This is a genomic window from Streptomyces sp. NBC_00440, from assembly GCF_036014215.1.
Taxonomy (GTDB): domain Bacteria; phylum Actinomycetota; class Actinomycetes; order Streptomycetales; family Streptomycetaceae; genus Streptomyces.
Genome location: NZ_CP107921.1, coordinates 685,885 through 798,673, shown reverse-complemented (window position 1 = coordinate 798,673; position 112,789 = coordinate 685,885). Strand labels below are relative to the sequence as shown.

102 protein-coding genes and 3 pseudogenes (1 of these 105 cut by a window edge) are annotated in these 112,789 nt (G+C 70.4%); 47 read left to right on the top strand and 58 right to left on the bottom strand.

The features are described 5' to 3' along the window. Positions 1-102: 102 nt before the first annotated feature. The gene (locus OHB13_RS03605) at positions 103-1,647 is read left to right on the top strand and encodes an ATP-dependent DNA ligase (RefSeq protein ID WP_328375560.1); all 1,545 of its coding nucleotides are present in this window, start codon (positions 103-105) and stop codon (positions 1,645-1,647) included. Between the two features lie 65 nt (positions 1,648-1,712). Here the strand turns inward: OHB13_RS03605 and OHB13_RS03600 are convergent, their stop codons facing one another. From OHB13_RS03600 to OHB13_RS03585, 4 genes are all read right to left on the bottom strand, one after another. Next, positions 1,713-2,564 carry an SGNH/GDSL hydrolase family protein gene (locus OHB13_RS03600; protein WP_266859371.1) on the bottom strand — a complete coding sequence of 284 codons (852 nt, stop codon included), beginning with the start codon at positions 2,562-2,564 and terminating at the stop codon, positions 1,713-1,715. A gap of 68 nt (positions 2,565-2,632) precedes the next feature. Next, the gene (locus OHB13_RS03595; protein ID WP_266859373.1) at positions 2,633-3,667 is read right to left on the bottom strand and encodes a hemolysin family protein; all 1,035 of its coding nucleotides are present in this window, start codon (positions 3,665-3,667) and stop codon (positions 2,633-2,635) included. Beyond that, the gene (locus tag OHB13_RS03590) at positions 3,664-5,061 is read right to left on the bottom strand and encodes a hemolysin family protein (RefSeq protein ID WP_266859375.1); all 1,398 of its coding nucleotides are present in this window, start codon (positions 5,059-5,061) and stop codon (positions 3,664-3,666) included. The genes OHB13_RS03595 and OHB13_RS03590 overlap by 4 nt, the downstream gene beginning before the upstream one ends. A gap of 248 nt (positions 5,062-5,309) precedes the next feature. After that, complete coding sequence (locus tag OHB13_RS03585) at positions 5,310-5,729, bottom strand: GNAT family N-acetyltransferase (protein WP_328375556.1); 420 nt, start codon at positions 5,727-5,729, stop codon at positions 5,310-5,312. A 147-nt stretch (positions 5,730-5,876) separates the two neighbouring features. Between OHB13_RS03585 and OHB13_RS03580 the strand changes: the two genes are divergently transcribed. Both OHB13_RS03580 and OHB13_RS03575 read left to right on the top strand, forming a co-directional pair. Continuing rightward, positions 5,877-6,113: an antitoxin gene (locus tag OHB13_RS03580; protein WP_328375554.1), complete on the top strand. Its 237-nt coding sequence runs from the start codon at positions 5,877-5,879 to the stop codon at positions 6,111-6,113. Next, entirely contained in the window at positions 6,110-6,481 is a 372-nt protein-coding gene (locus OHB13_RS03575; RefSeq protein WP_266859380.1) for a fic family toxin-antitoxin system, toxin component, read from the top strand. The genes OHB13_RS03580 and OHB13_RS03575 overlap by 4 nt, the downstream gene beginning before the upstream one ends. A 55-nt stretch (positions 6,482-6,536) precedes the next feature. On the opposite strand, the gene OHB13_RS03570 is transcribed toward OHB13_RS03575, so the two are convergent. From OHB13_RS03570 to bioB, 4 genes are all read right to left on the bottom strand, one after another. Next, positions 6,537-7,220, bottom strand: coding sequence for a class I SAM-dependent methyltransferase (locus OHB13_RS03570; RefSeq protein WP_328375551.1), 684 nt, complete (start codon positions 7,218-7,220; stop codon positions 6,537-6,539). A gap of 169 nt (positions 7,221-7,389) precedes the next feature. Next, complete coding sequence (gene bioD / locus OHB13_RS03565; protein WP_328375549.1) at positions 7,390-8,082, bottom strand: dethiobiotin synthase; 693 nt, start codon at positions 8,080-8,082, stop codon at positions 7,390-7,392. A 1-nt stretch (position 8,083) separates the two neighbouring features. Continuing rightward, a complete protein-coding gene (locus OHB13_RS03560) occupies positions 8,084-9,355 on the bottom strand; it encodes an adenosylmethionine--8-amino-7-oxononanoate transaminase (RefSeq protein ID WP_328375547.1) in 1,272 nt (423 codons plus the stop codon). Further along, entirely contained in the window at positions 9,348-10,409 is a 1,062-nt protein-coding gene (gene bioB / locus OHB13_RS03555) for a biotin synthase BioB (RefSeq protein WP_328375546.1), read from the bottom strand. Before bioB ends, OHB13_RS03560 begins: the two co-directional genes overlap by 8 nt. A 143-nt stretch (positions 10,410-10,552) precedes the next feature. Between bioB and OHB13_RS03550 the strand changes: the two genes are divergently transcribed. After that, positions 10,553-11,710, top strand: coding sequence for an 8-amino-7-oxononanoate synthase (locus OHB13_RS03550; RefSeq protein WP_443062921.1), 1,158 nt, complete (start codon positions 10,553-10,555; stop codon positions 11,708-11,710). A gap of 29 nt (positions 11,711-11,739) precedes the next feature. Here the strand turns inward: OHB13_RS03550 and OHB13_RS03545 are convergent, their stop codons facing one another. After that, entirely contained in the window at positions 11,740-11,958 is a 219-nt protein-coding gene (locus tag OHB13_RS03545; protein ID WP_328375544.1) for a DUF397 domain-containing protein, read from the bottom strand. A gap of 9 nt (positions 11,959-11,967) precedes the next feature. Then, positions 11,968-12,825: a helix-turn-helix domain-containing protein gene (locus OHB13_RS03540; RefSeq protein ID WP_328375542.1), complete on the bottom strand. Its 858-nt coding sequence runs from the start codon at positions 12,823-12,825 to the stop codon at positions 11,968-11,970. 233 nt (positions 12,826-13,058) lie between these two features. Here OHB13_RS03540 and OHB13_RS03535 point away from each other — a divergent pair, with 233 nt between their 5' ends. After that, positions 13,059-13,490, top strand: a complete 432-nt coding sequence (locus tag OHB13_RS03535; RefSeq protein WP_266859392.1) for an ATP-binding protein — start codon at positions 13,059-13,061, stop codon at positions 13,488-13,490. A gap of 31 nt (positions 13,491-13,521) precedes the next feature. Here OHB13_RS03535 and OHB13_RS03530 read toward each other — a convergent pair whose 3' ends face one another. After that, positions 13,522-13,995: a C40 family peptidase gene (locus tag OHB13_RS03530; protein WP_266859394.1), complete on the bottom strand. Its 474-nt coding sequence runs from the start codon at positions 13,993-13,995 to the stop codon at positions 13,522-13,524. Between the two features lie 1,008 nt (positions 13,996-15,003). Here OHB13_RS03530 and OHB13_RS03525 point away from each other — a divergent pair. Then, the gene (locus OHB13_RS03525; RefSeq protein ID WP_266861264.1) at positions 15,004-16,515 is read left to right on the top strand and encodes an alpha/beta hydrolase; all 1,512 of its coding nucleotides are present in this window, start codon (positions 15,004-15,006) and stop codon (positions 16,513-16,515) included. 26 nt (positions 16,516-16,541) lie between these two features. Here OHB13_RS03525 and OHB13_RS03520 read toward each other — a convergent pair whose 3' ends face one another. Both OHB13_RS03520 and OHB13_RS03515 read right to left on the bottom strand, forming a co-directional pair. Beyond that, the gene (locus OHB13_RS03520) at positions 16,542-17,579 is read right to left on the bottom strand and encodes an NAD-dependent epimerase/dehydratase family protein (RefSeq protein WP_328375540.1); all 1,038 of its coding nucleotides are present in this window, start codon (positions 17,577-17,579) and stop codon (positions 16,542-16,544) included. A 65-nt stretch (positions 17,580-17,644) separates the two neighbouring features. After that, positions 17,645-18,349, bottom strand: coding sequence for a lysophospholipid acyltransferase family protein (locus OHB13_RS03515; RefSeq protein ID WP_266859397.1), 705 nt, complete (start codon positions 18,347-18,349; stop codon positions 17,645-17,647). Between the two features lie 268 nt (positions 18,350-18,617). Here OHB13_RS03515 and OHB13_RS03510 point away from each other — a divergent pair, with 268 nt between their 5' ends. Then, on the top strand, positions 18,618-19,016 hold the full coding sequence (locus tag OHB13_RS03510; protein ID WP_266859398.1) for an SSI family serine proteinase inhibitor: 399 nt from the start codon (positions 18,618-18,620) through the stop codon (positions 19,014-19,016). A gap of 33 nt (positions 19,017-19,049) precedes the next feature. On the opposite strand, the gene OHB13_RS03505 is transcribed toward OHB13_RS03510, so the two are convergent. The 5 genes from OHB13_RS03505 to OHB13_RS03485 all read right to left on the bottom strand — a co-directional run bounded on the left by OHB13_RS03505 (position 19,050) and on the right by OHB13_RS03485 (position 23,492). After that, positions 19,050-19,211 carry a hypothetical protein gene (locus OHB13_RS03505; protein ID WP_266859400.1) on the bottom strand — a complete coding sequence of 54 codons (162 nt, stop codon included), beginning with the start codon at positions 19,209-19,211 and terminating at the stop codon, positions 19,050-19,052. A gap of 54 nt (positions 19,212-19,265) precedes the next feature. Continuing rightward, a complete protein-coding gene (locus OHB13_RS03500; protein ID WP_266859402.1) occupies positions 19,266-20,234 on the bottom strand; it encodes a cytochrome c oxidase assembly protein in 969 nt (322 codons plus the stop codon). Positions 20,235-20,340: 106 nt separating this feature from the next. Further along, positions 20,341-21,366, bottom strand: a complete 1,026-nt coding sequence (locus OHB13_RS03495; RefSeq protein ID WP_266859403.1) for a 6-phosphofructokinase — start codon at positions 21,364-21,366, stop codon at positions 20,341-20,343. A 141-nt stretch (positions 21,367-21,507) separates the two neighbouring features. Beyond that, positions 21,508-22,236 carry a type 1 glutamine amidotransferase gene (locus OHB13_RS03490; protein WP_164265137.1) on the bottom strand — a complete coding sequence of 243 codons (729 nt, stop codon included), beginning with the start codon at positions 22,234-22,236 and terminating at the stop codon, positions 21,508-21,510. 17 nt (positions 22,237-22,253) lie between these two features. Beyond that, positions 22,254-23,492 carry a MurT ligase domain-containing protein gene (locus OHB13_RS03485; protein WP_266859407.1) on the bottom strand — a complete coding sequence of 413 codons (1,239 nt, stop codon included), beginning with the start codon at positions 23,490-23,492 and terminating at the stop codon, positions 22,254-22,256. Positions 23,493-23,607: 115 nt separating this feature from the next. Between OHB13_RS03485 and def the strand changes: the two genes are divergently transcribed. Beyond that, positions 23,608-24,147 carry a peptide deformylase gene (gene def, locus OHB13_RS03480; protein WP_266859409.1) on the top strand — a complete coding sequence of 180 codons (540 nt, stop codon included), beginning with the start codon at positions 23,608-23,610 and terminating at the stop codon, positions 24,145-24,147. Between the two features lie 52 nt (positions 24,148-24,199). Here def and OHB13_RS03475 read toward each other — a convergent pair whose 3' ends face one another. Then, complete coding sequence (locus tag OHB13_RS03475; RefSeq protein WP_266859411.1) at positions 24,200-24,859, bottom strand: TetR family transcriptional regulator; 660 nt, start codon at positions 24,857-24,859, stop codon at positions 24,200-24,202. Between the two features lie 207 nt (positions 24,860-25,066). On the opposite strand from OHB13_RS03475, the gene OHB13_RS03470 reads away from it, so the two are divergent. Next, the gene (locus tag OHB13_RS03470; RefSeq protein WP_328375535.1) at positions 25,067-26,323 is read left to right on the top strand and encodes an acyl-CoA dehydrogenase family protein; all 1,257 of its coding nucleotides are present in this window, start codon (positions 25,067-25,069) and stop codon (positions 26,321-26,323) included. Positions 26,324-26,431: 108 nt separating this feature from the next. Here the strand turns inward: OHB13_RS03470 and OHB13_RS03465 are convergent, their stop codons facing one another. The 4 genes from OHB13_RS03465 to OHB13_RS03450 form a co-directional block, all read right to left on the bottom strand. After that, complete coding sequence (locus OHB13_RS03465) at positions 26,432-26,920, bottom strand: glutathione peroxidase (protein WP_266859415.1); 489 nt, start codon at positions 26,918-26,920, stop codon at positions 26,432-26,434. A 92-nt stretch (positions 26,921-27,012) separates the two neighbouring features. After that, positions 27,013-28,161, bottom strand: coding sequence for a D-alanyl-D-alanine carboxypeptidase family protein (locus tag OHB13_RS03460; RefSeq protein WP_328375533.1), 1,149 nt, complete (start codon positions 28,159-28,161; stop codon positions 27,013-27,015). 115 nt (positions 28,162-28,276) lie between these two features. Beyond that, complete coding sequence (locus OHB13_RS03455) at positions 28,277-29,149, bottom strand: acyl-CoA thioesterase (RefSeq protein ID WP_266859419.1); 873 nt, start codon at positions 29,147-29,149, stop codon at positions 28,277-28,279. An 82-nt stretch (positions 29,150-29,231) separates the two neighbouring features. Beyond that, on the bottom strand, positions 29,232-31,754 hold the full coding sequence (locus OHB13_RS03450; protein WP_266859421.1) for a DEAD/DEAH box helicase: 2,523 nt from the start codon (positions 31,752-31,754) through the stop codon (positions 29,232-29,234). Between the two features lie 133 nt (positions 31,755-31,887). Between OHB13_RS03450 and OHB13_RS03445 the strand changes: the two genes are divergently transcribed. Next, a complete protein-coding gene (locus OHB13_RS03445; RefSeq protein ID WP_266859423.1) occupies positions 31,888-32,682 on the top strand; it encodes a metal-dependent hydrolase in 795 nt (264 codons plus the stop codon). Between the two features lie 47 nt (positions 32,683-32,729). Here the strand turns inward: OHB13_RS03445 and OHB13_RS03440 are convergent, their stop codons facing one another. Continuing rightward, complete coding sequence (locus tag OHB13_RS03440; RefSeq protein WP_328375528.1) at positions 32,730-33,668, bottom strand: alpha/beta fold hydrolase; 939 nt, start codon at positions 33,666-33,668, stop codon at positions 32,730-32,732. A gap of 178 nt (positions 33,669-33,846) precedes the next feature. On the opposite strand from OHB13_RS03440, the gene OHB13_RS03435 reads away from it, so the two are divergent. Beyond that, positions 33,847-34,437, top strand: a complete 591-nt coding sequence (locus OHB13_RS03435; protein WP_328375526.1) for a TetR/AcrR family transcriptional regulator — start codon at positions 33,847-33,849, stop codon at positions 34,435-34,437. Between the two features lie 50 nt (positions 34,438-34,487). Here the strand turns inward: OHB13_RS03435 and OHB13_RS03430 are convergent, their stop codons facing one another. The 4 genes from OHB13_RS03430 to OHB13_RS03415 all read right to left on the bottom strand — a co-directional run bounded on the left by OHB13_RS03430 (position 34,488) and on the right by OHB13_RS03415 (position 41,734). Further along, positions 34,488-36,269 carry an ABC transporter ATP-binding protein gene (locus OHB13_RS03430; RefSeq protein ID WP_328375524.1) on the bottom strand — a complete coding sequence of 594 codons (1,782 nt, stop codon included), beginning with the start codon at positions 36,267-36,269 and terminating at the stop codon, positions 34,488-34,490. After that, positions 36,266-38,128: an ABC transporter ATP-binding protein gene (locus OHB13_RS03425; protein ID WP_328375523.1), complete on the bottom strand. Its 1,863-nt coding sequence runs from the start codon at positions 38,126-38,128 to the stop codon at positions 36,266-36,268. The genes OHB13_RS03430 and OHB13_RS03425 overlap by 4 nt, the downstream gene beginning before the upstream one ends. 114 nt (positions 38,129-38,242) lie before the next feature. After that, positions 38,243-41,191 carry an FAD-binding and (Fe-S)-binding domain-containing protein gene (locus OHB13_RS03420; RefSeq protein WP_328375522.1) on the bottom strand — a complete coding sequence of 983 codons (2,949 nt, stop codon included), beginning with the start codon at positions 41,189-41,191 and terminating at the stop codon, positions 38,243-38,245. 87 nt (positions 41,192-41,278) lie between these two features. Continuing rightward, positions 41,279-41,734 (bottom strand): MarR family winged helix-turn-helix transcriptional regulator, encoded by a 456-nt coding sequence (locus OHB13_RS03415; RefSeq protein ID WP_266859435.1) that lies wholly within the window; start codon positions 41,732-41,734, stop codon positions 41,279-41,281. Positions 41,735-41,947: 213 nt separating this feature from the next. Here OHB13_RS03415 and OHB13_RS03410 point away from each other — a divergent pair, with 213 nt between their 5' ends. After that, positions 41,948-43,756 (top strand): ABC transporter ATP-binding protein, encoded by a 1,809-nt coding sequence (locus OHB13_RS03410; RefSeq protein WP_266859436.1) that lies wholly within the window; start codon positions 41,948-41,950, stop codon positions 43,754-43,756. Positions 43,757-44,078: 322 nt separating this feature from the next. Here the strand turns inward: OHB13_RS03410 and OHB13_RS03405 are convergent, their stop codons facing one another. Next, positions 44,079-45,182: an FAD-dependent oxidoreductase gene (locus OHB13_RS03405; RefSeq protein ID WP_328375518.1), complete on the bottom strand. Its 1,104-nt coding sequence runs from the start codon at positions 45,180-45,182 to the stop codon at positions 44,079-44,081. A 99-nt stretch (positions 45,183-45,281) separates the two neighbouring features. Here OHB13_RS03405 and OHB13_RS03400 point away from each other — a divergent pair, with 99 nt between their 5' ends. Beyond that, positions 45,282-45,710, top strand: coding sequence for a secondary thiamine-phosphate synthase enzyme YjbQ (locus OHB13_RS03400; protein ID WP_328375516.1), 429 nt, complete (start codon positions 45,282-45,284; stop codon positions 45,708-45,710). A 214-nt stretch (positions 45,711-45,924) separates the two neighbouring features. On the opposite strand, the pseudogene OHB13_RS38705 reads toward OHB13_RS03400, so the two are convergent. Together OHB13_RS38705 and OHB13_RS03390 are read right to left on the bottom strand one after the other, a co-directional pair. Then, positions 45,925-46,053 (bottom strand): annotated as a pseudogene (locus tag OHB13_RS38705) (IS256 family transposase); the annotation flags it as partial. Positions 46,054-46,119: 66 nt separating this feature from the next. Next, on the bottom strand, positions 46,120-47,028 hold the full coding sequence (locus tag OHB13_RS03390; RefSeq protein WP_328375511.1) for a LysR family transcriptional regulator: 909 nt from the start codon (positions 47,026-47,028) through the stop codon (positions 46,120-46,122). A gap of 148 nt (positions 47,029-47,176) precedes the next feature. Between OHB13_RS03390 and OHB13_RS03385 the strand changes: the two genes are divergently transcribed. The 5 genes from OHB13_RS03385 to OHB13_RS03365 all read left to right on the top strand — a co-directional run bounded on the left by OHB13_RS03385 (position 47,177) and on the right by OHB13_RS03365 (position 51,827). After that, a complete protein-coding gene (locus OHB13_RS03385; protein ID WP_266859445.1) occupies positions 47,177-47,590 on the top strand; it encodes a nuclear transport factor 2 family protein in 414 nt (137 codons plus the stop codon). Positions 47,591-47,646: 56 nt separating this feature from the next. Beyond that, positions 47,647-48,585 (top strand): zinc-binding dehydrogenase, encoded by a 939-nt coding sequence (locus OHB13_RS03380; RefSeq protein WP_328375508.1) that lies wholly within the window; start codon positions 47,647-47,649, stop codon positions 48,583-48,585. Between the two features lie 67 nt (positions 48,586-48,652). Continuing rightward, positions 48,653-49,042: a cupin domain-containing protein gene (locus OHB13_RS03375; protein WP_266859447.1), complete on the top strand. Its 390-nt coding sequence runs from the start codon at positions 48,653-48,655 to the stop codon at positions 49,040-49,042. A gap of 1 nt (position 49,043) precedes the next feature. Continuing rightward, the gene (locus tag OHB13_RS03370) at positions 49,044-49,895 is read left to right on the top strand and encodes an NAD-dependent epimerase/dehydratase family protein (protein ID WP_328375506.1); all 852 of its coding nucleotides are present in this window, start codon (positions 49,044-49,046) and stop codon (positions 49,893-49,895) included. A 309-nt stretch (positions 49,896-50,204) separates the two neighbouring features. Continuing rightward, a complete protein-coding gene (locus OHB13_RS03365; RefSeq protein WP_328375503.1) occupies positions 50,205-51,827 on the top strand; it encodes a GxGYxYP domain-containing protein in 1,623 nt (540 codons plus the stop codon). 353 nt (positions 51,828-52,180) lie between these two features. Here the strand turns inward: OHB13_RS03365 and OHB13_RS03360 are convergent, their stop codons facing one another. Beyond that, entirely contained in the window at positions 52,181-55,498 is a 3,318-nt protein-coding gene (locus OHB13_RS03360) for a GH92 family glycosyl hydrolase (protein WP_328375501.1), read from the bottom strand. A 487-nt stretch (positions 55,499-55,985) separates the two neighbouring features. Here OHB13_RS03360 and OHB13_RS03355 point away from each other — a divergent pair, with 487 nt between their 5' ends. The 4 genes from OHB13_RS03355 to OHB13_RS03340 are packed head-to-tail and all read left to right on the top strand — an operon-like array spanning position 55,986 to position 59,891. Then, positions 55,986-56,945: a carbohydrate ABC transporter permease gene (locus OHB13_RS03355; protein WP_266859455.1), complete on the top strand. Its 960-nt coding sequence runs from the start codon at positions 55,986-55,988 to the stop codon at positions 56,943-56,945. Further along, on the top strand, positions 56,942-57,820 hold the full coding sequence (locus OHB13_RS03350) for a carbohydrate ABC transporter permease (RefSeq protein ID WP_266859457.1): 879 nt from the start codon (positions 56,942-56,944) through the stop codon (positions 57,818-57,820). The genes OHB13_RS03355 and OHB13_RS03350 overlap by 4 nt, the downstream gene beginning before the upstream one ends. Next, complete coding sequence (locus tag OHB13_RS03345) at positions 57,817-59,187, top strand: ABC transporter substrate-binding protein (protein ID WP_328375499.1); 1,371 nt, start codon at positions 57,817-57,819, stop codon at positions 59,185-59,187. Before OHB13_RS03350 ends, OHB13_RS03345 begins: the two co-directional genes overlap by 4 nt. Next, on the top strand, positions 59,184-59,891 hold the full coding sequence (locus tag OHB13_RS03340) for a glycerophosphodiester phosphodiesterase (RefSeq protein ID WP_328375498.1): 708 nt from the start codon (positions 59,184-59,186) through the stop codon (positions 59,889-59,891). Before OHB13_RS03345 ends, OHB13_RS03340 begins: the two co-directional genes overlap by 4 nt. A 12-nt stretch (positions 59,892-59,903) precedes the next feature. Here the strand turns inward: OHB13_RS03340 and OHB13_RS03335 are convergent, their stop codons facing one another. Next, positions 59,904-60,731 (bottom strand): phosphotransferase, encoded by an 828-nt coding sequence (locus tag OHB13_RS03335; protein WP_328380203.1) that lies wholly within the window; start codon positions 60,729-60,731, stop codon positions 59,904-59,906. Between the two features lie 88 nt (positions 60,732-60,819). Between OHB13_RS03335 and OHB13_RS03330 the strand changes: the two genes are divergently transcribed. Beyond that, on the top strand, positions 60,820-62,022 hold the full coding sequence (locus OHB13_RS03330; RefSeq protein ID WP_328375497.1) for a cytochrome P450 family protein: 1,203 nt from the start codon (positions 60,820-60,822) through the stop codon (positions 62,020-62,022). 59 nt (positions 62,023-62,081) lie between these two features. On the opposite strand, the gene OHB13_RS03325 is transcribed toward OHB13_RS03330, so the two are convergent. After that, positions 62,082-62,765, bottom strand: a complete 684-nt coding sequence (locus OHB13_RS03325) for an endonuclease (protein ID WP_328375495.1) — start codon at positions 62,763-62,765, stop codon at positions 62,082-62,084. A 212-nt stretch (positions 62,766-62,977) separates the two neighbouring features. Further along, on the bottom strand, positions 62,978-63,604 hold the full coding sequence (locus tag OHB13_RS03320; protein WP_328375494.1) for a TetR/AcrR family transcriptional regulator: 627 nt from the start codon (positions 63,602-63,604) through the stop codon (positions 62,978-62,980). A 99-nt stretch (positions 63,605-63,703) separates the two neighbouring features. On the opposite strand from OHB13_RS03320, the gene OHB13_RS03315 reads away from it, so the two are divergent. The 3 genes and pseudogenes from OHB13_RS03315 (at position 63,704) to OHB13_RS03305 (ending at position 67,678) form a co-directional block, all read left to right on the top strand. Beyond that, entirely contained in the window at positions 63,704-64,357 is a 654-nt protein-coding gene (locus OHB13_RS03315; protein WP_328375493.1) for a CatB-related O-acetyltransferase, read from the top strand. 121 nt (positions 64,358-64,478) lie between these two features. Next, positions 64,479-65,246: pseudogene (locus OHB13_RS03310) on the top strand (nucleotide disphospho-sugar-binding domain-containing protein); the annotation flags it as partial. A gap of 191 nt (positions 65,247-65,437) precedes the next feature. Further along, positions 65,438-67,678: a serine/threonine-protein kinase gene (locus OHB13_RS03305; RefSeq protein ID WP_328375491.1), complete on the top strand. Its 2,241-nt coding sequence runs from the start codon at positions 65,438-65,440 to the stop codon at positions 67,676-67,678. A gap of 46 nt (positions 67,679-67,724) precedes the next feature. Here OHB13_RS03305 and OHB13_RS03300 read toward each other — a convergent pair whose 3' ends face one another. Next, on the bottom strand, positions 67,725-70,487 hold the full coding sequence (locus tag OHB13_RS03300; protein ID WP_328375489.1) for a SpoIIE family protein phosphatase: 2,763 nt from the start codon (positions 70,485-70,487) through the stop codon (positions 67,725-67,727). Positions 70,488-70,812: 325 nt separating this feature from the next. Here OHB13_RS03300 and OHB13_RS03295 point away from each other — a divergent pair, with 325 nt between their 5' ends. Then, entirely contained in the window at positions 70,813-71,433 is a 621-nt protein-coding gene (locus OHB13_RS03295) for a TetR/AcrR family transcriptional regulator (RefSeq protein ID WP_328375487.1), read from the top strand. Positions 71,434-71,469: 36 nt separating this feature from the next. Beyond that, positions 71,470-73,128 (top strand): acyl-CoA dehydrogenase family protein, encoded by a 1,659-nt coding sequence (locus OHB13_RS03290; RefSeq protein ID WP_328375485.1) that lies wholly within the window; start codon positions 71,470-71,472, stop codon positions 73,126-73,128. 114 nt (positions 73,129-73,242) lie between these two features. Here the strand turns inward: OHB13_RS03290 and OHB13_RS03285 are convergent, their stop codons facing one another. The 3 genes from OHB13_RS03285 to OHB13_RS03275 all read right to left on the bottom strand — a co-directional run bounded on the left by OHB13_RS03285 (position 73,243) and on the right by OHB13_RS03275 (position 75,537). Continuing rightward, entirely contained in the window at positions 73,243-73,668 is a 426-nt protein-coding gene (locus OHB13_RS03285) for a DUF202 domain-containing protein (protein WP_328375482.1), read from the bottom strand. A gap of 220 nt (positions 73,669-73,888) precedes the next feature. Next, positions 73,889-74,170: a LapA family protein gene (locus tag OHB13_RS03280; protein ID WP_266859482.1), complete on the bottom strand. Its 282-nt coding sequence runs from the start codon at positions 74,168-74,170 to the stop codon at positions 73,889-73,891. An 89-nt stretch (positions 74,171-74,259) separates the two neighbouring features. After that, positions 74,260-75,537, bottom strand: coding sequence for a DUF2254 domain-containing protein (locus OHB13_RS03275; RefSeq protein WP_328375479.1), 1,278 nt, complete (start codon positions 75,535-75,537; stop codon positions 74,260-74,262). A 681-nt stretch (positions 75,538-76,218) separates the two neighbouring features. Between OHB13_RS03275 and OHB13_RS03270 the strand changes: the two genes are divergently transcribed. The 3 genes from OHB13_RS03270 to OHB13_RS03260 all read left to right on the top strand — a co-directional run bounded on the left by OHB13_RS03270 (position 76,219) and on the right by OHB13_RS03260 (position 79,355). Continuing rightward, positions 76,219-77,433: a cation:proton antiporter gene (locus OHB13_RS03270; RefSeq protein WP_328375477.1), complete on the top strand. Its 1,215-nt coding sequence runs from the start codon at positions 76,219-76,221 to the stop codon at positions 77,431-77,433. A 222-nt stretch (positions 77,434-77,655) separates the two neighbouring features. Then, positions 77,656-78,462, top strand: a complete 807-nt coding sequence (locus OHB13_RS03265; RefSeq protein WP_328375475.1) for a class I SAM-dependent methyltransferase — start codon at positions 77,656-77,658, stop codon at positions 78,460-78,462. Further along, a complete protein-coding gene (locus OHB13_RS03260; RefSeq protein ID WP_328375473.1) occupies positions 78,459-79,355 on the top strand; it encodes an aminoglycoside phosphotransferase family protein in 897 nt (298 codons plus the stop codon). The genes OHB13_RS03265 and OHB13_RS03260 overlap by 4 nt, the downstream gene beginning before the upstream one ends. A gap of 25 nt (positions 79,356-79,380) precedes the next feature. Here OHB13_RS03260 and OHB13_RS03255 read toward each other — a convergent pair. Continuing rightward, a pseudogene (locus tag OHB13_RS03255) lies at positions 79,381-79,485 on the bottom strand (LysR family transcriptional regulator); the annotation flags it as partial. A gap of 193 nt (positions 79,486-79,678) precedes the next feature. On the opposite strand from OHB13_RS03255, the gene OHB13_RS03250 reads away from it, so the two are divergent. Then, entirely contained in the window at positions 79,679-80,869 is a 1,191-nt protein-coding gene (locus OHB13_RS03250) for an L-talarate/galactarate dehydratase (protein WP_328375471.1), read from the top strand. A 531-nt stretch (positions 80,870-81,400) separates the two neighbouring features. After that, complete coding sequence (locus OHB13_RS03245; RefSeq protein ID WP_328375469.1) at positions 81,401-82,531, top strand: LCP family protein; 1,131 nt, start codon at positions 81,401-81,403, stop codon at positions 82,529-82,531. A gap of 10 nt (positions 82,532-82,541) precedes the next feature. Here OHB13_RS03245 and catC read toward each other — a convergent pair whose 3' ends face one another. The 14 genes from catC to OHB13_RS03175 form a co-directional block, all read right to left on the bottom strand. Further along, entirely contained in the window at positions 82,542-82,841 is a 300-nt protein-coding gene (catC, locus tag OHB13_RS03240; RefSeq protein ID WP_266859494.1) for a muconolactone Delta-isomerase, read from the bottom strand. A gap of 43 nt (positions 82,842-82,884) precedes the next feature. Beyond that, positions 82,885-83,766 (bottom strand): catechol 1,2-dioxygenase, encoded by an 882-nt coding sequence (gene catA / locus OHB13_RS03235; RefSeq protein WP_328375467.1) that lies wholly within the window; start codon positions 83,764-83,766, stop codon positions 82,885-82,887. Positions 83,767-83,827: 61 nt separating this feature from the next. Continuing rightward, on the bottom strand, positions 83,828-84,931 hold the full coding sequence (locus OHB13_RS03230) for a mandelate racemase/muconate lactonizing enzyme family protein (RefSeq protein ID WP_328375465.1): 1,104 nt from the start codon (positions 84,929-84,931) through the stop codon (positions 83,828-83,830). 111 nt (positions 84,932-85,042) lie between these two features. Next, positions 85,043-85,567 carry a flavin reductase gene (locus OHB13_RS03225; RefSeq protein WP_328375463.1) on the bottom strand — a complete coding sequence of 175 codons (525 nt, stop codon included), beginning with the start codon at positions 85,565-85,567 and terminating at the stop codon, positions 85,043-85,045. A 73-nt stretch (positions 85,568-85,640) separates the two neighbouring features. Next, the gene (locus OHB13_RS03220; RefSeq protein ID WP_328375462.1) at positions 85,641-86,594 is read right to left on the bottom strand and encodes a PDR/VanB family oxidoreductase; all 954 of its coding nucleotides are present in this window, start codon (positions 86,592-86,594) and stop codon (positions 85,641-85,643) included. 41 nt (positions 86,595-86,635) lie between these two features. Continuing rightward, positions 86,636-87,415, bottom strand: coding sequence for an SDR family NAD(P)-dependent oxidoreductase (locus tag OHB13_RS03215; protein ID WP_328375460.1), 780 nt, complete (start codon positions 87,413-87,415; stop codon positions 86,636-86,638). Further along, positions 87,412-87,936 (bottom strand): aromatic-ring-hydroxylating dioxygenase subunit beta, encoded by a 525-nt coding sequence (locus OHB13_RS03210; protein ID WP_328375458.1) that lies wholly within the window; start codon positions 87,934-87,936, stop codon positions 87,412-87,414. Before OHB13_RS03210 ends, OHB13_RS03215 begins: the two co-directional genes overlap by 4 nt. Beyond that, positions 87,926-89,191, bottom strand: a complete 1,266-nt coding sequence (locus tag OHB13_RS03205; protein ID WP_328375456.1) for an aromatic ring-hydroxylating oxygenase subunit alpha — start codon at positions 89,189-89,191, stop codon at positions 87,926-87,928. The genes OHB13_RS03210 and OHB13_RS03205 overlap by 11 nt, the downstream gene beginning before the upstream one ends. Then, a complete protein-coding gene (locus OHB13_RS03200) occupies positions 89,188-89,559 on the bottom strand; it encodes a hypothetical protein (protein WP_328375454.1) in 372 nt (123 codons plus the stop codon). Before OHB13_RS03200 ends, OHB13_RS03205 begins: the two co-directional genes overlap by 4 nt. Before the next feature lie 80 nt (positions 89,560-89,639). After that, positions 89,640-90,770, bottom strand: a complete 1,131-nt coding sequence (locus tag OHB13_RS03195) for an acyl-CoA dehydrogenase family protein (protein WP_328375452.1) — start codon at positions 90,768-90,770, stop codon at positions 89,640-89,642. 138 nt (positions 90,771-90,908) lie between these two features. After that, on the bottom strand, positions 90,909-92,387 hold the full coding sequence (locus OHB13_RS03190) for a PAS domain S-box protein (protein WP_266859513.1): 1,479 nt from the start codon (positions 92,385-92,387) through the stop codon (positions 90,909-90,911). Between the two features lie 20 nt (positions 92,388-92,407). After that, positions 92,408-92,704 (bottom strand): hypothetical protein, encoded by a 297-nt coding sequence (locus OHB13_RS03185; RefSeq protein ID WP_328375451.1) that lies wholly within the window; start codon positions 92,702-92,704, stop codon positions 92,408-92,410. A 79-nt stretch (positions 92,705-92,783) separates the two neighbouring features. After that, positions 92,784-93,437 carry a response regulator transcription factor gene (locus OHB13_RS03180; RefSeq protein WP_328375449.1) on the bottom strand — a complete coding sequence of 218 codons (654 nt, stop codon included), beginning with the start codon at positions 93,435-93,437 and terminating at the stop codon, positions 92,784-92,786. Positions 93,438-93,606: 169 nt separating this feature from the next. Then, positions 93,607-94,350 (bottom strand): GntR family transcriptional regulator, encoded by a 744-nt coding sequence (locus OHB13_RS03175; RefSeq protein ID WP_328375447.1) that lies wholly within the window; start codon positions 94,348-94,350, stop codon positions 93,607-93,609. A gap of 214 nt (positions 94,351-94,564) precedes the next feature. On the opposite strand from OHB13_RS03175, the gene OHB13_RS03170 reads away from it, so the two are divergent. The 5 genes from OHB13_RS03170 (at position 94,565) to OHB13_RS03150 (ending at position 100,133) form a co-directional block, all read left to right on the top strand. Then, complete coding sequence (locus tag OHB13_RS03170) at positions 94,565-95,884, top strand: amidohydrolase family protein (protein ID WP_328375446.1); 1,320 nt, start codon at positions 94,565-94,567, stop codon at positions 95,882-95,884. Continuing rightward, on the top strand, positions 95,881-97,383 hold the full coding sequence (locus OHB13_RS03165) for an APC family permease (protein ID WP_328375444.1): 1,503 nt from the start codon (positions 95,881-95,883) through the stop codon (positions 97,381-97,383). Before OHB13_RS03170 ends, OHB13_RS03165 begins: the two co-directional genes overlap by 4 nt. Positions 97,384-97,677: 294 nt before the next feature. Then, positions 97,678-98,928, top strand: coding sequence for an amidase (locus OHB13_RS03160; RefSeq protein WP_328375442.1), 1,251 nt, complete (start codon positions 97,678-97,680; stop codon positions 98,926-98,928). A 36-nt stretch (positions 98,929-98,964) separates the two neighbouring features. Beyond that, entirely contained in the window at positions 98,965-99,546 is a 582-nt protein-coding gene (locus OHB13_RS03155; protein WP_328375440.1) for a nuclear transport factor 2 family protein, read from the top strand. Positions 99,547-99,584: 38 nt separating this feature from the next. Beyond that, positions 99,585-100,133 carry a GNAT family N-acetyltransferase gene (locus tag OHB13_RS03150; protein WP_328375438.1) on the top strand — a complete coding sequence of 183 codons (549 nt, stop codon included), beginning with the start codon at positions 99,585-99,587 and terminating at the stop codon, positions 100,131-100,133. Between the two features lie 281 nt (positions 100,134-100,414). Here OHB13_RS03150 and OHB13_RS03145 read toward each other — a convergent pair whose 3' ends face one another. Beyond that, positions 100,415-100,645 carry a hypothetical protein gene (locus OHB13_RS03145; RefSeq protein ID WP_328324027.1) on the bottom strand — a complete coding sequence of 77 codons (231 nt, stop codon included), beginning with the start codon at positions 100,643-100,645 and terminating at the stop codon, positions 100,415-100,417. Positions 100,646-100,726: 81 nt separating this feature from the next. On the opposite strand from OHB13_RS03145, the gene OHB13_RS03140 reads away from it, so the two are divergent. From OHB13_RS03140 to OHB13_RS03105, 8 genes are all read left to right on the top strand, one after another. Further along, entirely contained in the window at positions 100,727-102,208 is a 1,482-nt protein-coding gene (locus OHB13_RS03140; RefSeq protein ID WP_328375436.1) for a flavin-containing monooxygenase, read from the top strand. 10 nt (positions 102,209-102,218) lie between these two features. Further along, positions 102,219-102,689 (top strand): RidA family protein, encoded by a 471-nt coding sequence (locus OHB13_RS03135; RefSeq protein WP_328375434.1) that lies wholly within the window; start codon positions 102,219-102,221, stop codon positions 102,687-102,689. Next, positions 102,686-103,360, top strand: coding sequence for a DUF1028 domain-containing protein (locus tag OHB13_RS03130; RefSeq protein ID WP_328375432.1), 675 nt, complete (start codon positions 102,686-102,688; stop codon positions 103,358-103,360). Before OHB13_RS03135 ends, OHB13_RS03130 begins: the two co-directional genes overlap by 4 nt. After that, a complete protein-coding gene (locus OHB13_RS03125) occupies positions 103,360-104,505 on the top strand; it encodes a M20 family metallopeptidase (protein WP_328375430.1) in 1,146 nt (381 codons plus the stop codon). Before OHB13_RS03130 ends, OHB13_RS03125 begins: the two co-directional genes overlap by 1 nt. Then, the gene (locus tag OHB13_RS03120; protein WP_328375428.1) at positions 104,502-104,801 is read left to right on the top strand and encodes a hypothetical protein; all 300 of its coding nucleotides are present in this window, start codon (positions 104,502-104,504) and stop codon (positions 104,799-104,801) included. The genes OHB13_RS03125 and OHB13_RS03120 overlap by 4 nt, the downstream gene beginning before the upstream one ends. Then, positions 104,788-106,164: an MFS transporter gene (locus OHB13_RS03115; protein WP_328375426.1), complete on the top strand. Its 1,377-nt coding sequence runs from the start codon at positions 104,788-104,790 to the stop codon at positions 106,162-106,164. Before OHB13_RS03120 ends, OHB13_RS03115 begins: the two co-directional genes overlap by 14 nt. A gap of 81 nt (positions 106,165-106,245) precedes the next feature. Further along, positions 106,246-107,175, top strand: coding sequence for a LysR family transcriptional regulator (locus tag OHB13_RS03110; RefSeq protein ID WP_328375424.1), 930 nt, complete (start codon positions 106,246-106,248; stop codon positions 107,173-107,175). 96 nt (positions 107,176-107,271) lie between these two features. Further along, positions 107,272-107,811, top strand: a complete 540-nt coding sequence (locus OHB13_RS03105) for a hypothetical protein (protein WP_266859545.1) — start codon at positions 107,272-107,274, stop codon at positions 107,809-107,811. Positions 107,812-107,851: 40 nt separating this feature from the next. Here the strand turns inward: OHB13_RS03105 and OHB13_RS03100 are convergent, their stop codons facing one another. From OHB13_RS03100 to OHB13_RS03090, 3 genes are all read right to left on the bottom strand, one after another. After that, positions 107,852-110,254: a SpoIIE family protein phosphatase gene (locus OHB13_RS03100; RefSeq protein WP_328375421.1), complete on the bottom strand. Its 2,403-nt coding sequence runs from the start codon at positions 110,252-110,254 to the stop codon at positions 107,852-107,854. Between the two features lie 167 nt (positions 110,255-110,421). After that, on the bottom strand, positions 110,422-111,597 hold the full coding sequence (locus OHB13_RS03095) for an RNA polymerase sigma factor (protein ID WP_328375419.1): 1,176 nt from the start codon (positions 111,595-111,597) through the stop codon (positions 110,422-110,424). Next, positions 111,594-112,001 carry a YciI family protein gene (locus OHB13_RS03090; RefSeq protein ID WP_328375417.1) on the bottom strand — a complete coding sequence of 136 codons (408 nt, stop codon included), beginning with the start codon at positions 111,999-112,001 and terminating at the stop codon, positions 111,594-111,596. Before OHB13_RS03090 ends, OHB13_RS03095 begins: the two co-directional genes overlap by 4 nt. A gap of 483 nt (positions 112,002-112,484) precedes the next feature. Here OHB13_RS03090 and OHB13_RS03085 point away from each other — a divergent pair, with 483 nt between their 5' ends. Next, on the top strand, positions 112,485-112,789 hold the beginning of the coding sequence (locus OHB13_RS03085) for a sulfatase-like hydrolase/transferase (RefSeq protein ID WP_328375416.1). Its footprint extends 1,165 nt past the window's final position; only the first 305 of its 1,470 coding nucleotides appear in the window; it begins with the start codon at positions 112,485-112,487; its stop codon lies beyond the right edge, outside the window.

Genomic DNA, 112,789 nt, shown 5'->3' with positions numbered 1-112,789 from the left:
CCCTCCCGGTCCCGGCCCGATCCGCACCGGGACGACGCGGTGGAAAACGGGTACGGATTCTCCGCCTTCGCCCAGCTTCTTCCACCGGCCCGGAGCCCCGCCATGCTGCTTCATGAACTCGCCGCCACCTCCCGCGCTGTCGGTTCGGAATCCGCCAGGAACGCGAAGACCGCCCTGCTGGCCGAGTACCTCGGAAGCCTCGGACCGGACGATCTGCCCGCGGCGGTGGCGCTGCTCTCCGGCGAGTCCCGGCGGATGCGGATCGGGGTCGGCCCCGCGGCTCTGCGCGACCTTCCGGAACCCGCTGCTGATCCGTCGCTCGGTGTGCGGGAGACGCAGGACATCCTGGCCGCGCTGGCCGGCGTGCACGGCCCCGGTTCGCGTGACGAACGGAGCGCCCTGCTCCACGGGCTGTTCTCCCGGGCCACCGCGTCCGAGCAGTCCTTTCTCGGCGCCGTCCTCGTCGGCGAACTGCGGCAGGGCGCACTCGACTCCGTGGTCGCGGACGCGGTGGCGAAGGCCGCAGGGGTGGCGTCGGCGGACGTCAGGCGGGCCCTGATGTTCCGCGGCTCCGCCCGTGCCGTGGCGGCTGCTGCCCTGTCGGGCGGGCAGGAGGCGCTGCGGGCCTTCGGCCTGGAACTGGGCAGGCCGGTGCGGCCGATGCTCGCCGCGGGGGCGCCCGATGTGGCCGCGGCCCTGGAACGGATCGCGCCCGCCGCTCTGGAGTGGAAGCTGGACGGGATCCGGGTCCAGGTCCACCGGAACGGCGCCGAAGTGGCCGTCTTCACCCGGAGCCTGGACGACATCACCTCGCGGGTGCCCGAAGTGGTCGAGGCGGCGAGGGAGTTGCCCGTCCGCTCGGCGGTGCTCGACGGGGAGGCGCTCGCGGTGGGACCGGACGGACGCCCCATGCCGTTCCAGGTGACGGCCGCCCGTACCGCGTCCCGGCAGGATCCGGCCCGGCTGCGTGCCGAAGTGCCATTGCGCGTGTACTTCTTCGACCTGCTGCACCGCGACGGCGCCGACCTCATCGACCTGCCCGCACGGACCCGCTGGGAGGCACTGGACGCGGTGGTGCCCGTGGAACTGCGCGTTCCGCGTACGGTCACCGGCGAGCCGGCCGAGGCGGAGCGGTTCTTCGCGGACGCCGTCGCGCAGGGGCAGGAAGGCGTGGTGGTGAAGGACCCCGCAGCGCCGTACGCGGCGGGGCGCCGCGGAGCCGGCTGGATCAAGGTGAAGCCCCGGCTCACGCTTGACCTGGTCGTGACGGCGGCGGAGTGGGGGCACGGCAGGCGGCAGGGCGTGCTCAGCAATCTCCATCTCGCCGCTCGCGGGGAGGCGGGGGATCCCGGTCCGTGGGTGATGCTGGGCAAGACCTTCAAGGGCCTCACCGATGAACTGCTGGCCTGGCAGACCCGCGAACTGCTGGCGCGCGAGGTGAGCCGGGACGAATACGTCGTACGGGTAAGGCCCGAACTGGTGGTGGAGGTGGCCTTCGACGGGCTGCAGCGCAGCACCCGCTATCCGGCCGGTCTCGCCCTGCGCTTCGCACGCGTCCTGCGATACCGCGAGGACAAGGGCCCCGCCGACGCGGACACCGTTGCCGCGGTCCGCGCACTCGCCCCGGTCGCCCTGCGATCCACGTGACCCCGCGTGCGGCACAACGACACCCCCGCACCTACGGCACCCCGGCACCCCCGCCCCTACGGCGCCTACGACACGTCCGGCGCGGCCTCCAGCCGCCGCCAGCCGGTCACCGGGCCGGGGGCTCCGTCCTCAGCGGGCGTGATCCAGAACGCCCTTCCGGTGTCGGGGCAGAACTGGGCGCCGCTGCGCCCGTCACCCGATGAACGTCCCGTCAGCCGCCGCCCGATCCACGGCACCAGATGCTCGCGCGCGAACCGGAGGTCACTGCTCCGCCGCGCAATCCACCGGGCCGCCGCAGCCGGGGGCAGCGGCGCCCGCCAGTCGTCCTCGGCCGCCAGCCCCAGCGTCTGCCACACCGCCTCGGCCACCCGGTGGTGGCCCTCGGCCGTCAGATGCAGCCGGTCCACGCCCCACAGCCGCTGATCCCCGAGCACCGGAGCGCCGTAGAGGTCGACGACCAGCGCGCCGTGCCGTGCGGCCAGGTCGTCGATGAAGGTGAACAGCTCCTCCATGCGCGGGCGGAAGCGTTCCATCACCGGTCCGTTCCGGCCCGGGCTGCGCATCAGTACCAGCTGTCCGCAGGCGGGAGCCAGCCGTCCTGCCGCCTCCTCCAGCCGCCCGCGCACCATCCCCATGTCGCACTTGGGGCGCAGGGTGTCGTTGAGCCCGCCGACCAGCGTCACCACATCGGGCCGGAGCTCCGCCGCCGCTTCGACCTGTTCGTCGGCGATCTGGCCGATCAGCTTTCCGCGTACGGCGAGATTCGCGTACCGGAAGCCGGGGGCCCGTGTCGCCAGGCGGGCCGCGAGCAGATCGGCCCAGCCGCGGTATGAGCCGTCGGGCAGGCCGTCCGACATTCCCTCGGTGAAGGAGTCGCCGACCGCGACCAGACTGGTGTAGGAGGCATTCAATTTCATCGCCGGGCGATCCTACCGTGACGTGCCGCTGCCGCCCCGGGGGTCTCCGGGGAGACAGCGGCGCGTGGTCAGTCGCCGGTTCCGGCCGGCGCCGTCGGCCGCCCGACCAGTTCCCGCAGCACGTCCTCCATCGTCACCAGACCGGCGAGTGTGCCGTCGTCGCCCATCACCGCCGCCAGATGCGTACGGCTGCGGCGCATCGCCGTCAGTACGTCGTCCAGCGGGCTGGCCGCACGCACCCGGGCGATGGCTCGCATCGCGGAGACCGTGAACGGCAGATCGCGCGGCAGTGCGTCCAGCGCGTCCTTGACGTGCAGATAGCCCAGAATCCGCCGGTCGTCGTCCACCACGGGAAAGCGTGAGAAGCCGGATTCGACCGACAGCTGCTCCAGCTTCTCCGGAGTCGTTCCGAGGCGCGCGTACACCACCTGCTCCAGCGGTACGACCACATCGCGCACCGGCCTCCGGCCCAGCTCCAGGGCGTCGTGCAGCCGCTCGCTCGCCCGGTCGTCGAGGAGTCCGGCCGCCGAGGCGTCGGTCACCAGACGGGCCAGCTCGTCGTCCGTGAAGGTCGCCGCGACCTCGCTCTTCGCCTCCACCCGCAACAGCTTCAGTAGTCCGTTGGCGAAGGAGTTGATCGCGAAGATCACCGGACGCAGCGCACGCGCCAGGGCGACCAGCGGAGGGCCGAGCAGCAGAGCCGCCCGTACCGGCCCGGCCAGGGCGATGTTCTTCGGAACCATCTCGCCGAAGAGCATGTGCAGATACGTGGCCACGACGAGGCTGATGACGAAGGAGAGCGGGTGGATCAGTCCGCCGGGCATCCCGACGGTGTGGAAGACCGGCTCCAGCAGATGGGCGATGGCCGGCTCCGCGACCACACCGAGCACCAGCGTGCAGAGCGTGATGCCGAGCTGCGCCGCCGCCATCAGCGCTGCCAGATGCTCCAGCCCCCACAGCACACTCCGCGCCCGCCGGTCGCCCTCCTCGGCGGCCGGTTCGATCTGGCTTCGGCGGACGGAGATCAAGGCGAACTCGCCACCGACGAAGAAGGCGTTGACGACCAGCGTCAGCAGCCCGATGAACAGTTGGACCACAGTCATCGCGAGCCCTCTTTGCCGTTCTTGCCGTCGTTCTTTCCGTCGTTCTTGCTGTCTGTCCTGCCGTCTGTGCCGTCGTCGTCGCCGTCGGCCGCCACCGGTGCGTGCAGCAGCAGCCGGGCGGCGCGCCGCCCGGTCGCGTCCACCACATCGATCCGCCAGCCGGCCACTTCGACGGTGTCGCCCTCGGCCGGGATACGCCCCAGCTCGGTGGCGACCAGACCCGCCAGGGTCTCGTACGGGCCTTCGGCCACCCGCATGCCGATCGACTCCAGCTGGTCGGTCCTGGCGGCCCCGTCCACCGAGTAGACCGGCCGGCCGTCCGCGTCCTCGCCCGCGCCGGCGAGGTCGGGCGTCTCGTGCGGGTCGTGCTCGTCGCGCACTTCGCCGACGACCTCCTCGACGATGTCCTCCAGCGTGACGACGCCGGCCGTGCCGCCGTACTCGTCGATCACCACGGACATCGTGCGCTTGCCGTACATCCGGTCGAGCAGCCGGTCCACCGTCAGCGTCTCGGGTACGAGCAGGGGCTCGCGGAGCAGCTCGGAGACGGGGAATCGCGGCCTGCGCTCCGCCGGGAGCGCCAGCACGTCCTTGATGTCGGCGACGCCGACGACCTGGTCGAGGCTGCCCCGGTAGACCGGGAAGCGCGACAGGCCGGTGGCGCGGGTGGCATTGGCGACGTCCTCCGCGCTGGCCTGCACATCGAGCGCCACCACCTGGACCCTGGGGGTCATCACGTTCTCGGCGGTCAGATCCGCCAGGTTGAGCGTGCGGACGAACCGCTCGGCGGTGTCCTCCTCCAGCGCGCCCGCCTTGGCCGAGTGCCGGGCCAGCGCGACCAGCTCCTGGGGCGAGCGGGCCGAGGCCAGCTCCTCCGTCGGTTCCATGCCGAGCCGGCGCAGCAGCCGGTTGGCGGTGTTGTTGAGATGGCTGATCAGCGGGCGGAAGACGGCGCTGAAGTACCGCTGGGGGGTGGCCACCACCTTGGCCACGGCCAGCGGGGAGGAGATCGCCCAGTTCTTCGGTACCAGCTCACCGACCACCATCAGGAAGACGGTGGAGAGGGCGGTACCGATCACCAGGCCCACCGATGAGGCCGCACCGGACGGGAGGCCCACCGACTCGATGGGCCCGCGCAGCAGCTTCCCGATCGAGGGCTCGGCGAGCATACCGATGACCAGGTTGGTGACGGTGATACCGAGCTGGGCGCCCGACAGCTGGAAGGTGAGGCCGCGTACCGCCCGCAGCGCGCTCGCCGCGCCGCGCTCCCCCCGTTCTGCGGCCGCTTCGAGCTCGCTGCGCTCGACGGTCGTGAGCGAGAACTCCGCCGCCACGAAGGCCGAGCAGGCCAGCGAGAGCAGCAGTGCCACGATGAGCAGAAGCACTTCGGTCATCGGTTCACCTCCGTCCCATGATCGGCCAGGGAGTGGAGGAACGCGCGATGTCGGCTACTGGGACGTCGGGTACTGGGGGGCTCGCCCATGGGCGGACGCTCACACCTTTCGGTCGGTGGTACGGCGGACAACCAGCGTAAAGGAAAGGCAAAGAGCCGGCCGCTCCGAGTCCGGCCGGCCGCTCCCGCCCCTGCTTGCTCCGGTGCCCGGTCCGGCGGATCGCAACCGTCCGGCGGTCCTGTCCGTGGCTACAGCGGCTTGACCCACCGTCGCCAGTGGTCCTCGCGATGGTAGCCAGCCGCCGCCCAGGTGCGGTGGGCCCGTTCGTTGTCCTCCAGGACCATGGCGTCGCCCCGCCGCCCGCCCACGGCGGCGAATCGCTGTTCCGCCGCCTCCAGGAGGGCGGCGGCGATGCCCTGCCGGCGGCAGTCCGGGTGTACGGCAAGGCGGTAGAGGGAGCAGCGCCAACCGTCGAAGCCGGCTATCACGGACCCCGCGAGAAGGCCGTCGCGCTCCGCGATCAGGAGGGCTTCGGGGTCCCTGGTGACGAGCCGGGCCACTCCGTCGTGGTCGTCGCTGACGCTGGTTCCTTCAGCGGCGAGGCGCCAGAACCTCAGAACGGCGTCGATGTCCGAGAGGGTGGCGCAGCGGATATGAAGATCGCTCATGGGGCGAGCCAACCAGAACGCCCGCCTGCCGGGCGAGCGGATTCGCTGCGAGCCGGCCGGACCGGGTGCCCGGCCGGCGCCTCGCGGCGGCCGCCGTCCCCGTAGCCGCTCTTGCCGGTGCTAGCGTCTGCGCGCTAGCGTGGTCCCGTGGCCAAGACTCAGCTGAACGTACGCGTGGACGAAGCGACCGCCGAAGCGGCGCGGCAGCGCGCTCTCCAGCGCGGAGTGAGCGTGAACCGCTACATCGAGGAGCTGGTGAACCAGGACGCGGGCGAGGTGGGACACACCTTCGTGGAGGCGGCCGCCGACTTCATGAAGCAGTACGCGTCGGTGTTCGCGGACGAGTCCGCCGTCGAGGGCAAGCGCCGCAAGGGCAGCCGTTGAACCTCAAGATCGATCTGGCCTGGCTGCTCATGGTCGCCGAGCACAAGACCCCCGGAGACCCTCCCGTCATCGACTGGGGTGCGCTGGTGGCTGCCGTCAGCCGGCACGATGCGGAGGTCTTCGGCGTCCCCGTCTACAGCGATCCGTACGCGCGTGCCGCCGCTCTGCTGCAACTCCTGCTCCACGTGCCGGCGCTGGAGCACTCCAACGCGATGTTCGCCTCGGCCGTCGCCTATGGCTATCTCGTCGCCTGCGGGCTGAAGGTCGTCACCTCGCCGGAGCAGGTCAGAGACCTGGCGCGGCTGGTGAAGCAGGACAAGGCGGATGTCCGGGTCATCGCGGATGAACTGCGCCAATGGAGCCTGTGAGCCGTCGGTCGCGCCGTATGCCGTATGCCGTACGCCGAACGCGCGGCACTGATCCTCACGGAGTCATCGGGCGATCCGGTCGCCGCGCCGTGCCCAGTACGCAGGGTGAGGAAGGCAGTCGCAGGCCGCCCTCCGGTACGTTCAGCCGCCGGTAGGTGCCTAGTTCGAAACCCGCCGCCTCGATCGCGGACAGGGTGTCCCGCGCCGTGTGACAGCCGCCGAAGAGCAGCGGCCAGACCGTACGGTCCAAGGCCCGCTGGGTAGCGGCCATCGCGTGTCCCTGACCCAGCCCGTGTTCGAAGAACCGCAGTTCACCGCCCGGCCGCAGCACCCGCCTGATCTCGGCGAGCGCCTCTGGCAGATCGCGTACGGTGCACAGCACCAGCGACGCCACCGCAGCGTCGAACGTCCCGCTCCGCACGGGCAGCGCCTCCGCCGTCCCCGGCACCACGTCCACGGGGACCGGGGCACGCATCGCGGACCGCACCGCCAACTGCCGCAGAGTGCGCTCAGGTTCGACGGCCACCACCTCGGAGACCGTTGCCGGGCAGTGGGCGAAATTCAGCCCGTTCCCCGCGCCGATCTCGATCACACGGCCGGAGAGGCCCGCGAGCAGTTCGGCGCGGTGGGCCGCCACCCCCGCCGTGCGGTCGGCCTTGACACTGAACCGGGCGTAGAAGCGGGCGAACAGCGGATGGTGCACGGTGTCGCTCGGGATCTTGCTGTTGCGCAGCGGCATCGCGGGTCTCCTCCGGCGGACGGGACGGCAGGGCGCACGGCGGTGATCGCCCTGCCCGTCCCGCTCATGCCCCGGATGGCCCGGCGCACTCCGGGAGCCGCGGGAAAATGACGCGGGCGTGGCGGACACCCGCGCCCGTCCGGCCGACACCCGCGCCCACCTGGCCGTATCAGCCCGGCGCGGTGCCCCGGGTCCCGCCCAGGCGGGGTGCGAGCCAGCTCCGCGCCCGGTCCCGGAAGTCGGCCGGGGCCAGCCCGCCCGCACCCTCCGGCACCACGCCGAGCAGCGGAGCCCCGGCGACCTCCGGGAGATCCAGCAGATTGCACCGGGCGTCCAGACCGGGTTCGGCGGGCCAGCTGCCGATCACGACCCCCGCGCACTCCAGCCGCCGGGCTCGCAGGGCCTCGGCGGTCAGCGCGGTCGCGTTGAGCGTGCCGAGACCGGCGGGGGCGACCACCAGCACCGGCGCCCCCATCAGCCGGGCCGCGTCCGCGAGCGTGCCGCCCTCGTCGTCGAACCGTACGAGCAGCCCGCCCGCGCCTTCGACCAGCACCAGATCGTGTTCGGCGGCCAGCTTCTGCGCCGCGTCCGCCACGTCCTGCGGGCGCAGCGGGGCGAGCCCGGCGCGCCGGGCGGCCGTCGCCGGGGCCAACGGGTCCGGGAACCGCGCCAGTTCGACGGCGGTCACCGCTCCGGCCAGCCGTGCCACCTCGGCCGCGTCGCCGTGCTCGCCGGGCAGCAGCCCGGTCTGCGCGGGTTTCAGAACTGCGACGGACCGGCCGCGCGCGGCGGCCGCCACCGCGGCGGTCACCACCGTCTTGCCGATCTCCGTGCCGGTCCCCGTCACCACGAGAATCGTCATGTCATGCCTCCCTCGCCACCGCGCACACCGCACGGCAGATCCGTGCCACGTCCTGATCGCCGGTGACGTACGGCGGCATGGTGTAGACGAGATCGCGGAACGGCCGCAGCCAGACGCCCTCGCGTACGGCCGCCCGGGTCGCCGCGGCCATGTCCACCTCATGGTCCAGCTGGACGACCCCGATCGCGCCGAGCACCCGGACGTCCCGGACTCCCGGCAGCTCCGCCGCCCCGGACAGCCCCTCCAGCAGAGCCGTCTCCAGGCGCTTGACCTCCCCTTCCCAGTCCTGCCCGAGCAGCAGCTCGATCGAGGCGCAGGCCACCGCTGCGGCCAGCGGATTGCCCATGAACGTCGGCCCGTGCGCCAGCACCGGCACCTCGCCCCTGGCGATGCCCTCGGCCACCCGGGGGGTGCAGAGAGTCGCCGCCATCGTCAGATAGCCCCCGGTCAGCGCCTTGCCCACGCACATCACATCCGGGGTGACCCCGGCGTGGTCGGCCGCGAAGAGCTTGCCCGTACGGCCGAAGCCGGTGGCGATCTCGTCGAAGACCAGCAGCACACCGTGCGCGTCGCACGCCTCGCGGAGCACCCGCAGATACGCGGGGGAGTGGAAGCGCATCCCGCCCGCGCCCTGGACCACCGGCTCCACGATCACCGCCGCCAGCTCGTCCGCATGACGGCCGATCAGCTCATGGAGGTGGTCGGCGTACCCCTGCTCGTACTCCGCGGGAGGCGCGTCGGCGAAGACCTGCCGCGGCAGCACCCCCGACCACAGGTCGTGCATGCCGCCCTCGGGGTCGCACACCGACATGGGCTGCCAGGTGTCCCCGTGGTAGCCGCCCCGCCAGGTCAGCAGCCGCTGCTTGGCGGGGCGGCCCACGGAACGCCAGTACTGCAGGCACATCTTGACGGCGACCTCGACCGACACCGAACCCGAGTCGGAGAGGAACACATGCTGGAGCGGCTCCGGGGTGATCTCCACCAGCTTCGCCGCGAGTTGCACGGCGGGCTCATGGGTGAGCCCGCCGAACATCACATGGCTCATCCGGTCCAGCTGGCCGCGCGCGGCCTCGTTCAGCACCGGGTGGCTGTAGCCGTGGATCGCCGACCACCAGGACGACATGCCGTCCACCAGCTCACCCGTACCGGCGACCCGCAGCCGGACACCGGAAGCCGACTCGACGAGCAGCGGCTCCTGCCGGCCGGGCATCGGACCGTACGGGTGCCAGACATGGCGCCGGTCGAGGTCGAGCAGCGCGGCGGAGTCAGGCATTGGGTGCGAGATCCGTTCCGGCGCCCCTGCGGCGTACCGACACCAGACCCTCGCGGTGTTCGGGCAGCGTCGTCGTGTCCGCGCCCTCCACCTCGAATCCGGCATCCGCGATCATGTCCAGATCGGCCCGGCCCGCCTGGCCCTCGCTCGTCAGATAGTCGCCGAGGAAGATGGAGTTGACGAGGTGCAGGGCGAGCGGCTGCAGGGAGCGCAGATGCACCTCGCGTCCGCCCGCCAGCCGGACCTCGGCGTCCGGGCAGACGAACCGCACCATCGCCAGGATGCGCAGACACCGCTGCGGGGTCAGATGCCAGTCCCCGGCCAGCGGGGTGCCCTCCATCGGGATCAGGAAGTTCACCGGCACCGAGTCGGGGTCGAGGCCGCGCAGCGCGAAGACCACGTCGACCAGGTCGGCGTCGCTCTCACCCATCCCGGCGATCAGCCCCGAGCAGGCCGAAAGACCGGCGGCCTGGGCGTGCTGGACCGTATCGACCCGGTCGGCGAAGTCATGGGTGGTGCAGATGTCGGCGTAGGTGGCCTCCGACGTGTTGAGGTTGTGGTTGTACGCGTCCGCGCCCGCCGCCCGCAGCCGTTCGGCCTGGCCGTCCTTGAGCAGCCCGAGGCAGGCGCACACCTCGATGTCCTCGTTCTGCTCCTTGATCGCCTCGATCGTCTCCGAGACGCGGTCGACATCGCGGTCCGTCGGCCCGCGGCCGCTGGCGACCAGACAGACCCGCTTCGCCCCGCCCGCCACTCCGGCCGCAGCGGCCTTCGACGCCTCGTCCGGCTTCAGCCAGGTGTACTTGAGGATCTCCGCCTTGGAGCCCAGCCGCTGCGAGCAGTACGAGCAGTCCTCCGGGCAGAGGCCCGATTTGAGATTGACGAGATAGTTGAGCTTCACCCGCCGCCCGTACCACTTGCGGCGTACCTTTCCGGCTGCCGCCACCACGTCCAGCAGTTCGTCGTCGGTCGTCGCCAGCACGGCGAGCGCCTCTTCACGGGTCGGCAGTTCGCGCCGCAGCCCCTTGTCCACCAGCGTGTTCAGCAGGTCCATGGGAGTGATCCTTACTCACCGCACCGCCTCCGGCCAAGGAGGAACCCAACAACGCAGCCGTCAGGGGGTGTGTGTATTGCCACACCCTGATCCCGCATCGCCCCGGCTAGGGTCTGTGAACTGCCTACAAAAAGGGACCGACCATGTCTCCAGCCGTGCCCCGCGAGCCATTCGAGTGGACCGACGCCGCTGCGCGCCGCCGGGCGGACGCCGGGCTGGTGCGCACGCTCCGGCCGCGCGCGGCGGTCCCGGACGTGCTGGATCTCGCGAGCAACGACTATCTGGGGCTGAGCAGCCGAGCCGAGATCACCGGAGCCGCGGCCGATTCGGCCCGCCGCTGGGGTGCGGGCGCCACCGGGTCCCGGCTGGTCACCGGCTCCACCGCGCTCCACGCCGAACTGGAGCGCGAGCTGGCGCGGTTCACCGGTTTCGAGGCGGCGCTGGTCTTCTCCTCCGGGTACGCGGCCAACCTCGCCGTGCTCACCGCGCTCACCGGCCGTGACGCGCTGATCGTCTCGGACGCCGCCAACCACGCCTCGATCATCGACGGTTGCCGGCTCTCCAGGGCGGCGACCGAAGTCGTCCCGCACGGTGATCCCGAGGCCGTGGCCAAGGTGCTCGACGCGTATGACGGCGGCCGGGCCGTCGTGGTCAGCGACTCGGTCTTCTCGGTCGACGGCGACGCCGCGCCGCTGCCGGAACTGGCCGCGGTCTGCCGTACGTACGGAGCGGCGCTGATCACCGACGACGCGCACGGCTTCGGCGTGCTCGGCGACGGCGGACGCGGCGCCGTGCACGCGGCGGGACTCGCGGGCGCCCCCGATGTGGTCACCACGGTCACCCTGTCGAAGTCGCTCGGCAGCCAGGGCGGCGCGGTGCTCGGGCCCGCCCGGGTCATCGACCATCTGGTCAACGAGGCGCGCACCTTCATCTTCGACACCGGCCTGGCGCCCGCGGCGGTGGGCGCCGCGCTGGCGAGCCTGCGGCTGCTGCGGGACGAGCCGCTGCTCGCCGGCCGTGCCCGTACGGTGGCGCACACCCTGCACACACGGCTGACCGCGGGCGGACTCAGTGCGGTACGCCCGCAGGCCGCCGTCGTCTCCGTTCTCGCGCCCACGCCCGGGCAGGCGGTGCGCTGGGCGGCCGACTGCCGTGCGGCGGGCCTCGTGGTCGGCTGCTTCCGTCCGCCGTCGGTGCCGGACGGCATCTCACGGCTGCGGCTCACCGCACGCGCCGACCTGACGGACGAACAGATCGAATGGGCGGTGGACACGGTGCTGCGCACCGCGCCCACCGGCTGACGCGTCGGGCACTCCCCGAACGAAAGGGCCTAGGCCCCGGGCACCGAGGCCAGGAAGCAGGTCCAGGCGCCCGCTCCGAAGAGCAGCGCCGGGTGGTTCACGCGCTTGGAGTCACGGACGGCCAGCAGACCGCCGTCGAGTAACGCGGTCTCGACGCAGTTGTTCATTCCGGTGCTGCGGCTGCTGCGCCGCCACCTCGCGCCGTTCAGAGAAGTGCTGGAAGGGACGTTCGCAGGACGTGCGGACATGATGCCTCCCTAGACGCCGTCACCGATCCCGGCGATGAGATCCAACGATTCCTGCTGCGGAAGGGCGCGCGCCTGGATCCTGCGGAACGCGGCGCTGTACGCCTTGAGGTCTTCTTTCCGTTCCAGATATCGGCTACTCATCAAATGGTCGAGAATGACCACATCTAGATCAATCATGTTCGAAAAAGAGAAGATTGTGAAAGAGCCGGTGAGTCCGATGTGCCCTCCGGCGGCGAACGGCATGACCTGCAACCGCACATGGGGCAGCCGGGCGACCTCCCGGACATGCCGTAACTGCTCCGCCATCACCCCGCGCCCGCCCATCCGGCGGTGCAGAGCCGCCTCGTCGACGACCGCGCTCAGCTCCAGCGGCGGATCCGCCTCCAGCACCCGCTGCCGTGCCAGCCGCACATCGACCAGCGAGTCCACGGTCCGGGCCGGCAGCCCGTCGAGCGAGGCCCGGGTGACCGCCTTCGCGTAGCCTGGTGTCTGCAGCAGGCCGGGCACCACCGATGTCTCGAAGGTGTGCGCCGTGCACGCCTGGGACTCCAGCCTGATGAAGTCCCGGTACTGGGCGGGCAGCAGACGCCGGTAGGTGTGCAACCAGCCGGCGCTCTCGTCGGCCCCCGCACCGCACAGCGCCTCCAGGAGTTCACGCTGCGCCACGTCCCGCACGCCGTACGCATCGAGCAGCAGGGCCACATCCGACGGCTTCACACCACTGCGCCCGGTCTCGATCCTGCTCACCTTCGACTGGTGCCAGCCCGCGAGCCGGGCCGCTGCCGCGCTGGTCAGACCCGCCAGGACACGCAGCCGGCGCAGCTCGGCACCGAGTTTGACGCGGCGCACCGCGGGGCTGCTCCGCACCGTGTTCTCCCTCCGGCCGGCCGTTTCTGCCAACGTGCCATTCCAGCCGTCAAATACGGTCTTCCGTCGCAGAGTTCATCACTTTGAGCGACAGATATATGCACATCTTTGTGGATGGCCGGTGCTGCGGTCACTATGAGTGTCACGCTCGCACGAAGCGCCACCTGAGGCCGTCTCGAAGTCCATCCGTCACGAGACCTGCGCCGGCAGCGGTGGGAAAGGGACAGGCCGTCATGGCAGACCACCAGGAAGCTTCCGTTACCCTGCCGAGCGAGCCGGCTTCGGTCCCGGCCGCCCGGACGTTCGTGGCCCGTGTGCTCACCGGTTGGGGGCTGCCTCCCGACGCGGAGCTGGCGGACACCATCCGGCTGATCGTCTCGGAGCTGGCGACCAACGCGGTGCAGCACACCTTCGGCGCGTCCCCCACCTTCACGGTGCAGGCCGTCCTGGAGCGGGACGAGCGGCTGTGTGTCGGCGTGACCGACAGCCATCCGCGCTGGCCCCAGCGGCTGCCCGCGGCGGTGCAGCAGGACAACGGCCGGGGCATGGTCATCATCCGCTGGCTGGCGGCCGAGAACGGCGGCCGGCTGTCGGTCACTCCGACGCGGGACGGCGGCAAGACCGTATGGATCGCCCTGCCCTGGACCGCCGTGGTCCAGGGCTGACCGAACCCGCACCCGCCGACCGCTCCCGGCTTCAGCCCACCCGGCCGTACCAGACGCTGTGGGACCAGATCCTCTCCAGCCTGACCACGGCGCCGGTCTTGGGGGAGTGCCAGATCTTCCCGTGCCCGGCGTAGATGCCGACGTGGTAGACGCTCCGGCCGTAGTGGAAGAACACCAGGTCACCGCGGTGCCGCCAGGAGGACGGGATATGGCGTACGCGGTTGTACTGCGCCTGGGCGGTGCGGGGCAGCTCTTTGCCCGCCTGTTTGTACGAGTAGAGCGTGAGCCCCGAGCAGTCGAACCGTGATGGCCCCGCCGCCCCCCACTGATAGGGCGATCCCTTCTTGGAGGCCGCGATCTGCACGGCCCGGGCGGCGTGCGCGGCGGCTTGGGCCTCCACGGTCGCGCCCGGTACCAGCGAGGTCCCCGCGACTGTGGCGAGGGTGAGGGCCGAGGCTGTTCCGGCCCGGGCGAGGAGAGACGGGATATGAATCTGCGCAGTCATGCGCAACCCTTCGCAAACCGCCTGTGAAAGATGACCTGTCGGGTTCGGGCCGGCGAAGTTGCCCGGCCGCCGGGCAGGTTGACCGACTGATCAAGTCGGCCGTCCCGCCAGGCGGCTTCACCCCGAGGAGCGACGTCGCTGTCGCTCCGGACTGCCTGGGTCCTCCACTCCTGCCGATCCACTCGTGTCGACCAGACATCCGGGTGCGGCGGCAGGACTCGGCGTCCGCCCGGACCGCCCCGCCGTGGTGGCGGGGGCTTGTCGTCTCCCGGATCTTCACTCATGGCGTGGCCGATTCCGGGCTGACCGCGCCGATTTGTGATGCTTCGGGGTCACTGGCCTGTTCGAGTGGACGCTGCGGGCACCGGGCCGGGGGATTACCTGGGCGCACGGCCCTCACCTGGGGCGCAGCAGGCGGACCGGGCGGCGTGCCGGTGCGATGCGCAACTCGTCGCGGCCACTGGATCGCCGCCTGTCTAAGCCTTCCGGGGGGCGCCCATCGGTGTACTGGCAGCCGCCGAAAGGTGGATCCGGGACTTCCCCCTGTGCGGAGATGCCGGTACGGATGCCGGTGCGGAGGCTGCGTAGTCCGGGTGTCCGTGCGGATGACGCCCGCCCGCAGCAGGGTTGACGCACGGTCACCCCGGTGGCGTGCATACGCACCGGATGCCCCGCGGAGGTGAGTTCACCCGGTATCGGCAACTCATCCTGGAATAGCTGTAGTTCACCTGACGTCGGCCAACTTCACCGACGTCGCTCCGCGTTGGGTGCGAGGGGCCAACCGGGTGCGTTGCACCGCTCACCGGGACCGCCCTCTCCGCATTTCGGGTTGGCAAAGAACACTCATGCACCCTGTTGTCAGGGACCGTTCACGAGAAAGGATCCCCGGTACGTACTGGAGAGCGCCGGACGAACGGCGCTTCGCACAGGGGGAGGTACCACGTGAGACGCACCGCAGTGCTCGGCTCGGCCGGCGCTCTGGCCGCGGCGACTCTCATAGCGGGCGCCATGGCGGCGCCGTCGGCCACCGCCGACGGCCGCGGCCACGCAGGCTCGGAGGCGCACGGCGCGGCCGTCGCCGCCGCGCGGGCGGCGAAAGCGGGGATCGACTGGCGGGACTGTCCTGCGGACTGGGCGCTCGCGAAGCCGATCCAGTGCGGCTGGGTGACCGTGCCGGTCGACTACGCGCACCCGGACGGCCGGACGATCAAGCTGGCGGTGGACCGGGCGCTGAGCACCGGCACGAAGTCGCAGCGGCAGGGCTCCCTCGTCTACAACCCCGGCGGCCCCGGCGCTTCGGGGATGCGCTTCCCCGCCAGGACGACCACCGGGAGCGCGCTCTGGGTCAACACCGCCAAGGCGTACGACTTCGTGGGCTTCGACCCGCGCGGTGTGGGCCACTCGGCGCCGGTCTCCTGCATCGACCCGCAGAAGTACGTCAGCGCCCCGAAGCCCGACCCGGTCCCGGACAGTGCGGCCGACAAGCGGGTCCAGCGCAAGCTCGCGGCGCAGTACGCGGACGGCTGCGAGCAGCGCAGCGGTGCGATGCTGCCGTACCTGACCACGCCGAACTCGGCGCGTGACCTCGACGTCATCAGGGCGGCGCTCGGCGAGAAGAAGCTCAACTACCTGGGTGTCTCCTACGGGACCTATCTCGGCGCGGTGTACGGAACGCTCTTCCCGGGCCATGTCCGCCGGATGATCGTGGACAGTGTGGTCGACCCGAAGAAGTCGAACATCTGGTACCAGGCCAACCTCAACCAGGACGTCGCCTTCCAGGGCCGCTGGCACGACTGGCAGAACTGGGTCGCCGCGAACGACGCCGCCTTCCACATCGGGAAGACGGCGGACGCCGTCGAGCAGCAGTGGGTGAAGCTGCGGGCCACGGCGAAGAAGCACCCGATCGGTGGGGTCGTGGGCCCCGCCGAGCTGCTCGGGTTCTTCCAGAACGCGCCGTACTACGACTCCTCCTGGGCGCCGGTCGCCAAGGCCTGGAGTCAGTACCTCGCCGGTGATCCGCAGCCGCTGATCGATGCCGCAGGGCCCGATATGTCGGACACCGCGGGCAATATCTCGGCGGAGAACGGCACAGCCGTCTACACCGCGGTCGAGTGCGCCGATGCCAAGTGGCCCACCGACTGGCGGACATGGGACCGGGACAACACCCGGCTCAACAAGGACTATCCGTTCCTCACCTGGTCCAACGCCTGGATGAACCTGCCGTGCGCCACCTGGCCCGCGAAGCAGCAGACCCCGGTGAACGTCCGGACGGGCAAGGGGCTCCCGCCGGTGTTGATCGTGCAGTCGACCCGTGACGCGGCCACGCCCTTCCAGGGGGCCGTCGACCTGCACCAGCGCTTCAAGGGCTCACGCCTCATCATCGAGAAGGGCGCCGGATCGCACGGGGTGACCGGTCTGGTCAACCCGTGCATCAACACCCGGGTGGACAGCTATCTGCTCACCGGCAGCACCGACCGCCACGACGTGACGTGCGCCCCGCACGCCACACCGACGCCGTAACGGCCCGCGCCTGGGGAACCGCTTGTTCAGCGGTTCCCCAGCCAGGCGTCCTCCGCCGCGTAGTCGAAGAGATCGAGATGCGGGTCGTACGTCTTCGCCATCGCGGGGAATGCCTCACGCCAGTCCCGGTCCCGGAGCCGGCCCGCTATCCACTCCACGGTCCCGGGCAGCGACTCGGCGTACCCGGTCACCGGGCGGTAGCCCAACTCCCGCTCGGCGGCCGACATGTCGTACACCACGGGATGGTCGACGCCCCACGGGGTCATGCCCATCGCGGAGCGCCCCTCGACCAGCACCAGCCGGCTCCGTACGCCCATGGCTTCGTCGATGGCCGCGCTGATCCCGGCGACCGTGGGCACCTCGGGGTCACCGCCGTTCAGCACCCGCGCCCCCGGGCGCAGCGCCGCCAGCCGGATCATCTCGGCGAGGTTGGAGACATGCACCGGATGGAAGCGGCTCCGCCCGCCGTGGGCCAGGATCCGCACCGGACGGCCGTCGAGCGCGCGCTTGACGAAGTACAGCTCACGCGGGGACCGGCCGTGCGGACCGTGGATCGCGCCCGCGCGCACCAGCGTCACGGGCAGGGCCCCGGCGGCCGCCAGCAGCTCCCGTTCCAGCGCCACCTTGCGGGTGCCGTACGTGGCCGGGCCCGCCTCGACCGTGAGGTGACTCTCGGGGACCGGCACCGGAAGGCGCGGAAAGCCGTCCGGCTCGTCCTGGGTGTCGAAACTGCGCCCGTCGGCGTCCGCGTACACCGCGCCGCTGGAGATCACCACCGCCGAGCCGATCCGGTCCGCGAGGCCGGTCAGCTGCCGGGCGTGGTCCGCTCCGAACGCGACCATGTCGACCAGTACGTCACAGCCGTCTCCCAGGGCATGTGACAGCTCACCCTCGCTGTCCCGGTCGACGCGCACCGTACGCACGTCATCCGGCCAGCTGTCGTCGCGGCCAGCCCCGCGCGAAGCGGCCCGTACCTCCCATCCGTCCGAGACGAGCGCGCGCACTGCCGCGCGCCCGATCTGCCCAGTGGCTCCGAGTACGAAGACGCTTCCTCTGCTGCTCATGCCGCCGACGCTACGGCGGGTGCTCCGGTCCGGGCCAGACGGTTCTGCCGACAGCCGATCCGGTGTCAGCGCGGCTTCCTCGGCGGCTTCTTCGCCTGTGCGGCGGCCTTCACGTCCGCGGCGTACGCGTCGACGTACTCCTGGCCGGAGAGCCCGAGCACCGCGTACATGATCTCGTCCGTGACGGCCCGCAGCGCCACCTTCTCGTTCTCCAGCCCCGCGTAGCGGCTGAAGTCCAGTGGCTTCCCGAAGCGAATCGTCACCCGCCTGATCTTCGGCATCCGCTGGCCGGGCGGCTGGATCTCGAAGGTGCCCACCATGGCGCACGGCACCACCGGAACGCGGCCCTGGATGGCCATCACCGCGACGCCGACCTTGCCCTTGTAGAGCCTGCCGTCGTGCGAGCGGGTGCCTTCCGGATAGATCCCGAGCAGTTCACCCCGGCCGAGCACGCCGAGCCCCTCACGGACCGCGGCTCTGCCCGCTTCCCGGCCCGACCGGTCCACCGGGATCTGGCCGATGCTGCGGAAGAAGGCAGCCGTCAGCCGGCCCTTGATGCCGGGCCCGGTGAAGTACTCCTGCTTGGCGAGAAAGGTGATGCGACGGCTGAGGACGACCGGCATCAGGAAGTGGTCGGAGAAGGACAGATGGTTGCCCGCGACGATCGCGGCGCCGTCCTCCGGGATGTGTTCGAGCCCTTCGATCCTCGGCCGGAACAGCAGCCTCAGCAGCGGCCCCAGAACGGCGTATTTCAGGACGTAGTAGAACAATCGCGGTACCGCCTCCCCGTCGCCCCGTGCCCACGCACAGTAGCCGCCGCACCGCCTGATGCGGAACCCGTGCGCCCCTCGCCCGTCCCTCCCGGTCCCCGTCCGGCAGCGGCCGGAGCCGTCTGCTCCTGACCGGAACCGGCGGGCGGCCGTCCGGGTGCCGGATCCGCGTCCGTACGGGTGGCCGGGCGGCGTGGTGGCTTGCCGCCGGGGCGGGTGGCCGGGTGCTGTGGCCTCCCACCCTCGTGCCGAGTTCCAGGAGGCCCGGATGCGCCCCCGTACGATGTCCGCCGCAGCGGCCCTGCTCGCCTTCGCCGCGGCTGTGCCCGCGCAGGCCGCCGGTACGCCGCCCATCCGCCCGGCCGGACTCGTCCTCTCCGTCGCTTCGCAGACGCACCCCGACCGGGACCGCAGCGTGCTGCTCCGGTGCGCACCTGAGCAGAGCGACGGCTCGCACCCGGAAGCCGCAGCCGCGTGCCGGGCACTCGACCTGGCGGGTGGCAGTTTCGACCGTCTCGCAGGGGAGCCCCGGGCCTGCACCCGGCAGTCCGATCCGGTCACGGTCACCGTCGGCGGGACCTGGGGCGGCCGCCCCACCCACTGGGACCGGACGTTCGCCAACGCCTGCTCGCTCGACGCGGCGACCGGCCCGGTCTTCCGCTTCTGAGCGGCTGGGCGTGCCGCCCCCCGCCGCCGCCGCTCAGCCGCTGCCGCGCGACGCGATCATGCCGACGGTCACCAGACCCAGCACCACCCAGCCGAACCACAGCCAGCCGTTGCTGCCTATCACCGCCGTGTATCCGGTCACCGTGACCAGGGCTCCCACGGTGATGACACCCATCGTTTTCACAGAACCGGGCATGGCCCTCCTCCTCGGGGGTGGAGGGCCATCGTCGCCCGGCAGGGGCCTTCTCCGCTACTGGCCGCGTGCCTGGAGTGACGCCAGGTAGGCGTTGTAGGCGGCCAGCTCCTTGTCGCCGTTGCGGTCCTCGGCCCGGTCGGAGCGCCGCGAGACGCGCTGCTCGGAGCCGTACCACTGGAAGACCAGGGCGATCAGGACCAGCACGGACGGGATCTCGCTGAACGCCCAGGCGATGCCGCCCGCGGCCGTCTGGTCGGAGAGCGCGTCGATCCCCAGTGAGGCGGAAGGGTGCTTGTACACCTGCACCATCGGCTCGCTCGCCATCATCAGTGCGATGCCGAAGAACGCGTGGAAGGGCATCCCGGCGAAGAGCTCCAGCATCCGCATGATGTAGCCCGGCCGGTGCGGCCCCGGGTCGATGCCCATGATCGGCCAGAAGAAGACCAGGCCCACGAAGAGGAAGTGCACCATCATCACGATGTGCCCGGTCATCGAACCCATCAGGAAGTCGAAGAGCGGCGTGAAGTACAGGCCGTAGAGGCTGGCGATGAACAGCGGGATGGTGAAAGCGGGATGCGTGACGATCCGCATGAAGCGGCTCTGGAGCAGCATCAGCAGCAGCTCCCGCGGCCCCTTCCGGTTGCCGCGGCCCGCGACCGGCAGTGCGCGCAGGGCCAGCGTCACCGGCGCGCCGAGCAGCAGCAGGATGGGGGAGAGCATGCTGATGATCATGTGCTGCACCATGTGCACGCTGAACATGACCATGCCGTAGTCGTTCAGTTTGGTGCACATCGTCAGGCCGACGGTCAGCACGCCGAGGACGAAGAGTGCGATCCGGTGGACCGGCCAGCTGTCACCGCGCCGGCGCAGCCGCACCACGCCCCAGCCGTACAGCGCGAGCCCCACCAGACAGCTGATCAGGAAGAAGGGGTCCGCGGAGAATCCCAGCCCCCGTCCCAGCGTGAACGGCGGCAGATCCATGGTCATGCCGCCCATGGGCATGCCGTGCCCGCTGTGGTCCATCCACTCACTCCTGATTCGTGCCTGATGTCCGCACCAGACTAGAACTGCCCCCGGCCGCAGCTGCGGCCGGGGGCAGTTCGTACTGTATCGGGCGAATGGGGAACGTTCAGAGGACGCACTCGGCTTCGGCGTACCGCTCCGCGGGCACGGTCTTGAGGGTCTCCACGGCCTCGGCGAGCGGCACCATGGTGATCTCCGTGCCGTGCAGCGCCGTCAGCATGCCGAACGCGCCGCGGTGCGCGGCCTCCACGGCGTGCCAGCCGAACCGGGTGGCAAGGACACGGTCGTACGCGGTGGGGGTGCCGCCACGCTGCACATGACCGAGTATCACCGGACGGGCCTCCTTGCCGAGACGCTCCTCCAGCTCGATGGAGAGCTGCCTGGCGACACCGGCGAACCGCTCGTGGCCGTACATGTCCTTGGCGCCCACATCGAAGCTCATCGAGCCCTCGCGCGGCTTCGCCCCCTCGGCGACCACCACGATCGCGAACTTCTTGCCCGCCGAGAAGCGCCGGCCGACCAGCTCGGTGAGCTCACCGATGTCGAAGGGACGCTCCGGCACGACGATGGCGTGCGCGCCCGCCGCCATGCCCGAGTGCAGCGCGATCCACCCGGTGTGGCGCCCCATGACCTCCACGATCAGCACCCGCTGGTGCGATTCGGCCGTGGTCTTCAGCCGGTCGAGCGCATCCGTCGCGACCCCGACGGCCGTGTCGAAGCCGAAGGTGACATCGGTCGACGCGATGTCGTTGTCGATGGTCTTCGGCACACCCACTATCGGCAGCCCGGCCTCGGAGAGGAGGTGCGCCGCCTTCAGCGTGCCCTCGCCGCCGATCGGGATGATCGCGTCGAGCCCCAGGTCGGCGACATGGCCCCGGGCGCGCTCCACACCGTCGCGCAGATGCGCGGGCTGCACCCGCGAGGAGCCGAGGATCGTGCCGCCGCGCGCCAGGATGCCGCCCACCGCGTCGAGGTCGAGCTTGCGGTAGTCGCACTCAAGCAGGCCCTTCCACCCGTCGTGGAAGCCGATGACCTCGTCGCCGTGATCGACGACGGCGCGGTGCACGACCGAGCGGATGACGGCGTTCAGGCCGGGGCAGTCGCCGCCGGAGGTGAGGACACCAATTCGCATTGCCCGACTTACCTTTGCAACGTGGGCTTGTGACCGGACCACGTCGTCCGGGCTGGATCCCCGTCACCCTACCGGCGGAGGGTGACGGAGACGTAGCGGGCGTCCGCCTGCTGGACGCCGCTCAGATGTACGTATCAGGCCTCATGCGGGCTGTGTGGCCGCCGCGATCCGCTCGGTCCGCAGCGCCTCGTACCAACGGTCGTCGGTCGGAGGCAGCGCGTTGACGTCCAGGGCCAGCTTGAGCAGCAGATCGGCGATCTGCGGGTTGCGGGCCAGCACCGGGCCGTGCATGTACGTACCGAAGACGGTGTCGTTGTACGCGCCCTCGGTGCCGTCGCCCGTGCCGTTGCCCCGGCCGAGCTGGACCCGGGCGAACGGGCGGGCGGTCGGGCCGAGATGGGTGATGCCCTGGTGGTTCTCGAAACCGGTCAGCGGAGGGAGGCCCAGCCGCTGGTCGATGTCGCCGTACACGTCGCCGACGCAGCGGTCGCCCTCGCCGCGGGTCGAGATGACGTCGAGGAGCCCCAGTCCCGGCTCGCGCTCGCCGAGGTCGTTGATGAACTCGTGGCCGAGGATCTGGTACCCGGCGCAGACCGAGAAGATGATCGCGCCGTTGGAGGCCGCCCTGCTGAGGCCGCCGTCCCTGCGCAGCCGCTCGGACGCCAGCCGCTGCGGGCGGTCCTCGCCGCCGCCGATCAGATAGATGTCGCCGGATGTCGGCACCGGCTGGTCGCTGCGCACGTCGATACGGGTCACATCCAGGCCGCGCTGGCGGGCCCGGCGCTCCACCACCAGGGCGTTGCCCTGGTCGCCGTAGGTGCTCAGCAGGTCCGGGTAGACCCACACCAGGCGCAGGCTGTTGTCGCTCATCATCGTTTCCTCTGAGGTCAGTTGCCGACGCGGCGGCGCACGTCCTGGAACGCGGTGTAGTTGGCGATCAGTTCGATCCGGCCGGGCGGCGCGTACTGGACCGCCTCGTCCACGGTCTCGCAGACCTGGAACTGGAGACCGGCCACTTCGAGCCGTACCGCGAGGTCCAGCTTGCGGTCGCCGATGACGAAGATCGGGTGGCCCGCGAGCCGGGTGTAGTCGACGTCCCAGAGCCAGGAGGTGTCCGTGCCGTCGGCGCCACGGGCGTTGACGGCGAGGATCACCGGCGTGGGCGGCGGGTCGATCAGCGAGAACGTCTCCAGCCAGCCGGCCGGGTTCTTGGCGAGCAGCAGCCGCACCTCGCGGTTGAGGAACGACACCACGTCGTAGCGGCCGGCGACGGCCTGCACCCCGTACATCCGCTCCAGGGCGACCTGGGGCGGCACGCCGAAGGTCGCCGCGACGGCTGCCGACGTCGTCGCGTTCGCCTTGTTCGCCCGGCCCGGCAGCTGGAGGTGGATCGGCCAGGCGGAGCCGTGCGGATCAAGGACGTAGTCGCCGGAGAGCGCCCAACTGGGCGCCGGACGGCGGAAACCGCAGTCCGCGCAGAACCACTCGTCGTTCGGCCACTGGAGCACACCGCCGCAGGACGGGCACGACCAGGCGTCGTCCTTCCACTCCTGGCCGGCCGCGACCCAGACCACGGTGGGCGATGACGAAGCGGCCCACACGACCAGCGGGTCGTCGGCGTTGGCGATGACGACGGCCTTCGTCCCGGCCAGCCCCTCGCGCCACCGCTCGGCCAGCATGCGGGTCTCGCCCGCCCGGTCGAGCTGGTCCCGGGAGAGGTTCAGCAGGGCGATCGCCTTGGGCGTCGTGTCGCGTGCGACCCCGGCGAGGTACTTCTCGTCGACCTCGATCACACCGAAGCGCGCGTCGGAACCGCCGGCCAGCGCGGAGGTGATGCCCGCCGGCATGTTGGCGCCCAGGGCGTTCGACACCACAGGTCCCGCGGCCCGCAGCGCCTCGGCGATGAGCCGGGTCGTGGTCGTCTTGCCGTTCGTCGCCGAGACCAGGATCACGTCCAGGTGCTGGGCGAGACGCCCGAGCAGGTCGGGGTCGAGCCTCAGCGCGACCTTGCCGCCGATCACCGATCCGCTGCCGCGCCCCGCGGCGCGCGATACCGCTGCCGCGGCCTTGCCTGCCGTCACGGCCAGCTTGGCCCGCGGCGACAGCGGCTCCGTGTTGCCGTCCATCGTCCTAGATCCTCCTTGCGTCGGCGCGGGGCTCAGCCTATCGAGATCCGGCCGTGCGCCCGACCTCGGCACCGCCGGGGCGGCGCGGTTCCGGCGGGAACGTACGCTTGCCGCCATGCGAAACCGCCCGATCCCCGGCAGTTCCGGAGCCGTGCGGACGATGAGTCCGCACGGCGATCCTGTGCTGCACGCGCCCTGCGAGCCCGTGGCCGGCTTCGACACCTCGCTCGCCCGGCTCGTCGAGGACATGTTCGCCACGATGTACGCGGCACACGGTGTCGGCCTCGCGGCGAATCAGATCGGCGTCGGGCTCCGGGTGTTCGTCTACGACTGCCCGGACGACGAGGACGTCCGCCATCTCGGGCACCTGGTCAACCCCCGGCTGGTGGAGGCGGACGGGGTCACCGTGCGTGGCGCCGAGGGGTGCCTCTCGCTGCCCGGCGTCGAGGCGGGCACCCCGCGCTTCGACCACGCCGTCGTGGAGGGCTTCTCCGTGACCGGCGAGCCGGTCACCGTCAGCGGTACCGGATTCTTCGCACGCTGCCTCCAGCACGAGTGCGATCACCTCGAAGGGCTGATGTACACGGACCGGCTGTCGGGCCGGCGCCGCAGCAGGGCGCTGCGGGCCGCCCGCAAGGCCGGCCTCATCCACTAGGTCCCACCAGGTCCCACCAGGTCCTGTCCGGCCGGGTGTTCATCCGGATGTGTCAGAAGCCCGGTCCGCCCGCGCGGTCGGTGGCCAGTGAGAGCCTGCCCCAGAGGAGATCGGCGAGACTGCTGACCAACTGCGCCCGTGGGCAGGGCCGTTCACCCAGCCACCAGTCGCCCGCCGCATGCATCATCCCGACGATGCCATGGCCCCAGACCCGGGCCAGCTGCTCGCTGTCCGGCCCGAGGTCGACGCGTTCGGCGATGACTTTGGCCAGTTCCTCGCCGAGCCTGCGCAGCAGTGGCGCGGAGTGCAGTCCCACGTCGAAGGCCTGCTCGGGCTGCTGGCCGTCGTCGGCCGGGTGCATCAGGAAGCGGTAGACCTGCGGCCTGGCCTCTATCGCCGCCAGATAGGTGTCCAGCGTGGCCTCGACCCGCTCGCGGCGCCCGGCCGGAGCGTCCAGTGCGGCCCGCAGCGCGCTCAGCAGCGCGTCGGTGTGGCGCTTGGCGAGTGCCCGGTAGAGGCCGCCCTTGTCGCCGAAGTGCCGGTAGAGGATGGGCTTGGTGATCCCCGCCTCGGCGGCGATGGCGTTCATGGACGCCTTCGGGCCGTCCCGCAGCACGACCCGGTCGGCGGCCTCCAGCAGTTCCCGGCGGCGGCTGTGCGCCGACCGCTGCTGTGCGGTCTGTGTGGCCTGTCCGGCCTGTGTGGTCCCCATGAGCAACTCTTCCCCGCCCTGCGATTCTCGCTCTGTGACACGGACCCGTGCTGCGTCCGCTGATTGATCCGGCCCCCGCCGAGAACGTAACACCCGGCCGGGGGCCCGCGCCGGGGGCGATCGCGGAGGTTGACAGGTGCTACTTGCCAGTAACAGACTGCGGTTACCGCAAGTAACAAACCGATGGAACGCAGTGCTGGAGGGGACATGGCCGAGTTCACGCTCGAACTCAACGATGATCAGAAGGAGGTCCGCGACTGGATCCACGGATTCGCCGCGGACGTGATCCGCCCGGCTGCCGCCGAGTGGGACGAGCGTGAGGAGACGCCCTGGCCGGTGATCCAGGAGGCCGCCAAGGTCGGCATCTACTCGCTCGACTTCTACGCCCAGCAGTTCTTCGACCCGACCGGGCTCGGCATCCCCATGGCCATGGAGGAGCTCTTCTGGGGCGACGCGGGCATCGCGCTGTCGATCGTCGGGACGGGCCTGGCCGCCGTCGGTGTCCTCGCCAACGGCACCGAGGAGCAGATCGGCACCTGGATCCCGCAAATGTACGGAGACGCCGTCGACGTCAAGGTCGCGGCCTTCTGCTCGTCCGAGCCCGACGCCGGTTCGGACGTCGCGGCGATGCGGACCCGCGCGGTGTACGACGCGGCCAAGGACGAGTGGGTGCTCAACGGCACCAAGACCTGGGCGACCAACGGCGGCATCGCCAACGTCCATGTCGTGGTCGCCGTGGTCGACCCCGACGCCGGCTCCAAGGGCCATGCCTCGTTCATCGTCCCGCCGGGGACGCCGGGCCTCTCGCAGGGCCAGAAGTTCAAGAAGCACGGCATCCGCGCCTCCCACACGGCCGAGGTCGTGCTGGAGGACGTCAGGGTGCCCGGCCACTGCCTGCTCGGCGGCAAGGAGAAGCTGGACGAGCGGCTGGCCCGCGCCCGGGAGCGCGCGAAGCAGGGCGGCGGCGTGGGGGCACCTCCCGCCGAAGGCGGGGGGAGGGTGAAGAACGCGGCGATGGCCACCTTCGAGGCCTCCCGCCCCGCGGTCGGCGCCATGGCGGTCGGCACCGCGCGGGCCGCGTACGAGGTCGCGCTGGACTACGCGAAGACCCGCAGCCAGTTCGGCCGCCCGATCATCGACAACCAGGGCGTCGCCTTCCAGCTCGCCGACATGCGGACGCAGATCGACGCGGCCCGCCTGCTGGTCTGGCGCGCCTCCTGGATGGCATCGGCGAACAAGCCGTTCACCGCGGCCGAGGGCTCCATGTCCAAGCTGTACGCGAGCGAGACGGCCAAGAAGGTCACCGCCCAGGCCATCCAGATCCTCGGGGGCAACGGCTACACCCGTGAGTACCCGGTCGAGCGGATGCACCGCGACGCCGCGATCTACACCATCTTCGAGGGCACCAGCGAGATCCAGCGCCTGGTGATCGCCCGGACCCTCTCGGGTATGCCGATCCGCTGACCCGGCCGGCCGGAAGACCGGCCGGACACCTGAACAGGCCCGCGGGGGCACGCCCCCGCGGGCCTGTTCAGGTTGCTCCGGCGGATCCGGTGTCCGGACCCCGGTGTGTCAGGCCGGGAGCTGCGCCTCGATGGCCGCCACGACCTCCGCCGCCTCCGGCTCGGTACGCGGGCGGATCCGGGAGACGACCTCGCCCGCCGGGGAGATCAGGAACTTCTCGAAGTTCCACTGGACGTCCCCGGCCTCACCGGCCTCGTCGGCCACCTGCGTCAGCTCCGCGTACAGCGGATGCCGCTCCGCACCGTTGACGTCGGTCTTCTCCAGCATCGGGAACGTCACGCCGTAGGTGGCCGAGCAGAAGGTCTGGATCTCGTCGGCGCTGCCCGGCTCCTGGCCGGCGAACTGGTTGCAGGGCACGCCGATGACGGCGAACCCGCGCTCCCCGTACTGCTGCTGAAGCTTTTCGAGACCGGCGTACTGCGGGGTGAGACCGCACTTGGACGCCACGTTCACCAGCAGCACCGCCTTGCCCCGGTAGTCGGCCAGGGACGTCGCTTCGCCGGTCAGGGTGCGCAGAGGGATGTCGTACAGGCTCATCGCCAGCTCCTGTTCGTAGGTCAGTGGTACGTACTGTTCCAGAGACCCGTGGACACCCGGCCGACGGCCCCGGCCTGGGGCCGTGCACCGCCTCAGGCCCGCCCGCCCTGCCTGCGCGCCCGGCGCCGTGCGATCAGCAGGGCGCAGGCCAGCGCGGCTGCGGCCACTCCGCCCGCGAAGAGGAACGCCATCCGGCCGGAGACCGAGACGTGCGAGGTCTGCGACGCCGCGACCGGGGGTGTGTGCCGGGCGTCCGCCGGGGTGGCGGCGGGCGCCGAGGGGTGCGCCGGGCGGACGCCGGGCAGCACGCTCACCGGGGTCGCGGTGGGCGAGGTGGCGAACCCCCAGTCCAGCAGGGACCGTGTCTCGTTGTAGGCGTCGTTCGGCTGGCCCGACTGCGGGTTCATGACGGTCACCAGGAGGGTGCGCCCGTTCCGCTGGGCGGCGGTGACCAGGGTGTTGCCCGCTTCGGTCGTGTACCCGTTCTTCACCCCGAGCAGGCCGGGGTACTGCACGACACCGTGCGACCCCACGAGCAGCCGGTTGGTGTTCTGGATGCCGAACGCGCCGGGTCCGCCCGAGGCCGGGAACCGGGCCGTCCTGGTCGAGGCGAACTGCCGGAACTCCGGATTCGCCATTCCCGCACGGGCGATCACGGACAGGTCGTACGCGGAGGAGTGCTGCCCCGGGGTGTCGTATCCGTCGGCGGACTTCACGACGGTGTCCCGCAACCCGATCCGGCGGGCGGCGGCCTGCATGTCCTTGATGGTGGCCGGCAGACCGCCGTTCATCATCGCCAGGGTGTGCACCGCGTCGTTGCCCGACGCCAGGAACACACCGCGCCACAGATCGGCGACCGTGTACCGGGTGCCTTCCTTGACCCCGACCATGCTGCTCCCCGGCTGGAGCCCGGTGATGTCGCTCTCCGCCGCCCGGTGCACCTCCTTCGGCGGGAACTTCGGCAGCACGGCCAGCGCGAAGAGCGTCTTGAGCGTGCTGGCCGGCGGGAGCTGCCGGTGCGCGTTCCTGGCCGCCAGTACCCGGCCGGTCCGCAGATCGGTCACCATCCACGACAGGGCGGTCGCCGCGGGCGGTCTGGCGGCTCCGGGGGAGACCTGGACACCGGTGCGGTACAGCGCGGACTGCCCGCTGTCCGCGGCCGGTTCGGGCGCGGGCCGGCTGTCGGCCCGCGCGGCCGGTGAGAGAGAGGCGAGTACCAGTGCGGGCAGGGAAACGGCCACGGCCGCACGGATCCTGACAGAACACCACATCGCTTGCGACATGATCACACCGTAGGAGAAGTCCGAAAGGTCCGCTCCGTGGCTTAGCCCGACCGGACCGGTCCCCGGGTCCCGCTCAGGCGCCGAGCCTGCGGAACAGTCCCTCCTGGACGACCGAGACCAGCAGATTCCCCGCGCGGTCGAAGATCCGGCCGCGGGCCAGCCCCCGGCCGCCCGTCGCGATGGGCGACTCCTGGTCGTAGAGGAACCACTCGTCGGTACGGAACGGGCGGTGGAACCACATGGCGTGGTCCAGCGAAGCCATGTCGAATCCGCGCGGCCCCCACAGCGGCTCGACCGGGATACGGACCGCGTCCAGCAGCGTCATGTCGCTGGCGTAGGTGAGCGCGCAGGTATGGATCAGCTGGTCGTCGCCGAGCGGGCCGACGGCCCGCATCCACACCGCGCTGCTCGGATCGGCGCCCTTGATCTCGTCGGGGGTCCAGCGCAGCCGGTCGACGTAACGGATCTCGAAGGGCTGCCTGCGGGCCATCCGCTCCAGTGCCTCGGGCAACTCGCCCAGGTGCTCACGGAGTTCGTCCGCGACCCCCGGTAGTGACTCGGGGTCCGGGACATCGCGGGTCAGTGGTGCCTGGTGCTCGATGCTGCCCTCCTCCGGCCGGTGGAAGGACGCCGTCAGGTTGAAGATGGTGCGGCCCTGCTGGACCGCGGTCACCCGGCGGGTGGTGAAGGAGCGGCCGTCCCTGACCCGTTCCACCTGGTAGACGATCGGCACCCCCGGCCTGCCGGGGCGCAGGAAGTACGCGTGCAGCGAGTGGACCGGCCGCTCGCCGTCGGTGGTACGGCCGGCCGCCACCAGGGCCTGCCCCGCGACCTGCCCGCCGAAGACCCGCTGCAGGGATTCGTGGGGGCTGCGGCCGCGGAAGATGTCGACCTCGATCTGCTCCAGGTCGAGCAGGTCGATCAGCTTCTCGGTGGGGTTCGTCATACGGTGCCCTCCCAGGTCACAGCGTTTTCCGGGGTCACAGAGGTCGTCCGCTTCCCTGCCCGGGGCACAGCGGCCGCCCGGCTCACAGCTGGCCCACGGCGGTGACGCGGACGACCGCGCGGCCCTCCTCGTCGGAGGCCGCGAGATCCACCTCCGCGCTGATGCCCCAGTCGTGGTCGCCGTTCGGGTCGGCGAAGATCTGCCGTACACGCCACAGCCCGTGCGAGGTGTTCTCCTCGTCCGCCTCGATGATCAGCAGCTTGGGGCCGCGCGCGTCCGGTCCTGTGCCCAGGTCGTCGTACTCGTCCCAGTAGGCGTCCATCGCCTCGCCCCAGGCGTCCTCGTCCCACCCCGCGTCGCCGTCCAGCTCGCCGAGTGCGGCCACGTTGTCCAGCGCCGCCAGCTCCACCCGGCGGAACATCGCATTGCGTACGAGCACCCGGAAGGCGCGGGCGTTGGCGGTGACCGGCTTGACCTGGTCGGCCCGCTCGGCGGCCTGCTCCGCGGTCTCCACCTCCGGGTTGGCCAGCTGCTCCCACTCGTCGAGCAGGCTGGAGTCCACCTGGCGGACCAGCTCGCCCAGCCAGGCGATGAGGTCCTGGAGGTCCTCGGACTTCAGATCGTCCGGGATGGTGTGGTCGAGCGCCTTGTACGCACCCGCGAGGTACCGCAGCACGATGCCCTCGGTGCGGGCGAGCTCGTAGTGCGAGGTGAACTCGGTGAAGGTCATGGCCCGTTCGTACATGTCACGGATGACCGACTTCGGCGACACCGGGTGGTCGCCGACCCACGGGTGGCTCGTGCGGTAGACGTTGTACGCGTGCACCAGCAGCTCTTCGAGCGGCTTGGGGTACGTGACCTCCTGGAGCCGCTCCATGCGCTCCTCGTACTCCATCCCGTCGGCCTTCATCTGGCCGATCGCCTCACCGCGCGCCTTGTTCTGCTGGGCGGCGAGGATCTGCCGCGGGTCGTCCAGCGTCGACTCGACCACCGAGACCATGTCCAGTGCGTACGAGGGGGACTCGGCGTCCAGCAGGTCGAACGCGGCCAGCGCGAAGGTGGACAGCGGCTGGTTGAGCGCGAAGTCCTGCTGGAGGTCGACGGTCAGCCGGATGATGCGGCCCTCGGCGTCCGGAGCGTCCAGTTGCTCCACCACACCGCCGTCGAGCAGCGAGCGGTAGATCGCGATGGCGCGGCGGATGTGCCGCAGCTGCGCCTTGCGCGGCTCGTGGTTGTCCTCCAGGAGGTGGCGCATCGCCTTGAACGCGTTGCCCGGCCGGGCGATCACCGAGAGCAGCATGGTGTGGGTGACCCGGAACCGCGAGGTCAGCGGCTCGGGATCGGCGGCGATCAGCTTCTCGAAGGTGGTGTCGCTCCAGGCGATGAAACCTTCCGGCGCCTTCTTGCGGACCACCTTGCGGCGCTTCTTCGGGTCGTCGCCCGCCTTGGCGAGCGCCTTCTCGTTCTCGACGACGTGCTCGGGTGCCTGCGCGACGACGAAGCCGGCCGTGTCGAACCCGGCCCGGCCCGCGCGGCCCGCGATCTGGTGGAACTCCCGGGCGCGGAGCGTGCGGACCCGTGTCCCGTCGTACTTCGTCAGCGCGGTGAACAGCACCGTACGGATGGGGACGTTGACTCCCACGCCCAGGGTGTCCGTACCGCAGATGACCTTCAACAGACCGGCCTGCGCCAGCTTCTCGACCAGCCGGCGGTACTTGGGGAGCATGCCGGCGTGGTGGACGCCGATGCCGTGGCGCACATAACGCGAGAGGTTCTGGCCGAACTTGGTGGTGAAGCGGAAGTTGCCGATGAGATCGGCGATCCGGTCCTTCTCCTCCCGGCTGCACATGTTGATGCTCATCAGCGACTGCGCGCGCTCGACCGCTGCGGCCTGGGTGAAGTGCACGATGTAGACGGGCGACTGCTTGGTTTCGAGCAGTTCGGTCAGCGTCTCGGTGATCGGGGTCCGCCGGTACTCGTACGACAGCGGGACCGGGCGGCTCGCGGAGCGGACCACGGAGGTCGGCAGGCCGGTGCGCCGCGTCAGGTCCTCCTCGAACCGGGAGACGTCACCGAGGGTCGCGGACATCAGGATGAACTGCGCCTGCGGCAGCTCCAGGATCGGGATCTGCCACGCCCAGCCACGGTCGGGCTCCGCGTAGAAGTGGAACTCGTCCATCACGACCTGGCCGATGTCGGCGTACTTGCCGTCGCGCAGCGCGATCGAGGCCAGCACCTCCGCCGTGCAGCAGATGACCGGGGCGTCCGCGTTCACCGATGCGTCGCCGGTGAGCATTCCGACGTTCTCGGTGCCGAAGAGCTTGCACAGGTCGAAGAACTTCTCCGAGACCAGGGCCTTGATCGGCGCGGTGTAGAAGGTGACCTTGTCGTGAGCCAGCGCGGTGAAGTGCGCACCGGCCGCCACCAGGCTCTTTCCCGAGCCGGTGGGAGTGGAGAGGATCACGTTGGCCCCGGACACCACCTCGATCAGCGCCTCCTCCTGAGCCGGATAGAGCGTGATGCCCTGACCCTCCGCCCACGACGAGAAAGCCTCGAAGAGAGCATCGGGATCGGCGGTCGTGGGGAGCTGATCGATAAGGGTCACGCCTCCATCTTGCCTGCCTTACCCGCTCAAGGGGGAACCGGCTGCCCGCGCGAAGATCACGAGCGATACGCTTCCCTCTCGAACAGTCCTCAACTGGGCTTCAGCACAACGGAAATACGGGGCGGAACGAACCATGATGGGACCGGCGCACTCGCTGTCAGGAGCGGCAGCCTGGCTGGGGGTGGGGGCGGCGGCGACCGCGTACGGACATCCGATGCCGTGGCCGGTCCTCGTCGTCGGAGCGCTGATCAGCGCCGGGGCGGCGCTGGCACCCGACCTTGATCACAAGGCCGCGACCATATCCAACGCGTTCGGCCCGCTGTCGCACGGGCTGTGCGCGCTCGTGGACGCGCTGGCGACTGTCGTGTACAGGGCGACGAGGGGCAAGGGCGACGCCCGCAAGGGCGGCGGCCACCGCACCCTCACCCACACCGGGGTGTGGGCGGTACTGCTCGGCGCCGGAGCTTCCGCCCTGGCGATCTACGGCGGCCGCTGGGCGGTCCTCGGCATCCTCTTCGTCCATGTGGTGCTCGCCATCGAGGGGCTGCTCTGGCGGGCCTCGCGCCCGTCCAGCAGCACCGTGCTGGTGTGGCTGCTCGGTGCTGCCGGTGCGTGGATCCTGGCCCAGATCCTGTCCGAGCCGGGCAACGGCGCGGACTGGTTCTTCACCGGCCCCCACCAGAACTACATGTGGCTGGGTCTGCCGATCCTGCTGGGCGCCCTGATTCACGACATCGGTGACGCCATCACGGTCTCGGGCTGCCCGATCTTCTGGCCGATACCGCTCGGCCGCAAGCACTGGCGCCATGTCGGCCCGCCCAAGTTCATGCGGTTCCGCGCGGGCAGCTGGGTGGAGCTCAAGGTGCTGATGCCGGTGTTCATGGTGGCGGGCGGAGTCAGCTGCGCGGTCGCGCTCGGCGTCATCTGAGCGGGCCGTGACCGGCGCGGTGCGCGGTCGGGCAGGTCCGGCCGGTGTCAGCCGCCGGCGAGGACGAAATCGGCTATCGCCGCGGCGACGGCTCCGGGCTGCTCATCGGGGATGAAGTGTCCGGCGTCGGGCACGACGACGCCGGTGACGTTGTCGGCCCATGGGCTGATGGAGGCCGCCATGTCCGGGACGGAGCCGTGGCTGCTGGAGATCCCGAGAACGGGCACGGTCAGGTGCCGCCGCTCCAGTGCCTCGTGGTTCTTGCGCGCCGAATCGGCGGCGTCCCGGTAGTAGGCGAGGGAAGCGCGGAGGCCACCGTCGGCGGCGACGGCCGCCGCGTAGTGGTCGAGCTCGGCGTCATCGAACGTGTCGGGAGAGAGCGCCTTCACTTTCAGGAACCAGCCGACGTAGTCCCGTTCGCGGCCGGCCAGCAGCGTCTCGGGCAGGTCGGGCACGAGGTGGAACGCGAAATGCCAGGTCTTCCACGCCCGATCCGGGTCGGTGGGAATCGCTTCGGGGAGGGTGATGCCGGGAATTCCGGCGTCGAGCAGCGCGACCCCGTGCAGGTGGCTCTCGAATTCGAGTGCCAGGGAGAAAGCGACCCAGGCGCCGATGTCGTGGGCGACCAGCCAGTAGGACGACACTCCGAGAGCCTTCACGGCGGCGTGGACATGCGCGGCGACCGTGTGCGTGTCGTAGCCGCGCCCCGGACGCTCGGAGTGGCCCTGACCCGGCAGGTCGATCGCGATGACGTGGAACCGGTCGGCGAGACCGGGCATGACCTTCCGCCATGCCCACCAGGTCTGCGGGAACCCGGCGAGCAGGACAACGGCCGGGCCGGCCGGCCGGCCGCCTTCGACGGCGTGGAGGCGGACGCCGTCCGCGTCGACCCAGCGGTGAGTGAATCCCGCCAGGTCGTGCAGGGGCAGATCGCGGACGGGGTTGCTTTCACAGACGAGCCGAGCGCTGGTCGCAGGGTCAGTCATGGGGATCCTCCGTCGGGGTGAGGTGTCTTGGTGAACGCCGTCGCGCTGTCGCGACGTGTGAGGGACGCCCGGCCATCACCATGCGGGGACGCTAACACATCTTGAACTGAGTGTTTCAAGATAGAATGGTGCGGCGCAGCGCACGAGACATCGACAGACACCGGCAAGGAAGTGCCACGTGGCAGGCAAGAAGCAATTCGACATGGACACGGCACTCGACGCCGCGATGGTCCAGTTCTGGCGGGCCGGCTACGCCGATACCTCAGTGGACGATCTGTCCCGGGTGACCGGTCTGAACCGCAGCTCCATCTACTCCTCGCTCGGCGACAAGGACACGCTCTTCCTGCGCTGCCTGGACCGGTATGCCGCGCGTTATGGCGAGAAGTACGACGCCGCCCTGTCGTGTGCGGCCTCGGAGCCTCTTGCAGCCGTTCGTGCGTTCTTCGACGTCACCCTTGAGCGCATCGCCGATCCCGAACTGCCGGACGGCTGCCTGGTTGCCCAGTCGGCCATGGCGATCCCGGTGCTGAGCCAGAGCGTCGCGGCACACGCGAAGGAGGCGCTGGGCTTCCAGCGCTCGCGTCTGCGCGCCGCACTGAAGGCGGGCCGATTGACCGACCGGGACGCCGAGGCCTTCGCTGAACACATGGCCGCCGTGAACCAGTCTCTCGCCGTCATGAGCAGAGCCGGGGCGAGCCCGGCGCAGCTCCGGGCCATTGTGGGCGTAACCGTCGACGCGCTCTCACAGGCATTGCGTACGCGCACGTAGCGCTGCGGGCCGGGGCCCGTCGTCGACCCGACGGACCCCGGCCCCCGCGCTCACCCGTGCCAGGACCGCCACAGCGCCGCATACGCGCCGTCCGCAGCGACCAGCTCGTCATGGCTGCCCAGCTCGCTGACGCGGCCCTCCTCGACCACCGCGATCACATCCGCGTCGTGCGCGGTGTGCAGCCGGTGCGCGATCGCCACCACGGTGCGCCCGTCGAGCACCCGGGCGAGCGAACGCTCCAGATGGCGGGCCGCCCGCGGGTCCAGCAACGACGTCGCCTCGTCCAGCACCAGGGTGTGCGGATCGGCGAGCACCAGCCGGGCCAGCGCGATCTGCTGAGCCTGCGCCGGGGTGAGGGCCAGACCGCCCGAGCCGACCTCGGTGTCCAGCGCCCCGTCCAGGGCGGCGGCCCAGCCGTCCGCGTCGACCGCGCCGAGCGCGGCCCACAGCTCCGTGTCGTCCGCGCCCGCCCTGGCCAGCAGCAGATTGTCGCGCAGGGAACCCACGAAGACGTGGTGCTCCTGATTGACCAGTGCGACATGCTCCCGTACGCGCTCCGTGGGCATCCTGGACAGCTCGGCGCCCCCCAGCGTGACCTCGCCGGTGCGTGGCGCGTAGATCCCGGCCAGCAGCCGGCCCAGCGTGGACTTGCCCGCGCCGGACGGCCCGACCAGCGCCATCCGCGTGCCGGGGGCCACATCGAGTGTCACCCGGTGCAGTACGTCGACACCCTCCCGGTATCCGAAGTGCACCGCGTCGGCGCGCACCGCGCGCCCGTCCGGGCCGATGGTCCCGTCACCCGCGTCCGGCTCGATCTCGCGCACACCCACCAGCCGGGCCAACGACACCTGGGCGACCTGGAGTTCGTCGTACCAGCGCAGGATGAGCCCGACCGGATCGACCATCATCTGGGCGAGCAGCGCCCCGGTGGTGAGCTGGCCGACGCTGATCCAGCCCTGGAGCACGAAGACGCCGCCGAGCATCAGCACCGCGCCGAGGATCGTCACATAGGTGACGTTGATGACCGGGAAGAGGACCGACCGCAGCCAGAGCGTGTACCTCTCCCAGCGGGTCCACTCCTCGACCCGCCGCTCGGAGAGCGCCACCCGGCGGGCGCCGAGGCGGTGCGCCTCGATGGTCCTGCCCGCGTCCACGGTCTCGGCGAGCGCCGCGGCGACCGCCGCGTATCCGGCGGCCTCCGAACGGTAGGCGGACGGCGCCCGCTTGAAGTACCAGCGGCACCCGGCCAGCAGCACCGGCAGCGCGACCAGCACGGCGAGCGCGAGCGGCGGCGCGGTCACGGTCAGCGCGCCGATCAGCAGCGCCGCCCACACCACGCCGATGGCCAGCTGGGGCACCGCCTCGCGCATCGCGTTCGCGAGCCGGTCGATGTCGGTGGTGATGCGCGAGAGCAGGTCACCGGTACCGGCCCGTTCCAGGACGCCCGGCGGCAGCGCGACCGACCGTACGAGATAGTCCTCGCGGAGGTCGGCCAGCATCTCCTCGCCGAGCATCGCGCCGCGCAGCCCCACCAGCCGTACGAAGAAGGTCTGGACGGCCAGCGCCACGGCGAACACCACCGCGACGCGGCCGAGATGGAGGTCGTGCCTGCCGTTCGACAGGTCCTCGACGAGACCGCCCAGGAGGTACGGGCCGACCAGCGAGGCGACCACCGCGATCGCGTTGGCCCCGATGAGTACGGCGAACGCCCGCCGGTGGCGGCCCAGCAACTCGCGTACGTAGGTCCTCACCGTCGTGGGTGTGCCGACCGGCAGTGTGGTGGCCGTCTCCGGTGCCGCCGGGTCGTAGGCCGGGGGCGCGACGCCGATCATGCCGACTCCTCGATGTCTGCGAAAGCTTGCCGGGCGGTGCGGGCGGCCGGGTCCGAGGCCCCGGTGGCGGGCGCTCCGTCCACCTCTTCGCCGGGATGGCGGGTGACGACCGCGCGGTACCGCACGTCGCCGTGGAGCAGCTCGCGGTGCGGGCCGGCCGCGGCGACGGCACCCTCGTGTACGAAGACCACCCGGTCGGCGTGGTCGAGCAGCAGCGGCGACGAGGCGAAGACCACCGTCGTACGGCCTGCGCGCAGCTCCTTCACACCCCGGGCGACCCGTGCCTCGGTGTGCGAGTCGACGGCCGACGTCGGCTCGTCGAGCACCAGCACCTCCGGGTCGGTCACCAGCGAACGCGCCAGGGCAAGACGCTGCCGCTGTCCTCCGGAGAGCGACCGCCCGCGTTCGGTGATCCTGGTCCGCAGGGGATCGCCGCCCGGTTCGGCGGCGGCCTGCGCGAGCGCTTGCAGGACGTCCGTGCACTGCGCGGCGGCCAGCGCCCGCGCGGCGGGCACCTGGCCGGACGACGGCACGTCGAGCAGCTCGCTCAGGGTCCCGGACAGCAGCACCGGGTCCTTGTCCTGGACCAGGACGGCCGTACGGGCCGTGTCCAGCGGCAGATCGTCGAGCGCGACCCCGCCGAGCAGGACCGACGGCAGCTTCCCCGCGTCCTCCGCGGTGGCATGACCGCCGAGCCGCTCGGCCAGCGCGCCCGCGGCGTCCGGATCGCCGCACACCACAGCGGTGAACTCACCTGCCGGCGCGAGCAGTCCGGTCTCCGGGTCGTAGAGATCACCGGCCGGCACCACATCGGTGCTCACCGTCGGGACGGCCGCGGGACGGCCGGCCGGCTCCTCGTGCGCCGTCCGTTCGAGCGCCAGCACCCGCGCCGCGCGTTTCGCCGACGGCCGGGAGAACGAGTACGCCATGGCGATCTCCTGGAAGTGCCGCAGCGGGAAGAGCAGCAGCGTCACCGCGCTGTACACGGTGACGAGCTGGCCGACCTCGATCCGTCCTTCGGCGGCCAGCCGGGCACCGTAGCAGACCACCCCGATCAGCAGCAGCCCCGGCAGCAGCACCTGGATCCCCGAGATCAGCGCCCACATACGGGCGCTGCGCACGGCGGCCCGGCGCACTTCCTGGGATGCGCTGCGGTAGCGGCCGAGGAAGAGCTCCTCGCCGCCGATACCACGCAGTACCCGAAGCCCCGCCACGGTGTCGGCCGCCAGCTCGGTGGCCCGGCCCGCCTTCTCCCGCTGGAGATCGGCGCGCGCGGTGGCGCTGGACAGCAACGGCAGGACGGCCAGCGCCAGTACGGGCATGGCGAGCGCCACCACGATGCCCAGCGAGGGCAGATACACCACCAGGCCGGCACAGATGATGACCAGAACGGTCGCGGCGGCGAGGAAGCGCGAGAGCGCCTCGACGAACCAGCCGATCTTCTCCACGTCCCCGGTGGACACCGCGACGACCTCACCCGCCGCGACCCGCCGGGTCAGCGCCGAACCCAGCTCGGCGGTCTTGCGGGCCAGCAGCTGCTGGACGCGGGCCGCAGCGGTGATCCAGTTGGTGACGGCGGTCCGGTGCAGCATGGTGTCGCCCACCGCGATCAGCGCGCCGAGCAGCGCGATCAGCCCGCCGGAGAGGGCGAGCCGGCCGCCGGAGCGGTCCACCACCGCCTGCACGGCGAAGCCGACCGCCAGTGGCAGTCCGGCGATCCCGCACTGGTGCAGCAGCCCCCAGGCGAGCGAGCGGCACTGACCGCCGAGCTGGTTGCGCCCGAGCCAGTAGAGGAAGCGGGGACCTGACCGTACGTCGGGATCGCCTGGATCTGGATAGGGAAGATCGCGAATCTGCATGGGATCCCAGAAGTCGAAGAGGGGCTCAAACCGTGCAAGGTTCGCGCTCCGCCACGCTTCGGGGCAATCGATTTTCCGTCCGGGGGACCCGAACGCGCCGTGATCGCGCCGGGTTCAGCCGCGCCGGTCCGGTCCGGGACCGGGCCGGGTCGCCCGCTCCAGCTCAAGGAGTACGGAGTGGTAACCGCGCCCGGTCGCACGGTCCATACCGACCTCGCACATCCGGTTCGCCGAGAGATACGCGTCGAAACTCCTGGCGTTGACCTCGGCCGCCTCCGGCGCCGTCGCGGCGGCGGTGAGTTCCTTGTGGAGCATCCCGCGGTCCCCGGCGAAGGCGCAGCAGCCGAGACTGTCGGGGACGACGACCTCATCGGCGCAGGCCTCGGCGACGGCCCTCAACTGCTGCTCGTCGCCCAGGTGTTGCATGGAGCAGGTGGGGTGCAGCACGGCGGAGCCGGTCTTACGGAGCACGGTGAGACGGGGGAGCAGCTCGTCGGCGGCCCAGACGACGGAGTCGACGATCGTCAGCTCGCTGTGCAGCTCACGGTTGTCGTCGGTGAGGTAGGGGACCACCTCATGGGCGATGCCCAGGGTGCAGGACGACGCGTCCACGATCAGCGGGTACTTGCCGCCGCCGGTCCAGCCCCAGGCGGCCTCGACGATGCGGTTGGCCATCACCGTGTTGCCCTCGTCGTACCCCTTGGAGTGCCAGATCGTCGCACAGCAGGTCCCCGCCACATTGTCCGGGATCCACACCGGCCGTCCGGCCCGCTCGGCGAGCGCCACGACGGCCCGGGGGAGTGAGGGCCCCTGGAATCCGGCCGGTTCACCGAAGATCCGGTTGACGCAGGCGGGGTAGTAGACGGCGGTCGAGCCCCTGCGGGAGGTGCGCGGGAGTTCACGGGCGGCCGCTCCGGGGATCTCCGGCAGCCACTCCGGCACCAGATCGGGGCGGACGGCCCGGCGGGCGAGGCCGGTGACGGACTCAAGGAGCCGGTCACTGATCCGGTCCGCAGCGCCGACCGCGAGCCGCGCCGCCGCCTCGACCGTCCTGAAGTTCCGTGCGGTCAGCGCGGCCACCCGCTCCTCGCGCGGGGTGTGCCGCCGGTGGCGGAAGTCCTTCATCATCGCGCCGGTGTCGATCCCCACCGGGCAGGCGAGCTTGCAGGTGGAGTCGCCCGCGCAGGTGTCCACGGCGTCATACCCGTACGCGTCGAGCAGGCTGTCCTCGACCGGGGAGCCGGGCGACTGGCGCATCATCTCGCGGCGCAGCACGATGCGCTGGCGCGGTGTCGTCGTCAGATCGTGGCTGGGGCAGGTGGGTTCGCAGAATCCGCACTCGATACAGGGGTCGGCGATCAGCTCCACCTTGGGGATGGTCTTGAGCCCGCGCAGATGGGCCTCGGGGTCACGGTCCAGGACGATACGGGGCGCGAGTACCCCGTCGGGGTCGATGATCTGCTTGATCCGCCACATCAACTCCGTTGCCCTCGGGCCCCATTCGAGTTCGAGGAAGGGTGCGATGTTGCGGCCGGTTGCGTGCTCGGCCTTGAGCGATCCGTCGAAGCGCCCGACCGTCAGCCGGCAGAACTCGTCCATGAAGGCGGCATAGCGCTCGACGTCCTCGGGCAGCCCCGCGTCGAAGGCGAGCAGGAAATGCAGATTGCCGTGGGCCGCGTGACCGGCCACGGCGGCGTCGAAGCCGTGCCGGGTCTGCAGTTCGAGCAGCGCCGTGCAGGCGTCGGCGAGCTTCGACGGCGGTACGGCGAAGTCCTCGGTGATCAGCGTCGTGCCGGACGGCCGGGCACCGCCGACCGCGGTGACGAACGCCTTGCGCGCCTTCCAGTACCCGGCGATGGTCTTCGGGTCGCGGGTGAACTCATTGGTCACCGAGGCGACGGGCGCCACCAGCTCCAGGCCGGCGACGGCCCCGGCCGCCACCCGCTCGTACGCCTCCCTGCCCGCCTCGTCCGGGGCGCGGAACTCGACCAGCAGCGCCGCCGTCTCCTTGGGCAGCTCCGCCCAGTCGGCCGGAACGCCCGCCACGCTCACCGAGGCGCGCAGCGTGTTGCCGTCCATCAGCTCGACGGCCAGGGCCCCGGCCTGGTTGAAGACGGGGACCGCCGCGGCAGCCGCCCGGAGCGTCGGGAAGAAGAGCAGCGCGGTGGAGAGCCTGCGGTCCAGCGGCAGGGTGTCGAAGACGACCTCGGAGATGAAACCGAAGGTGCCCTCGGAACCGACCATCAGCCCGCGCAGGATCTCGACGGGGGTGGCGCCGTCCAGGAAGGCGTCGAGGCGGTAGCCGTTGGTGTTCTTGATCTCGTACTTGGACCGGATCCGGGCGGTCAGCTCCTGGTCTGCCTCGATCTCCGCCTTGACCGCGAGCAGCCCCGCGCACAGGCCGGGCTCGGCGGCGGCGAGGGCGTCGTCGGCGGCCGGGCCGGCCGTGTCGACCACGGTGCCGCCCGGCAGCACGAAGGTCAGCGACGCGAGCGTGCGGTAGGAGTTACGGGTGGTGCCCGCCGTCATACCGGAGGCGTTATTGGCGACGACACCGCCGAGGGTGCAGGCGATGGCGCTGGCCGGGTCGGGGCCCAGGACGCGGCCGTGCCGGGCGAGCGTCGCATTGGCGCGGACGACGGTGGTGCCCGGCTGGATGCGGGCTCGTGCGCCGTCGTCCATGACCTCGATGCCGGACCAGTGGCGGCGGACGTCGACCAGGATGTCCTCGCCCTGGGCCTGCCCGTTCAGTGAGGTGCCCGCTGCCCGGAAGACGACCTGGCGGCCGTTGTCCCTCGCGTACGAGAGCACGGCCGAGATGTCGTCGATGTCCTCGGCGATCACCACGACCCGGGGGACGAATCGGTACGGGCTGGCGTCGGACGCGTACCGCACGAGGTCGGAGACCTTCGAGAGCACCTTCTCCTCGCCCAGCAGCGCGGTCAGATCACCGCGCAGCGGCTCGGGGGTCCCGGCCGACCGGGTGTCGGGCACCCGGTCGGGGGCCGGCGTCCGCTTCGTACGCGGCCGGAGAGCGCCGGGCTTCGGGTCGAGCAGCGGCATGGCGGAGCCTCCTGGGCTGGACGGCTGGACGGCTGGAGAGCTGTACGGATGGCGGCCGGGCGGGTCCGGTGGATGCGCGGGCGGCCGTCAGAGGTGGTGGTCGCCCGCGCCGTCCAGCAGCGTGGACAGCAGTTCGCCGAGCACGTCGCGCTGGCCGGTGGCCAGTGGGGCAAGGATCTCCTCAGCGGCCCGGCGGCGCGCGTCGCGCAGCGCGCGCAGGGTGGCCCGGCCGCTGTCCGTCAGCTCGATGCGCACCACCCGGCGGTTGCTCGGATCGGGCACCCGGCGGACGCTGCCGCTCTCCTCCAAGGCGTCGACGAGGCTGGTCACGGCGCGCGGCACCACTTCGAGCCGCTGGGCCAGGTCGGCCATGCGCGGCGGCTCGGTGCAGTGCGCGACCGTACGCAGCAGGCGGGACTGCGCGGGGGTGATGCCTACCGGCTCCAGATGCTGCTTGTGGATCCGGTGGAGCCTGCGGGTCAGCCGGAGGAGCTGCTCGGCCAGCAGGCCGTCGGCGTCGGGGGCACCGGAGGGTGATGACATGGAGGGAACAATATCAGGACCATGTGCATTGTGAGCATAGGTAACAGTGCATTATGCTCTACGGACCCGCTCCGGTACGTCCGGGGCCGGCTCCGTTCCCGCGCCCCGTGCGGCGGGCCGGTGATGCCGCCCCCGCCGCACTGCCGGAGCGCTGAACCACTGCTGAACGACTGTGCAGTCACCGTTGAATCACCTCCACTGCCGAAGGAGCTCATGAAACCCGAACGCCCCGACTGGACGCCCCCGCCCCGTGCGGCCGGGCGGCCGCCTGCCGAAGTACGGCGTATCGTCCGGCTCTTCCGCCCCTACCGCGCGCGCCTGGCGCTCGTCGGACTGCTGGTCTGTGCTTCGTCGCTGGTCTCGGTCGCCTCGCCGTTCATGCTGCGGGCCATCCTCGACACCGCGATCCCGCAGGGCCGTACCGGTCTGCTGAGCCTGCTCGCCCTGGGCATGATCGCCACCGCGGTCGTGAACAGCGTCTTCGGAGTGCTCCAGACCCTGATCTCGACCACGGTCGGCCAGCGCGTCATGCACGATCTGCGCACCGCCGTCTACGCCCAGCTGCAGCGGATGCCGCTCGCCTTCTTCACCCGGACGCGCACCGGTGAGGTCCAGTCCCGCATCGCCAACGACATCGGCGGTATGCAGGCGACGGTCACCTCCACCGCGACCTCCCTGGTCTCCAACCTCACGGCCGTCATCGCCACCGTCGTCGCCATGGTCGCCCTCGACTGGCGGCTGACGATCGTGTCCCTCCTGCTGCTCCCGGTGTTCGTCTGGATCAGCCGCAGGGTCGGCCGCGAGCGCAAGAAGATCACCACCGAGCGGCAGAAGCAGATGGCGGTGATGGCCGCCACGGTCACCGAGTCGCTGTCGGTCAGCGGCATCCTGCTCGGACGCACCATGGGCCGCTCCGACTCGCTCACCCAGGGTTTCGCCACGGAGTCCGAACGCCTCGTCGACCTCGAAGTGCGCTCCAGCATGGCCGGACGGTGGCGGATGTCGACCATCGGCATCGTCATGGCCGCGATGCCGGCCGTCATCTACTGGGCGGCGGGCCTGGCCCTCCAGGAGGGCGGGCCCCATGTCTCCATCGGTACGCTCGTCGCCTTCGTCTCGCTCCAGCAGGGACTCTTCCGCCCGGCGGTCAGCCTGCTGTCGACCGGTGTGGACATGCAGACGTCGATCGCCCTCTTCCAGCGGATCTTCGAGTACCTGGATCTGCCGGTGGACATCACGGAGCCCGAGAACCCCGTCCCGCTGGACGAGGTCCGTGGCGAAGTGCGCTTCCAGCACGTCGACTTCGGCTATGACGAGACGAGCGGGCCCACTCTGGAGGCCATCGACATCGCGGTGCCCGCCGGCGGCAGCCTGGCGGTCGTCGGCCCCACCGGTTCGGGCAAGTCCACCCTCAGCTATCTGGTGCCCCGGCTGTACGACGTGACCGGCGGACAGGTCACGCTGGACGGTGTCGACGTGCGCGACCTCGACTTCGCCACGCTGGCGCGGGCCGTGGGCGTCGTCTCCCAGGAGACCTACCTCTTCCACGCGTCGGTCGCCGACAACCTGCGCTTCGCCAAGCCGGACGCCACCGACGCCCAGCTCGAAGAGGCGGCCAGAGCCGCGCAGATCCACGAGCACATCGCTTCGCTGCCCGACGGGTACCGGACACTGGTCGGTGAGCGTGGGTATCGCTTCTCGGGCGGCGAGAAACAGCGCCTGGCCCTGGCCCGTACGATCCTGCGCGACCCGCCGGTCCTGATCCTCGACGAAGCCACCAGCGCCCTGGACACCCGCACCGAACACGCCGTGCAGCAGGCCATCGACGGTCTGTCCGCCGGTCGCACCACCATCACCATCGCGCACCGGCTCTCCACGGTCAGGGACGCCGACCAGATCGTGGTGCTGGACGCCGGACGGGTCGCCGAGCGCGGGACGCATGACGAACTGCTCGCACTGGACGGCCGGTATGCCGCACTGGTCCGCAGGGACGGCGAGCGGGCCCCGACCGTGACCGTCTGACGGCCGGCGCCGGCACCTGACACGACAGCGCCGCCGCTCCCGTGGGACGGGAAGCGACGGCGCCGGTCGGAACGAGTGTCAGACGAGCCAACCCACGAAGTGGACGATGCCGGCAAGCAGGTCGGTGAGGAAGTTCATGGTGGTGCGTTCTCCTTGTGCATGGTTCATCAGTGGGACTGCGCAGTCGCGGTCTGCAGCCCGTCGCTTGCGCACTGTAAGCATCCTGCTTCGTGCGGTAGCCGGGCAAGCGAATCCGGTACGACCACACGTTCCAGCGAACACCCGCTCCCCTGTTCGTGTGTTCGTCAACTTGCTGCCGTTGTCAGGCGGCTGAGGCGCCGACGGGAGCGGGGTCCCCGGAGCGTTCCAGCAGCCGCCGGACGTCCCGGACCGCCGAGCGTCCGGCCCGGTTGGCGCCGATGGTGGAGGCCGAAGGCCCGTAACCGAGCAGATGGATCCGCTCGTCCCAGACCACGCGGGTGCCGTCGAGCTGGATGCCACCGCCCGGTTCACGGAGCCTCAGGGGTGACAGATGGTCGATGGCGGCCCGGAATCCGGTGGCCCAGAGGATGGTGTCCGCCGCCACGGTGCGACCGCTGTCCCAGGCGACCCCGTCCGGGGTGATCCGGTCGAACATGGGCAGCCGGTCGAGAACGCCCCGGTCCCGGGCGGCCCGGATCGCGTCGTTCACCGGCAGTCCGGTCACCGAGACGACACTCTGCGGCGGCAGCCCCCGCCGTACGCGCTCCTCGACCATCGCGACCGCTCGCCGGCCCCACTCCTCGGTGAACGGCCCCTCCCTGAACACCGGCGGGCGCCGCGTCACCCAGGTCGTCCCGGCGGCGACGCCGGCGATCTCCATCAGATGCTGGGTACCGGAGGCCCCGCCGCCGACGACCACGACCCGCTGCCCGGCGAACTCCTGCGGGCCGCGGTATCCCGAGGTGTGCAACTGCCGTCCCCGGAAGGTCTCCTGGCCCGGGTAGTGCGGCCAGAAGGGCCGGTCCCAGGTGCCGGTGGCGCTGATCACCGCACGGGCGGTCCAGACACCCTGTGACGTCTCGACGCGCAGCCGCCCGCCGTGGCCCTCGCGTACCGCGGTGACCTCGACGGGCCGGCGTACCTGAAGCCCGAAGGCCTCCTCGTACGCCGTGAAGTACTCGCCCACGACCTCCGACGAGGGCCGGTCGCCGTCGGCGTCGCCCAGCTCCATACCGGGCAGCGAGTGCATCCCGTGCACCTTGCCGTAGGTCAGCGAGGGCCAGCGGAACTGCCAGGCGCCACCCGGCCGCGGGGCATGGTCCAGCACGACGAAATCCCGCCCGGGGGTCAGCCCGGTGCGCCGCAGGTGGTAGGCGGCGGAGAGGCCCGCCTGTCCCGCGCCGATGACCACCACGTCCACTGCGCGTACCCCGGAGTCGTTCACGTTTCATCCAACAGCTCCGGCTTCCGGGATCTTCCCGCCCGGGGACGGCCGACCCGCCCGGACGGGCACGTGCCTCCGGCGCGCGGGAGGATGGGACGCATGGCAGACACCACCTTCACGACTCGCATCGTGCACATCAGGACGGGCGACCGCGAGACCGTCACCGACCTGACGGGGGAGTGCGAGGACTTCCTCCGTGAGGCGGCGGCGGGCCGTGACGGCCTGCTCAATGTCTTCGTACCGCACGCGACAGCCGGCGTAGCGGTGCTGGAAACCGGCGCGGGCAGCGACGACGACCTCATCGCGGCCCTGCGCGGGCTACTCCCGGCGGACGACCGCTGGCAGCACAGACACGGCACCCCGGGCCACGGCAGGGACCACGTGGTACCGGCCCTGGTGGCACCGCACGCGACACTTCCGGTGATCGGAGGGCGGCTGGAACTGGGGACGTGGCAGTCGGTGTGCCTGGTGGATACCAACGTGGATAACGTCAACCGGCACGTTCGGTTGAGCTTCTTCGGTGGGTGAGTTGCTCGACCTGCACTGTAGTGGGCGGTTCCGGCCGTACCAACCGGGCACTCAGGACTGCCGGGAGCGGCGCTCCATGCAGCCAATCCCGGCACACGAACTTCGCTGGCTCATCCCGCGCGGCGGCGCTGCGATCAGCTTCACACCCGCCTCGGCATGCAACGAGTTCCAGGAGCAATGGAAGTACGGCTCGGAGTGGATCGCCGAGCAGACAGGCGGTGGCGACCACCGAGATGAGGGCGTCGGCGAACGTCTTGACCATCGCGCGCAGGAGATCGGGACTCGCTGCGGCGAGGTTGTCTTCGGTGAGGGCGTGCAGGGGCAGACTGCCTGGTGCGGTCATCGTGCTGATCTCCTTCGAGGCTTCGACACTTCGAAGATCAGCCGGTGGCCGTTCATCTATGGCGGGTCAGGACGGTGAGCGCAGCCAGCCATGGGCGCGAGCGGTGCGGGAGGCGACCTCCAGTAGCCGGGCGGTGGCGGGCCGTTCGGTGCCGCCGCGGGTGAGCAGGTGGATCTCGATGGTCGCTGCCGGGGACAGCGGCCGCCACACCAGGCCGGCCGGGAGGCCGGGCAGGGCGGACTCGCCGACGATGGATACGGCTTCGCCCTGGGTGACGGGCATGTGGGAGGCATCGAAGGACAGTTGGCGCTCGCGCAGCCGCGGAGAGATTCCGGCGCGGTCGAGAATGCCGGTGATCGCGTCGTAGTGCCCGGGGTTGTCGTGGCGTGCGTGTACGAGCACGGTCTCGTCGACGAGCGCGTGCACGTCGACATCCGAACCGGCGGCGAGGGGGTGGTCTGCGGACATCAGGACGCCTTGGGGTTCCAGGCGTACCAGGGTGCGGACCAGTTGCGGGGTCGGGGGCGGGCAGCGGACCAGTCCCGCGTCGAGGGTGCCGTCGGCGACGCCCGCCAGGATCTCGGCGGTGGGCAGCAGACGGGTGCCCGTACTGATACCGGGATACGCCTCGGCCAATGCGGCGAGCAGGGTGGGCGCGGTCTCGTAGCCGGTGCTCGCGCTGTAGCCGAGGGACACGCTGCCGCTCTCACCTGCGGCGAAGCGCCGCACGTCCTGCCACAGCCGGTCCATCTCGCCGCACAGTGTCGACCCGCGGTCCATCAGGAGCCGGCCGGCTTCGGTGGGCTCCACGGACTGTGTGGTGCGGTCGAGGAGTCGTACGCCCAATTCCTGTTCCAGCTGACGTATTTGTCGGCTGAGGGCGGGCTGGGCTATGTGCAAGCGTTCTGCGGCCCGGGTGAAATTCTGCTCCTGGGCGACGGCGAGGAAGTAGCGAAGACGACGAAGTTCTGCCATGCCACGCACCCTACAACTGTCCTGGCCTGCACTTATATCGTTCTGTTCTGAGCCTGGTGCGAACAGGTCTTTCCCTTCTGCCGTGGGGGATTCCTAGTGTTCGAGGTGTCGGAGAGACGACGCCTCGAACACGGAGAAGGGCCTCACCATGAACCAGCAGGAAATCACCGAAGCGAGCAAGGAAATCGTCCAGGCGTACATGGACGCCCTGATGAAGGGTGACCTGGTTGCACTGCGCGACTTCTTCACGCCGGAGACGACCTGGACTCTGGCCGGTGATCTGCCGGTGTCGGGCACCTGGACCGGACCGGACGAGATCCTCGGTGAGTTCGTGCCGGCGATGGTGGCCCGGTTGGTGCCGGAGTCGATGGAGTTCGAGTTCGAGGGGCTGATCGGAGAGGGCGAGCGGGTCCTTGCCGAATGGAACACCCGGGCTCTGGCGCGGGCGGGAGGCCGTTACGACCAGCACTGCCTGGCCGTCTTCACGGTCCGGGAAGGCCGGATAGCCGCGGTGCGTGAGCACTTCGACACCCTGCACGCCAAGACCGTCGTCTTCGCCTGAAGCCGCCCCAAGTTCTCGTCCACGTCCACGCGTTACGTCACCAGGAGTTGTGAACCATGAAGGCCATGCTGCCCGGATCCACCGCCGACGCCACCAAGCCGGTCGTCCTCGGCGAGGCCCCCGAGCCCGAGCCCGCCGCCGACGAGGCCGTCGTCGCGGTGGAGGCGTACTCCGTCAACCGCGGAGAGACGTTCCAGCTCGACGGCGGCCTCGACCGCCGCTGGGCGGGATGGCGCCCGGGCAAGGACGTCGCCGGCACCGTCATACGGGCGGCGGCCAACGGCACCGGCCCGACGGCCGGTACCCGAGTGGTGGCCCATCCCCCGGCGTACGGTTGGGCCGAGCGCGTCGCCGTACCCACCACGAGCCTCGCCGAACTGCCCGACAGCGTCGACGCGGTGACCGCCGCGGCGCTCCCGCTCGCCGGGATCACCGCACTGCGACTGCTGCGCGTCGCCGGGCCGATCGCCGGACGCCGGATCCTGCTCACCGGGGCCAGCGGGGGCGTCGGCCACTACCTGACCGAGCTGGCCGCCGCCTGTGGCGCGGAGCTGACCGCGGTCACCGCCACCGTCGAGCGGGGCGCACGGCTGCTACAGCTCGGGGCCGCCGAACTGATCACGTCGGTGGACGAGGCGGCGGGCCCCTACGACGTGGTTCTCGAATCCGTCGGCGGAGCCAGTCTTCCCACGGCACTGGCCCAACTGGCGCCGGGCGGGCACCTGGTGTGGTTCGGGCAGGCCAGCCGCGAACCCGTCACCCTCAACTTCTTCGACTTCTTCAAGGGCCCGAACCAGGCCCGCATCATGCACTTCGACTACACGACGTCCGATGCGACGTACGGCCAGGACTTGGCCGCCCTGGTGCGCCTGGTGGCCGCCGGCCGCCTGCACCCCGAGATCGGCACGGTCCGCGACTGGCGTCGCACCCCCGACGTCATCACCGATCTGCGCGGCCGCAACATCCGCGGAAACGCCGTCCTGACCGTCGGCTGACCCACACGCCGGGCTCGCCGACCGGACCGACGACACCGCATCCGACACTCACCCCGAGCGGATCCTCATGACCAACACCATCCTGACCACCCTGTCGCACCAGCCCCTGCTCTTCGTCCCGGAGAAGGCCGAAGCAATGACAGCCACTCTTGAGCTGTCGCCGGGCGACGCGGGTACGCCCCCACACCGGCACTCCGGGCCGGTCTTCGGCTACGTACTCGAAGGTGAGCTCCTGTTCGAGCTGGAGGGGGAGCCCGCACGCGTCATCCGCGCAGGCGAGGCGTTCTCGGAGCCCGGCGGCGACGTAATCCACTACCAGGCGGCCAACAACCTTTCCGATGCCACCACCTGCTTCGTCGTGGTCATGATCCACGCCCCCGGCGAGCCGATGCTCACCCTCGTCACGGACGACGAACTGGCCGCCCGCCGCCACCTTCGGGCCCCCAAGGAGGCATGACGTGCGCATCTTCCTGGCCGGCGCCACTGGCGTCATCGGCCGCCGCCTGCTACCCCTACTTCTGGCCCAGGGCCACCAAGTCACGGGCACCTCCCGTACTTTCGAAGGCGCAGCGCGGGTCACGGCCGCCGGTGCCACCGGTATCCGGCTGGACGTGTTCGACCGTGCGGCCGTCACCGAGGCGCTGGCGGCCGCCGCACCGGATGCCGTCATCCATCAACTCACCGCGCTCGCGGCGGGCAGCAGCGCGGACAACGCCCGCATACGGGTCGACGGCACCCGCAACCTCGTCGACGCCTCCCGTACGGCGGGAGTCGGCCGGATGATCGCGCAGTCGATCGCGTGGGCATACCAGGCCGGTGATACATCCGCCGATGAATCCACACCGCTTGATCTCACCGCGGACGAGCCACGCGCCACCACCGTCCTCGGCGTACAGGCCCTGGAGAACGCGGTGGCCGAAACCCCCGACCACGTGGTCTTGCGCTATGGCACCCTGTACGGCCCCGGCACCTGGTACGCACCGAACGCACTGATGTCCACCAGACTGCGTGCCGGCGAGCTCGCCGCGAACGACGCCGTGAGCTCCTTCCTCCACATCGAGGACGCCGCCCGGACCGCCCTCCTCGCCCTCGACTGGCCGAGCGGAACGATCAACATCGTTGACGACGAGCCAGCCCCCGCGCATGCATGGGTGCCAGTCTTCGCCCATGCGCTCGGCGCACCGGCACCCGCCCGCAGCACCGGCCGTGCTGGTTGGGAACGCGGGGCACGCAACGCCAAGGCCCGCGCACTCGGTTGGGCACCACGCCACCCGTCCTGGCGCGACGGATTCCATACCGGCCCGGAGTAGCGGACACGGTGACACTGCTCGCACCTGGCGACGATCCAGCGATCCGCCCGCGTCGGTATGAGGCCGACGCCGACCTGCAACTGCCCCGGCCGACAACCTCTGGAAGACCTGCGCACGACCGGAAAGGTTCAATCAGCCGACGCGACCGCTCGCTGTGAGGCCTGACCTGGCGCGGCCTGCGCCGCGGCGGCCACCGGGAGCGCCAACTCCTCCTGGCCGGCCATTCCCTGACGGGGCATTGACCGTGCTGTGCGGTGCTGACAACGTTGTCCTGCCTGCTCGTCGAAGATCCAGTGTGGAGGTCCCACCGTGTCACTCCCCAACCTCGGTCGGCGCAAGATGCTCGGCCTGCTCGCCACCTCCGGTGCGGGTGCCGCCCTCGCCGGGGCGATGCCCGGCACCGCGTCGGCCGCGGCTCCGCCGACGGGCGGCCTGTGGTGGCCGCGCGAGCGGATACTGCCCGGCTTCGCCGAACCCCGCGCACTGGACGTCGCGGATCTGACGACGGCGGACGCCGACGAACAACTGCTCTTCGCCACGCTGCAGGGCAACGTGAATCGCAGTCGGCCGCGGATCGCTCTGCTGCGCGAGTCCGACGAGGGGGCGACCACCTGGCTGAAGACCGCCGGCCTGGCCTTCCGCGCGGTCGGCGATCCGTGGTCGCTGCTGTCGAAGTACCGCTCGGAGATCAGGGGCGTCATCGTCACCGACCCGGCCCAGCCCGCGACCGTCAACCTCGCCACCACGCTGGCCGGCCTGCGCAACGCCGTGGCCGCCTCCCCCGACCAGTTGCCCAAGCTGACCGCCGAGCCGTACAACCTGAAGGTCCTGGACGACCTGCGCGACCGGTTCACCGACGAACTGTCCGCCTACCGCTGGGCGGTGGACCACCTCTGGCCGCACGCCAGCCAGCGCCTGCTGGTCGGGCTCGACCCCAGCGTCGGGGCCTATCTGCGTGACTACGCGGTCGCCACCCGGGCGCTGGTGCTGTGGATCCACGCCGACCAGCCCGACTCCCGTGAGCTGGGCGCCCGGGTGATGTCCCAGATGTCGGCCGGCTCCCCCTATTTGGGCTGGTTCCCCTCCGGTGTGGGCGGCGAGAGCGACGGCACCGAGCTGACCTCGGAGCACGGCCTGGTGGTGCTGGCCAGCGACTGGTCACAGAACCTGACGGTCTTCGGCGGAGTGCGGGCGCCACTGGCGAGGACTCAGGTGACGCTGCCGACGCCGCGACTGGGCAACCGTATCTACGTCACCTTCACCATGACGGAGGGCGACAACCTCCAGTACAACCAGCACCGCATGCGAGTGCTGTGGGACGATCCGGCGCGCGGTGCGGTGCCGATCAACTGGTCCACCAACCCGGTGCTCGCCGACGCCGCGCCCACCTTCCTGTCCTACTACCAGCGCACCGCCACCCGGCAGGACTACCTGATGGCGGGGCCTTCCGGCGCGGGCTACGCGTATCCGACGCCCTGGCCGGACGACACCTTCCGGGTCTTCACCGAGACCAGCGCTCGCTACATGCGCCGGACCGGGCTGGACAGCGCCGTGATCCTCAACCGCAAGTCCGGCTCGGACGTCCCGCTCACCGGCGCGAAGGCCCGCCAGTACCTCCACGACGTGCGTCCGCTCGGCCTGCTGGAGGAGTGGACCACCCGAACCGGGACCAGCGCCCTGGAGGGCAGCGTGCCGCTGTCCGTCAGCTACTTGACCGACTCCGTGGTGGACGCCCGGGACGCGATCGCGAAGGCCTCCGCCGACTGGGACGGGACCAAGCCCCTGTTCCTGTCGATCGGCACCCTCGCCTGGAACCTGACCCCGTCCGACGTGGTCACGATCGCCCGCTCGCTGGACTCCCGCTACCAGGTGGTCCGCGGCGACCAGTACTTCCGGCTCGCCCGCAAGGCACTGCACCTTCCGCCCGCCTGACCGGCGAGGCCGGCCGGCCTCGCCGGAGGCCGGGGCGGGCATCGACCGGGGAGCGGCGCCGCGGCCATCCGCAGCGGCGCCTCCCCGCTGTCGGGGTGCTGCTCGTCGCTCGCGCGGCCGCAGGCCTGGCCGCGTCCGGGGTGACACCCTCGGTGTATGTGCTGGTCGGCGCCGGTGCCCTGGGATGCCGACCCTTATGACGGCGGCGGTCATTCCCCCGATGGTGCAGGGCGGCACTCAGGGAAAGCCAGGTCAAGCAACGTGGAGTTGGCTTGACGGGAGGCCCGGTGCTCACCGGCACCGGGCCTCCCGTGGATCGCTGCGAACCTGTGTGGCAGGGGCGATTGCGACGGTCAGTGCTCCAGAGTCATCGCGTAGACCTCAAGGTCGCTGTTGCGTTGCCAGTCGAGTCCTCCGGACCCGGGCGCGACCCAGGCCGGTACGGACGGTGCTGCCAGCGAGAGGGACCGGACCTGCTTCCCGGACTCCAGCGGGACGGTCGTTTCGTAGAGCGACGCCTTGGTGGTGGTCTTCCCGGTTCCGGCCTTGAGCTGGTACGCGGTCGTCAGCGCGACGGCGTTGCCGAAGTCCGGAGTCTTGTTCGCCCAGCCGGTGAGTTCGAGTGGAACCGTCGTGGTGCTGCCGTCGGTGTAGGTGACGACGGCGGTGGCCGACGCGGCGCCGGTACTGCCGTTGTCGGAAGCGCCCACGATGTGGAGGCTCTTGTAGTCGCCGGAGGGGAGGGCGATGGCCTGCCCGGTGGACTTGACGAAGTTCTTGCTGCTGCCGGAGGTCGGGGGCGCCTGGTAGGTCACCCCGCCGAAGGCGACCGGGCCCGGTGCGGGCAGTTGGTCGGCGGCGAAGCTCGTACCCGTGCTGTCGAAGTCCCCCTCGCCCGGGGCGGCGAGCGTGGCGACGCCGTCGTTGTTGTAGGCGGCGTTGAGGTCGACGGCACACGAAGTGTCCGTCTTGATGGCGCAGTTCGCCCCGGCCCGCGGGACCACGACGGTGACGGTCTTCCCGACCGGCGTGGCTCCGGGGAGTCCGGCGGAGACCTTCACCTTGTAGGTTCCCGCTTTGGTCCCGGCCGGCGCGGTGATCCGCAACTGCTTGTTCATCTGGGCGGGGAGCCCGTCCGATTCGGCCGTCGCCGTCGTGCCGGCCGGGGACACCGACCAGCCCTTGGGCGCCTTCGCGGTCACGGCGACCCGCGCGGTGTGCGGAGCCGTGGCCAGCAGCGTCAGGTCGACCTGTTGCCGCGACGCACGATCCGCCGTGGGCTCCATGACGACCTGGTCCGGCCCTGCGTGAGCGCTGAGCCGGCGCTGCGGATTCGGCGTTGTGCTGATCGACGGCGGGGCGCCCTTCGCGTCCGTCGCCCACGCGGTGGGTTTGGTGCTCAGGGCGTAGTCGATGCGCCCGCCGTGGGCGATGTCGGCCTGGTCGACCCACGCCTTGTCCCAGGCCTTGCCGTTCACCGTCGCGGAGGCGACGTAACGGTTGGCCATGCTGGTGTCGGGCGCGGAGATCCTCAGCGTTCCGCCCTGCGTCTTCCCGTACTCACCGATCCGCACCCGGGCGTCCGGGAACTGCGGCGTGGTGAGGACGTCGAAGTTGCCGCCGCTGGTCGTGGGGTAGAGCCCCAGCGACGACATGACGTACCAGGAGGACATCTCTCCCATGTCGTCGTTGCCGGGGATGCCGCCGGGGCTGTTCGTGAACAGGGTCTCCTGCGCCTTGACCACGGTCGCGGTGCTGCCGGGCTGCCCGGTCCACGCGTAGAGGTACGGGGCGATGAGGTTCGGCTCGTTGTTCGGGTTGTACTTCGTGGAGTCGTAGTAGTTGTACGGGTCGCTGACCCAGGCCGTGCGCGCGGTTCCTTCCGGGTCGGTGAGGAGGTCGTCGTAGGCGAAGAAGTCGTTGAGCCGCTTGTTCGTCGCGTCCTTGCCGCCCAGCATGCCGATGAGCCCCGCCGGGTCCTGGGGCACCAGCCACTGGTACTGGCTCGCGTTCTGCTCGTGCAGCGCGTGGTTGCTCGTGACCGGGTCGTACGGGGTCAGCCAGGTGCCGTCGGCCGCGGTACGCGGTCGGAACTGGCTGGTCTGCCGGTCGAAGACGTTCTTGTACGCCTGCCCGCGCTCGGCGAACATCATGGCGTCGGCGGTGTGGCCGAGGCCCTTCGCCATCAGCGCCAGCGACGCGTCGGCCGCCGCGTACTCCAACGTTGCCGACGTGCCGTAGTAGCAGTCGTTGTCGTTCGACTTGGTCGGGCAGCAGCTGCCGCTCGTGCCGCCGTCGCAGTCGGCGTTCGACTTCACGTTGAGGCCGTAGGGGATGTACCCGCGCTCCGCGTAATACGCGGCACCGGCACGCCCGTTCTCGCGGACGCCGGCGGGCGGTACCTCGGTCGCGTTCGCCCGGAGGTACTTGTACGCCTCTTCGGCGTCCGCACCGGTGAGCAACCCCTTCGACCAGCCCTCGACCAGGAACGGCGTGACCGGGTCACCGGTCATGATGTTGCCTTCCTCGTTCTCCAGGTACCAGCGCGGAAGCGCGCCGCCCTCCCGTGCGATCGCGAGGATCGACATGTCGATGTCGTGTGCGACCTTGGGAACGAGCATTTCGAGGAGCTTGTTCTGCGTCCGGTACGTGTCCCACAGCGAGAAGTTGCTGTACGGGGTGTAGCCCCTGGCGGTGTGGGTCTTCTTGTCGGCTCCGACGTAACGGCCGTCGACGTCACCGATGATGTTCGGATCGACCATGGAGTGGTACAACGCCGTGTAGTACGCGACCTGTTGGTCATGCCCACCACCGCCGATCGCGGCCTTGTGCAGCATGGTGTTCCACTCGCCGTTCAACGCCTTGTGCACGGCGTCGAAGTCGAAGCCGAACTTTCCCGTCTCCGTCGCGAGGTTCTTGTGCGCGCCGTCGAGTCCGGTGAAGGAGAGCCCCACCTTCGCGACCACGGGGGCGTCGTTCTTCGTCGTGTCGAACGTCGCCCACGCACCGTTGGACCCCTTGGCGGCCGATTCGCGGGAACCCGGGCTCCGTTCGGTGCCCTTCCAGGTGCCGTACGAGGCGAACGGCCGGCTGAGCTCGGCGACGAAGTAGGTCTTCTTGGAATCCTCGACCCACCCCTCGACCGTCCGGCTGCCGACGACGCGGATCTCGGAATCGCTCACGCCTGCACCGGCGTTGAACAGTACGTTCGCCTGACGCGTCCGCGGGAACGTGTACTGCTGCCACCCGGTCCGTGCGGTCGCCGTCAAGGAGGCGGTCACGCCGTACTTGTCGAGCTTCGTCCGGTAGAAGTCGGGCTTCGCCGTCTCGTTCTCATGGCTGAAGGTCGACGCGTACTGCCCCGGATCGGTCGAACTCACCTCTCCGGTGGTGGGCATCATCGGCAGGTAATTGAACCGGCACCCGTTGATCGTCGTCTGACTGAACCCCATGACGGTGTCGGACGACTCCTTGTCGCACCCCGTGCCGCCGGCCGTCTTCATCAACGGACTCTCCTGCACCAGGCCGAACGGTGCGCCCGCCGCGGGGAAGGTCAGCCCCTCGTTCTCGGTCCCGATGAACGGATTGACCAGCTTCGTCAGATCGGTCCCCGCTCCCGGCGTCGCGTCGGACGCCGCCGCCGGCTGCGTGGCGGCGTCCGCGCTCGCCACAGTCCCGGTGACAGATCCCCCGGCGGCGAGGGCGAAACAGAGCGCAGCCGTCCCCAACCGGTCCCTCAGGCGCCGTGCCGCCGATCCGTTCCGGGTCGGTGCGTATCGCGTTGATTGCATACCACTCCCGCCGTGCTGCCACTCGTGGACATCGTTGTCATGCACCGCACGTGACGCTAGATCGTCTCCTCCACCCCGGCAAGGGGCTACTGCTCCGTCACTTGGCCGAGGTGGCTGCCGTTGCCGTCGCGCCGGCCGGGCCGTCATCACACGACAGATGTGAGACGGGCGCCGCCTCCCTTCAGCCCTGGAAAGCAGCCGGTCACGGTGGGCATCACGGGTGTCGCGCGGGGACCGTCCGGAGTCCTGGCTGCCAATTCGTAACACGCAGCGGTGTTCTCTTCTCGTTCACTTTGTTGGTATTCCTAGGGCCGATACCGCGTCCAGCAGGGGGCGTTGTACGGTTCGCCGGAAGGACAACGCTGTCTTGACGACCGACTTGATGCAGGACGGCAGAGCCGCCCCGCCAAGTCCGGCAACTGCCGGCGCGGCAGGGCCCCGGACCCGCGCACGGCGCCGGCGGCGCGAGTACCTGCTGTTCGCCGCCTTCGCCGCCCCGAACTTCTTCTTCCTGCTGGTGTTCGCCTACTGGCCGGTGATCTACAACGCCTATCTGAGCCTCACCGACTGGGACATGGTTTCCTCGACGTGGCACATGATCGGCCTGGACAACTACACGTCGCTGTTCGCCGACCCCGACTTCCGCGGCAGCCTGTGGACGACCGTGCTGTTCGTCGTCGGAATCGTCGCGGGCGGACTGGTACTCGGCCTCGCCACCGCCCTGTTGCTCAACCAGCGGCTGCGCGGGCGGAACGTCGTGCGGACGCTGGCCTTCGCCCCGTACGTGCTCTCCGGAGCCGCTGTCGGCACCTTGTGGCTGTTCATCTTCGATCCCAACTACGGACTGATACGCCCGTTGCTCGCACCACTCGGCCTGGCCGCGCCGGCGATGATGACCGACTCCAAGTGGGCGCTGTCCGGCCTCGTCCTGGTCTACCTCTGGAAGAACATCGGCTTCGTCGCCGTGGTCTACCTCGCCGGTCTGCAGGGCTTGCCCAGGGACGTGTTCGAGGCGGCGGCCCTGGACGGCGCGGGAGCGTGGACGCGGCTGCGCCGCATCATCCTGCCGCTGCTCTCGCCCGTCACCTTCTTCCTGCTGGTGACCTGCACCATCAGCACCTTCCAGGCGTTCGATGTGATCGCCGTGATGACCAACGGCGGCCCCGGCACCTCCACCTCGATCCTCAGCTGGTTCATCTACGACCAGGGCTTCCGCACCTTCGACGCGGGCCGCGCGTCGGCCGCCGCAATGATCATGTTCGTGGTGCTGCTGCTGATCACTGGATTCCAGGCACGCTTCCTCCAGCGAAAGGTGCACTACCAGTGACAGTCGCCGACTCCCTGACGGACGCCGGCCCGGTCGCCACAGCCGGCCGCTCCGGTGCCCGCCGCGCACGCCGCTTCGGTCTGTACGCGCTGCTCGTCCTGGTCGCCGTCATCGCGGGTGGCCCGCTGTACTGGCTGATCTCCTCAGCGCTGAAGACCAACCCGCAGATCTACAGCTACCCCCCGCACTGGATCCCCACGGACCTGCGGTGGTCCAACTTCTCCGACGCCTGGAGCGCGGCGCCGTTCGGCCGGTTCTTCCTCAACTCCCTGATCGTGTCCGTGATCGGCACCGCGATCGAGTTGACCGCCGCGCTGCTCTGCGCCTACGCGTTCGTGTTCCTGCCGTTCCCCGGCAAGAAGGTCCTCTTCCTGTTCCTGCTGGGCGCGATGATGGTGCCAGGCCACGTCACGCTGCTGCCGAACTTCCTGACCATCGCCCAGCTCGGCTGGGTCAACTCCTACGCGGGCCTGATAGCCCCGGGTCTCGGCTCGGTCTTCGGTACCTTCCTGCTGCGCCAGCACATGCTGACACTGCCTCAGGAGATCACGGACGCGGCGAAGATCGACGGGGCCGGGCACCTGCGCATCCTCTTCCGGGTGGTGCTGCCGATGTCGCGTCCGATGGTGATCACCGTCGCCCTGGTCGTCCTGGTCGGCAAGTGGAACGACTTCATCTGGCCCCTGATCGTCACCAGCAGCGCGGACATGCGGACCCTCCCCATCGGTCTGCTCTTCCTCAAGAACACCGAGACCTTCGCCAACTGGGGAGCGATCCTCGCCGGTGCCGTGATGGTGATCGTGCCGGTCCTCGTCATGTTCTTCTTCGCCCAGCGCTACATCATCGCCGGGCTGACCCAGGGAGCCGGAAAATGACACGGACCTCGCTGCGGGAGTCCGCGGGCCCCGCGCTCGACAGGCGCAGGCTGCTCGGGGCGGGCGCGGGGCTGGGACTGGCCGCGGCGCTGAGCGCCTGCGGCCAGACCACGGGGACCGTCACACAGCCCGGCGGCGGATCGGTACCCGATGCGTTCCGGGGGCGCACCAGGGTGGTCCTCTGGTCGACGTTCGCAGATCCGGTGGGCCCGGCCCTGCAGAAACTCGTCGACGCCTTCAACCGCGAGCAGCGGGACGTGTACGTGGAGGTGCAGTTCCAGGGCACCTACGACGAGTGCGCCCAGAAGGCGGTCATCAGCCTGCTCGGGGCCCAGGCCCCCGACTTGTGCGTCCTGTCCGACGTGAAGTGGTACAAGTTCTACTTCGGCGACGCCCTGGAACCCTGGGACAGTTACTTCGCACAGGGCGAGCTGGAGCGGACCTACAATCCGCGGCTGCTCAGCGAGGGCGTCCGCAAGGGGCACACCTGGTGGCTCCCGCTGGCCCGCTCCACGCCGCTCTTCTACTACAACAAGACGCTCTTCAAGAAGGCCGGCGTACCGGTACGCCCTCCGGAGAGCTACGACGAGCTCTACGACTGGTCGCGCCACGTCACCCGGCAGAGCGTGGGCGGCAAGCGGGTGGCCCTGGAGGCGTACCAGGCAGTTGACGGGGACTGGCAGTTCCAGTGCAGTGCCTGGCAGTGGGGCGGGGCGTACTCCAAGGGCATGGACGTCACCATCGACGGGGGCGGGGCCGTGGCGGCGGGCGAGTGGCAGCGCAAGCTGATCTTCAAGGACAGGATCGCTTACATGGCGACCGAGCCCACCGCCGACCTGGGCAACCAGCTGATCGCCACGCTCGTCACCTCCACCGGTGGCCTGAAGAAGATCAACGAGATGGCGAAGGCGAACGGCTGGGAGCTGGGCACCGGCTTCCTGCCCAAGAAGGAGAAGTTCGCGGTCAATACGGGCGGCGGCGGTCTGGGCATATTCAAGCGCGTGCCGCGGGAACGCAAGGAGGCCGCGGCCCAGTTCGCGCGCTTCCTGGCCCGCCCCGAGAACGCCGCGCAGTGGGCCGTCGAGACCGGCTACCTGCCCGTGGTGCCGGCGGCGGTCAAGGAGCCCACCCTCGCCAAGCTGATGAAGGACGACCCGAACTTCGCCACGGCCGTCAGGCAGTTGGATCTCACCCGCCCCGGTGACCAGGTGCGCATGATGATTCCGAATGCGAATGTGCGTATCTACACTGCTCTGCAGCGCATATGGTCGGCGAACACCCCCGCACAGCAGGCCTTCGCGGAGGTCGCCGACCAGCTGCGCAAGGGCGTCGACCGCTACGGCCCGATGATTGAGGAGCACTTGTGAACCACCCCGTGAGGCGTCCCGTGGTGTACGCACACCGTGGAGCCCGGGCCGACGAGCCGGAGAACACCCTGCGGTCCTTCCGGCGGGCTCTCGCTCTCGGCGCCGACGGTATCGAACTCGACATCCGCCTCACCTCCGACGGCCACCTCGTCGTCATCCACGACAAGGCCGTGGACCGTACGACTGACGGCACCGGCCTCGTCGCCGACTTCACCCTGGCCGGCCTCCGGGCATTGGACGCCGGGCAGGGCGAGCGGATACCCACCTTCGACGAGGCCATGGAAGTCTGCGGGGACGTCGTCCAGATCGAGATCAAGGCCCTGGAGGCGGTGGAGGCGCTCGCCGAGCGGGAACGCCGTACCCCGCTGCCCGGGTCGGTAGTACTGACCTCCTTCAGCAAGGCCGCGGTGGAGGAGGCCGCCCGATGGCTGCCGCACGTCCCCCGTGGCCTGATCACCCACCACCCCGGCGCTGAAATGATCAAGGACGCGCTGGACCTCAAGGCCACCTGGGTGTGCCCGGAGCTGAAGCCCGAGCTCACCCGGGACCTCGTGGACCGCTGTCACGAGAGCGGCATCCAGGTGGATGCCTGGCCCACCGCGGAGCGGGCCCACCTGCTCCGCTGGGTCGAGATCGGAGCGGACGCCGTGACCACGGACCACCCGGGGCGGATCGGCGAGTGGCTGGACACGTCCGGCAGTTGACGGCGTGGGTACTCACTGGTAGGCGCGTTGTTCGGCGATGTCGAGCCAGTGCTCGACATCGGCCGGAGCGAAATGCCGGATGGCCCAGTCGACCATGCGCAGGCTCATGTGGGCCCAGGCGAGTCGGAGGAAGGTGTCAGGCAGAGCATCGAGGACGTCGTCAAGTCGTTCGGCGACACCCGGTTCACACGTCTTCGCGTGGATGCCGAAGCGCAAGGTCACCAGGTCGAGTCGGCGATCACCGCGCCCGGCGCCGTCCCAGTCGACGATGCCTGTGATCGCACCGCCGACGGCCAGCAAATTGCCAGGATGAAAGTCGTAGTGCACGGCGTCGTATCCGCCCAGCCGGTCAGGGTTGTCCTGCCCGACTGCGGTGATCCAGCGTTCGAGGGCGGCACTGCGGCGGTTGTGCCGGCGCAGCGGTTCGTGCAGGCAGTAGCCGGAACCGTCCTCGCTCAGGTGCAGGCCGACCGGAGGGATGTCCGGGCGGTCGGCGAGCCGACCGGTCTGCAACCGGTTGAGTTCGAGGGCCTGCTCCAGGCCACGGTGGTCCAGATTGTCGATCTTCGCGCCCGGCAGGAGCTCTTGCACAACGACCACCGCATGGCCGGTCTGGACCGCCAACTCGGTGGCCGGCGCCGGGTATTCCGGAGAACGGAGGATGTCGGCCACGCTGAGCGGTCCTGCTTGTATGTCGGCAAGCCTGCTGTGCGGTCGCCACTTCAGGACCGAGCGGCGGCCGTCGGCCCACCGCACGTAGGCGGCACCCACCTGCCCACCCGGACACGGGCCCTGGACCGTCAGACGGACACCCGTCTGCGAATACAGGGCTTCAGTCATTCGCTCGGCATCGAGCCGCTCGGCCCTCGCCCACCTCTCCGGTGAAGAATTCACCGTCTGATTGAACTCGATGGTTAGGGTGGAGTCCATGTCCGCCACAACGCCCAGCAGGCCGCCCCTCGTTGACCCAGCGGAGCTGGTCGCTGACCCGTACTCGGTGTACGCGCGGCTCCGCGAAGCCGGGCCCGTCCATCGCATCGCCGGAACGGACGGGCTTCCGGCCTGGCTGGTCACGCGTTACGACGACGTACGCGAGGCCCTCGCCGACCGCCGACTCTCCCTCGACAAGCGCAATGCGACGCCCGGCGGCTACCACGGGCTCGCGCTGCCGCCGGCGCTGGACGCGAACCTGCTGAACATGGATCCGCCCGACCACACCCGCATCCGCCGTCTGGTGTCCCGGGCGTTCACCCCGCGCCACATCGACCGCCTGCGCGAACCCATCAGGGAAACCGCTGACTCGCTGCTCGACGCCATCGCACCTCACGGTCACGCGGACCTGATCACCTCGTACGCCGCACCGCTGCCGATCACGGTGATCTGCGACCTGCTCGGCGTGGCTCCGCACGACCGCCGCGACTTCCGGTCCTGGACCGACGCCCTGCTCGCCCCGGACCCGGCGCAACCCGGCCGGGCGAAGGAATCGGTCCGCAGCATGCTGGCCTTCTTCGCCCAGCTCATCGCCGACAAGCAGGCCGCGCCCGCCGACGACCTGCTCTCGGCGCTGATCGCCGTACGGGACGACACGGACCGGCTGAGCGAGGACGAGCTCACGTCCCTGGCCTTCGTGATCCTGTTCGCCGGGTACGAGAACACCGTGCACCTGATCGGCAACTCCACCCTGGCCCTGCTCAGCCACCCCGACCAACTGAGCGCGCTCCGTGCCGATCCCGGTCGGCTGGCCGGCGCGGTCGAGGAGCTGGCCCGCTACGACGGTCCCGTGCCCCTGGCCATCCGGCGCTTCCCCACCGAGGACATCACCATCGGCGGGGTCGGCATCCCGGCCGGTGAGACCGTCCTGTTGTCCCTGGCCGCCGCGCACCGGGACCCGCACCGCTTCACCGAACCCGACCGGCTCGACATCGGCCGTGACGCCACCGGTCATCTCGCCCTCGGCCACGGCATCCACTACTGCCTCGGCGCACCGCTGGCCCGGATGGAGACCGAGATCGCTCTCGCCGCGCTCATCGACCGTTTCCCCGCTCTGGCCCTCGACATCGCCCCGGACGAAGTGCGGTGGCGTCCGTCCATGCGCGCCCGCGGGCTGGTCGCACTGCCGGTGCGCTACTGACCACCACCCGGACTGCGGAGCGGGTGAGCACTGACTGGCCGGCGTGGTCTTGCAGGTGGTCAGCCGCTCTTGGACTTGCCCCTGGCCGAGCCGGCTTTTTCCCGTACGTCCTCCGCCACCGATGTGTCGAGCGCGGCCCGTACGAGGGCCGCGGCGAAGACTGCCAGCTGCTGCGCGGACACCAGCTTCGCCAGTTCGCGGGGGGTGGTGGGCAACCCGAGGCGCTTCGCCCCCTGGACCGCCTTTCCGTCGAGATAGGGCTCCAGCTCGGTCCAGATCCCCTGGACCTCACGCAGGAAGATGGCCGCGCCGGCGGGGCCGATCCCGGGCAGCTCCTGGAGGAGTTCCTTCATGCGTTCCGGATCGCCGTCGGCTTTCTCGCGCAGACGCCTCAGGTCGCCGCCGTAGTGCTCGTGGAGAAATTCCGCGCTCTTGCCGAGGGTGGTGGACGTGCTCTCGTCGTACCGCCTGTAGTGGCCGGCGCCCAGTGCGTCCACACGCTGCTGCCAGGTGGCGTCCTGCATCCGGCGGGGGGTGCGCATGTCCGCCTCGAACAGTTCGTGGGCCGCGCCGACGGCGACCGAGGCCCGGATACGGGCGCTGAGGAGAGAAGCGAGGACCAGCAGCTGATAGAGCGGCTGGGGAGTGTCCCGGAGCCGGATTCCCGCCTGTGCGGCGTAGGTCTGTCCATGGGTGTCGAGCAGTGCGCGGGCCGTTTCGCGGCGCGTGGCCGTGGCGCTCATGGTGACGTCCTCCCTGAGCGAATGGTGTGGTGCTGCGCTTCGGACTCCGTTACTACTGAATTGTCCCAAAGCGGACGGGCAGGTGCATCCGGCCTCCGCGGACTCTCGTGGCGCCCCAGCGGCTCCCTGGTGTCCGAGCCGCGGCGGCCGGACCGTGATCCAGGTCTTGTCGCGCTCGTGATGGCACTTGAGTTCGCCTCCCGTCCCCTCGATCACACGCTCTCTTCCCGATGGACGGAGAAGGCGCCCGCGGCAGCCGCCAGGACTGCCGCCTCCGCGGCCCGTTCCGGGAGTTGCGGGTCCTGATCGGCACGCAGAAGCACCAGCTGGTGGTAGAGGGGCGCCGTGGCGGCGATCAGCAGGCTCCGTGCGTCCGTGTGCTGTGCGGGGAGTTCACCGCGCTCGATGGCCCGCTCGACGAGGATCTCGCACTGGGCGTACCGGTCCGTCCACAACTGCGTCTGGGCCCGCGCGGCCTGTTCGGAGTGGAACGAGGCGGCCATCAGGGCGACGGCGAACGACGGCTGTACGGCCAGGGATTCCTGGATCTCCTGGTTGAGGGCCGTCAGATCGCCTCGCAGCGAGCCGGTGTCCGGCGGCTGCCAGTCGATCTCGCCGGCGGCGCCGATGACGTCGACGAGCAGGCCGCCCACATCGCGCCAGCGCCGGTAGACCGTGGCGCGGTGCACTCCGGCCCGCGTCGCGACCCCCTCCATCGTGAGTCCTTCGTGACCGCGTTCGGTGAGTTCGGCGCGCACCGCATCGAGAACCTGGGCGCGGATGCGGGCGGTGCGACCACCCGGGCGGCGGTCCGACGTCGTGTCGAGTGGGTCTGTCATCGGCAATCAGTATCCGGTTGATCAAGGCGGCAGGGCTGTGCCAGCATCTTAACGCGACAGTCGTCGCGCTAGGCTCCCCAGAGAGGAACCGCCTCCACGATGCCGCCCGTTCCTGCCGACCCCACCGTGCTCCACCCGATGCCCGAGCACCCGCGCGTGGTTCTGCTCAAACCGCTGGTGAAGTCGCCGCTGATCGAGGTCGGTGATTTCTCCTACTACGACGATCCGGACGACCCGACCGCGTTCGAGACCCGCAACGTCCTGTACCACTACGGTCCCGAGCGGCTTTCCATCGGCAAGTACTGCGCGCTGGGGACGGGCACCCGGTTCATCATGAACGGCGCCAACCACCGCATGGACGGCCCTTCCACCTTCCCGTTCCCCACCATGGGGGGCTCCTGGGCCGAGCACTTCGACCTGATCACCAACCTGCCCGGCCGGGGCGACACGGTCGTCGGCAATGACGTGTGGTTCGGCCACGGCGCCACGGTCATGCCCGGTGTACGCATCGGCCACGGCGCGATCATCGCCGCCGGCGCCGTGGTCACCGCCGACGTCCCCGATTACGGCATCGTCGGCGGCAACCCCTCCCGGCTCATCCGCACCCGCTACGACGCCGCGGACATCGCCAGGCTCCTCGCCGTGGCGTGGTGGGACTGGCCTGTGCAGCACATCACCGAGCAGGTACGGACGATCATGTCGGGGACCGTCACCGACCTGGAGGAGGCCGCCGCGCGGATCGACCAGCCCTGACACCGCGTCCTCGCCACACCGCCCGCACCCGTCCCGCGCCAGAAACGAGTGATCGCCCATGTCCCGACGCCGCGTCCATATCGCGATGGTCGGCATCCCCTTCGTCAGTCATGTTGTGCATCTGCGGAAGTTGCCGGGCGCCGACGCGTACCGGGACAGGTTCGCACGGTGGCTCGCCGGCTGCGGTGCGACCACCACGGACGTGGACACGTTCTCCGGCCCGCCCGCCCGAGCGCTCGCCCTGATCCCGCGAGCGATGCAGCCGCACGCCGATCGGGTCGACACCGGCGCGGTGACCTTCGTCGGCCCCTGCTTCGACAGCCGAGCGGACACGGACGGCTGGACCCGCCCGGCGACCGCCGACAACGTGTTGCTGATCTCGCTCGGCTCGGCGTACACGCGCCGGCCCGAGTTCTACCGCCAGTGCATCGCGGCCTTCGGCGACCTGCCCGGCTGGCACGTCGTACTCCAGATCGGCAAGTACACCGACCCCGAGGAGCTCGGCACCATCCCGCCCAACGTCGAGGTGCACTCCTGGGTCCCGCAGCGGGCGGTCCTGGAACAGGCCGACGCCTTCATCACCCACGCCGGCATGGGCGGCTGCGGTGAAGGGCTCCTCGCCGGCGTTCCCATGATCGCTGTGCCGCAGGGCGCCGAGCAGTTCATGAACGCCGACCGGCTCGTGGAACTCGGCGTCGCCCGGCGTGTGGACACCGCTGACGCCACCGCCGAGACCCTTCGCGCGGCGCTGAACGGCCTGGTCACGGATCCGGAACGCGTTGCCCGGTCCAAGCAGTTGCAGACCGCTGCCCGGGCCGAGGTCAGCACCCCGCGCGCTGCTGACCTCATCGAGAAGATGCCGGCCGCCGCCGGGGGCCCCGCGCTCTGAGCACTGCCGCCTCGCCTCCCCGCCCGGCACCGCGCCGTCCTCGTCAGGGATGTGCGGTACGGGAGCGGCTCCCGGCTCCCTGTTCGTCACCCGCATTGCTCTTCCGTACTGCCCAGCGGCTAGTTTGTGTGCAGGACAGGTACGCAGGCCCGTGGTGGCAGAGGTGCACGGGGGACGGGAGGTCGGGAAGAGTGTCGCTGCGCGGAGGTGACCCAGCCGAGATCGGCGGCTATCCGCTGGAGGCGCGGCTCGGCTCGGGTGGCATGGGCACGGTCTTTCTGGCCCGTACGAGCTCGGGGCGACCTGTCGCGATCAAACTCATCCACCAGCAGTTCGCGGGGGACGACGAGTTCCGCATCCGTTTCCGGCAGGAGGTGGCCGCGGCGAGGCGGGTGAGCGGCGCGTTCACCGCCGCCGTGGTCGACGCAGCGCCTGAGGCCGAGCAGCCGTGGATGGCGACGACCTATATCGAGGGGCACACGCTCGCCCAGCGCATCGCCGCTGACGGCCCGCTGGACGGAGCGGAGCTGCGGAGGCTCGCCATCGGGCTGGCGGAGGCGCTGCGCGACATCCACCGGGTCGGCGTCGTCCACCGTGACCTGAAGCCCTCGAACGTCGTGCTCTCGCCCGAGGGCCCGCGCGTCATCGACTTCGGCATTTCGCGCGCCGTGGACCAGCAGACACTGACGATGACCGGGCGGGTCATCGGTACGCCGCCCTTCATGTCGCCGGAGCAGTTGCAGGCGCCGCGTGGTGTGGGGCCGCGGTCCGATGTCTTCTCGCTGGGGACGCTGCTGGTGTACGCGGCGACGGGGCAAGGGCCCTTCGACGCGGACAGTCCGTACATGACGGCGTATCAGGTGGTGCACGAGGAGCCGTCGCTGGACGCCGTGCCGGGCGCTTTGCGCGCGGTCGTCGAGCCGTGCCTGGCCAAGGAGCCCGAGGGGCGCCCCTCGGCGGACGAACTCCTCGTACTGTTGCGGGACCTGCCGGCCGACCTCGGTGGGACCGACGCGAACGGGGTCGGCGCGGGCTGCACCCGCGATGTGAACACCCAGCATCACCTCGCGACGCCGGCCGCCCCCGCGTCGGCCGCACCGACCACCGCCCCGGCCGGTCCCGATACAGGGAGCACCGCGATCGGCCGCCGTCTGCGTCGCCGTTGGCGTCCTGTGCTCGCGACGGCGGTCGCGGTGGCAGCGATCGGCGGGGGAGTCACCGCGCTCCAGGCGGGCGGCTTCGGGGGGAACAGCGGCGGCGACAAGGGCAACAGCGTCGTTGCGGCGCCGGGTGGCGCACTCCCGGACGGATTCCAGCCGTGGCGCAGGACCGTGCAGGGCGGCCGCAAGGACATTCCTGACGAGCTGCGTTGCGTCGCGCGCGGCGACGCGCTGTTCTGCGGGGGCGGCGGTGTCGTCGCGACCCGTCTCAGGGCCCGGGACGGCTCGCGGGTGTGGACGGCGAAGAGCCCGGGCGTCCCCGTCGAGGGCATGCACCTGGTGGGCGCCACCGACGACACGGTGCTCGGTTACCGCTTCGCCGCCCAGAACGCCCCGCAGGGCCCTCCCAACGAGGTGGTGGCGCTCGACGCGAACAGCGGCCGGGAGCTGTGGTCCGTGCCGTCCGGCGCCGAGTCGCAGGCCGTCACCGGCCGGTCGCAGGATGCCCTTGTGATCGGCTCATCCGTCGTGACGGTCGACTCTTCCAACTCCCGCTTGGAGGCCCGGGACGCGCACAGCGGCGCGGTCGCCTGGCGGACATCGTTCCCCGCGGGTACGCGGTGCGCTCCCGTCCCGCTGGGCCCACAGCTCCTCGCGATGTGCGCCCCCGATACGGAGGTGAACAACCTGGAGGTGCGCCACTCCACCCTGTACGTGGTGGACCGCGCCTCGGGGACGCTGGGCAGGCCCATCGCGGTCAACGGCCCCGCCGTGCCGATGGGCGCCGCCAACGGCAGGCTCGTACTCCTTCACGAACACATGGAGGGAACGGCGATGGCCGGCTACGACGGGGTGGCGCGGGTCGACCCGGCCTCGCGGAAGGTCACGTACTCCCGGCTGCCCAGGACTTACGCGGGGACGCCCGGCATGGCGGACGGCACCGTCTACGTGAGCGGGCAGATCGGTCTCGTCACGGCGCTCGACCCCGAGACCGGCCGGAAGAAGTGGTCGCGCCAGACCGGCGTGGAGGGTGCTTCGGGCCCCGTGGCGGGGGCCGGGGCGCTGTATTTCAGCTCGGCCACCGGCCGGGTCGTCGCGCTGTCACCGCGCGGTGGCGAACCCCTGTGGACAACAGATCCGCGGGCCGACGGTTTGACGGGGGAGCAGGGCGCAAGCCCGCGCGTGACTCTTGCGGGGCGTGCGGTGATCGTGGCCGCGGCCAAGAACACTCTGTTCGCCTTCGACACGCAGAGGCCGCCGAAGTCGGGCTGACCCGGGTGGCACCGGTCGCCGGTGCCGCCCATGCCGTCGAGCACCGTCACGGACTCTCGTCATCGCCGAGGTCATCGGGCGGTACCCCGTGTTCGAGGAAGAGGTCGGCGAGGTCGAGGTTCACTTCCCCGGTGCCGTTGTGCAGAGCCTGTTCGGTCCAGATGACCTTGCCGGTCGGGGTGTACCGAGTGCCCCAGTGCTGCGCGAGTCTGGCAACCAGGAACAGTCCGCGGCCGCCCTCATCAGTGGACTTCGCCTGGCGCAGGTGCGGGGACGTGCTGGAACCGTCCGAGACCTCGCAGATCAGGGTGCGGTCCCGCAGCAGCCGTACCCGTACCGGAGGCGTGCCGTACCGGATGGCGTTCGTGATCAGCTCCGACAGGATCAGTTCGGTGGTGAAGGCGATCTCGTCCAGCCCCCAGTCCGCCAGCTGCCGGCTGGCGTCGTTGCGTACGGACGCGACCGCCGCCGGATCGGACGGCACCTCCCACTCGGCCACCTGTCCCGGGCCCAGCAGACGGGTGCGGGCCACCAGCAGCGCGACGTCGTCGCTGGGCTGCGGCAGCAGGACGGAGTCGATGACCGCCTGGCAGGTCTGCTCCGGGCCCCGCCCGGGGTGCCCGGTCAGGGCTTCCCGCAGCAGGTCCAGACCCGTGTCGACGTCCCGGTCGCGGTCCTCCACGAGCCCGTCGGTGTACAGCACCAGCTGGCTGCCCTCGGCAAGGGACAGTTCGGCGATCTCGAACGGCTGGCCGCCGAGCCCGAGCGGCGGGGAGAGCGGCACATCCGGGAACGTGACCGTGCCGTCCGGATGCACCAGTGCGGGCCCGAGGTGGCCCGCCCGGGCCACCCGGCAGTGGCCGGCCACCGGGTCGTAGACGGCGTACAGGCAGGTCGCCCCGGTCACCCCGGGCCATTCGTCGCCTGTGCCCTCGTCGGCGTCGATCCGGACGACCAACTCGTCCAGGTATCCCAGCAGTTCGTCGGGCGCCAGGTCCAGGGCCGAGAAGTTGTGCACCGCCGTCCGTAGCCGGCCCATGGTGGCCGCGGCGTGCAGCCCGTGCCCGACCACGTCGCCCACCACCAGAGCCACCCGGGCCCCGGGCAGGGGGATGACGTCGAACCAGTCCCCGCCCACGCCGGCCTGGGCGGGCAGATAACGGTGGGCGGCTTCCACCGCCGTCTGCCCGGACAGCCCACGGGGCAGCAGGCTGCGCTGCAGAGCGACGGCCACGCCGTGCTCCCGGGTGAAGCGACGGGCGTTGTCCAGACACACGGCTGCCCGGGCGGCCAGCTCCTCGGCGAAGGACAGATCGTCCGCCTCGAACGGCTGCGCCTGCTCCGAGCGCCAGAAGCAGGCCCTGCCCAGCACCGTCCCGCGGGCCAGCAGCGGCACCGCGATCAGCGAATGGAGGCCGTGGTCGAGGATCATCGCCGCACGCTCGGGATCGTGGGTTCGCCAGTCCTGCTCGGTACGCAGATCGGCGATCAGGCCCCCTCGGTCCGGGGCCGGCCCCTCCGTCTGCTGTGTCGTGGGGATCAACTGCACCACATCGCCGACCGGGGCCACCGGCGCGTCGGCCCGTACCCCGCGCAGGGCCACCCGGTGCATCTCCGTGCTTGCCCACCCCAGCTCCTGCCCCTGCACCACGGCATCGGCCAGGTCGACGGTGACGAGGTCCGCGAACCGCGGCATCGTCACCTCCGCCAGTTCCTCCGCCGTGCGCTTCGCGTCCAAGGTGGTCCCGATCCGTACCCCCGCCTCGTACAGAAGCGTCAGCCGCCCCCGTGCCATCTCCGCCCGCCCCGTCAGCGCTGCAAGCTCCGTGGTGTCCCGCAGCGTTGCCACATACATCGCCGGCCGTCCGCCGCCGTCCGCCGCCGGCCGCACATTGACGCCCAGCAGCCGGTCCCCTGCCCGGTGCACCTCGTCGCTCGCCGGCCGCAGCGAGCCGAGCAGCTCCGCCACAGCCGGTGCCAGCCCCAACTCCGCGACGGGTCGCCCCTCCGCGTCCGCGGGCAGCTCCAGCAAGCGCCGCGCCTCGTCGTTGGCCAGCAGCAGCCGCCCGTCCTGGTCGACGATCACCACGCCCTCCCGCACCGCGTGCAGCACCGCGTCATGGTGCTCGTACATCCGCGTCATCTCCGCCGGCCCCAGCCCGTGGGTCTGCCGCCGCAGCCGACGCGACACCAGTACCGAGCTGCCTGCCGCCAACACCAGTACCCCCGCCGCCGCGCCCAGCAGCACCGGCAGCTGGCGGTTCGCCGCGCTCTCCACGTCCGCCACCGTGATCGCGACCGACACCAGGCCCACGACCTTCCCGTCGGGTCGCATGACGGGGACGATCGAGTCCACGGCGGGGCCCTGGCTCGCGGTGAAGGTCCGGGTGAAGGCGCCGTGCGTGATGGCTGACTTGTACGGGCCGACGACATGCTTGCCGATCAGTTTCGGGTCGGGATGGGTGTAGCGGATCCCTGTCGTGCTGAACACCACGACGAAGTCGATGTCGGTCGACTTACGGACTTTCTCGGCCCGCGGCTGCAGGATCGCGGTCGGATTGGCGCTGGTCAACGCTGCTGCCGTGCCGGGTGCCTGTGCGAAGGCCTGGGCCACGTCGAGCGTCCGGTGGCGGGCGTCCATCGTGCGGTTGCGCCGGACCTGCAGCGCGAGCGCCACCACCGCGGCCACGATCAGCACCGCCACGACAACCACCTGCAGGACGAACATCTGGCCCGCGACGCTGCGTACACCCGGCAGCGAGAAACGGCGCCCCCGCGAGGACCCGAACGACGCCTTGCGCTCACCCATGGGCCGGTCCTGCCGATCGTTTCTTCGAGGATCCGGAGGGTTGCTCCGTCCGTCGGGCGGTGGCCCGGAGACGGGCCCACAGACGGAATAACCCATAAGACCAAGAATCAGCCGTAATGTCTCCTTACCCAATTCCTTGGCCGGTCGGCCGTTCCCCCGGACGGCGTACGCCCGGTCGTGCGGGCCTGTGCCCCGGGTGAGGGGCGGCGCCGGCTGGGCGGACCGGGCTGTCCTGCGGGGTGCTGAGGTGCGGCATGTCTCCTGCCGGGCCGTGCCGGTGGTGGTGGCCATGGCGGGAAACTCTGAATGGTGGTTCACTTCTTTCATGGCCTACCGCAAGACCACCGCCGAAATCGACCGGCTCCAAGCCGCCAGAGAGCACCTCGTCGCATGTGCCACCTCGGTGGTCACGGAAGTCGGCTGGTCACAAGCGTCGGTGACCGCCGTCGCCGATGCGGCGGGCATCGCGGCCGGTTCGGTGTACCAGCACTTCCCGTCCAAGGGGGCGCTCGCCGTCGAGGTGTTCCGACGCGCCGCGGGACGTGAGGTGGAAGTCCTGGGCGAGGTGCTCCAGGAGCCGGGGACACCCGCCGAGCGGCTCAGCCGAGGCATCCAGGTCTTCGCCCGCCGCGCCCTGGAGAACCGCGGACTGGCATACGCGCTGCTCGCCGCACCCGCCGAACCGGCGGTCGGGGCCGAGCGCCTCGACTTCCGGCGCCGCTACCGGGCGCTGTTCGCCGAGGTCGTCCACGAGGGCATCGCGAACGGCCTGTTGCCCGCGCAGAACGGCGAGATCACGGCGGCAGCGCTCACCGGGGCGATCGGTGAGGTGCTCGTCGACCCGCTCGGCCACCACGACGAGAAGGCCACCGAGGAACTCCTCGCCGAACTCACCGCCATGGCGCTGCGCTGCGCGGGCGTCCCGGCCGACGCACAGCAGCCCTGAGCCGATCCGCGTACGTACGCACCCGGAGGGAAGACCGTGCCCACGACCGCCGCTCCCCGCAGCCGTCCCACCGCCCCCACCCACGAAGTGACCAATCAGCCGCCGCCGCTGACCGGGCACGACGCCGCCCAGGACGCCGTGCTGCTGGAAGGCATGTGCCGTGAGGGTGCGCCGTGGCACACCGCGGACCTCCACGACCTCGGCCGCTTCGTCGCGGGCGAGGAAGCCCAGGGCTGGGCCGACCAGGCCAACCGCCATGAACCGGTGCTGCACACTCACGACCGCTACGGCCACCGTATCGACGAGGTCGAGTTCCACCCCGCCTACCACCACCTGATGGACGCCTCCGTGAGTGCGGGCCTGGCCGGCGCGGCCTGGGCCGACGAGCGCCCGGGCGCCCATGTGGCCCGCGCCGCGGGGTTCATGCTGATGACGATGGTGGAGCCGGGGCACCTGTGCCCGGTCTCCATGACGTACGCGGTGGTCCCGGCGCTGCGCCATTCTCCCGGCCTCGCCGCCACGTACGAGCCCCTCCTCACCAGCCGCGTCTACGATCCCGGGCTGCGTACCCCCGCAGGCAAGCGAGGACTGCTCGCCGGGATGGGCATGACGGAGAAGCAGGGCGGCACCGACGTGCGCGCCAACACCACATCGGCCACCGAAGAGCCCGACGGGACCTGGCGGTTGCGCGGTCACAAGTGGTTCACCAGCGCACCGATGAACGACCTCTTCCTGGTGCTGGCCCAGGTGCCCGGCGGGCTGTCCTGCTTCCTCGTGCCACGCGTGCTGCCGGACGGCAGCCGCAACACCTTCCGCATCCAGCGGCTCAAGGACAAACTCGGCAACCGTGCCAACGCCAGCAGCGAGCCCGAGTTCGACGACACGGTGGCCTGGCTCGTCGGCCCCGAGGGCAAGGGCGTACGCACCATCATCGACATGGTGACCTCGACGCGCCTCGACTGCGTCCTCGGATCCGCTGCGGGCACTCGTGCCGCGCTGGCCCAGGCCGCCCACCATGTACGCCACCGCGCTGTGTTCGGCGCCAAGTTGATCGACCAGCCGCTGATGCGCAATGTGATCGGCGACCTCGCGGTGGAGTCCGAGGCCGCCACCACACTCGCCCTTCGCCTCGCCGGGGCGGCCGACCGGGGGCGGAGCGGCGACGCCCGGGAACGGGCGTTCCTGCGGCTCGCCACGGCAGTCGGCAAGTACTGGGTGTGCAAACGGCAGCCCGCAGCGGTCGCCGAGGCGCTGGAATGCCTTGGTGGCAACGGATATGACGAGGCATCCGGTATGCCGCGCCTCTACCGCGAGGCCCCGCTCAACGGCATCTGGGAGGGTTCGGGCAACGTCAACGCCCTTGACATGCTGCGCGCGCTGGCGCGTGAGTCCGAGTCCGTCGACGCCTTCCGCACCGAGATCGAGACGGCCTCGGGCGCCGACCGGCGACTGGACGCCGCCTGGCAGGAGCTGCGCGGTCAACTCGTCCTCACCGAGGACGCCCCACTGCGGGCCCGCCGTCTGATCGAACGCGCGGCGCTCGTGCTCCAGGGATCGCTCCTCGTCCGCCACGCGCCGGCCGCTGTCGCCGACGCCTTCTGCGCGTCCCGGCTGGCCGGGGACCGGGGGCTGGCGTTCGGGACCCTTCCGCCGGACACGGATTTCGCGGGAGTGCTGGAGCGTCTCCCCGTCTGACCGCGGACTCGGGGACCCCGCAGGGCGTGGCCAACGACGTCTGGCTGCCGGTCTGGGAGCCCCACAACATCTGATCGCACGGGAGGGATCCCGTCCCACTGTCCACGCACTCGGTCAGTAGGGGCCGACGGCGACCACGGCGACGACGAGTGCCGCCAGCATCAGGAGCGCCAGCGCGAGGAAGGCGGGAAGTTCCGAGTGGCCGAACGCCTCACGGCGCCGCATGCTGGCCTGTCGCCGCCGCCACTGCCGGTAGCCGATGAGCGTCGAGCCCACGGACAGGGCGACCAGGTAGCTTGCCAGCGCCAGCCGCAGGGCGGTGGGGGAGATACGGACCAGTTGGAGGACGCCGAGTGCTCCGGCCAGGAGGGCCAGGGCGGCGCGCAGCCAGGAAAGCAGGGTGCGCTCGTTGGCCAGGGTTGCCCGGTAGTCCGGCTCCTCCCCGCTCTCCCACCAGCGCCCGGTGGCCGTGGCCGGCCGGTGGCCGTCCGCGCCGCCGTCCGGGTCGTCGGCGCCGGGAGTCCTGTCCGGCGCTGTCACCGGGCGGTGCCGTGGAGGCAGCCGGTTGCCTGCCGGGGACCCGTTCCCGTGCGGCCGAAAAGTACCGCGCACCCCTCTGGAAGGCCGGGATTCCTGGGCATGGGGATCTCCCTCGCAGCGATATGTCTCCGGGGCGGCCGCTGACAGAGGCGCGGGCCGCCCTCCCGCAAGTCCACAAGTGCGCAAGTCGGGCAGTCCGGCAGTCCGGCAGTCCGGCAGTTCAGTACCGCGCGCGCCGCCTCCTGCGGTTGCGGTTGTAGACCAGCAGGGCCCCGGCGAGGAGGCCGATCACGAACATGATCAGCAGCGCCGCGTACAGAGGCATGGTGACGACGGGAACCAGCAGCCGGATCTTCACCTGCCGGGTGTTCTCGGCGATGAGAGTGATCGCGACCGCGGTCAGCAGCAGGGCGAGGACGCGCGTAGGCGTCAGGGCCTGGCGCCACCGTGAGGCACGGCCGGTCGAGGCGCGCGGGGCGTCTGGAGCCTGGTGTCCGCTCATCTCGCCAGGATCGTCCCCGGGGGCACGGGATGCCGATTCGGAGTGAGCCATTCGGGTGGCGGGCGGCCTGTGCACGCGCACCGGGCGGATCACGGTTCCGACGGATCAGCGGCGAGGGTTCCGCCCAGTCCCTGCCGGTCGGGGCGGGCCACGATGCGCTTCAGGAGAGGATCCGTGAGGGTTGCGGCCGCCAGTCGGTCCAGAGCATCCGAGCGTTCGGTCAGGGCCGGTTGGCGGTGGGCCGGTGCCGTGGCCAGCAGGCGCTGGAGAAGGGCGTGCAGGCGCCGCACCGTCTGGGGATTCGAGGCGCCGTAGAGAAGTGTCTCGTCGAGTGCGAGGGAGAGGAGGCCTGCCCAGTCCGGGGCAGGGCAGAAGACGCGGGGTGTGCCTTTGGCGTCGGTCAGCCAGGCCGGGCCGAGGGGCCTGCTCGCCAGCCGCAGCAGGCTGTCCTCGATCTGGTCGAGCGCCTGCACTGCCGTGGTCGGGTCGTTGACGGCAGGGGAGAGCGCCCGGATCGCGATGTCGGCCAGGAGCCGGAACCCGTACCCGGTGTCCTGCTCGACGGTACGGTTCGGGCCGTAGTGGAAACAGGCGGTGACGCGTCTGACGGTCCGGCGGCCGCAGTCCGTGCCGTCCGCCTCCAGATAGGCGACCGTTTCGCCGGACCTGATGAAGTCGCCCACGGGGTGTACGAGGACGACACGGACCCCGTGGCGAGCGGCGATCCGGGTGAGGAGGGTCTCGTCGATGGAGAAGATGACAGCCGGACGGCCGCTGTGGATGATGACGGGCGCGCCCTCGCGGCCCTGGGGTGACGGGTACTGAGCCGTGTCCGCCCGCCCGGCGGGACGGGCCTGAATGGGAGAGGCCCGGGCGGGAGAGTCCTGGGCGGGAGAGTCCTCGGCGGGGCAGGTCTGGTCGATGACCGTCCGAAGCCGCCGGCCGACCGCACGGGCGAGACCGCCGCCCGTCACGGCGTGCCGGAGCGAGGACAGCAGGTAGAGGACAACCGTGGCGTCGATGAGGACGAGAGCGATCGCCACGGTCACGCTCACCCGCGGGACGCTGCGCCCATGGACATGGCTCAAGGCGACGAGCGCGTACAGGGCGGTCCCGATCAGCAGACCGAACAGGACCAGGTAGCGGCTGAAGTGGCCGAGCGCCCCGACCAGTCGGGGAGACATCGTCTGCACCGTCTGCACCACCAGAGTGATGGCGGTGACGACGAACCCCGCGAGTGTGATCATGCCGCCTGCGATCGCGGCGAGAGTCGCCTGCGCCGTGGAGGCGTCGAAGCCCAGGCCCGGTGTGGGCAGGTTCTGGTCCCACTCCGGCAGCACCCAGCCCAGCAGCGCTCCACCGCCCACCAGGAGCAGCGCCGCTCCTTGACTGCGGACACGACGAGCGCGGTGGGCGGCCCCGCCGCGCCGGGGCGGGCGCGTCCTCGCCTCCGGCGTCACAGCACGGCCGTGACCGCGGCGCACGTCGCCTCCCCGGTCCGAAGGGCCTTGACGGGTACCGATGGGGCCTCGACGGGTCGCAGTGGCTCCGAGCGGAGCACCTGCCGTTCGGACATGGGCATCCTTGGTCCTCATCTGCGCCGGGATCTCGATCGTCACGCGACGCGGGCGGCGCCGCGAGTCGGCCGCGCCGCGTGACACCCCGTCCACATCCCCGGGACCCGGCCCCGCCCGCTGACCTCCGTCCGCCCCGCCGGCCGCCGGCCCGCCCCTCCGATGGGCTATCCCCGCTCGTGACGCCCCGCTCGCGGGATGAGGGTGGGCAGCACCGGTCGTACCAGGTGTGCGGCCCGCCGTGTCCACGCCCTGCCAGGGAGGCCGTTGTTGTCCACCTCCGAAGCAAAGCCGGGCCGGCCGGGCATCGCCGAGGCGGTCCGGACGGTGCGGAAGCACGCTCCCTACTCCGACACGCAGGGCCCGCCCCTCTGCGACACGCGTGGCCCGGACGACGCGAGCTACGGCTGCACGGGTCCAGCCCGATCGGTCCGGCCCGGTATGCCGGGCCGGGTCTGACCGCCGCCCGGATCCGTGTCACACCCCGGCACGCTGGTCCTGATCATGGCCGCCGCGGTGCTCGCACCGCTGCTGGCCAACGTGGCAGCGCGACGCCTCGCCGTCCCGCTCGTCATCTTCGAGATCGCGCTCGGCATTCTCATCGGCCCCGACGCCCTCGGCTGGACGCATTCGGACCAGGTCATCGACACCCTGTCGAACCTGGGGCTGTCCATGCTGATCTTCCTCGCCGGTTACGAGATCGACTTCGCGGCGGTGCGGGGCAGGACCCTGCACCGGGCGGCCGGAGCCTGGCTGTCCTCGCTGGCCGTCGCCATCGCGGTGGCCTTCCTGCTCAGCGGTGACGACGTGTACAAGGCGTTCGTGATCGGCACGTCACTGACCAGCACAGCCCTGGGCACGGTCCTGCCGATGCTCAAGGACGAGGGGGACCTGCACGGCCGCTTCGGCACGGTGGTGACGGCCTTCGGAGCGGTGGGGGAGTTCGGTCCGGTCGTCGCCACCGCTCTGCTGCTCAGCGGCCGTAAACCCGGGGTGTCGGCCGCCCTTCTGATCGTCTTCGCGGCCGTCACGGCCGCGGCCCTCTTCTGGGCGCTGCGCCCCAGGCCGCCCTGGTTCTCCCGGCTGATCGACAAGACCCTGCACAACAGTGCCCAGTTCGCCGTCCGTTTCGTCATGTTCCTGCTGGCCGGGATGCTGGCTCTCGCGTCGGCATTCGGACTCGACATCCTGCTGGGCGCGTTCGCGGCGGGCATCCTGGCCCGCCTGGTCCTGCAGGGCGCCGCCCCCGACAGCAGCGCCGAAGTCCTGGGCAAGGTGGAGGCCATGGGCTTCGGATTCCTCGTGCCGTTGTTCTACGTGGTGACCGGCATCAACTTCGACCTCCATGCCCTGCTCCACGACGTCCGTTCACTGGTGCTGCTGCCGGTCTTCCTGCTCCTGTTCCTCCTCATCCGGGGAGGACCCGTATACCTGCTCGCACCCCGCGACCTCGACCGCCGCGGCAGGAGGGCGCTCACCCTGTTCGCGGCGACCTGCCTCCCCCTTGTGGTCGCCATCACCACCATCGGCGTCAGCCAGAAGCTCGTCACCTCGGCCGTGGCGGCGGCTCTGGTCGGCGCCGCGATGATCTCGGTGCTGGTATTCCCGCTGCTGGCCAGGCACGTTCGCGCGGGCAGCGACGCTGCACAGCCGGGTCCCCTGGACGCCGAGGAGTCGGAGGCGTGGTAACGGCTCTGCCGGCAACTGATGTTGAGACGTACGGGGCCCCTGAGGCCAGGTCCGGATTCGAAGAGGTCTTCCGTACGGTCGGGAGCGCGGGCCGGCGCCGCATCCGAGGCGGTGGCCCTCAACTGCGCGGCCACACACGGAAAGGTCTGGTTGCCGGCTCTTCAGGTCGGTTACTGTCCGGTCCTGGCCGTGATCCGACGGGTCTGAGGGGTTGGTGTTGCAGTGACCGGATTCGATGAGACCGGGCGCTCGATCTGGTCGGGGCGGGCAGTCGCGTACGCGGCGTCCTTCGCGGCGGTGTGCGCGCATCCGGTCGATGAGCTGCTGGATGCCGTCGGGGCCGGTCCCGACACCGATCTGCTGGATGTGGGCACCGGGTCGGGGAACGTCGCCGCGGGAGCGAGCGCGAGAGGTGCCCGGGTCACAGCTGTTGATGCCGAGCCGGGGATGGTGGAGTTGGCCGCGAAGGCTGTGCCGCTGGCCGATGTCGGTGTCGCCGAGCTGCCCGCTCTTCCTTTCGCTGATGATGCCTTCGACGCGGTGACCGCCAACTTCGTTCTGGACCATGTCGGTCGGCCGCAGCGCGCGCTGGCCGAGCTGGGCCGGGTGAGCCGGCCGGGCGGCCGGATCGCGGTGACGGTGTGGTCCGTGCCGGCCGGGCCCGGGCAGGCACTGCTGGGACGAGCGATGGAGGCCGCCGGGGTGCAGCGCCCTGTCCACCGGCCGGTCCTGGCGCCCGAGACCGACTTCCCGCGCACTGAGCAGGGGCTTGAGGACTTGCTGCTGGCCGCCGGACTCTCCAGGCCCTCCTGCCGGACCATCGCCTGGAACCATCGGACATCCGCACAGGAGTGGTGGCACGGCGCGGCGTCGGGTGTCGGCTTCACCGGTCACCTCATCGCCGCCCAACCGCCCCGCACCAGAGCGGAGATCAAGCGGCATTTCGATCGTCTCAGCGGAGAGTTCACCGGTCCGGACGGTCGGCTCGCGCTGCCGCACAGGGCACTGCTCGCCGGCGGAACAGGATGACCATGCACGATGATCAAGTGGACGTGACCACGGCAACGGTTGCGACCCTGATCCAGGAACAGTTCCCCCGGTGGAGCGGCAAGGAGATCCGACTCCTGCGGTCGACTGGGACGGTCAACGCCATCTTCCGCATCGGGAACGACCTCTCGGCACGTTTCCCTCTGCGTATGGCCGATGCCGCCGATGTGCTGACGGTTCTGCAGCGGGAAGCCCTGGCGAGCACGGAGCTGGCGCAGGTGTCCCGGTTCCCTGCTCCGGAACCCGTCGCCCTGGGAGAGCCTGGAGCGGGCTACCCCATGCCGTGGTCGGTCCAGACATGGCTGCCCGGCACGGTCGCATCGGATGCCGACCCGAGTGGGTCGGAAGCCTTCGCGCAGGACCTTGCGGCGTTCATCGCGGCCCTCCGCACGGCCGGGACACGGGGCCGGCTCTTCAGCGGCGGGGGTCGTGGCGGCGTTCTCACTCACCACGACGCATGGATGGAGGAGTGCTTCGAGGAGAGCGAGGGGCTGCTCGACGTGGACCGGCTGCGCGGGGTGTGGAGCCGCCTGCGGGAACTGGCACGCACGGGTCCCGACGTGATGAGCCATGGTGACTTGATCCCCGGCAATGTGCTGGTCGCCGGGGACCGGCTCAGCGGCGTACTCGACACCGGCGGCTTCGGCCCGGCCGACCCCGCGCTGGATCTGGTCAGTGCCTGGCACCTGCTGCAGAGGGCGCCGCGTGAAGTGCTCCGGCGGACCCTGGGCTGTGACGATTTGGAGTGGGAGCGCGGCAAGGCATGGGCGTTCCAGCAGGCGATGGGCACTGTCTGGTACTACGTCGAGAGCAATCCGGCGATGAGCAGGATGGGGCGCCGGACACTCGACCGCATTCTGGAGTCGACGGAGTGATGTCGCGCCGGTCGCAGGGCGTGACCCGGCTCAGCGGCGGCTGGGTCATGCTCAGTCGCTCCGCGGCGCGGGTGAAGTGCAGCTCCTCAGCCGCGGCCACGAAACACGACAGCTGAGTCAGCGTGAACAATGATGCTCTCCTTGAATGGTCACATCGAAAACCTGTGGTGGACGTGGATCAATCGCGACCGTAGCGTCGAACGTATTCGGCACGGCGGCACGGCGGACGCCGCACCGACACGATCCGGCATCGGCGGGGAGCCAGGGGGGAGAGAACGCACCACGTCCCCACCATCCCAACCGCACCGACCCAGGGACACGAAGTGGCGACCACGACGAACACGACACCCCGAGCCGCGCACGCCGCGCACTCCGTGGGCGCAGCCACCCTCGACCGCATCGCGTGGCTACGTCTCTCGTCGGTGACCCTGCCGCTGTCCACGCCGATCAGCGACGCGAAGGTCCTGACTGGCCGTCAGAAGCCGATGACGGAGGTCGCCTTCCTCTTCGTGGAGGTCGCCACTGAGCAGGGGCACGAGGGCATCGGCTTCAGCTACTCCAAGCGGGCAGGCGGCCCTGGCCAGTTCGCGCACGCCCGCGAGATCGCCGAGACCCTGATCGGTGAGGACCCCAGCGACATCGGCAAGATCTGGACCAAGCTGGTGTGGGCCGGAGCGTCAGTGGGACGCAGCGGTCTCGCCACCCAGGCGATCGCCGCCTTCGACGTCGCGCTGTGGGACCTCAAGGCCAAGCGGGCCGGTCTGCCGCTGGCCAAGCTGCTCGGCGCCCACCGCGACTCCGTGCGCTGTTACAACACCTCCGGCGGCTTCCTGCACACGCCGACCGGGCAGGTCCTGGACAACGCCACCGCATCCCTGGACAGCGGCATCGGCGGCATCAAGATCAAGGTCGGTCACCCCGACGGCACATACGACCTGGCCCGTCTCACTGCGGTGCGCGAGCACATCGGCGACGAGGTGCCGCTCATGGCCGATGCCAACCAGCAGTGGGACCGGCCCACCGCACAGCGCATGGGCCGCGCCATGGAGAAGTTCAACCTGGTCTGGATCGAGGAGCCTCTCGACGCCTACGACGCCCAGGGTCACGCCGCGCTCGCCGCCTCCCTGGACACCCCCGTAGCCACCGGCGAGATGCTGGCCAGCGTCGCCGATCATGTCGAGCTGATCCGGCAGAACGCCGCCGACGTCATCCAGCCCGATGCCCCCCGCATCGGGGGTATCACCCAGTTCCTCAAGCTCGCCGTTCTCGCCGAGCACCACCAGCTGCAGCTCGCACCGCACTTCGCGATGGAGATCCATCTCCACCTGGCCGCCGCGTACCCGATCGAACCCTGGGTGGAGCACTTCGACTGGCTGGAGCCGCTGTTCAACGAGCGCCTGGAGATCCGGGACGGACGCATGTACGTCTCCGCCCGCCCCGGCCTCGGCTTCACGCTCAGTGATCAGGCCCGGGCCTGGACGATCGCCGAACACGAGGTCGGCGCCCGCCCCTGACCCGGCCTGATTCAGACGTAAGGCGCCTGGCCCCCGACAGGAACCGCGCCGCCGCACCGGGCCCAGCTGCGCCCGTGCGGGGCGAGTGGCCGGACACGCAGCCCTTGCCGCTTCCCGGAAACCGCAGAGAGTGACGGATGGTCGGCAGAGCGTCGGCATCCGCTGCTCCGGGACGGCTGCGGGGCGCCGCGACTGTGAGCCCGCCCATAGGGCGTATGTCATGTACGAGGCACGGCAGTAGGGGTGCGGAAGACGTGGCGGACCGCGCACCGGGGTCGTCGACGCCGCTGCGGGCCCGACTACGTACACAGGTAGTAAGGGGCCTCGTTGCCCCGGCCTTCCAGCGGCGCTAACCATGGTTCGAGTCCCGGGGAGCCGAGTGCCGGACCGGTCGGGCCCCGCCCGCTTCCGCTGCTCCGCCCACGACGCGTAGCTCCGTTCCGCTGTCGCCGGCCCCCGCGGCCTCGCACGACATCCCCGAGGTAAGAGGTACTTCCGTATGCCCGCCACCACCCGAAGGACTGATAGCTGATGGCGTACGAGAGCGGGAACGCGATACCCGGGCAGGACGGCCCGGGGCCCGCCGCCCCCGGGCCGGCAGGTGAGGAGCCGCACGGGCGGCGTCCGCGTCGCCGAGCACTGCGGATCACCGCCTGGGCCGCCCTCGGTGTACTGGCGGTCGGAGGAGGAGGCGCGGCCTACCTCTGGTCGCACCTCAACGGCAACGTCAAGGGCGTCGACATCAACGCCGCCCTCGGAAAAGACCGGCCCAGCGACGCGCACAACGGCGCGATGAACATCCTCCTCCTCGGGTCCGACTCGCGTGCGGGAACGCACGGCGAGTACGGAAAGGGCGTCAGCGGCGCCCGGTCCGACACGACGATGGTTCTCCACGTCGACAAGTCCCACCGCAAGGCGAGCGTCGTCAGCATCCCGCGGGACACGATGGTGGACCGCCCGGCGTGCCCGAAGCCGCACGGCGGTACCGTGCCCGGAGCGCACCAGGCGATGTTCAACGATTCCTACGCCGTGGGTGGCCCGGGGTGCACCGTGAAGACGGTCGAGAAGATGTCCGGTGTCCGCATGGACCACTACGTCGAAGTCGACTTCAACGGTTTCAAGAAGCTCATCGACCAGCTCGGTGGTGTGAACATCACCACCAGCAAGGCGATCGACGACAGCGACAGCCACCTCGACCTGTCCGCCGGGAAGCACACGCTCAAGGGCGAACAGGCACTCAGTCTGGTACGGACCCGGCATGGTGTGGGTGACGGCAGTGACCTCGGCCGTATCCAGCTCCAGCAGGCGTTCATCAAGGCCCTGACCGACCGGGTCGACAACATCGGCCTGCTCGGCAATCCGGCCAAGCTCTACGGCCTCGCCGACACCGCGACCCGGACCGTGACCGCCGACTCCGGGCTGGCGTCCGCGGACAAGCTGCTGGGTCTGGCCAAGGACCTCAAGGGCATCAGCCCGAAGAACATGAACATGGTCACGATGCCGGTGACCTACGACAGTCAGGCCCCGGACCGGGTCCTGCCCCTCACCAAGGCGTCCCAGCAGGTCTGGAAGGCGCTTCGGGACGACCGTCCGATTCCGAAGTCCGCCGAACAGAACTCGGTGGGTGACAAGGGCAAGTCCCCGGTCACCGCGAGCTCTTGACGCCGGGCCGTCAGGCCACCGCAGCGCCGGAACCGTGAAGTGCCGACGGATGGGCCGACAGCGGCGTGACGGAGACCGACATGTAGCGGAAGAGCGGCAGATTCCACAGGACGCTGTGCAGCTCGTCGTTGTCCGCGACGTCGAAGACGCTGAGGTTGGCGTACTGCCCGGTGCACCGCCAGATGTGGACCCAGACGCCGTCCCTCTGGAGCGCTTGGCAGTAGGCCTTCTCACGGGCTATCAGGTCCTCGCGTACCTCGGGGGCGAGGTCGTGCGGGATCGCGACATCCATGTTCACTGCGAACAGCATGGTGTTTCCTCTGCTGGTGGAAGGTGCGGGGCGCGGCGGTACGTCAGGCTTTGTCGAGCGCGAAGTCGTACGTCACTTCATTGCCTTCACCGGAATCGGCCGGCGCCGGGGCGAGGATCAGCTCTGGCTTCACAGCCGAGGCGATGTCGTCATCGAGGTGACTTCCGCTCTCGAAGTACAGCTGGGTGGTGATGAGTTGGTGGCCCGGCACGGAGACTTTCAGATGCAGATGAGCCGGGCGCCAGGCGTGCCAGCCGGCCGCGGCTATCAGCTTTCCGCAGGAGCCGTCGGTGGGGATCCGGTACGGGGCCGGCTCCAGGGTGTGAATCTTGAAGTGCCCCTGACCGTCGGCGATGACGGTGCCGCGCAGGTTCCACTCCGGCAGGCCGGGGGCGAACTGCGAGTAGAGGCCGTCGGCGTCGGCGTGCCAGATCTCGACCCTGGCACCGGGCAGCGGCGCGCCGCCGACCGCGGTCACCTGGCCCTGGAACAGCAGCGGCGTACCGGCTTCGCCCACGCGCATGGGCAGGGTGGCTTCCGCAGGAAGGACCGGCGCACCGGGGACGTAGTAGGGGCCTTCGATGGTGCCGCTGGTGCCCTCGCGGTTCTCGTTGGCGACCTCCTCGACGACGTGCTCGATCCACACGTCGAGGAAGAGGGGCCATTCGCCGTCCTGGCCGACCTGGATGAGCCAGGACTTCAGCGCATCGTATTCGGCGTACGTGACCTTGTGCCTGCGGATGACGTCGTGCACGGCGGCGATCGCCTCGGATGCCAGCAGGCCGACGCGCGCGGTGCCGGCGACGGGGGCCTCTGGGTGCTGCTTGCCGCGGAACCGCTCGGTGGCGGCGGCGCCGGACGCTGCCGCGGTGGCCGGGCCGGCGGGGGGCTGCGCGGTGGGGGTCTGCTGGGTGGCGTCGGTCATGTCCCGGTCCTGTTCTGGTGGTTGTGGTGGCTTGGCTTCTTCGGGGTGGGGCGTGGCCCCTTCAGGTGTCCTGGCGGTAGCGGGCCAGCTTGTCCGGGTCGATCGCCACACCGAGGCCGGGCAGGTCCCGTACCGTGAGCCGGCCGTCGCTGATGGTGAGCGGCTCGGTGAGCAGGTCGTCCCTCATGTCCAGGAAGTTGGAGAGTTCCCCGGCGCGGTGGGACGAGGCGGCGTAGGCGGCGCCGAAGGCGACGGTGCACGCGGTGCCCAGCTGGCCGTCGATCTGATTGCCCATCACGACTTCCGCGCCCATGCCCTCGCACTGGAACAGCACGCGCTGGGACGTGGTGAAGCCGGTGCGGGCGGTCTTGATGCTGATCGCGGTGGCCGCGCCGTCCAGGAGCGAGCGCGTCACCTCGGCGGGTGTGACGGCCGATTCGTCGGCCACGAACGGCACCGGGCTCTGCCGTACGAGCCACCGTCGCCCGAGCACGTCGTCGGCGGGACACAGTTCCTCGGCGAGCGTGATGCCCAGCGGGTCGAGCGCACGCAGGGCCCGGGCCGACTCGGACGCGGTCCAGCCGCGGTTGCCGTCGACGTACAACTCGGCTTCGTCACCCAGTACTTCGCGCAGTGCCCGGCACACCTCGACATCGAGCCGTACGGGGCGGCGGCCGACCTTCACCTTGAAGACGCGGATGCCGTACCTGTCCCGCATCCGCTCGGCTTCGGCGGCCATCTTCGCCGGTTCGTCGAATCCGAGCATATGAGAGACCCGCATGGAATTGCCGTGCCCACCGAGCAGCGTGGTGACGGGAAGGCCGAGCGCTTGTCCCGCGAGGTCCCAGAGCGCCATGTCGATCGCCGACTTGGCGACGGGGTTGCCGACAGTACGGCGCAGGTGCCCGTGAACGGCCTCGCGGGCCAGCACGTCCAGGCCCACGAGGTTCGGGGCGAAGATCTTCTCGATGACGGCGATCACGGACTGCTGGGTCTCGCCGTAGGTGAAGGGGCGGGGCGGTGCGTCCGCCACGCCGGTCAGCCCGTTGTCGGTGTGGACGCGGACCAGGACGTGCTCGGCAGTGTGTACTTCACCGCTGGCGAAGCGCAGGGACTTGGCGTAGGGGATGGCGTAGGGGATTGCCTCGATCGCTGTGATCTTCATCGGTGCCTGCTCGCGGTCGTGCGGATGGTCGTACGGAGGGGGGCTCGGTGCGCGCGGATTCCTCGGCAGCCGTACTCGGTGTCCGCCGGGTGCACGCCGAGCACCGGCAGGTCAGCAGGCCACCGGCGGGGCTGAGTCCAGGCGGTGGAAGGACCGGTTGAAGTAGACGAGGCTCTGGCCGCCGGTTCGGGTGCGGACCTGCTCGATCTCCACGAACAGCACGCTGTGCGATCCCATCGGCTTACGGTCCTTGACCGTTCCGACCACGGCCACCAGCGCATCCTCCAGAACCGGCACGTCCTGGCTCCGGTCCCAGATGTTCCAGCTGAACCGTTCGGCCATGGACACCTCGGTGGCACCCGCGAAGTGCAGCGCGAGCTCCTGCTGGTCTCCGCCGAGCACATTGAGGCAGACGCGCCCGTTGGCACTGAACACATCGTGCATCGCACTGCTGCGATTGACACAGACCAGGACGGTCGGTGGGTTGTCGGTCACGGAGCAGACGGCGCTGAGGGTGATGCCGCAGCGGCCGCTCGGCCCGTCCGTCGTGAGGATATTGACGGCGGCGGGAAGATGCGCCATCGCTTCCCGGAAGGCGTCCCTCGATGGGATGCCAGGGGCGTCGTTGACACTCATGGCTGGATTCACACTCATGGCTGGTGGTTCCTCTCTGCGCCGACTGGCGCGTCTGACAGGTGCGGGGTGCGGGTCACCACAGCTCGACAACCAGGCGAGGTGACCTGGAACGGGACACGCACGCCGCGATCTGGTCACCGGCGGCCTTCTCCTTCGCGGTGAGGCAGTGGTCCCTGTGGTCGGGATCGCCGGACAGGACCTGGAGTACGCACGTGCCGCAGATGCCCTCGCGGCAGGAGGTGTCGATAGCCACCCCGTTCGCCTCCAGGACGTCGGCGATGCTCCTGTCGGGTGGCACGGTGAAGACCTCACCGGTGTCGAGCTCGACCTCAAAGCTGGTGCAGGGGGCGGCGTCCTCCTGTTCGCCTGCCTGGAACAGCTCCGAATGGATATGGTCCGCCGGGAGTCCGCGACCCGCGAGCGCGGCCGTCTGCTCCATGAAGCCCGGTGGCCCGCAGGTATAGACGTGCGCCTGTGCGGGGAGCCCCGTCAGTTCGTCCGCGAGCACCGCCGTGGTGCCCGCACGGCCCAGCCCGAAGTGAAACGCGACCCGGTCCGCGAAGGCGGCTTCTTCGAGGAGCCCGGCGAGAGCCGCCTCCGAACGGTCGCGCGCCACATAGTGCAGCCTGAACTCGGCGCCTGCCGCGTGCAGTTCGTACGCCATGGCCAGCAAGGGAGTGATACCGATGCCTGCCGCCACCAGGTGGTGCTCACTCGCTTGCGGGACGACGCCGAAGAGCCGGCGCGGTTCACCGACGAGGAGATCGGTGCCGGTCGTGACCTTGTCGTGCAGGGCCAGTGAGCCGCCGCGGGAATTCTCCTCACGTTTGACTGCGATGGTGTAGAAGCCGATGTCGCCGGGCGGGCCGCACAGCGAGTACGGGCGGGTGACACCGGTGGGGCCGGTCACGTCGATGTGGGCGCCGGCCGCGTAGGGAGCGAGGGGGCGGCCGTCGGAGCGAGCCAGTCGGAGCACCTTGACCGCCGCCGTCTCCTGGGCGGTCTCGGTGACGGTGACAGTGAACATCCGTCTGCCTTCGTGATGGTTGGGGTTCGTTGCGGGGCTGCTCAGCGCATGTACAGGCCGCCGTTGGCGTCCCAGCAGGCTCCGGTGACGGCGTCCGCGTGCTCGGATGCCAGGAGGACGGCCATGTCCGCGATGAACTCGGGCCGTCCGAGCCGGCCCACCGGGATCGATGCCTCGATCTGCGCGAGCCTGTCCGGCGCGACGCTCTCGCGTACGACCGGCAGGTCCTGCGGTCCGGGCGAGACGGCGTTCACCGTCACACCCCGGGGGCCCAGCTCACGGGCGAAGACCTTGGTGAGCGTGGCCACTCCGCCTTTCGCCGCCGCATAGTGCGCGCCGGTCGCGGTGCCTCCGTTCTGTCCGGCGAGCGAGCCGATGTTGACGATGCGTCCGTAGCCACGTCCGGCGAAGTAGGAGCCGAGGACCTGGCAGCCGAAGAACGTACCGTTGAGGTTGGCGGAGACGACCGAGGCGAAGCTCTCCGGGCCGATCTCCATCAGCTGTTCGACCTTCGAGTAACCGGCGTTGTTGACCAGCACATGGATCGCGTCCCACTGCTCGACGAGAGCGTCCCGTGCGTGGACGAAGGCGTCCTTGTCGCGGACATCCAGGCGGAGGCCGAGCGCGGACTGCCCGCTCGGGTCCAGCGATGCGGCGGCCGCGACCGCGGAGTCCCCGTCCAGGTCGGTCAGCGCGACCCGGTAGCCCCGACCGTGCAGACGGGCCGCGATGCACGCCCCCAGACCGCGGGCCGCCCCGGTCACCAGCGCGACCCGGGGGGAGGCGCTCTCATCGGGCCGGTACGTTCCCGGCGCGCTCACAGCAGGAACCCCGACGCCGTCACGGCGTCCTCGGCGTTGACCAGGCGTACGACCTTGCGTGCGATCCGCGGACCTCCGGCGGTGAACACGATGCGGTGGCTGACGTCGGCGGCGAGCACGGACGTCTCCTCCCGCTTGTAGGCGACGAGGATCTGGCCGGAGTCGATCTCGACCGCGTCCGCGTCCCGGCCCGTGACCACGAAACGTGACACGGACCGGACCGTGCGGGCCGCAGCCACCGCCGAGATGGAGAACTCTCCGCTGAGGCGCTCGATCCGCATGCGGCGCATCCGGTCGTCGTCATAGACGAGATTGAGGGTGGCCGCGAAGTCCGCGGTCTCCCGTGCGATGGGGATCACGTACTCCCCGCCCTCGGCCCACAGGGCGTCCCACTCCTCGTACCGCCGGGCGTCCAGCAGATGGGCCTCGTGCCAGATCAGCGAGACCGAGTCCAGCGCCCGCCGGTCGTCGAACGGCAGCCCCGGCTCCCGGGCCATCGCGCTGAAAGTGTCACTTGTCATCGGCCATCATCCTTTTCCACTTGCTGTACGCCTCCCGCATGCCGGTCTCGTCCGTCGCATGGGAGGTGGGCTGCCCGAGGTCGTCGGTTGTCTCGCGGCCGAGACCCCGGTTGACGAGGATCGGCAAGTCGGCGCCGCCGGCGACGCCCCGCTGCACCCGGCTCCACGCCTCGGCGTCGTCGGGACTGCCGAACCCGAACGGGCCCTGGAAGTGCTCGTGGATGCGGAGCCGTTCGCGGTTGACGATCTCCGGACCACCGTCCAGGCCGAGGGCGACGTGCCGGATCTCCGTCTCGTTCACCGAGAGGGGCCGCAGCACCCGGAAGAACGACATCGACATGGCAACGTTCGGGAACAGGTTCAGGTTGAAACCGACGCCGTGCATCGCACGGACGATCCGTCGGACCTTCTCCGGTGGCATGTCCTTGGAGAGTTCCTCAACGATGTGGCTGAAGCGGTCCTGGAGCTTCTCCGTGCCGTCGTCGGCATCGAAGTCGACATGGTCGGAGACGCTGACGGCGACGCTGTGGCCGTTGCCCAGCGCATGGGTGACCGCCGTCTCGTCGGTCATGATCGACAGCATGCTCGCCGTCTCGGCGTCCACCGAGGACATCCAGGAGCGGTGCACGATCGGGAAGTGGTACCAGTCGGTGGTGTTCTCCAGCTGGATCTTCCAGTTGCCCTGGAAACGGAACTTGTGCTCGCCCTGCACCTTGACCGGATAGCCGGCGCCCTGCTTCATGAACCGGTCGATCCACAGGCGGGCGCCGCCGAGGAAGTCCTCCAGAGGCTCGACGTCCGGGTTGAAGCTGGCGAAGATCATGCCCGCGTAGATGCCCACTTCGAGGCGCTGCAGCGGCAGATCCTTCTTCTCCGCGACGCCCTCATAGCCTTCGGGGTAGGGAATGCCCCGCAGCCTCCCGTCCAGGGCGTACGACCAGGCGTGGTAAGGGCAGGTGAAGCCGTTGCTGTTGCCCTTGGGCAGCTCGCAGACGCTGGCGCCGCGGTGCCGGCAGCGGTTCAGCAGGACATTCACACCGCCCTTGCGGTCACGAGTGACGATGACGGGCAGCCGGCCCACCCAGGCCGTCTTGAAGTCACCGGCCTCGGCAACCTCGCTCTCGTGCGCCACCCAGACCCAGGTCTTCTGGAAGATCCTGTCCATCTCCAGCTCGAACAGCCGGGGATCGGTGTACAGCGTGCCGGAGACGCGGTCGTTCCCGACGAGCGCCGGGAGATCGGGGACCGTGGTCATCGGGTGACCTCCGGCTCCGGCAGCGAGCGGCCCATCCGGGCTTCGATCTTCATGTAGCGCCACAGGCCGTGCTCGCCGACCTGGATGGTGCGGAACAGATTGCAGGCGGCCGCGACGGTGGGCTGGTCGACGACGTCGGCGAGGACGTACGAGGTCCACGGCCAGGAAGCGGACGGCCCGACCATGTGACAGTCGTCGTCGAAGGTGCCGAGGACTTCGACACCTGGCAGGGCGGCGAGGTCGGCGAGCATGGTGGTGAAACCGTTCCAGACCTCCTTGCCCCGGCCGGTCGGCAGGTCGAAGAAGTTCTGGTTGACGCCTATGCAGAAGAGCACGCGCAGAGGGTCGGACGAGGCAGGCTGGGGCATGAGGAATCCTTCTGTGTGACGGGAGACGTACGAACGCGTGACGGGAGACGCACCGACAGGAACGTGGGGGAGAAGAGGCGTCAGAGATAGCCGGGGAAAGGCGTGACACCGGTGAGGACCGCGCCCGCGCCGTCGTACATGCCCTCCTGGAGGAAGGCATGCTGCGGGACGACAGAGGCATCCCGCAGATAGCGCTGCATGGGGCTGCCGTCGGTGATGGCGGGAATTCCGCACAACTGGTACGCGGAGCGCACCACTTCGAACGAGACCTTGGCGACGTGGGCCGACGCGAGGCGCAGCAGGCTGGTCTGTCCGGGCGTCGCCGGGTCGCCGGCCTCCACGCTCGCGTACACCTCCTCGGTCGTCTCGTAGAAGAAGGCGCGGGCGGACCGCAGCTCGGCCTCCGCCTTGCCGAGAGCGATGCGATAGGTGGCGCGGTCGGCGGGTTTGGGCGCGCCCGTGTAGCCGGCCCGGCCTCCTCTGGCGATGGCCAGGTCAAGAGCGGACCGGGCGACGCCGAGACCGACGACAGCCAGGACCTGCGCCGCGTAGGCGACGGCCGGATAGCGGTAGAGCGGTTCGTCCACGGTCGGTTCGCCGCCGCGGACGAACGTCCACTCCTCCGGGACGACGACGCCGTCGACCTTGAGGTCGTGGCTGCCGGTGCCCCGCATACCCAGGACGTCCCAGTTTTCGACGATCTCGACCTGGGCGGGGTCCAGCAGCGCGGTACGGGGCCGTCCGGCGTGGTCGTCGCCGACGCTGATGCCTACGCCCAGAACGTCGGCTCCCTTGCAGCCGCTGGCGAACTTCCACTGCCCCGCGATCCGGTATCCGCCGTCCGCGCGCTCGGCGTTCCGTACCGGGAAGAGACCGGCGGCGAAGGCCACATCCGGGCCGTCCGCGTACAGTTCCGCCTGCGTCGGGAGCGGCAGCGCCGCCAGATAGACCAGCGACGAGCCGAAGCTCGCAACCCAGCCGGCCGACGCGTCGACCTGCGAGATCCGCTCGATGCGGTCGAGGAACACGGCCGGTGGCAGCGCGTCTCCGCCGAAACGTCGCGGTACACCTGCGCGGTAGATGCCGGCCCGCTTGAACTCGGCGATCATGTCGCGCGGCACATGCCGGTGTTCTTCGAACTCGGACCGCCGTTCGGCCACCAGGGCGAGTACCTTCTCGAATTCCTTCCGGTCGCCGGAATGATCCGGCATTCGGGAATCCAATATCGAGGTCAATGGAAACTCTCCTCGCGTTGACGGGTGGATTTCCTGTTCCACCGCGTTCTCACGCTATTCGCGTCGGCGAGGGTGTCGCAATCGGGGTTTTGCCGCGCCCTGTAGGGGATTTCCTTACTCGGAGAGCAGCGGCAGAGCGAAGCTGAACGCCGCGCCCCTGGGGGAATTCTCGGCGGCGTGGATCGTACCGTGATGGCGCGTGATGATGCGATGGCTCAGGGCCAGTCCGATGCCGCTTCCGTTCTCTTTCGAGGTGAATGCGCCATCGAATATCAGGCCGTCCGGGAATGCGGTAAGACCTTGCCCGAGATCCCGGACGGTCAGTTCGGCCAGGGAGCCGTTCCGCGCCGTTGAAACAGTCACCGACCGGCGATCCGCCGGCCAGCGCGTCATTTCCTCGATGGCGTTGAAGGCAAGGTTCATCACGACCTGTCCGATCAGGACCTTGTCACAGCGCACCGGAAGCGGGTCCGTGCTGGGCAGCCAGGCGACGGCCACCTCGCTCTGGCGTGCTCTGACGTCGATGAAGTAGAGGCAGTCGGTGACGATGTCATTGAGATCGATGAGCTGTTCCGACTGTTCCAGCCGTACGACGTACTGCCGCAGGCTCGAAAGGATCTGTGCCGCTCGGTCGATCTGGAGGGTGGCGTTCTTGAGGCCCCAGTCGAGCGCTTCGTGGTCGGCGCCGCCGCCCAGACGCCCGCGTACGCCCGCGACGAAGTTGTGCGCGGCGGCGATCGGCTGACTCACCTCGTGGGCGATGGCCATCGCCATGTCGCCCATGGCGTTGTAGCGGGCCAGGTAGTTGAGGTACTGGGCGTCCCGGCGGTGCTCCTCCTCCACCTGGACGCGGTCGGTGATGTCGTGGAAGAGGAGGAGCAGGCCGCGCAGATCGCTCTCGATGTCGATGTACTGCCAGCGGCCCGCGAACCAGCGTTTCCGGCCGTCGGCGGTGCGGAGCCGGTACTGCCCGTCCGTGGGCGGGCCGTCCCGCTCCGTCATGGCGAGTACCTCGCGCAACGCGGCGGCGGACTCCTCGTCGCAGAAGCGGGTGAAGTCACCTCCGGTGAGCTGCTCGGCCTCCAGATGCAGCAGGGAGCCCGCCGATGAACTCGCGTACAGCACACGGGCGTCGTCGTCGAGCACCACGATGCCCTCGTCGAGATTCCGCAGGAAGGTCTGCAGTCGGCTCTCGGTCCGCAGCAGGTCCAGGCGGGTCGCCTGCTCCGCCGCGATGTCGCGGAACTGGACCATCACCACAGGGCCCTGCGCCAGTTCCACCCGGAAGGCGATCGCCTCGGTGAGGATGTTCTCACCGGCCTTGGACCGGTAGCACCACTCGATGGAGCTGCTGCCGTGGTCGGCGGCCCGTTGCAGCCAGTCGACGCCGATCTCACGGGCGTACTGGTGCGCGTTGGAACTCATGTCGGGTGCCTTGAGCGGCTTCAGTTCGTCGAGGGTGAAGCCGAGCACGTCACACGCGGCGGGATTGGCCCAGAGGATGTCCTTGCTGACCGAGTCGTGCACCAGAACGCAGCACTGGAGGGCCGCGAAGAGCCTGCTGAAGTCCAGGGAAACGGGCTGCTCATGCACGCGGACCGGTCCTCCTCATCTCACGGGCCCCACACGGCGGGCGCAGTCCAGTACTCGCTGCCGTCGGCGCTGACCCCGTGCTGCCAGGCAGCGGTGCGGCGCAGGGTCGGCTCGACCTTCGCAGTGGCGGCGTCCGCCCCTTCGGGGCCGTCCTTCTCGACCTGCCAGTGCACCCAGTCGAGTTCGCGGCCCCGGCTGTCGTGGACGAACAGGTCCACATGATGCCAGCGGTACCCATGGGTGTCGGCGTAGCAGGTCAGCAGCATGCTCCGGCCGTCATCACCGGACTGCTCCGGTGTCTGTGCCGCCTTGCTCATCGTTGACAACTCCTGCCTCTCGTAGGTCCGTACGCGGTGGGGGGCCACCGCCGGGCGCTGCGCGGAACCGCCCTCCGGTTCAGCGCGACGGCAGCTCCAGCCCGGCCTGGAGCACGTCCCGGACGAGGGTGGTGATGCTCACCGCCCCTGCCTTCTCGCGTATCCGCGTCCGGTGTACGTCGACGGTCTTCACGCTGATCCCGAGCCGGGACGCGATGCTCTTGCTCGGCAGACCGTCGGCGACCAGCCCAAGGATCTGCAGCTCGCGATCGGTCAGGCTGTCCAGACGTGCCCGGAGCTCGCTTTCCCGGGCCGAGCGGGCGAACCTCTCCCGTGCCGTCCGCAGCGTCTTCTGTACGACGTCGAGCATGTGCTGCGGATCGTAGGGCTTCTCCAGGAAGTCGACGGCGCCGTGCTGCAGGGCCCGTACCGACATCCTGATGTCGCCGTGCGCGGAGACGAAGATGATCGGGACGGCCGAGCCGGTCCGGTTCAGCATGTCCTGCAGTTCGAAGCCACTGGCCTCGGGCATGCGCACATCCAGCACGAGGCAGGCCGGCTGCTGCGGGTCGTAGGACTGGAGGAACGCGCTCACGCCGGGAAAACAGACCGACCTGATGTGCACCGATTCCAGAAGCCAGGCCAGTGACGCGCACAGCTCCTGGTCGTCGTCGACGATGTAGACGACGCTGTCGTGCGCCGGCCCGTCCGCAAGGCTGCCGTTCGCTGTCACCCTCACCCCTAGAGGTCACTCGTTCCGGTCCGCCGAGGCTAGACAGCCGGGGGACGGGCGGGCAATGCGAGTTGTCCGCGCGCACCCCCGGGGAATCGCCCGGCGGTGTAAGGGTTTCCCCTACGCGGTGCTCGGACTGTCACGCGGTGCTCAGGCTGTCACGCGGTGCTCAGACTGGGCCTGCGACCGGCCCCGCGTCGGCGTCACCCGATCTGTCCTCCGCCGCGCTCCGCGCACCCGCGGCGGAGAAGTAGCGCAGGGCCGAATCGCGGGTGCCTGCCACGTGGCGCCTGGCCACTTCCTCCGAGCGGGGTGCGTCGTGGTCGCGGATCGCCTCGTACAGGCGCTCGTGTTCGCCGCACATGGGATCGCCGTCGTCGAGGTCGGATGTCAGGTGGAAGAGGCGGCGCAGGCGGGCGTCCAGGGGCGCCATCAGTTCCTGGAGGAGGGGGTTTCCCGACGCCTCGACGATCTGCTGGTGGAAGTCGGCGTTGCAGGTGACGGCCTGGCGGAGCCGGCCCGCGTCGGCGGCTGTGCGGCCTCGGGTCAGGAGGCTCTCCATCGTGCGCAGCTGGGCGGGCGTCGCATGGCGCGCGGCGAGTCCCGCCGCCAGGCCCTCCAGGCTTTCGCGGACGTCGAAGAGGTACGCGGCGTCCTGCGCGCCGAACTCCGTGACCACGGAGCCCCGCCGGGCCTGCACGGTGAGGAAGCCGTCCCGCTCCAGCCGCTGCATGGCCTCTCTCAGCGGAATGCGGGAGACGCCGAGCTGTTCTGCGAGGTCGCGCTCCACCAGTCGCAGCCCGGCCGCGTACGTTCCCTCGATGATCCGCTCCCGGAGTTCCGCGTAGACCCGTTCACGCAGGGACTGATGGGTCTCGCCGATCGTGGGGCGGCGGCCGGGGCGGATGGTCATCGAATCCTCTCGACTGACGTACGGGCCCGGCCATGACCGGCCCGGGGTTCATCCGATCATCGCAGACCGCGGAAACGAGTGGCGACAGACCATTGATTGGTATTCGGTATACCAGCTAACTTGTCAGTGCCCGCCTCCCACCAGCAGCGTTTCGCCGGTCTTGGCACCGGCTGGTCAGTCGTGGCGGGCGTCGAACGAACAGTTGGAGGAAGACGTGTCGCAACCCGCCGACGCCCCGCCGGTACCGATCGCCCCCGAGGTCCTCAGGAACGCCACCCTGCCCGGCGGCCGGCGTGCCGACATCCATCTCGCCGACGGCCGTGTCAAGGCCGTGACGGACCCGGCTGTCTCCGGCAGGTCGGCCGCCCCCGAGCCCGCCGGTGTCGACGTCGGGGGCGCACTCGTCCTGCCCGCGCTCGTCGACGGCCACGCCCACCTGGACAAGACACTGTTCGGCGCACCCTGGCAGCCGCACCGCGACTCGGCAGGCCTGCGGGAACAGATCGCGAACGAACGGGCCCTGCGCGCCTCGGCCGACGTCCCCGTGGCGGACCGGGCCGCGGCCCTGGCGCATCGCATGGTGTCCCTCGGCACCGGCCATGTGCGCTCCCACGTCGACATCGACCCCGACGTGCGCCTGGACGGACTGCACGCGCTGCTTGAGGTGCGGGAGAAGTTCCGTGACCGGCTGGGGATCCAGCTCGTGGCGTTTCCGCAGAGCGGCGTGGTCAGCTCCCCGGGTGTCGCCGACCTCCTCGATGCGGCCCTCGCGGAGGGCGCCGACCTCATCGGCGGGCTCGATCCGGCCGGCTTCGACGGTGACGTGGACGGGCAGCTCGACATCGTCTTCGCACTGGCCGAGCGGCACGGCGCCGGGATCGACATCCATCTGCACGACGGCGGCGTGACCGGCACCCGGCAGTTGCGCGCCATCGCGGAACGGACGGCGGCGCTCGGCCTCGGCGGGACAGTCACCGTCAGCCACGCCTACGCCCTCGGTGCGGTCGAAGGACCCGAACTGGACCGCACCGCCACCGCCCTGGCCACGGCCGGTGTGGCGATCATGACGAACGGGCCCCGGACTTCCATGCCGCCCGTCCTGCGCCTGCACGAGCACGGCGTCCGCGTCTTCGCCGGATCCGACAACATCCGCGACACCTGGTGGCCCTACGGCACGGCGGACATGCTCGAACGCGCCACCATCATCGGGCTGCAGGGCGACCTCATGACGGACGACGAGCTGCACCTCGCGGCCTCGATGGTCACCGACCGGGCCGCCGCGGCCCTCGGGCTCGCCGGCTACGGCCTTGCCCCCGGCTGCCGCGCCGATCTCGTCGTCGTCGCCGCCGGCGGAGTCCCGGAGGCCGTCGCGGCCCACCCGCGACGCCTACTGGTCCTGCACGGCGGACAGGTCGTCGGCCCCGCACCCGAGGCGGACTTCCCCTCGTTCGCCGTACCGGGCGGCTCATCGTCCACGCCCCGCGCTCCGCTTGCCGGCCCGGGCGGCGCCGCTGCCCCGCGGGGGGCCCGATGAGCGCCCGGCCGCCCGCTGCCGACCGCGCACGTGAGGCACCCGGCAGACCTCAGTCCCCCGGCGCCGCCCACGAGAAGGGCGCCGGTCTCTCCGCCGGCCGGATCGGTACGTTCGACCTGGTCTTCTTCGTCGTCGCGGCGGCCGCACCGCTGACCGTGCTGGCCGGTGTGGCGCCCGTCGTGATCGGTATCGGCGGCCCCGGTGCGCCGTTGGGCTATCTGATCTCGGGTGCGCTGCTCGTCCTCTTCGCCGCCGGCTTCACGGCCATGAGCCTGCACGTGCGCAACGCGGGCGCCTTCTACGCCTACGTGGCCCGCGGCCTCGGCCGCACCACAGGTGTCGGAATCGCCTACGTCGCCGTCGTGTCCTACAACCTCATCACGCCCGGAGTGGCAGCGGCCGTCGGCTACTTCGCGGCCGGATCGGTGCACGACGCGACCGGAGCGGACATTCCGTGGTGGATGCTCTCAGCGGTCTGCGTGCTCGTCGTCGGTGTGCTCGGCTGGCTCAGGGTCACGCTCGGCGCCAAGGTCCTCGGTATCGCCCTCATCCTTGAGGTCGCGTCGCTCCTCGTCATGGACGGCGGCATTCTCGGCGGCCGCGGTACCGCCGCACTCGACCTGCGGTCCTTCGACCCGAGCACGCTCGCCACCGGCGGGATCGCCGGGATGTTCGTCATCGTCATCGGTGCGTTCACGGGCTTCGAGGCCACGGCCATCTACGCGGAGGAGGCACGCGACCCGGGCCGCACGGTGCCGCGGGCCACGTTCATCGCCATCGGCTTCCTCGCCGTCTTCTACTCGGTCGGCGTGTGGCTGATCATGGGCGCGTTCGGCACGGACCAGGCCGTGGCGCTGGCCCGTGGCGCGGCCGGCCCCGAACTCACCTTCAAGGCCGGCGAACTGTACGTGGGAACCTGGCTCGCCGACACGATGCACGCCCTCCTCATCGTGAGCGCCTTCGCCGCCACGCTCGCGTTCCACAACGCCGCCGCACGCTATCTGTACGCCCTCGGCCGTGAAGGCCTCCTGCCGCGACGCCTCGGTATAGCCTCGGCACGACACGGCTCCCCAGGGGTCGCGGTGGGCGCCCAGACGGTCTTCAACCTGCTGGTGATCCTGGCCGGTGCCGCACTGGCAGCCGACCCGTTCTCGGAGGTCTTCATCTGGACCAATGGCACCGCTGTCCTCGGCATCATGGTGATGCAGGCGCTGGCCGCCCTCGCGGTGTGGGCCTTCTTCCGCCGGGACCGGCGGGGCATGCCGGCGTTGCGGGTGGTCTGGTGCCCACTGATCGCGTTCGCCGGTCTCACGCTCCTGGCCGTCCTCGCGGTCCTGCACTTCGGCCTTCTGACGGGTGCGCCGGACGCGGTGAACATGGCCCTCCTGGCACCGCTGCCCGTGGCTCTGCTCGCGGGTGTGTGCGTCGCCCTGAGCATCCGGCGAAGGGACCCCGAGCGGTACGCCCAGCTGACGAACGTCGATGTCGAAAGGGACTGACGCCACGGGTCGACCGCCCGCGGCGAGCGGGCGGTCTCCGCGCTGTACCGGCTGAACCATCGCCGGCGCGTCCCGCCGGCCGGTGCATACGACGCCGGGAAGGCTCCGGGAGCGGGCCGATCGGGAACAGCCCGCGCGGCGTAGGGGAAATCCTCAGCGGCGGCGGAGGAAATCTCGATACCGCAGGCCCGCCACCGCGCCTACCGTCGAGGTGCCCGGGGCCGGACCGGAACGCTGGGACGAGAAGTGGCCCTCCGGCCCTTCGCGGGAGGCGTACGCCGAATGGGAGAAAGCATGAGTCTGTGGCACCCCTGGTCGCTGCGGGAGCTGGTACGGGACCTCGCCGCCGGGCGGACCACCGCGACGGCCGCGCTGGAGCGGTCCCGCGCCCGCATCGCCGCGACAGAACCGGAGGTCATGGCCTGGGTAGGCCAGGCGGGCGACCCGGACGGCATCGCCACGTCCGGGCCGCTGGCGGGCACCCCGTTCGGTGTCAAGGACATCATCGACGTCGCCGGCCGGCCCACCCGCTGCGGCTCGGCACTGCGCGCTGACGACGCTCCCGCAAGGGCGGACGCACCGATCGTCCGGGCCTGGCGCGACGCCGGAGCCACCGTCGTCGGGAAGACCGTCACCACCGAGTTCGCATACTTCGCCCCTGGCCCGACCCGTAACCCCGCCGCCCCGGGGCACACTCCAGGCGGCTCGTCCAGCGGTTCGGCCGCCGCGGTCGCCTGCGGTCACGTCCCGCTCGCCATCGGCTCCCAGACCGCCGGATCAGTCACCCGCCCGGCCTCGTACTGCGGTGTCGCGTCGCTGGTCATGACGCACGGACGGTTCCCCCTCGACGGTGTGGTCGGCCTCAGCCCCAGTTTCGACAGCCACGGGTTCTACGCGGCGGGCGCGACCGACCTCGCGGTCGCCTGGGAAGCCCTCACCGGCAGTGGCCCCGCGCCCTCCGGCCCCGCGGCGCCGCCCCGCGTACTGCTGTGGACGGCGGGTCCGATCGGCGGGCTGAGCGACGACATGCGGCAGGCGCTTGAGACAGCCGGCAAGCGGCTGGCTGCCGCGGGTGCCGAGGTGGAGGCCTTTCCCGAGGAGCGGCTCATCGCCGACGTGACGGCCGCGCATCCCGTGATCATGGCGTACGAGGCCGCACGCGAACGCGCCGCCGAACGCGCCGTCACCGACCGGCTGAGCGCGCCGCTGGCCCTGTTGTTCCGCGACGGCGCCGCGACTTCGGACGCCGATCTCGCGGCCGCCCGCAGCACTGTCGCAGCGGCCCGTCCCAGGATGGCCGCACTGCTGGCGTCCTATGACGTCATCGTCGGACCGGCCGCCCTGGGCTCCGCCCCGGCCGGGCTGGACGCCACCGGAGACCCCGTGCTCAGCAGGGCCTGGCAGGCGCTGGGCCTGCCCGTTGTGACGGTGCCCGGGCTGTATGACACGGCAGGGCTGCCACTCGGAATTCAGGCGGTCGGCCCGGCGCACGGCGAATCCGGCCTGCTGGCCAGGAGCGCCTGGATCGAGGCGGTGCTGTCCTGAAGCCCGGTGGGCGAGCGACACGAGAAGGAGCTGTCCGTGCGAGACGTGAAGGAGCCACCGGTGACCGGCCAGGACACGATTGCCGCGCTTGTACAGCGCATCGAGACACTGGAGGCCGAGGCCGATATCCGCCGGCTCCAGACGCGCTATATGTTCCTGTGCGACACGCCCTGCCCCGAGTTCGGCGTGCGGGACGACAGCCACCGTATCGACCTGATCATGGAGCTGTACGCGGAGGACGCCGTATGGGAGGGCGTCGGCGAGTACTACGACGGCCAGTTCGGCCGCGCCGAGGGGGCCGCCCGGATACGCGCCCACTTCGAAAGGTTCTGGGGTGAGAAGCGGGACCCCGAACTCCTGCTGAACGCCCACTATGTGACGTCGGAACAGATTCATGTCGACGGGGCCGAGGCCACGGGCCAGTGGATCCACATGCAGCCGTGGCTCTTCGCCGACGGCACCGCGCTGCTGCGGTCGAGCCGTCTCAACAACGCCTTCCGGCGCATCGACGGCACATGGCGGATCACCCGGACCCGGACCGAGAACGTGTTCGTCGCGCCGCTGCCGCCGCACTTCACCGGTGACTTCCCGTCCGCCTCCGTGCTGATGCGGCCGTAGTGGAAGCGCGTTCACGGGCGCGCGATAGGTTGCCCGCCATGACTGAACCAGGGCCTGTCAGCTGGCCACCTGCCCCGATCAGGACCGAGCGGCTCGTGCTCCGGGAGCCCGAGGCCCGGGACCGTGCGGCGTGCATCGAGCTGTTCACCTCGCCGGAGGTGGGCGCCTTCATAGGCGGGCCTCGGCCGCGTGATGAGCTGGAACGCACAGTGCCCGAGACGCCCGGGGGGCGCCCCGGCCTTTTCGTGATCGAGCTCGACGGAGCGATGATCGGCACCATCGAACTCAACCGGCGCGACGCCGCGCACCGGAGTCAAGTCCGTCCGGATGCCGGAGAGTCCGAGCTCGGCTACCTGTTCCTGCCGGAGGCGTGGGGGCGCGGGTACGCCTTCGAGGCGTGCACGGCTGCGCTCGGCTGGTTCGCCGGCGCGCTACCCGGCGAGCCGGTGGTGCTCTGCACCCAGACCGCCAACGACCGCTCGATGCGCCTCGCGGCGAAGCTGGGCTTCACCGAGGTGCAACGGTACGAGGAGTGGGGCGCCGAGCAGTGGTTCGGCGTGTGGTCCCCGGTCACGCCGTCCGGTTGAACTCCTGCTCCACGGCGCTGATTCACGAGACCGAGGGCGATGGACCGACAGCCCTTCGCGCCGCTGGGGACGTTGTTCGGCGCATACGCCGACACCGTCCCCGAATTCGCTTGGAGCTCTGCGACGCAGGCGCAACTCCACACCTCGCGCAGCAATATGACGGGCCGTCGGAGCCTTTGGGGCTCCGACGGCCCGGTCGTGCTGTCGCTGCACGAGGCGTCGGCCACAGGTCGTGAGGGCCGTACCTGGAAGGCCGGTGCCTCCGGCGCAACGGGGTGATGTCACTCCACCGCGGAAGCCAGGCTGAGTACCGGCGCGGCCTGGTCGGTGAGCTGGTGCAGCTGGTTCAGTTCGTTCAGGTGGTTCAAGCCGGCCAGCTGATCCTTCACCTTCGGGAGCCGGGCGGCGTACGGCGCGGGGATGCCGGTCGTGGCGATGGCATCGAGCTCGCCGATGGGATTCAGCTTCGAGCCGGCCCGGCCGGACGCGTCAGCGGCGTGCGCCGACGACATGGCAAGGCACGGGAGGGCGGCGGCCAGAGCGAGGCATGCGGCAATTCGTCGTGTTGTGGTCATACATGTGCAAACGCGCCGATGCGTCTATGGACACGGCGCAGGCCGGCTGCGGCGTGTCGCCCCGGAGTTCCTGAGGTTTCTGAATCTATAAATCAGATCGCCTGCAACGGAAACATCTGTTGGACAGAATTTCCGGCACGCCCCAGGATTTCCCGTGCGGTAGCGCAGTCAACGCGACACAGGGATGAACTACCGCCTGAGTGGAGGCTGAAAGTGCCAAGTGAAGAGACCGAAGTAGTCATCGTCGGGGCGGGCCAGGCGGGCGTGGCGATGAGCGAGCACCTGGGAGCCTGCGGCGTACCGCACATCGTCCTGGAGCGGCACCGTATCGCCGAGCGGTGGCGCTCGGAGCGGTGGGATTCCCTGGTCGCGAACGGGCCCGCGTGGCACGACCGGTTCCCGGGGCTGGAGTTCGCCGACGTCGACCCCGACGGCTTCGCGTCGAAGGGACAGGTCGCGGACTACTTCGCCGCGTACGCCGAGAAGATCGGTGCCCCGGTCCGGTGCGGTGTCGAGGTGACCTCGGTGCGCAAGCACGCCGGCCGGCCCGGCTTCCGGGTCGAGACGTCGGACGGCACCATCGACGCGCGCTTCGTCGTGGCTGCGACCGGACCCTTCCAGCGGCCCGTGATCCCGCCCATCGTCCCGGACGGCGCCGTCCCCGTGCAGATCCACTCCAGCGGGTACCGCAATCCGGAGCAACTGCCCGAGGGCGCGGTCCTCGTGGTCGGGGCGGGCTCATCCGGGGTGCAGATCGCCGACGAACTCCGCCGGTCGGGGCGCCAGGTCTTCCTCTCCGTCGGCCCGCACGACCGTCCTCCCCGCGAGTACCGCGGACGTGACTTCTGCTGGTGGCTCGGTGTGCTCGGGCTCTGGGACGCGGAGACGCCTCCGCAGGGTGCCGCACATGTCACCATCGCGGTCAGCGGCGCCCGGGGCGGCCACACCGTGGACTTCCGTGCCCTGGCCGGCACCGGCATCCAGCTCGTCGGCATGACCGCGTCCTGCGACGACGGCGTACTGCGCTTCGCGCCGGACCTCGCCACGAACATAGCCCTCGGCGACGCCAAGTACCTCGCACTGCTTCAGGCGGCCGACGCGTACGTCGAGCGCAATGGGCTCGACCTCCCCGAGGAGCCGGAGGCCCATGTCCTCGGCCCGGACCCGGAATGCGTGACCGACCCGCTCCCGGAGCTCGACCTGGCCGGGGCCGGCGTCACCTCGATCGTCTGGGCGACGGGCTTTGCCACCGACTACAGCTGGCTCGACGTCGACGCTTTCGACGAGAACGGCCGGCCGGACCAGCGACGAGGAGTGTCCTCCGAACCCGGCGTCTACTTCGTGGGCCTGCCCTGGCTGTCCCGCCGCGGGTCGAGCTTCATCTGGGGTGTCTGGCACGACGCCAGGTACATCGCCGACCACATCACGACCCAGCGGGGCTACCTCGCGTACAGCACCACCGACCGGCCCGGCGCCGTGCCGGCGACCCGGCAGAACTGAGGAGCAGAAGATGACCTCCACGAGCAACGGCCGCCCGGCGAGGGGCCCGATCACCGCGGGCGGGCACACCCGGATCAGGCCGTTCAACACCCGCGACACCTATCCCGAGCAGAACCTCGACAACGACCTCTGTCAGGCCGTCGTGGCCGGCAACACCGTCTACGTCCGGGGCCAGATCGGTCAGGACCTCGATACCAGCGAGTCGGTCGGAATCGGTGACGCCGGGGCCCAGGCCGAGCAGGCGATGGCCAACATCAAGATGCTGCTCGAAGAAGCGGGCAGCCGCATGGAGCACCTCGTCAAACTGACGATCTATCTGATCGACCCGCGCTACCGCGAGGCCGTATACCGCACGGTGGGCCGCTGGACCAAGGGCGTGCACCCGATCTCCACCGGCATCGTGGTGTCCGCTCTGGCCCGTGCGGAGTGGCTGTGCGAGATCGACGCCGTCGCGGTGATCCCGGAGGGGGAGCGGTCATGACTTTCTCCCTGGTGGTCCGTGACGGCGAGCGGTTCGGTATCGCGGTCAGCTCGTCGAGCCCGGCGGTTGCGGCCCGCGTCGCCCATCTCGCACCCGGTGTCGGCGCGGCGGCGTCGCAGAACGTCACCGATCCCACCCTCGGCACGAGCCTGCTGGCCGGGCTCGCGGAACACGGCGACGGACAGCGCGCCCTGGCCGACGTCACCGGTGCGGCGCGGAACGCGAAGACCATCGGCTACCGGCAGTTGACGGTGCTCGGCCGCTCCGGCCCCGGATTCGCGTACAGCGGCCCGGGGACGCTGGGCACGCACGCGTCGGCCACCGCGGACGGTGCGGTCGCGGCGGGCAACATGCTGTCGGGCGAACACATCCCGCAGGTGCTCCTCGACGCGTACACGGCGGCCACCGGCGAGCTGGAAGAGCGTCTGATCGCCGCCCTGCGTGCCGCCGTGGCGGCCGGCGGGGAGGAAGGGCCGGTGCACTCCGCCGGCCTGGCGGTCGTCGCGGACGTGGACTGGCGGGTCACCGACCTGCGCGTGGACTGGGCCGACGACCCCGTCGACCGGCTGGCCGAACTCCTCGACGTCTGGCTGCCGCAGCGCGACGACTACGTACGGCGCGGACTCGACCCGCAGGCCGCGCCCTCGTACGGCGTCCTGGGCGATCTGTGATGGGCGCGCTGAAAGCGGCCGCCCGGCGCGAGATCGACCGCCAGGCCGACGAGCTGGTCGGCCTCTCCGAGCGGCTGCACGCCGACCCGGAGACGGCCTGGGAGGAGCACCGGGCCGCCGCAGCCGTGCCGGAACTGCTGGACCGCGCCGGATTCGAGGTCACCTCGTCCTACCTGGGCCTGGAGACGGCGTTCCTGGCCCGGTTCGGCAGCGGGCCCACCAGGATCGCGCTGTGCGCCGAGTACGACGCGCTGCCCGGCCTCGGCCACGCCTGCGGGCACAACCTCATCGCGGCGAGCTCCGTCGGGGCCGCACTCGGCCTGGCCGCCGTCGCCGACGAAGCAGGCCTCACCGTGGAGGTCTACGGCACCCCCGCCGAAGAAGGCGGCGGCGGCAAGATCGAGATGCTCGACCGGGGAGCCTTCGCCGGAGTGGACCTCGCCATGATGGCGCACCCGGCGCCGGTCGACGTCGCCGAGGCCCGCCCGTTCGCGGTCACCCACTCCAAGATCGCCTACACCGGGAAGTCCGCCCACGCCGCGGCCTATCCCGAGGCCGGGGTCAACGCGGCTGACGCCTTCACCGTGGCCCAGGTCGCGATCGGGCTGCTCCGGCAGCAACTGCCGCCATCGGCCCGCGTGCACGGCGTGGTGACCCACGCGGGGGACGCGCCGAACGCCATCCCGGACCGGACCACCGGCCGGTGGTACGTACGGGCGGAGACGCTCGCCGAACTGGCCGAGCTGGAACCACGCGTCATGCGGGCCTTCGAAGCGGGCGCCCTCGCGACCGGCTGCGAGCTGGAGATCGAACCGGAGAGCAAGCCGTACGCGGAGTTCCGCACGGACGAGACCGCTCTCGGGCACTACCGGGCGAACGCCCTCGCGCTGGGACGGGAGTTCGCGCCGCCCGGCCAGGCGGCACGGATGAACCGCGCCTCCACCGACATGGGCAACGTGTCGCAGGTGGTGCCGGCCATCCACCCCTACATCGGCATCGGATCGCTGCCGGCCACCAACCATCAGCACGAGTTCGCTGCGTTCTGCGTGGGCGGAAAGGCCCAGCGGGCTCTGCTCGACGCGGCGATCGCGCTGGCCTGGACCGGCCTGGACCGAAGCGGGGCGGCCGGGGGAACGAGGTCATGACGGGAGCGGCCGGCGCCGTGGCCACACGGATCGACCCCGTGCAGTGGACGACCCCGGTCGCCACCCGGCCCGGGCCCGGCCCGGCCGCTTCCCCCGTCGGCCGGTTCGACGGCATGCGCCGCGGCCGTCAACCGCTGCTCACCGCCGCCCGGCACCCCCGGCACCCCCGGCGCACCGGCCGGGCCGGCCCCGCCTCCCTGACCGGCCTGCCCGCGCTCCGACGGCACACGCCGACGGTGCCCGCACAGCTCAGCTTCTCCCCCCATCCCCAAGGAGGTGTGTATGCCCACACGTAACACCGGCACCACGACGACCGAGGCCGAGGTGGCCACCGATGTGGTCGCACTGCGCAGGAACGTCGCCGCGGGAGCCATCGGTGTGTTCGTGCACTGGTTCGACTGGGCTGCCTACGCCTACCTCGCCGGCACCGTCGCCACCGTGTTCTTCCCGGCAGAGGACAGCACCACCGGGCTGCTCGCCGTGTTCGGCGTGTTCGCGGTGTCGTTCGGCGTCCGGCCGATCGGCGCCATGGTCTTCGGGCCGCTCGGCGACAGGATCGGCCGCAAGCGCACCTTGTCACTGGTCATCTTCATGATGTCCGGCGCGACCCTGACGATCGGTCTGCTGCCCGGTTACGCGACGATCGGGGTCGCCGCCCCGGTGCTCCTGCTGGTCCTGCGCCTCATACAGGGCTTCGCCGCGGGCGGCGAGTTCGGCAGCGCGGCGAGCTTCCTGGCCGAGAGCGCCCCGCGGCGGCGCCGCGGATTCGGGGTCAGCTGGCTGGAGGTCGGCTCCCTGCTGGGCTTCCTTGCCGGATCGTTCGTCTTCCTGCTGCTCTCCTCGGGGCTCGACGACAGCCAGCTGACGTCCTGGGGCTGGCGCATCCCCTTCCTCATCGCCGCGCCCCTGGGCGTCATCGGCTTCATCATCCGCAACAAGATCGAGGACACCCCCGAGTACCGGGCACTCGAAGCCAACGACACCGTCCCGCGCAGCCCCGTACGAGAACTGCTCCGCACCGAGAAGCGGCAACTGCTCCAGGCGGCAGGCCTCATGACCGCCATGCACGTGCCCTTCTACATCGTGCTGACCTATCTGGTGACGTACGAGACCGACCACCTGGGGCAGTCGTCCGACAACGCGGCCCTGCTGTCCACGGCGATCTCGCTGTTGGGGCTGTTGTTCGTTCCGCTGTTCGGCCTGCTGTCCGACCGGGTGGGACGTAAACCGGTCTTCGTCGGAGCGACGGTGGCCCTGCTGGTCCTCGCCGTCCCCGCGTTCCTGCTGATGCGGACCGGGCTCGTCGGAACCTGGGTGGCGGGTCTCGTGCTCGGCGTGATCCTCGCGGCGATCCTCGGCACCTACGCGGTGTGGTCGGCGGAGATCTTCCCCACCCGCACCCGCCAGAGCGGCCTGTCCATCGCGTACAACATCACCGCCGCGCTCTTCGCCGGCACGGTGCCCTATCTGATGACCGTGCTCATCTCCGCGACCGGCAGCACCCTGCTGCCCGGCTTCTACCTGATGGTGTTCGCCGTGGGCGGCCTCGTCGCCGCGCTGTCCCTCCGGGAGACAGCAGGCTCCGCCATGCTGCGCCCCGAGGACGTGCCCGACCCGGCACCCGAGGACGTGCCCGTGCCGGCCGCCGAGCGCTCCTAGCGGCCGCCGCATGAGGGCAGGCACGTCGGGCACGTACACGATCGTCCGGCGCGATGTTCACACCCGGCGCGAGGTGCGGAGATGACGGCACCGGTGGGTTTCACCCTCGTTCAGCTCCGCTATTTCCTCGTCGCCGCCGAGTGCGGTTCGATGACGGCGGCATCGGCCGAGCTGCATATCGCGCAGTCCGCGGTGTCCGCTGCCATCCACAGTCTGGAAGGCGACCTGCGGGCACAGCTGTTCATCCGCCGCCGGGGCCGCGGGCTCGTCCTGACACCGGCGGGGGAGAGGCTCCGGCACCAGGCACGCGAACTTCTGGCCCGTGCGCGTGAGATGGCGGGGGAGGCGCGCGGCAGCGGGCGGGTCCTGTCGGGGCCGGTGAGCGTCGGATGCTTCATCACGCTGGCCCCGTACTACCTGCCCGCCCTGTTCAGCGCATGCGCCGGCCGGTACCCGGGGATCGAGATCGACGTCGTGGAGGCCGAGGCCGAACAGCTGCTCCAGGCACTGCGTGCGGGACGCATCGACTTCGCCCTCACCTACGGCCTCGGCCTGTCCACCGGTCCCGAGGTGCGCGGAGAGACGATCGCCCGCGTGCCGGCCCATGTCATCGTCCCGGCCGGCCACCCCCTGGCCGGCCGGGGGACGGTGGACTTGACCGAACTGGCCGCGGAGCCGTTGGTGCTGCTCGATCTGCCCTACAGCCGGGACTACTTCCGCGCGCTCGTGGCAGCCACCGGCACCGCACCCGACGTGCGGTACCGCACCCGGAGCTACGAGACCGTCCGTTCCATGGTGGCCAGGGGCCTCGGCTACTCGGTGCTGAACCAGCGGCCGGCGACCAGAGAGACGTATGGCGGCGGCGAGGTGGTGGAGTTGGAGCTGAGCGAGCGATACTCACCGCTGGAACTCAAGCTGGCGACGGTCCAGGGTGTGACACAGACCGCCCGCGCCCGGGCCGTCATGGAGACGGTGCGGGACATGACGGCCGGCGGCGGCCCGGCGAACTGACGTACGCCAACCAGGGTTTGTCCCCCTTCCTGCCCATCGGCCGTCTACTGTCGGACTCGCCGCTCTGCCCGTCGTGGCCTCCTGAGGAGGAATCCTGTGTCATCGTCCTGCGGTCCCCAGCACGCTCCCGTCGGTGATGTGGGGGTGGCCCTCATGATGATCGACTCCCGGCTCAGAGGCATCCACGAGGGCAAGGCCGGGACCGACCCCGAACAACAGGTGCTGATCGACCAGTTGACCGCGTCACTGGGCCCCGAGGGAGCCGATGACGTACTGGACGGCGTGTGCACGCTCGTTCTCATGTTCATGACCTGGCTGCGGAAAGCCCATGAGGAACAGGACAAGGACGTCATCGAGTACGTGGTGCCCAACCTGGTGGCCACGATGCGCATGATGCCCAGGAGCGTCCGGCCCGAGACCATCCCCACCATGGCCGGCCTCGTCATCGCCGCGGGCACCGGGCTGAGCCCCAGCCTGTGGCGGAAACAGTACGGGTACTGGACCGAGGAGGAGATGACTCCCCTCGAAGTCACCGCGTTCCTGCTCGCTGAGCACATCAACCGCATCACCGACGACCCCGACTTCGCCACCCGCTTGATCAGCGAGGCTCTGGCCAGTTCGGAGGAGGACTGCTGAGCGGGCGCAGCAGGCGGTGCGGCGCCGGCCATGGGCGATCTCATCCCGTCGCGGGGAAGGCCTGTTCGGTCCAGATGGTTTTGCCGGAGCGGGTGTAACGCGTTCCCCACCTCTGGACGAGTTGCGCGACGATGAACAGGCCGCGCCCGCCTTCGTCGTCCTCGCCGCTGTGGCGCAGGTGCGGTGAGGTGTGGCCCGAATCCGCGACCTCGCACAGGAGGGTCCGGTCGCGGATCAGCCGTACGTGGAGCGGTCCTTCGGCGTATCTGACCGCGTTGGTCACCAGCTCGCTGACGATCAGCTCGGTCGCGAACGACAACTCCGCGAGGCCCCAGTGGTTCAGCTGTCCGATGGCCAGTTCCCGGGCACGGCCCGCGGCGGACGGCTCTGCGGGCAGCTCCCATTCGGCGACCTGCGAAGCGTGGAGTTCGCGGGTGCGGACCAGCAGCAGGGCGGTGTCGTCGGCGGTTGTCCCGCCCGGCAGGAGTTCTGCCACCGCCCGGTCGCAGAGCTCTTCGAGCGATGCGTGGCGGTCGCGGAGCACACGGCCCAGGGTGTCGAGTCCTTGATCGATGTCGCGGTCGCGGGCCTCGACCAGTCCGTCGGTGAAGAGAGCCAGCAGGCTGCCCACCGGCAGCTCGATCTCCAGGGACTCGAACGGCAGACCGCCGAGGCCCAGGGGCGGGCCTGCCGGCAGGTCCGGGAAGAACAGCCGGCCGTCCGGCTCGACGACCGCCGGCGGCAGATGCCCGGCCCTGGCCATGACGCAGCGCCGCGAGACCGGGTCGTAGACCGCGTAGAGACAGGTCGCCCCGGTGGTCACATCGGCGTAGGCGCCGTCGGGTGCGCCCAGCTCGTCCGACTGTTCGTCCGCCGTCTGCCCCACCAGATCGTCCAGCCGCGACAGCAACTCGACGGGATCCATGTCCATCTGGGCGAAGGCACGTACGGTCGTACGCAGCCGTCCCATGGTGGCGGCTGCCTGCAGGCCGTGGCCGACCACGTCCCCGACCACGAGTCCGACCCTGGTTCCGGACAGGGGGATGACGTCGAACCAGTCGCCGCCGACCCCTGTCACGGCGTCCGTGGGCAGGTAGCGGTAGGCCAGGTCGACGGCTGACGGCTCCGGCACGTGTTGCGGCAGCAGCTGGCGCTGGAGGGCCAGGGCGGCGGTGCGTTCACGGGCGAAGCGGCGGGCGTTGTCGATGGAGACCGCCGTACGGGCGACCAGCTCGTCGGCCAGTGCCACTTCGCCGCTGTCGAAGGTGGCCGAACCGGTGTCGCGGATGAAGGTGACGAGTCCCAGCATGCTGCTTCCGGTCCGCAGCGGCACGACCAGGGTTGTGTCGTCGAGTACGAGCCCGCCCGAGGCGAGGCTGCGGTCCTGCGGCGAACCGGGCCGGTACTCCACGGGCGAGTGGTTCACCACGGGAGGGGGAGTGGGCTGCTGTCCCGGCTCCTCCCGGCCGGTTTCCTCGGCCGGGCGGCGGGCGACCCGCACGAGAGATATCGCCGCAGAGTCGCTGGTGGCCGGCACCTCGCCCTCCAGTACCGGCCTCGAAAGGTCGACCGTGACCGTGGCGGCGAACTCCGGTACCGCCACCTCGGTGATCTTCTCGGCGGTGACCAGCACATCGAGGGTGGTGCCGATTCCGCGGCCCGCCTCGACGAGCAGGGCCAGCCGCCGCTGGGCCCGGTAGCGATCGGAGATGTCGAATGCGTCCTCGCACACTCCGAATACGTGTCCGCCGGCGTCCTGCAGCCGGTAGTAGGCGCAGGACCAGAGGTGGTCCGTTTCCGGGTCGGTGGGCGGCCGGCCCAGGAAGTGCAGGTCCAGAATTGGTTCTCCGGTGTCCAGTACGTGACGCATGACCCCGTCGAGAGTGGGCGGGTGCCCCTTGGACACGAATTTCCCCTCGGAGTACAGATCGTCGGGCCGAGAGCCGCGGAACTCGGCGAACGGGCGGCCGATCTCCTGTTCGTACGCCGCGTTGCACCAGATCAGATGGAGGTCGGTGTCGTAGATGGCCAGGCCGACGGGTGACTGGGTGGTCAGTCCGTGCAGCAGGGCCTGCTGGGACTCCCACAGCCGGAGATCCTTCAGCTCCGTCGCGACGAGCACACGCTCCGCCGTGCCCGCGCCCGGCAGCGGACACACCGCGGTGGCGACGATCAGCTCACGCCCGTCGCGGTGCCGGGCAACGCGGATCTCACTTCCGCGGAGCCGGGGAGGGAAGGGGCGCGCGGAGGGTGTCGGGCCGGGTGACAGGAACGTGGTCAGGGGCCGGCCGACGATCTCGTGCGGCCGGTACCCGAGGAGCTGCTCCGCCGCTGCGCTCCATCCGATGACCGTGTCCTGGGCGTCGATGACCGCCGTGGCCGCCCTGGTGATGTCGAGGGGACTACGAAAGTCGGCACTCTGCTCCGTGTTCCATGCCGTCATGGCGCCATATCAGCCCCGTTCATCCCTTCCAGAATCCGCTGTCCCGGGGGCAGGCACAACCGCGGGCGGACCATCCAGGGCGGGACGGGGCTCCTGGACTGCTCGTCGTGCTCGGCGGGCTGCCCCTGAGAACCATCCGCACGACGGCGCCACCGAGGGTTCGCCGCTCAACCGCGTAGCCGCGCGTTGAGCCGGGCGGCCTGTCGCACGAGGTGATCGCGTTCCGGGATGTTGGGCGCCGACCGGGCGGCCTGGGCGTAGAGCCGTGCCGCGGTCACCGGATCACCGTCACGCTCGTGCAGGTACGCCGCGACGGCGGCGTGCCGTGGCAGAGAGGGGTCGAGCTCTGCCAGGGCGGCCAGCCCGGCCCGCGGGCCGTCGGCCTCGCCCACCGCGACGGCCCGGTTGAGGCGGGCCACCGGGCTGCCGGTGAGGTGCACCAGTTCGTCGTACCACTCGACGATCTGTACCCAGTCGGTCTCCTCGGTGGTCCGGGCGTCGGCGTGGAGCGCGGCGATGGCCGCCTGGGCCTGGAATTCGCCCAGGCGGTCGCGGGCGAGGACGCTCTGGAGCAGCTCGACGCCCTCGGTGATCAGTTGGGTGTTCCACAGGCCGCGGTCCTGCTCGGCAAGCGGCACGAGCCTGCCGTCGGGGCCGGTCCTCGCCGGGCGCCGTGCGTGGTGGAGCAGCATGAGCGCGAGCAGGCCCGCGACTTCCTCATGGCTGGTCCTGGCTGCCAGCTGGCGGGTGAGCCGGATCGCTTCGGCGGCGAGGTCGACGTCGCCGGAGTAGCCCTCGTTGAACACCAGGTAGAGCACGCGCAGCACCGTGCCGACATCACCGGGCTGGTCGAACCGGACACCGGAGACGGTCCGCTTGGCCCTGCTGATCCGCTGGGCCATGGTCGGTTCCGGCACGAGGTAGGCCTGCGCGATCTGCCGGGTGGTCAGACCGCCGACCGCGCGCAGCGTGAGGGCGACGGCCGAGGCAGGTGTCAGGGACGGGTGCGCGCACAGAAAGTACAGCTGAAGGGTGTCGTCCACCGCCTCGCTCGCGTCGGGCGGGGGCTCGGCATCGACCAGTTCCTCCCGCCGCCGCCGGGAGGTATCGGCGCGTACGGCGTCGAGGAACTTGCGCCAGGCCACCGTGACCAGCCAGCCCTTGAGGTCCCGCACGGGGTGTCCCCCGCTCGAAGAGGGCGGGGAGGAGCCGTCCGGCCACCTGCGCACGGCCTCGACCAGGGCGTCCTGTACGGCGTCCTCGGCCTCCGCGAAGTCGGCTCCGCGACGGACGAGAACACCGATCACCGCGGGCACCAGCTCCCGGAGCAGCGACTCGTTCACTCGGTGGCCGTGGGCTGCTCGGCGTAGAACGGGCGCACTTCGAGCCACTCGTGGATCGGCTTCCCACCCGCACCCGGAGCCGCCGACAGCTCGCCGGCCAGTTCGAGCGCGCGCTCGTAGGTCTCGACGTCGATCACCATCCAGCCGGCGATCAGGTCCTTGGTCTCCGCGAAGGGGCCGTCGGTGACCGGCGGCCGCCCCTCGCCGTCGTAGCGGACGAACGTGCCGTCCGGGGAGAGAGCCTGACCGTCGACGAACTCGCCGGTGCCCTCCAGCCGGGCAGCGAAGTCACGCATGAACTGCACGTGGGCCGAGACCTCCTCCGGTTCCCACTGGTCCATCGGCACGTTGTTGACGGGCGCCGGCGCGCCCCGGTAGTGCTTGAGCAGCAGGTACTTGGCCATCGTGTACTCCCCGGTGAGGTACGGCCCATTGTGGCCGTGTTCACTCCTGGGACGGAGCCGCGCGCGGGTTCTCGACATCCCGTGGCGGAATTTTCTGGCGGATTCAGGGCTCCGCGCTGCGGCCGACGGCCGACGGCTGGCGTCCGCAGTTGCGGGCGGTGACCGCGCGGCCAGAATGAGCTGCATGGACGCCGAGGTGCAGACGTACATCGCCGGGATTTCATCCGCGCCGCACTGGAAGCCTGAGCCCCCGCCCTATTTATTCTCAAGGGTTGACTAAAAAGTTGACGGCCTCGTACGGTGCCGATCGGCGCGCCGTGCGAAGAAACGCTCCGAGCGCATCGGCGAGGGGCGGACGGAGCATGAGCACACGCAACACCCTGTCCCTGACGGCCGGTCAGCGCCGAGTGGACGAGTGGACACCCACGGCGCCTGCGACAACTCGCCGGCCGGGGCCCCGGCCTGCCCACCCTGGAGACGCCCATGGCAAGCCGTGATCCGCTGCACCCGAACATTCTGGTCATCCTCAGCGACGACCAGGGCCATTGGGCTCTGGGCTGCGCGGGCAACGACGAGATCATCACTCCCCGGCTCGACGCGCTCGCCGCCGGAGGCACCCGCCTGGAGAACTTCTTCTGTACCTCCCCGGTCTGCTCTCCCGCGCGGGCCAGCCTCTTCACCGGGCAGATACCGTCCCGCCACGGGGTGCACGACTGGCTCTCCGGCGGTCACGCAGGGGAGGACGGTGTCGACTTCCTGGCCGGGCAGCGCCTGTTCACCGACGACCT

What these genes read in the sequence shown, in the direction of transcription:
- OHB13_RS03495 (WP_266859403.1), bottom strand. Translation starts at nt 21,366, where the DNA reads ATGCGAATTGGTGTCCTCACCTCCGGCGGCGACTGCCCCGGCCTGAAC.
- OHB13_RS03315 (WP_328375493.1), top strand. Translation starts at nt 63,704, where the DNA reads ATGCCGCCCGTTCCTGCCGACCCCACCGTGCTCCACCCGATGCCCGAG.
- OHB13_RS03230 (WP_328375465.1), bottom strand. Translation starts at nt 84,931, where the DNA reads ATGAAGATCACAGCGATCGAGGCAATCCCCTACGCCATCCCCTACGCC.
- OHB13_RS03510 (WP_266859398.1), top strand. Translation starts at nt 18,618, where the DNA reads ATGCGCCCCCGTACGATGTCCGCCGCAGCGGCCCTGCTCGCCTTCGCC.
- OHB13_RS03220 (WP_328375462.1), bottom strand. Translation starts at nt 86,594, where the DNA reads ATGTTCACTGTCACCGTCACCGAGACCGCCCAGGAGACGGCGGCGGTC.
- OHB13_RS03135 (WP_328375434.1), top strand. Translation starts at nt 102,219, where the DNA reads ATGACCTCCACGAGCAACGGCCGCCCGGCGAGGGGCCCGATCACCGCG.
- OHB13_RS03165 (WP_328375444.1), top strand. Translation starts at nt 95,881, where the DNA reads ATGAGCGCCCGGCCGCCCGCTGCCGACCGCGCACGTGAGGCACCCGGC.
- OHB13_RS03330 (WP_328375497.1), top strand. Translation starts at nt 60,820, where the DNA reads ATGTCCGCCACAACGCCCAGCAGGCCGCCCCTCGTTGACCCAGCGGAG.
- OHB13_RS03470 (WP_328375535.1), top strand. Translation starts at nt 25,067, where the DNA reads ATGGCCGAGTTCACGCTCGAACTCAACGATGATCAGAAGGAGGTCCGC.
- catA (WP_328375467.1), bottom strand. Translation starts at nt 83,766, where the DNA reads ATGACCGACGCCACCCAGCAGACCCCCACCGCGCAGCCCCCCGCCGGC.
- OHB13_RS03600 (WP_266859371.1), bottom strand. Translation starts at nt 2,564, where the DNA reads ATGAAATTGAATGCCTCCTACACCAGTCTGGTCGCGGTCGGCGACTCC.
- OHB13_RS03185 (WP_328375451.1), bottom strand. Translation starts at nt 92,704, where the DNA reads ATGAGCAAGGCGGCACAGACACCGGAGCAGTCCGGTGATGACGGCCGG.
- OHB13_RS03500 (WP_266859402.1), bottom strand. Translation starts at nt 20,234, where the DNA reads ATGGACCACAGCGGGCACGGCATGCCCATGGGCGGCATGACCATGGAT.
- OHB13_RS03475 (WP_266859411.1), bottom strand. Translation starts at nt 24,859, where the DNA reads ATGGGGACCACACAGGCCGGACAGGCCACACAGACCGCACAGCAGCGG.
- OHB13_RS03145 (WP_328324027.1), bottom strand. Translation starts at nt 100,645, where the DNA reads ATGTCGTCGGCGCACGCCGCTGACGCGTCCGGCCGGGCCGGCTCGAAG.
- OHB13_RS03465 (WP_266859415.1), bottom strand. Translation starts at nt 26,920, where the DNA reads ATGAGCCTGTACGACATCCCTCTGCGCACCCTGACCGGCGAAGCGACG.
- bioD (WP_328375549.1), bottom strand. Translation starts at nt 8,082, where the DNA reads ATGACGATTCTCGTGGTGACGGGGACCGGCACGGAGATCGGCAAGACG.
- OHB13_RS03245 (WP_328375469.1), top strand. Translation starts at nt 81,401, where the DNA reads ATGGCGTACGAGAGCGGGAACGCGATACCCGGGCAGGACGGCCCGGGG.
- OHB13_RS03415 (WP_266859435.1), bottom strand. Translation starts at nt 41,734, where the DNA reads ATGTCATCACCCTCCGGTGCCCCCGACGCCGACGGCCTGCTGGCCGAG.
- OHB13_RS03570 (WP_328375551.1), bottom strand. Translation starts at nt 7,220, where the DNA reads ATGCCGCTGCGCAACAGCAAGATCCCGAGCGACACCGTGCACCATCCG.
- OHB13_RS03530 (WP_266859394.1), bottom strand. Translation starts at nt 13,995, where the DNA reads ATGACTGCGCAGATTCATATCCCGTCTCTCCTCGCCCGGGCCGGAACA.
- OHB13_RS03535 (WP_266859392.1), top strand. Translation starts at nt 13,059, where the DNA reads ATGGCAGACCACCAGGAAGCTTCCGTTACCCTGCCGAGCGAGCCGGCT.
- OHB13_RS03545 (WP_328375544.1), bottom strand. Translation starts at nt 11,958, where the DNA reads ATGTCCGCACGTCCTGCGAACGTCCCTTCCAGCACTTCTCTGAACGGC.
- OHB13_RS03335 (WP_328380203.1), bottom strand. Translation starts at nt 60,731, where the DNA reads ATGACTGAAGCCCTGTATTCGCAGACGGGTGTCCGTCTGACGGTCCAG.
- OHB13_RS03410 (WP_266859436.1), top strand. Translation starts at nt 41,948, where the DNA reads ATGAAACCCGAACGCCCCGACTGGACGCCCCCGCCCCGTGCGGCCGGG.
- OHB13_RS03390 (WP_328375511.1), bottom strand. Translation starts at nt 47,028, where the DNA reads ATGGCAGAACTTCGTCGTCTTCGCTACTTCCTCGCCGTCGCCCAGGAG.
- OHB13_RS03160 (WP_328375442.1), top strand. Translation starts at nt 97,678, where the DNA reads ATGAGTCTGTGGCACCCCTGGTCGCTGCGGGAGCTGGTACGGGACCTC.
- OHB13_RS03210 (WP_328375458.1), bottom strand. Translation starts at nt 87,936, where the DNA reads ATGACAAGTGACACTTTCAGCGCGATGGCCCGGGAGCCGGGGCTGCCG.
- catC (WP_266859494.1), bottom strand. Translation starts at nt 82,841, where the DNA reads ATGCTGTTCGCAGTGAACATGGATGTCGCGATCCCGCACGACCTCGCC.
- OHB13_RS03385 (WP_266859445.1), top strand. Translation starts at nt 47,177, where the DNA reads ATGAACCAGCAGGAAATCACCGAAGCGAGCAAGGAAATCGTCCAGGCG.
- OHB13_RS03130 (WP_328375432.1), top strand. Translation starts at nt 102,686, where the DNA reads ATGACTTTCTCCCTGGTGGTCCGTGACGGCGAGCGGTTCGGTATCGCG.
- OHB13_RS03585 (WP_328375556.1), bottom strand. Translation starts at nt 5,729, where the DNA reads ATGAGCGATCTTCATATCCGCTGCGCCACCCTCTCGGACATCGACGCC.
- OHB13_RS03420 (WP_328375522.1), bottom strand. Translation starts at nt 41,191, where the DNA reads ATGCCGCTGCTCGACCCGAAGCCCGGCGCTCTCCGGCCGCGTACGAAG.
- OHB13_RS03295 (WP_328375487.1), top strand. Translation starts at nt 70,813, where the DNA reads ATGGCCTACCGCAAGACCACCGCCGAAATCGACCGGCTCCAAGCCGCC.
- OHB13_RS03550 (WP_443062921.1), top strand. Translation starts at nt 10,553, where the DNA reads ATGTCTCCAGCCGTGCCCCGCGAGCCATTCGAGTGGACCGACGCCGCT.
- OHB13_RS03345 (WP_328375499.1), top strand. Translation starts at nt 57,817, where the DNA reads ATGACACGGACCTCGCTGCGGGAGTCCGCGGGCCCCGCGCTCGACAGG.
- OHB13_RS03400 (WP_328375516.1), top strand. Translation starts at nt 45,282, where the DNA reads ATGGCAGACACCACCTTCACGACTCGCATCGTGCACATCAGGACGGGC.
- OHB13_RS03425 (WP_328375523.1), bottom strand. Translation starts at nt 38,128, where the DNA reads ATGCAGATTCGCGATCTTCCCTATCCAGATCCAGGCGATCCCGACGTA.
- OHB13_RS03520 (WP_328375540.1), bottom strand. Translation starts at nt 17,579, where the DNA reads ATGAGCAGCAGAGGAAGCGTCTTCGTACTCGGAGCCACTGGGCAGATC.
- OHB13_RS03320 (WP_328375494.1), bottom strand. Translation starts at nt 63,604, where the DNA reads ATGACAGACCCACTCGACACGACGTCGGACCGCCGCCCGGGTGGTCGC.
- OHB13_RS03150 (WP_328375438.1), top strand. Translation starts at nt 99,585, where the DNA reads ATGACTGAACCAGGGCCTGTCAGCTGGCCACCTGCCCCGATCAGGACC.
- OHB13_RS03325 (WP_328375495.1), bottom strand. Translation starts at nt 62,765, where the DNA reads ATGAGCGCCACGGCCACGCGCCGCGAAACGGCCCGCGCACTGCTCGAC.
- OHB13_RS03100 (WP_328375421.1), bottom strand. Translation starts at nt 110,254, where the DNA reads ATGACGGCATGGAACACGGAGCAGAGTGCCGACTTTCGTAGTCCCCTC.
- bioB (WP_328375546.1), bottom strand. Translation starts at nt 10,409, where the DNA reads ATGGACCTGCTGAACACGCTGGTGGACAAGGGGCTGCGGCGCGAACTG.
- OHB13_RS03115 (WP_328375426.1), top strand. Translation starts at nt 104,788, where the DNA reads ATGCCCACACGTAACACCGGCACCACGACGACCGAGGCCGAGGTGGCC.
- OHB13_RS03430 (WP_328375524.1), bottom strand. Translation starts at nt 36,269, where the DNA reads ATGATCGGCGTCGCGCCCCCGGCCTACGACCCGGCGGCACCGGAGACG.
- OHB13_RS03375 (WP_266859447.1), top strand. Translation starts at nt 48,653, where the DNA reads ATGACCAACACCATCCTGACCACCCTGTCGCACCAGCCCCTGCTCTTC.
- OHB13_RS03525 (WP_266861264.1), top strand. Translation starts at nt 15,004, where the DNA reads ATGGCGGCGCCGTCGGCCACCGCCGACGGCCGCGGCCACGCAGGCTCG.
- OHB13_RS03120 (WP_328375428.1), top strand. Translation starts at nt 104,502, where the DNA reads ATGACGGGAGCGGCCGGCGCCGTGGCCACACGGATCGACCCCGTGCAG.
- OHB13_RS03280 (WP_266859482.1), bottom strand. Translation starts at nt 74,170, where the DNA reads ATGAGCGGACACCAGGCTCCAGACGCCCCGCGCGCCTCGACCGGCCGT.
- OHB13_RS03225 (WP_328375463.1), bottom strand. Translation starts at nt 85,567, where the DNA reads ATGAGTGTCAACGACGCCCCTGGCATCCCATCGAGGGACGCCTTCCGG.
- OHB13_RS03505 (WP_266859400.1), bottom strand. Translation starts at nt 19,211, where the DNA reads ATGCCCGGTTCTGTGAAAACGATGGGTGTCATCACCGTGGGAGCCCTG.
- OHB13_RS03595 (WP_266859373.1), bottom strand. Translation starts at nt 3,667, where the DNA reads ATGACTGTGGTCCAACTGTTCATCGGGCTGCTGACGCTGGTCGTCAAC.
- OHB13_RS03195 (WP_328375452.1), bottom strand. Translation starts at nt 90,770, where the DNA reads ATGCCGGATCATTCCGGCGACCGGAAGGAATTCGAGAAGGTACTCGCC.
- OHB13_RS03205 (WP_328375456.1), bottom strand. Translation starts at nt 89,191, where the DNA reads ATGACCACGGTCCCCGATCTCCCGGCGCTCGTCGGGAACGACCGCGTC.
- OHB13_RS03590 (WP_266859375.1), bottom strand. Translation starts at nt 5,061, where the DNA reads ATGACCGAAGTGCTTCTGCTCATCGTGGCACTGCTGCTCTCGCTGGCC.
- OHB13_RS03485 (WP_266859407.1), bottom strand. Translation starts at nt 23,492, where the DNA reads ATGGACGGCAACACGGAGCCGCTGTCGCCGCGGGCCAAGCTGGCCGTG.
- OHB13_RS03090 (WP_328375417.1), bottom strand. Translation starts at nt 112,001, where the DNA reads ATGGCCAAGTACCTGCTGCTCAAGCACTACCGGGGCGCGCCGGCGCCC.
- OHB13_RS03260 (WP_328375473.1), top strand. Translation starts at nt 78,459, where the DNA reads ATGACCATGCACGATGATCAAGTGGACGTGACCACGGCAACGGTTGCG.
- OHB13_RS03140 (WP_328375436.1), top strand. Translation starts at nt 100,727, where the DNA reads ATGCGTCTATGGACACGGCGCAGGCCGGCTGCGGCGTGTCGCCCCGGA.
- OHB13_RS03455 (WP_266859419.1), bottom strand. Translation starts at nt 29,149, where the DNA reads ATGACGAACCCCACCGAGAAGCTGATCGACCTGCTCGACCTGGAGCAG.
- def (WP_266859409.1), top strand. Translation starts at nt 23,608, where the DNA reads ATGCGAAACCGCCCGATCCCCGGCAGTTCCGGAGCCGTGCGGACGATG.
- OHB13_RS03380 (WP_328375508.1), top strand. Translation starts at nt 47,647, where the DNA reads ATGAAGGCCATGCTGCCCGGATCCACCGCCGACGCCACCAAGCCGGTC.
- OHB13_RS03490 (WP_164265137.1), bottom strand. Translation starts at nt 22,236, where the DNA reads ATGAGCGACAACAGCCTGCGCCTGGTGTGGGTCTACCCGGACCTGCTG.
- OHB13_RS03200 (WP_328375454.1), bottom strand. Translation starts at nt 89,559, where the DNA reads ATGCCCCAGCCTGCCTCGTCCGACCCTCTGCGCGTGCTCTTCTGCATA.
- OHB13_RS03605 (WP_328375560.1), top strand. Translation starts at nt 103, where the DNA reads ATGCTGCTTCATGAACTCGCCGCCACCTCCCGCGCTGTCGGTTCGGAA.
- OHB13_RS03300 (WP_328375489.1), bottom strand. Translation starts at nt 70,487, where the DNA reads ATGGGTGAGCGCAAGGCGTCGTTCGGGTCCTCGCGGGGGCGCCGTTTC.
- OHB13_RS03110 (WP_328375424.1), top strand. Translation starts at nt 106,246, where the DNA reads ATGACGGCACCGGTGGGTTTCACCCTCGTTCAGCTCCGCTATTTCCTC.
- OHB13_RS03440 (WP_328375528.1), bottom strand. Translation starts at nt 33,668, where the DNA reads ATGACTGACCCTGCGACCAGCGCTCGGCTCGTCTGTGAAAGCAACCCC.
- OHB13_RS03175 (WP_328375447.1), bottom strand. Translation starts at nt 94,350, where the DNA reads ATGACCATCCGCCCCGGCCGCCGCCCCACGATCGGCGAGACCCATCAG.
- OHB13_RS03125 (WP_328375430.1), top strand. Translation starts at nt 103,360, where the DNA reads ATGGGCGCGCTGAAAGCGGCCGCCCGGCGCGAGATCGACCGCCAGGCC.
- OHB13_RS03445 (WP_266859423.1), top strand. Translation starts at nt 31,888, where the DNA reads ATGATGGGACCGGCGCACTCGCTGTCAGGAGCGGCAGCCTGGCTGGGG.
- OHB13_RS03560 (WP_328375547.1), bottom strand. Translation starts at nt 9,355, where the DNA reads ATGCCTGACTCCGCCGCGCTGCTCGACCTCGACCGGCGCCATGTCTGG.